Origin of the sequence: Kitasatospora sp. NPDC048715 (assembly GCF_043198905.1) — a bacterium.
Lineage (GTDB): Bacteria > Actinomycetota > Actinomycetes > Streptomycetales > Streptomycetaceae > Kitasatospora > Kitasatospora lactacystinica.
The window spans coordinates 64,771-176,277 of sequence record NZ_JBICVH010000023.1 but is presented as its reverse complement, the minus strand read 5'-3'; the positions used below and the strand labels follow the sequence as shown (position 1 = coordinate 176,277).

General features: G+C 74.0%; 98 protein-coding genes and 6 pseudogenes (1 of these 104 only partly in view). 47 read left to right on the top strand and 57 right to left on the bottom strand.

Features of this window, described 5'->3' with window-relative positions:
* The 3 genes from ACGFSC_RS36600 to ACGFSC_RS36590 all read left to right on the top strand — a co-directional run.
* Positions 1–116 carry the 3' portion of a hypothetical protein gene (locus tag ACGFSC_RS36600; RefSeq protein ID WP_359913440.1) on the top strand. The gene continues 169 nt to the left of window position 1, outside the view, so 116 of the gene's 285 nt are visible here — the last part of the coding sequence; the start codon falls outside the window, past its left edge; the stop codon is at positions 114–116.
* An 834-nt stretch (positions 117–950) separates the two neighbouring features.
* Positions 951–1,223, top strand: a complete 273-nt coding sequence (locus ACGFSC_RS36595) for a hypothetical protein (protein ID WP_380357442.1) — start codon at positions 951–953, stop codon at positions 1,221–1,223.
* A gap of 1,226 nt (positions 1,224–2,449) precedes the next feature.
* A complete protein-coding gene (locus ACGFSC_RS36590; RefSeq protein WP_359913448.1) occupies positions 2,450–2,731 on the top strand; it encodes a MerR family transcriptional regulator in 282 nt (93 codons plus the stop codon).
* 467 nt (positions 2,732–3,198) lie between these two features.
* Here the strand turns inward: ACGFSC_RS36590 and ACGFSC_RS36585 are convergent, their stop codons facing one another.
* The 3 genes from ACGFSC_RS36585 to ACGFSC_RS36575 form a co-directional block, all read right to left on the bottom strand.
* The gene (locus ACGFSC_RS36585) at positions 3,199–3,579 is read right to left on the bottom strand and encodes a CBS domain-containing protein (RefSeq protein ID WP_359913435.1); all 381 of its coding nucleotides are present in this window, start codon (positions 3,577–3,579) and stop codon (positions 3,199–3,201) included.
* A gap of 162 nt (positions 3,580–3,741) precedes the next feature.
* On the bottom strand, positions 3,742–5,265 hold the full coding sequence (locus ACGFSC_RS36580; protein WP_359913432.1) for a DEAD/DEAH box helicase: 1,524 nt from the start codon (positions 5,263–5,265) through the stop codon (positions 3,742–3,744).
* A gap of 370 nt (positions 5,266–5,635) precedes the next feature.
* On the bottom strand, positions 5,636–5,839 hold the full coding sequence (locus ACGFSC_RS36575) for a cold-shock protein (RefSeq protein WP_099897249.1): 204 nt from the start codon (positions 5,837–5,839) through the stop codon (positions 5,636–5,638).
* Positions 5,840–6,358: 519 nt separating this feature from the next.
* Here ACGFSC_RS36575 and ACGFSC_RS36570 point away from each other — a divergent pair.
* From ACGFSC_RS36570 to ACGFSC_RS36560, 3 genes are all read left to right on the top strand, one after another.
* Positions 6,359–6,586: a hypothetical protein gene (locus tag ACGFSC_RS36570; RefSeq protein ID WP_359913429.1), complete on the top strand. Its 228-nt coding sequence runs from the start codon at positions 6,359–6,361 to the stop codon at positions 6,584–6,586.
* Between the two features lie 228 nt (positions 6,587–6,814).
* Positions 6,815–7,219: a hypothetical protein gene (locus ACGFSC_RS36565; protein WP_359913426.1), complete on the top strand. Its 405-nt coding sequence runs from the start codon at positions 6,815–6,817 to the stop codon at positions 7,217–7,219.
* Between the two features lie 94 nt (positions 7,220–7,313).
* Positions 7,314–7,676, top strand: coding sequence for a hypothetical protein (locus tag ACGFSC_RS36560; protein WP_359913424.1), 363 nt, complete (start codon positions 7,314–7,316; stop codon positions 7,674–7,676).
* Positions 7,677–8,066: 390 nt separating this feature from the next.
* Here ACGFSC_RS36560 and ACGFSC_RS36555 read toward each other — a convergent pair whose 3' ends face one another.
* Positions 8,067–8,348, bottom strand: coding sequence for a MerR family transcriptional regulator (locus ACGFSC_RS36555; RefSeq protein ID WP_359913445.1), 282 nt, complete (start codon positions 8,346–8,348; stop codon positions 8,067–8,069).
* Between the two features lie 905 nt (positions 8,349–9,253).
* Between ACGFSC_RS36555 and ACGFSC_RS36550 the strand changes: the two genes are divergently transcribed.
* The gene (locus tag ACGFSC_RS36550) at positions 9,254–9,466 is read left to right on the top strand and encodes a hypothetical protein (RefSeq protein WP_359913421.1); all 213 of its coding nucleotides are present in this window, start codon (positions 9,254–9,256) and stop codon (positions 9,464–9,466) included.
* Between the two features lie 378 nt (positions 9,467–9,844).
* Here the strand turns inward: ACGFSC_RS36550 and ACGFSC_RS36545 are convergent, their stop codons facing one another.
* From ACGFSC_RS36545 to ACGFSC_RS36530, 4 genes are all read right to left on the bottom strand, one after another.
* A complete protein-coding gene (locus tag ACGFSC_RS36545) occupies positions 9,845–10,243 on the bottom strand; it encodes a DUF2267 domain-containing protein (protein ID WP_359913418.1) in 399 nt (132 codons plus the stop codon).
* Positions 10,244–10,304: 61 nt separating this feature from the next.
* Positions 10,305–10,709 carry a DUF2267 domain-containing protein gene (locus tag ACGFSC_RS36540; RefSeq protein WP_359913415.1) on the bottom strand — a complete coding sequence of 135 codons (405 nt, stop codon included), beginning with the start codon at positions 10,707–10,709 and terminating at the stop codon, positions 10,305–10,307.
* Positions 10,710–10,760: 51 nt separating this feature from the next.
* Positions 10,761–11,054 carry an STAS domain-containing protein gene (locus ACGFSC_RS36535; protein ID WP_359913412.1) on the bottom strand — a complete coding sequence of 98 codons (294 nt, stop codon included), beginning with the start codon at positions 11,052–11,054 and terminating at the stop codon, positions 10,761–10,763.
* 133 nt (positions 11,055–11,187) lie between these two features.
* Positions 11,188–11,622 (bottom strand): Hsp20/alpha crystallin family protein, encoded by a 435-nt coding sequence (locus tag ACGFSC_RS36530; RefSeq protein WP_359913409.1) that lies wholly within the window; start codon positions 11,620–11,622, stop codon positions 11,188–11,190.
* A 109-nt stretch (positions 11,623–11,731) separates the two neighbouring features.
* Between ACGFSC_RS36530 and ACGFSC_RS36525 the strand changes: the two genes are divergently transcribed.
* The 4 genes and pseudogenes from ACGFSC_RS36525 to ACGFSC_RS36510 all read left to right on the top strand — a co-directional run bounded on the left by ACGFSC_RS36525 (position 11,732) and on the right by ACGFSC_RS36510 (position 13,683).
* Positions 11,732–12,427, top strand: coding sequence for a hypothetical protein (locus ACGFSC_RS36525; RefSeq protein ID WP_359913406.1), 696 nt, complete (start codon positions 11,732–11,734; stop codon positions 12,425–12,427).
* Positions 12,402–12,692 (top strand): hypothetical protein, encoded by a 291-nt coding sequence (locus ACGFSC_RS36520; protein ID WP_359913403.1) that lies wholly within the window; start codon positions 12,402–12,404, stop codon positions 12,690–12,692. The genes ACGFSC_RS36525 and ACGFSC_RS36520 overlap by 26 nt, the downstream gene beginning before the upstream one ends.
* A gap of 653 nt (positions 12,693–13,345) precedes the next feature.
* Positions 13,346–13,582: pseudogene (locus ACGFSC_RS36515) on the top strand (CsbD family protein); the annotation flags it as partial.
* On the top strand, positions 13,519–13,683 hold the full coding sequence (locus tag ACGFSC_RS36510; protein WP_359913400.1) for a hypothetical protein: 165 nt from the start codon (positions 13,519–13,521) through the stop codon (positions 13,681–13,683). The pseudogene ACGFSC_RS36515 and the gene ACGFSC_RS36510, both read left to right, overlap by 64 nt.
* A gap of 562 nt (positions 13,684–14,245) precedes the next feature.
* On the opposite strand, the gene ACGFSC_RS36505 is transcribed toward ACGFSC_RS36510, so the two are convergent.
* The 4 genes from ACGFSC_RS36505 to ACGFSC_RS36490 all read right to left on the bottom strand — a co-directional run bounded on the left by ACGFSC_RS36505 (position 14,246) and on the right by ACGFSC_RS36490 (position 18,584).
* Positions 14,246–14,887, bottom strand: coding sequence for a hypothetical protein (locus ACGFSC_RS36505; protein ID WP_359913397.1), 642 nt, complete (start codon positions 14,885–14,887; stop codon positions 14,246–14,248).
* A 295-nt stretch (positions 14,888–15,182) separates the two neighbouring features.
* The gene (htpG, locus tag ACGFSC_RS36500; RefSeq protein ID WP_359913394.1) at positions 15,183–17,144 is read right to left on the bottom strand and encodes a molecular chaperone HtpG; all 1,962 of its coding nucleotides are present in this window, start codon (positions 17,142–17,144) and stop codon (positions 15,183–15,185) included.
* 93 nt (positions 17,145–17,237) lie between these two features.
* Positions 17,238–17,708 (bottom strand): hypothetical protein, encoded by a 471-nt coding sequence (locus ACGFSC_RS36495; RefSeq protein WP_359913391.1) that lies wholly within the window; start codon positions 17,706–17,708, stop codon positions 17,238–17,240.
* A 189-nt stretch (positions 17,709–17,897) separates the two neighbouring features.
* Complete coding sequence (locus ACGFSC_RS36490) at positions 17,898–18,584, bottom strand: type III effector protein (protein WP_359913388.1); 687 nt, start codon at positions 18,582–18,584, stop codon at positions 17,898–17,900.
* 120 nt (positions 18,585–18,704) lie between these two features.
* Here ACGFSC_RS36490 and ACGFSC_RS36485 point away from each other — a divergent pair.
* From ACGFSC_RS36485 to ACGFSC_RS36475, 3 genes and pseudogenes are all read left to right on the top strand, one after another.
* Positions 18,705–19,064, top strand: a pseudogene (locus ACGFSC_RS36485) (Hsp20/alpha crystallin family protein); the annotation flags it as partial.
* Positions 19,065–19,185: 121 nt separating this feature from the next.
* Positions 19,186–19,311: pseudogene (locus ACGFSC_RS36480) on the top strand (IS5/IS1182 family transposase); the annotation flags it as partial.
* Between the two features lie 354 nt (positions 19,312–19,665).
* Positions 19,666–20,043, top strand: a complete 378-nt coding sequence (locus tag ACGFSC_RS36475) for an NPCBM/NEW2 domain-containing protein (RefSeq protein ID WP_359913386.1) — start codon at positions 19,666–19,668, stop codon at positions 20,041–20,043.
* Between the two features lie 429 nt (positions 20,044–20,472).
* On the opposite strand, the gene ACGFSC_RS36470 is transcribed toward ACGFSC_RS36475, so the two are convergent.
* The 3 genes from ACGFSC_RS36470 to ACGFSC_RS36460 form a co-directional block, all read right to left on the bottom strand.
* Positions 20,473–20,799, bottom strand: coding sequence for a hypothetical protein (locus tag ACGFSC_RS36470; protein WP_359913453.1), 327 nt, complete (start codon positions 20,797–20,799; stop codon positions 20,473–20,475).
* Complete coding sequence (locus ACGFSC_RS36465) at positions 20,796–21,128, bottom strand: hypothetical protein (RefSeq protein ID WP_359913383.1); 333 nt, start codon at positions 21,126–21,128, stop codon at positions 20,796–20,798. Before ACGFSC_RS36465 ends, ACGFSC_RS36470 begins: the two co-directional genes overlap by 4 nt.
* A gap of 209 nt (positions 21,129–21,337) precedes the next feature.
* Complete coding sequence (locus ACGFSC_RS36460) at positions 21,338–21,580, bottom strand: hypothetical protein (RefSeq protein WP_359900699.1); 243 nt, start codon at positions 21,578–21,580, stop codon at positions 21,338–21,340.
* A 401-nt stretch (positions 21,581–21,981) separates the two neighbouring features.
* Between ACGFSC_RS36460 and ACGFSC_RS36455 the strand changes: the two genes are divergently transcribed.
* The 4 genes from ACGFSC_RS36455 (at position 21,982) to ACGFSC_RS36440 (ending at position 24,335) form a co-directional block, all read left to right on the top strand.
* Positions 21,982–22,239: a hypothetical protein gene (locus tag ACGFSC_RS36455; RefSeq protein ID WP_359900896.1), complete on the top strand. Its 258-nt coding sequence runs from the start codon at positions 21,982–21,984 to the stop codon at positions 22,237–22,239.
* A 318-nt stretch (positions 22,240–22,557) separates the two neighbouring features.
* The gene (locus tag ACGFSC_RS36450; protein ID WP_359900899.1) at positions 22,558–22,971 is read left to right on the top strand and encodes a hypothetical protein; all 414 of its coding nucleotides are present in this window, start codon (positions 22,558–22,560) and stop codon (positions 22,969–22,971) included.
* 66 nt (positions 22,972–23,037) lie between these two features.
* A complete protein-coding gene (locus ACGFSC_RS36445; protein WP_359900702.1) occupies positions 23,038–23,343 on the top strand; it encodes a hypothetical protein in 306 nt (101 codons plus the stop codon).
* Positions 23,340–24,335 (top strand): iron-containing redox enzyme family protein, encoded by a 996-nt coding sequence (locus tag ACGFSC_RS36440; protein WP_359900704.1) that lies wholly within the window; start codon positions 23,340–23,342, stop codon positions 24,333–24,335. The genes ACGFSC_RS36445 and ACGFSC_RS36440 overlap by 4 nt, the downstream gene beginning before the upstream one ends.
* 102 nt (positions 24,336–24,437) lie before the next feature.
* On the opposite strand, the pseudogene ACGFSC_RS36435 reads toward ACGFSC_RS36440, so the two are convergent.
* The 5 genes and pseudogenes from ACGFSC_RS36435 to ACGFSC_RS36415 form a co-directional block, all read right to left on the bottom strand.
* Positions 24,438–24,536: pseudogene (locus tag ACGFSC_RS36435) on the bottom strand (Rieske 2Fe-2S domain-containing protein); the annotation flags it as partial.
* Positions 24,537–25,051: 515 nt separating this feature from the next.
* Entirely contained in the window at positions 25,052–25,402 is a 351-nt protein-coding gene (locus ACGFSC_RS36430) for a DUF5131 family protein (protein WP_380630767.1), read from the bottom strand.
* Positions 25,293–26,030: a DUF5131 family protein gene (locus ACGFSC_RS36425; RefSeq protein ID WP_380630766.1), complete on the bottom strand. Its 738-nt coding sequence runs from the start codon at positions 26,028–26,030 to the stop codon at positions 25,293–25,295. The genes ACGFSC_RS36430 and ACGFSC_RS36425 overlap by 110 nt, the downstream gene beginning before the upstream one ends.
* A 269-nt stretch (positions 26,031–26,299) precedes the next feature.
* The gene (locus tag ACGFSC_RS36420) at positions 26,300–26,557 is read right to left on the bottom strand and encodes a tyrosine-type recombinase/integrase (RefSeq protein WP_359900883.1); all 258 of its coding nucleotides are present in this window, start codon (positions 26,555–26,557) and stop codon (positions 26,300–26,302) included.
* Positions 26,558–27,095: 538 nt separating this feature from the next.
* A pseudogene (locus tag ACGFSC_RS36415) lies at positions 27,096–27,206 on the bottom strand (hypothetical protein); the annotation flags it as partial.
* 340 nt (positions 27,207–27,546) lie between these two features.
* On the opposite strand from ACGFSC_RS36415, the pseudogene ACGFSC_RS36410 reads away from it, so the two are divergent.
* Positions 27,547–27,696 (top strand): annotated as a pseudogene (locus ACGFSC_RS36410) (SAM-dependent methyltransferase); the annotation flags it as partial.
* A 76-nt stretch (positions 27,697–27,772) separates the two neighbouring features.
* Here the strand turns inward: ACGFSC_RS36410 and ACGFSC_RS36405 are convergent.
* Entirely contained in the window at positions 27,773–29,374 is a 1,602-nt protein-coding gene (locus ACGFSC_RS36405; protein ID WP_359900710.1) for an ABC-F family ATP-binding cassette domain-containing protein, read from the bottom strand.
* Between the two features lie 271 nt (positions 29,375–29,645).
* On the opposite strand from ACGFSC_RS36405, the gene ACGFSC_RS36400 reads away from it, so the two are divergent.
* Positions 29,646–30,566, top strand: coding sequence for an alpha-L-glutamate ligase (locus ACGFSC_RS36400; RefSeq protein ID WP_359900712.1), 921 nt, complete (start codon positions 29,646–29,648; stop codon positions 30,564–30,566).
* Between the two features lie 85 nt (positions 30,567–30,651).
* Here the strand turns inward: ACGFSC_RS36400 and ACGFSC_RS36395 are convergent, their stop codons facing one another.
* A complete protein-coding gene (locus ACGFSC_RS36395) occupies positions 30,652–31,986 on the bottom strand; it encodes an FAD-dependent monooxygenase (RefSeq protein ID WP_359900715.1) in 1,335 nt (444 codons plus the stop codon).
* A gap of 528 nt (positions 31,987–32,514) precedes the next feature.
* Here ACGFSC_RS36395 and ACGFSC_RS36390 point away from each other — a divergent pair.
* Entirely contained in the window at positions 32,515–33,678 is a 1,164-nt protein-coding gene (locus ACGFSC_RS36390) for a magnesium and cobalt transport protein CorA (RefSeq protein WP_359900718.1), read from the top strand.
* A 190-nt stretch (positions 33,679–33,868) separates the two neighbouring features.
* On the top strand, positions 33,869–34,030 hold the full coding sequence (locus ACGFSC_RS36385) for a hypothetical protein (protein ID WP_359900721.1): 162 nt from the start codon (positions 33,869–33,871) through the stop codon (positions 34,028–34,030).
* Between the two features lie 3 nt (positions 34,031–34,033).
* Here ACGFSC_RS36385 and ACGFSC_RS36380 read toward each other — a convergent pair whose 3' ends face one another.
* On the bottom strand, positions 34,034–34,390 hold the full coding sequence (locus ACGFSC_RS36380) for a hypothetical protein (RefSeq protein ID WP_359900724.1): 357 nt from the start codon (positions 34,388–34,390) through the stop codon (positions 34,034–34,036).
* Between the two features lie 121 nt (positions 34,391–34,511).
* Here ACGFSC_RS36380 and ACGFSC_RS36375 point away from each other — a divergent pair, with 121 nt between their 5' ends.
* The 4 genes from ACGFSC_RS36375 (at position 34,512) to ACGFSC_RS36360 (ending at position 37,466) form a co-directional block, all read left to right on the top strand.
* Complete coding sequence (locus ACGFSC_RS36375) at positions 34,512–35,108, top strand: XRE family transcriptional regulator (protein WP_359900727.1); 597 nt, start codon at positions 34,512–34,514, stop codon at positions 35,106–35,108.
* A gap of 63 nt (positions 35,109–35,171) precedes the next feature.
* Positions 35,172–36,230, top strand: a complete 1,059-nt coding sequence (gene lepB / locus ACGFSC_RS36370) for a signal peptidase I (protein WP_359900730.1) — start codon at positions 35,172–35,174, stop codon at positions 36,228–36,230.
* A gap of 189 nt (positions 36,231–36,419) precedes the next feature.
* Complete coding sequence (locus ACGFSC_RS36365) at positions 36,420–36,713, top strand: hypothetical protein (RefSeq protein ID WP_359900733.1); 294 nt, start codon at positions 36,420–36,422, stop codon at positions 36,711–36,713.
* A gap of 93 nt (positions 36,714–36,806) precedes the next feature.
* A complete protein-coding gene (locus ACGFSC_RS36360; protein WP_359900736.1) occupies positions 36,807–37,466 on the top strand; it encodes a zinc ribbon domain-containing protein in 660 nt (219 codons plus the stop codon).
* An 82-nt stretch (positions 37,467–37,548) separates the two neighbouring features.
* Here the strand turns inward: ACGFSC_RS36360 and ACGFSC_RS36355 are convergent, their stop codons facing one another.
* Positions 37,549–39,213, bottom strand: a complete 1,665-nt coding sequence (locus tag ACGFSC_RS36355; RefSeq protein WP_380630760.1) for an LCP family protein — start codon at positions 39,211–39,213, stop codon at positions 37,549–37,551.
* Between the two features lie 225 nt (positions 39,214–39,438).
* On the opposite strand from ACGFSC_RS36355, the gene ACGFSC_RS36350 reads away from it, so the two are divergent.
* Positions 39,439–39,813 (top strand): hypothetical protein, encoded by a 375-nt coding sequence (locus tag ACGFSC_RS36350; RefSeq protein WP_359900739.1) that lies wholly within the window; start codon positions 39,439–39,441, stop codon positions 39,811–39,813.
* Between the two features lie 200 nt (positions 39,814–40,013).
* The gene (locus ACGFSC_RS36345) at positions 40,014–41,222 is read left to right on the top strand and encodes an aminotransferase class I/II-fold pyridoxal phosphate-dependent enzyme (RefSeq protein ID WP_359900742.1); all 1,209 of its coding nucleotides are present in this window, start codon (positions 40,014–40,016) and stop codon (positions 41,220–41,222) included.
* A 118-nt stretch (positions 41,223–41,340) separates the two neighbouring features.
* Here ACGFSC_RS36345 and ACGFSC_RS36340 read toward each other — a convergent pair whose 3' ends face one another.
* Positions 41,341–43,098: a SpoIIE family protein phosphatase gene (locus ACGFSC_RS36340; protein ID WP_359900745.1), complete on the bottom strand. Its 1,758-nt coding sequence runs from the start codon at positions 43,096–43,098 to the stop codon at positions 41,341–41,343.
* Positions 43,099–43,404: 306 nt separating this feature from the next.
* Here ACGFSC_RS36340 and ACGFSC_RS36335 point away from each other — a divergent pair, with 306 nt between their 5' ends.
* Both ACGFSC_RS36335 and ACGFSC_RS36330 read left to right on the top strand, forming a co-directional pair.
* A complete protein-coding gene (locus ACGFSC_RS36335) occupies positions 43,405–44,628 on the top strand; it encodes an ROK family protein (protein WP_359900748.1) in 1,224 nt (407 codons plus the stop codon).
* A 182-nt stretch (positions 44,629–44,810) separates the two neighbouring features.
* The gene (locus ACGFSC_RS36330) at positions 44,811–45,332 is read left to right on the top strand and encodes a hypothetical protein (protein ID WP_359900751.1); all 522 of its coding nucleotides are present in this window, start codon (positions 44,811–44,813) and stop codon (positions 45,330–45,332) included.
* 28 nt (positions 45,333–45,360) lie between these two features.
* Here ACGFSC_RS36330 and ACGFSC_RS36325 read toward each other — a convergent pair whose 3' ends face one another.
* The 26 genes from ACGFSC_RS36325 to ACGFSC_RS36200 all read right to left on the bottom strand — a co-directional run bounded on the left by ACGFSC_RS36325 (position 45,361) and on the right by ACGFSC_RS36200 (position 80,062).
* Complete coding sequence (locus ACGFSC_RS36325; RefSeq protein WP_359900754.1) at positions 45,361–46,020, bottom strand: transcriptional regulator; 660 nt, start codon at positions 46,018–46,020, stop codon at positions 45,361–45,363.
* Positions 46,021–46,194: 174 nt separating this feature from the next.
* Entirely contained in the window at positions 46,195–47,610 is a 1,416-nt protein-coding gene (locus tag ACGFSC_RS36320) for a DUF6519 domain-containing protein (RefSeq protein WP_359900757.1), read from the bottom strand.
* 29 nt (positions 47,611–47,639) lie between these two features.
* The gene (locus tag ACGFSC_RS36315) at positions 47,640–49,859 is read right to left on the bottom strand and encodes a hypothetical protein (RefSeq protein ID WP_359900760.1); all 2,220 of its coding nucleotides are present in this window, start codon (positions 49,857–49,859) and stop codon (positions 47,640–47,642) included.
* Between the two features lie 64 nt (positions 49,860–49,923).
* Entirely contained in the window at positions 49,924–53,703 is a 3,780-nt protein-coding gene (locus ACGFSC_RS36310; RefSeq protein WP_359900763.1) for a putative baseplate assembly protein, read from the bottom strand.
* Positions 53,700–56,909 carry a putative baseplate assembly protein gene (locus ACGFSC_RS36305; protein ID WP_359900766.1) on the bottom strand — a complete coding sequence of 1,070 codons (3,210 nt, stop codon included), beginning with the start codon at positions 56,907–56,909 and terminating at the stop codon, positions 53,700–53,702. Before ACGFSC_RS36305 ends, ACGFSC_RS36310 begins: the two co-directional genes overlap by 4 nt.
* Positions 56,906–57,346 carry a GPW/gp25 family protein gene (locus tag ACGFSC_RS36300; protein ID WP_359900769.1) on the bottom strand — a complete coding sequence of 147 codons (441 nt, stop codon included), beginning with the start codon at positions 57,344–57,346 and terminating at the stop codon, positions 56,906–56,908. The genes ACGFSC_RS36305 and ACGFSC_RS36300 overlap by 4 nt, the downstream gene beginning before the upstream one ends.
* Complete coding sequence (locus ACGFSC_RS36295; protein WP_359900772.1) at positions 57,343–57,675, bottom strand: hypothetical protein; 333 nt, start codon at positions 57,673–57,675, stop codon at positions 57,343–57,345. The genes ACGFSC_RS36300 and ACGFSC_RS36295 overlap by 4 nt, the downstream gene beginning before the upstream one ends.
* Positions 57,676–57,689: 14 nt before the next feature.
* Entirely contained in the window at positions 57,690–58,199 is a 510-nt protein-coding gene (locus tag ACGFSC_RS36290) for a phage baseplate assembly protein V (RefSeq protein WP_359900775.1), read from the bottom strand.
* Between the two features lie 22 nt (positions 58,200–58,221).
* The gene (locus ACGFSC_RS36285) at positions 58,222–59,379 is read right to left on the bottom strand and encodes a hypothetical protein (RefSeq protein ID WP_359900777.1); all 1,158 of its coding nucleotides are present in this window, start codon (positions 59,377–59,379) and stop codon (positions 58,222–58,224) included.
* Entirely contained in the window at positions 59,372–59,731 is a 360-nt protein-coding gene (locus ACGFSC_RS36280; protein WP_359900780.1) for a hypothetical protein, read from the bottom strand. Before ACGFSC_RS36280 ends, ACGFSC_RS36285 begins: the two co-directional genes overlap by 8 nt.
* Positions 59,731–60,363 carry a hypothetical protein gene (locus ACGFSC_RS36275; protein ID WP_359900889.1) on the bottom strand — a complete coding sequence of 211 codons (633 nt, stop codon included), beginning with the start codon at positions 60,361–60,363 and terminating at the stop codon, positions 59,731–59,733. Before ACGFSC_RS36275 ends, ACGFSC_RS36280 begins: the two co-directional genes overlap by 1 nt.
* A 5-nt stretch (positions 60,364–60,368) precedes the next feature.
* A complete protein-coding gene (locus tag ACGFSC_RS36270) occupies positions 60,369–60,953 on the bottom strand; it encodes a hypothetical protein (RefSeq protein ID WP_359900783.1) in 585 nt (194 codons plus the stop codon).
* A 20-nt stretch (positions 60,954–60,973) separates the two neighbouring features.
* On the bottom strand, positions 60,974–67,207 hold the full coding sequence (locus ACGFSC_RS36265; RefSeq protein WP_359900786.1) for a DUF4157 domain-containing protein: 6,234 nt from the start codon (positions 67,205–67,207) through the stop codon (positions 60,974–60,976).
* On the bottom strand, positions 67,204–67,584 hold the full coding sequence (locus tag ACGFSC_RS36260) for a hypothetical protein (protein ID WP_359900789.1): 381 nt from the start codon (positions 67,582–67,584) through the stop codon (positions 67,204–67,206). The genes ACGFSC_RS36265 and ACGFSC_RS36260 overlap by 4 nt, the downstream gene beginning before the upstream one ends.
* Entirely contained in the window at positions 67,575–69,554 is a 1,980-nt protein-coding gene (locus ACGFSC_RS36255; protein ID WP_359900792.1) for an ATP-binding protein, read from the bottom strand. The genes ACGFSC_RS36260 and ACGFSC_RS36255 overlap by 10 nt, the downstream gene beginning before the upstream one ends.
* Before the next feature lie 20 nt (positions 69,555–69,574).
* Entirely contained in the window at positions 69,575–70,843 is a 1,269-nt protein-coding gene (locus tag ACGFSC_RS36250; protein WP_359900795.1) for a DUF4255 domain-containing protein, read from the bottom strand.
* Positions 70,844–70,880: 37 nt separating this feature from the next.
* Positions 70,881–71,579 carry a hypothetical protein gene (locus ACGFSC_RS36245; RefSeq protein WP_359900798.1) on the bottom strand — a complete coding sequence of 233 codons (699 nt, stop codon included), beginning with the start codon at positions 71,577–71,579 and terminating at the stop codon, positions 70,881–70,883.
* A complete protein-coding gene (locus ACGFSC_RS36240) occupies positions 71,572–72,303 on the bottom strand; it encodes a hypothetical protein (RefSeq protein ID WP_359900801.1) in 732 nt (243 codons plus the stop codon). Before ACGFSC_RS36240 ends, ACGFSC_RS36245 begins: the two co-directional genes overlap by 8 nt.
* 11 nt (positions 72,304–72,314) lie before the next feature.
* Positions 72,315–72,839 carry a phage tail protein gene (locus tag ACGFSC_RS36235; RefSeq protein WP_049649365.1) on the bottom strand — a complete coding sequence of 175 codons (525 nt, stop codon included), beginning with the start codon at positions 72,837–72,839 and terminating at the stop codon, positions 72,315–72,317.
* A gap of 7 nt (positions 72,840–72,846) precedes the next feature.
* On the bottom strand, positions 72,847–74,694 hold the full coding sequence (locus tag ACGFSC_RS36230) for a phage tail sheath C-terminal domain-containing protein (protein ID WP_359900804.1): 1,848 nt from the start codon (positions 74,692–74,694) through the stop codon (positions 72,847–72,849).
* 187 nt (positions 74,695–74,881) lie between these two features.
* Positions 74,882–75,325: a hypothetical protein gene (locus tag ACGFSC_RS36225; protein ID WP_359900807.1), complete on the bottom strand. Its 444-nt coding sequence runs from the start codon at positions 75,323–75,325 to the stop codon at positions 74,882–74,884.
* Positions 75,326–75,344: 19 nt separating this feature from the next.
* A complete protein-coding gene (locus ACGFSC_RS36220) occupies positions 75,345–77,078 on the bottom strand; it encodes a peptidoglycan-binding protein (protein WP_359900809.1) in 1,734 nt (577 codons plus the stop codon).
* Positions 77,079–77,575: 497 nt separating this feature from the next.
* Entirely contained in the window at positions 77,576–77,971 is a 396-nt protein-coding gene (locus tag ACGFSC_RS36215; protein ID WP_359900812.1) for a hypothetical protein, read from the bottom strand.
* A gap of 177 nt (positions 77,972–78,148) precedes the next feature.
* Complete coding sequence (locus tag ACGFSC_RS36210) at positions 78,149–79,054, bottom strand: 2-dehydropantoate 2-reductase (RefSeq protein WP_359900814.1); 906 nt, start codon at positions 79,052–79,054, stop codon at positions 78,149–78,151.
* A 61-nt stretch (positions 79,055–79,115) separates the two neighbouring features.
* Positions 79,116–79,844, bottom strand: a complete 729-nt coding sequence (locus tag ACGFSC_RS36205; protein WP_359900817.1) for a hypothetical protein — start codon at positions 79,842–79,844, stop codon at positions 79,116–79,118.
* Positions 79,841–80,062 carry a hypothetical protein gene (locus ACGFSC_RS36200; protein WP_359900820.1) on the bottom strand — a complete coding sequence of 74 codons (222 nt, stop codon included), beginning with the start codon at positions 80,060–80,062 and terminating at the stop codon, positions 79,841–79,843. The genes ACGFSC_RS36205 and ACGFSC_RS36200 overlap by 4 nt, the downstream gene beginning before the upstream one ends.
* Before the next feature lie 174 nt (positions 80,063–80,236).
* On the opposite strand from ACGFSC_RS36200, the gene ACGFSC_RS36195 reads away from it, so the two are divergent.
* From ACGFSC_RS36195 to ACGFSC_RS36185, 3 genes are all read left to right on the top strand, one after another.
* A complete protein-coding gene (locus ACGFSC_RS36195; protein WP_392864656.1) occupies positions 80,237–81,001 on the top strand; it encodes an ABC transporter ATP-binding protein in 765 nt (254 codons plus the stop codon).
* Positions 81,002–81,006: 5 nt separating this feature from the next.
* Positions 81,007–82,398, top strand: coding sequence for an ABC transporter permease (locus ACGFSC_RS36190; protein ID WP_359900823.1), 1,392 nt, complete (start codon positions 81,007–81,009; stop codon positions 82,396–82,398).
* Positions 82,399–82,560: 162 nt separating this feature from the next.
* A complete protein-coding gene (locus tag ACGFSC_RS36185) occupies positions 82,561–83,874 on the top strand; it encodes a sensor domain-containing protein (protein WP_359900826.1) in 1,314 nt (437 codons plus the stop codon).
* A 96-nt stretch (positions 83,875–83,970) separates the two neighbouring features.
* On the opposite strand, the gene ACGFSC_RS36180 is transcribed toward ACGFSC_RS36185, so the two are convergent.
* The gene (locus tag ACGFSC_RS36180; RefSeq protein ID WP_359900828.1) at positions 83,971–84,639 is read right to left on the bottom strand and encodes a response regulator transcription factor; all 669 of its coding nucleotides are present in this window, start codon (positions 84,637–84,639) and stop codon (positions 83,971–83,973) included.
* Positions 84,640–84,722: 83 nt separating this feature from the next.
* Here ACGFSC_RS36180 and ACGFSC_RS36175 point away from each other — a divergent pair, with 83 nt between their 5' ends.
* Entirely contained in the window at positions 84,723–85,211 is a 489-nt protein-coding gene (locus tag ACGFSC_RS36175) for a MarR family transcriptional regulator (protein ID WP_359900831.1), read from the top strand.
* Positions 85,211–86,710, top strand: a complete 1,500-nt coding sequence (locus ACGFSC_RS36170) for an MFS transporter (RefSeq protein WP_359900834.1) — start codon at positions 85,211–85,213, stop codon at positions 86,708–86,710. Before ACGFSC_RS36175 ends, ACGFSC_RS36170 begins: the two co-directional genes overlap by 1 nt.
* A gap of 7 nt (positions 86,711–86,717) precedes the next feature.
* Here the strand turns inward: ACGFSC_RS36170 and ACGFSC_RS36165 are convergent, their stop codons facing one another.
* Together ACGFSC_RS36165 and ACGFSC_RS36160 are read right to left on the bottom strand one after the other, a co-directional pair.
* Positions 86,718–87,248: a DUF5959 family protein gene (locus tag ACGFSC_RS36165; RefSeq protein ID WP_359900837.1), complete on the bottom strand. Its 531-nt coding sequence runs from the start codon at positions 87,246–87,248 to the stop codon at positions 86,718–86,720.
* Between the two features lie 289 nt (positions 87,249–87,537).
* Complete coding sequence (locus ACGFSC_RS36160) at positions 87,538–88,536, bottom strand: ScbA/BarX family gamma-butyrolactone biosynthesis protein (protein ID WP_359900840.1); 999 nt, start codon at positions 88,534–88,536, stop codon at positions 87,538–87,540.
* A gap of 464 nt (positions 88,537–89,000) precedes the next feature.
* Here ACGFSC_RS36160 and ACGFSC_RS36155 point away from each other — a divergent pair, with 464 nt between their 5' ends.
* Both ACGFSC_RS36155 and ACGFSC_RS36150 read left to right on the top strand, forming a co-directional pair.
* Positions 89,001–89,717: a ScbR family autoregulator-binding transcription factor gene (locus ACGFSC_RS36155; protein ID WP_359900843.1), complete on the top strand. Its 717-nt coding sequence runs from the start codon at positions 89,001–89,003 to the stop codon at positions 89,715–89,717.
* A gap of 280 nt (positions 89,718–89,997) precedes the next feature.
* Positions 89,998–90,852: an AfsR/SARP family transcriptional regulator gene (locus tag ACGFSC_RS36150; protein WP_359900894.1), complete on the top strand. Its 855-nt coding sequence runs from the start codon at positions 89,998–90,000 to the stop codon at positions 90,850–90,852.
* A gap of 100 nt (positions 90,853–90,952) precedes the next feature.
* Here ACGFSC_RS36150 and ACGFSC_RS36145 read toward each other — a convergent pair whose 3' ends face one another.
* A complete protein-coding gene (locus ACGFSC_RS36145; protein ID WP_359900846.1) occupies positions 90,953–91,372 on the bottom strand; it encodes an SgcJ/EcaC family oxidoreductase in 420 nt (139 codons plus the stop codon).
* A 34-nt stretch (positions 91,373–91,406) separates the two neighbouring features.
* Positions 91,407–92,126 (bottom strand): TioE family transcriptional regulator, encoded by a 720-nt coding sequence (locus ACGFSC_RS36140; RefSeq protein ID WP_359900849.1) that lies wholly within the window; start codon positions 92,124–92,126, stop codon positions 91,407–91,409.
* A gap of 169 nt (positions 92,127–92,295) precedes the next feature.
* On the opposite strand from ACGFSC_RS36140, the gene ACGFSC_RS36135 reads away from it, so the two are divergent.
* Complete coding sequence (locus ACGFSC_RS36135) at positions 92,296–93,450, top strand: erythromycin esterase family protein (RefSeq protein ID WP_359900852.1); 1,155 nt, start codon at positions 92,296–92,298, stop codon at positions 93,448–93,450.
* Here the strand turns inward: ACGFSC_RS36135 and ACGFSC_RS36130 are convergent.
* Complete coding sequence (locus ACGFSC_RS36130) at positions 93,363–94,490, bottom strand: LysR family transcriptional regulator (protein WP_359900855.1); 1,128 nt, start codon at positions 94,488–94,490, stop codon at positions 93,363–93,365. The two genes, ACGFSC_RS36135 and ACGFSC_RS36130, sit on opposite strands and share 88 nt — an antisense overlap.
* Before the next feature lie 71 nt (positions 94,491–94,561).
* On the opposite strand from ACGFSC_RS36130, the gene ACGFSC_RS36125 reads away from it, so the two are divergent.
* From ACGFSC_RS36125 to ACGFSC_RS36085, 9 genes are all read left to right on the top strand, one after another.
* Positions 94,562–95,227, top strand: a complete 666-nt coding sequence (locus ACGFSC_RS36125) for a maleylpyruvate isomerase family mycothiol-dependent enzyme (RefSeq protein WP_359900858.1) — start codon at positions 94,562–94,564, stop codon at positions 95,225–95,227.
* A 421-nt stretch (positions 95,228–95,648) separates the two neighbouring features.
* The gene (locus ACGFSC_RS36120; protein ID WP_359900861.1) at positions 95,649–96,785 is read left to right on the top strand and encodes a PP2C family protein-serine/threonine phosphatase; all 1,137 of its coding nucleotides are present in this window, start codon (positions 95,649–95,651) and stop codon (positions 96,783–96,785) included.
* Positions 96,786–97,287: 502 nt separating this feature from the next.
* Entirely contained in the window at positions 97,288–98,613 is a 1,326-nt protein-coding gene (locus ACGFSC_RS36115; protein ID WP_359900864.1) for an MFS transporter, read from the top strand.
* Positions 98,614–98,786: 173 nt separating this feature from the next.
* A complete protein-coding gene (locus ACGFSC_RS36110) occupies positions 98,787–100,109 on the top strand; it encodes a non-ribosomal peptide synthetase (protein ID WP_359900866.1) in 1,323 nt (440 codons plus the stop codon).
* A gap of 322 nt (positions 100,110–100,431) precedes the next feature.
* Positions 100,432–103,518, top strand: a complete 3,087-nt coding sequence (locus tag ACGFSC_RS36105; protein WP_359900869.1) for an amino acid adenylation domain-containing protein — start codon at positions 100,432–100,434, stop codon at positions 103,516–103,518.
* Positions 103,515–104,690, top strand: a complete 1,176-nt coding sequence (locus ACGFSC_RS36100) for an acyl-CoA dehydrogenase family protein (protein WP_359900872.1) — start codon at positions 103,515–103,517, stop codon at positions 104,688–104,690. The genes ACGFSC_RS36105 and ACGFSC_RS36100 overlap by 4 nt, the downstream gene beginning before the upstream one ends.
* A gap of 39 nt (positions 104,691–104,729) precedes the next feature.
* On the top strand, positions 104,730–106,634 hold the full coding sequence (locus ACGFSC_RS36095) for an amino acid adenylation domain-containing protein (RefSeq protein ID WP_359900875.1): 1,905 nt from the start codon (positions 104,730–104,732) through the stop codon (positions 106,632–106,634).
* 68 nt (positions 106,635–106,702) lie between these two features.
* The gene (locus tag ACGFSC_RS36090; RefSeq protein ID WP_359900878.1) at positions 106,703–108,559 is read left to right on the top strand and encodes a non-ribosomal peptide synthetase; all 1,857 of its coding nucleotides are present in this window, start codon (positions 106,703–106,705) and stop codon (positions 108,557–108,559) included.
* The gene (locus tag ACGFSC_RS36085; RefSeq protein ID WP_359900881.1) at positions 108,556–111,426 is read left to right on the top strand and encodes a condensation domain-containing protein; all 2,871 of its coding nucleotides are present in this window, start codon (positions 108,556–108,558) and stop codon (positions 111,424–111,426) included. The genes ACGFSC_RS36090 and ACGFSC_RS36085 overlap by 4 nt, the downstream gene beginning before the upstream one ends.
* The last annotated feature ends 81 nt before the right edge of the window (positions 111,427–111,507 follow it).

Here is a 111,507-nt window from a genome sequence, read left to right as displayed (position 1 = left end):
CCCGGCGTGATGAGTGGCAGGGCAAGTGGCTGGAGGACCTCACCGTCCCGCTGGAGCGGTCCACCGCGACCTCTCCGACGACCCCGCCGGCGCCATCGGTAGCGCCAAGCAGCTGATCGAGGCCACCGCCAAGACAGTCCTGCGCGAACGCGGCCTGCCCGTCGACGAGAACGCCAAGATGCCCGCCCTGATCAAGCAGGCCCAGAAAGCCCTCGCTCTGGACGCCTCCGCCGCCTCAGCGCCTCGCCCGCAGTACAGCATTCGGCCCACCAGTGCTCCACCGAAGACGACCTCGCCCACGCCGACCAGCGAGGACTGGATGGCCAGCGCCGTGCCGAACGGGCCATGGTGGCCACCGCCGCCAGCAGCAGCGTTCTCACAGGGGGCCCTGGCCTCAGGCTGGCAGTGCGCCGAAGGTGGCGTTTAGAAGGCTCGCTAAAGTTGAGTGCCACCTTATCAAGAAAGCTTTTGTGGCGCTATAACTTTCTCGTCGAGGTGCCCGGGCGGGAGAACAGGGCTGGGCAGGTCCGGCGCCATGCCGTCCGTGGGCACCCGTGACCGTTCACGACTGTGAGGAGCTGATCCCCCTTGCTGATGCGTACCAACTCCCTGCGCGACCTCGACCGGCTCTCCCGCCCCCGCAGGATCACCATCACGGCCAAGGTCGAACGCGAGGCCATCTCCGTCTGACCCCGGCGGCGCGGCCTGGACGTTCGTTCCCAGTCCCTGCCGCGCCGACCGGCCGCCGCCCTGCCGGGTGTCGCTCGCCTGCACCGGCGAGCACCCTGGGCGCCAGCGGACCCGTTCGTATGGGCCCGGACCCACCTTCCGGTCCGGGCCCGTACGGCGGGTCGCCAGCGGGGTGCCCGGCGTGGTCCACGGCCGGCCGCCCTTGCCCGGGTGCGGTCGCGTGCGCGGCCTTGGGCGCGCACGGTTGAACCATGGGGATCGTGGTTCTGCTGGAGCTGGTTGAGCCGTTGGACGCGCGCATCCTGGGGGTGGGCGGTGATCCGGTGGACGTCCTGTCGGTGCGCCGGGTCCACGCCGCTCTCTCGGATCCGGATGCCCCCGATGGCCCGGGGCCTTCGACCGCGTGCGGAATGGACACCGGCGCGATGGTGGTCGAGCGATGGAGCCCGGAACGGCCGGGGCAGGGGTGGCATCCGCCGCGTTGGGCCGGATACGTCTGCCTGACCTGTGATGCCGCTGTCCGCGCCTTCTGATTCAGGAATGCGGCGGGCCGGCTGGGCCTATCGGGCCCGCGGCGGACTGTCATCGTCGTGGGGGGTGTCGATGGCGTCGCGCAGGGCGGGCAGGTCCGTGATGGCGGCCTGTTCGGCGAAGCGGGCCAGAAGCCTACGGAGGCCCCGCTCGTCCCGGTCTCGGACTGCTTCGCCTATGGCCGCCGCCAGCGACGCCTGGGTATGGGGGTCGGGGGTGCGCACCTGCCGCGCGGCCTGCGGCCCTTCCACCGCTCGCCTCCCGTTCACTTGTGGTCCTGGCCGCTGGGCGCGGCGTCTCCCGTCCTTGCACGGCTGCGGCGACCGGCCGCCCCACCCCGTGCGGGGCGAAGACTACCTCCCCAACCGGCACCGAAAAATCTATGCCCGCCGGAGTAGACATTGCCGCGCACCGTGGTTAATGTTTCTCTCGTAGACGAGGTCAGCGGTACCCGCCAGACACGAACTGGCGGGCAGCAGTACAGAAGTTCGCAGGTAGGAACGGTTGCAGGGTCCTGAAGCCAGGGATGGTGCAGGACGGCGACGGGACTGGCGGCCGGGCCAGGTGGCCCGCAGGCATCAGGGGTCGCCACCGAGCGGTACCGCAGTTCGGTAAGCGCAGTACCAGCAGTGTGAAGTCGAGTTGGGCAGTACCAGCAGTCGAAGTACGCGGTATCCCGGTGAAGGCGCCCAGACTGCGGGCGCGCGCGCTGGGAGTCCGGCAGTGGGGTTCCAAGCCGAGTGGTTAGCAGGACGGGCGACGGGGCTGGCTGCCGGACCCGGTGGACCGCAAGGACCGCCACAGCAGCACCGAGTGGTTGGCACTACCACGCAGTTCGAAGTACAAGCAGTTCCGCAGTACCAAGCAGTTCGCAGTACCAGGCCAGTACAGAGGATGAATGGAGGGGACAGAGCGCCATCAGGATCGCCCGGCCCGTGAGGAAGTCGCCCGGGCGGAATCCGAAGACCCCAAGGCAAGGACGGTGGTTTCCGGTCACGCATACGCGATCCCCGCACACCCCCTCCCCCGGGGCAGTGCGGATACAAGGAAGCCGGCCACAAGGCCGGCAGATGGTGTAAAACCCTTCGGGGCCCCGGGAGCCGAAATGGCCCCGGGGCCCCTCAGCGCGTCCCCGGACACAACAACAAGAAGAGGTGCAGTGACCACGGCAACCATTCGACCGCATACCCCCGACTCCCTCGACGACGACGACTACCCCGCCTACACCATGGGCCGCGCCGCCGAGATGACCGGCACCACCCCTGGCTTCCTGCGAGCCCTCGGCGAACACCGCCTCATCACCCCCCTGCGCTCCGACGGCGGCCACCGCCGCTACTCCCGCTACCAACTGCGCATCGCCATGCGCGCCCGCGACCTCGTCGACCAGGGCACCCCCATCGAGGCCGCCTGCCGCATCGTCATCCTCGAAGACCAACTCGAAGAAGCCCTGCGCATCAACGAAGAGCTCCGCCGTTCCCCGCGCGGCCAGGAGTCCGCCGCCGACACCTGACCCGCCTGCCAGGCCGACGAGACCGGTCCGCGGTGAGCGACGGGCGCTCACCGCAGGCCGCCCCGGGACACGACTACCCCTCAGTCCCCGATCGCCGGCCGACCGTTCTCCAACGGCCAGGCTGCCCAACCCCCTGTCTCACTGGCGCGGACCGGTTCCAGGCGCCCGGACCTTGACTCGGGGGGCGCTACGGTGGGGTTGCGCTGCCGAACGCGGGTCGTCAGGCAAGTCGCCCGCTTTGCGGGCGCCCCGGCCCGCCCGAGACCGGGGCTGCGAGGAGTACTCGGTGGCGGTCCCCGCGGAGTCCGACCCCCTGCCCTCGACATCCGCCTGCGATCGGGGACCGGCGCCCTGGTGTTCGACGCGATGGGCGACCGGGACCAGGACAGCGGCCGAAATGCTGAACGCCGTCGCGGACAGCGCCCTGGGCACGCGACTGCCGGCGCGTCGGCGCCGGCAGGGCGGGCCTAGAAGCTGAGCAGGCCGATGGCGTGGCCGTCGGGGTCGACCACCGGCCACGTGTCCAGGCCGCGGGCGCGCATGGCGGCGGCTGCGGTGTCGGCGGGCATGTCGGCGGTGGCGAACGGGGCCTGGTCGAGGACGATGTCGCGCACAGGGGTGCGCTCGGTGGCCCGGGTGCGGGTCTGGAACGGGGCGAGGTGCATGCGGGTCAGCAGCCCGGCGCAGCGGCCGTCGTCGTCGCGGACCAGGAGGTGGTCGGCGCCGGAGCTGTGCAGGATGTCGATCGCCATGTCGACCATGACGTCGTCGCTGATCTGCAGCTCGGGGTGTCTCATGAGGTCGCCGACCGTGGCGGTGGTCGCGGGGTGTTCGAGGGTGAGGGTCATGGGCGGACTCCTTGGTGTCGGTTTCCGCCGGGCCGGCGGTGGTCGGGGCCTCGGCGGTGGGATGGCCGGCGGGGTCCGCCGGAGCGGGCCGGGACTCGTGTTTCGCGCTGGTGAGTCGTGTGGGCCTGGACCGCGGCGGCGGTCCAGGCCCACACCTGCCTCCTAGGCGGCGAGGGCGACGCGCCTCGGTGCCCGGCGGCGGCCGGAGGAGCCCTGGTTGTCGCGGCCCGCGCCGGTCGCGCGGGTGTCACCCGCCGCGTGGGCGGGGCGTCCTCGACGGTTACGGCTGGTGGACGGGCTGCGGCGGGGGCGTTCGACGACGGGGGCGGCGATCACGGTGGGGATGCCGGTGGGCACGCGGGCGCCGGTGATGCGGGCGAGGTCCTCGTCGCCGGCGCTGACCCTGGTGGTGACGGGGGTGATGGCGGCCGTGGTCATCATGCGGGCCATCTCGCGGCGCTGGTTGGGCAGGACGAGGGTGACGACGGTGCCGGACTCGCCGGCCCGGGCGGTGCGGCCGCCGCGGTGGAGGTAGTCCTTGTGGTCGCTCGGCGGGTCGAGGTTGACGACGAGGTCGAGGCCGTCGACGTGGATGCCGCGGGCGGCGACGTTGGTGGCGATCAGCGCCGTGACCTGGCCGGTGCGGAACTGCTCCAGGGTGCGGGTGCGTTGCGGCTGGGACTTGCCGCCGTGCAGGGCGGCGGCCTTCACGCCGTTGGCGAGCAGGTCGTCCACCAGGCGGTCGGCGCCGTGCTTGGTGTCGATGAACATGATCACCCGGCCGTCGCGGGAGGCGATGTGGGCGATCGTGGCGTTCTTGTCGTAGTTCTGCACGTGCAGCACGTGGTGTTCCATGGTGCTGACCGCTCCCGCGGACGGGTCCACCGAGTGGGTGACCGGGTCCTTGAGGAAGCGCCGCACCAGGCGGTCGACATTGCGGTCCAGGGTGGCGGAGAACAGCATGGTCTGGCCGCCTTCGGCGACCTGCTCCAGAAGCTCGGTGACCTGCGGCAGGAAGCCCATGTCGGCCATCTGGTCGGCCTCGTCGAGCACCGTGATGCCGACCCCGTCCAGCCGGCAGTCGCCGCGCTGGATCAGGTCCTTGAGCCGGCCGGGGGTGGCTACCACGACCTCCGCCCCCTGGTTCAGGGCGTGGGCCTGGCGGCCGATCGACATCCCGCCCACCACGGCCGCCATCCGCAGCCGCACCGCGTGGGCGAACGGGGTGAGGGCGTCGGTGACCTGCTGCGCGAGCTCGCGGGTGGGGACCAGCACCAGGGCCAGCGGGCGGCGCGGCTCGGCGCGCCGGCCGGCGGTGCGGGCCAGCACCGCGAGGCCGAACGCGATGGTCTTGCCGGAGCCCGTCCGTCCACGTCCGAGGACGTCGCGTCCGGCCAGCGAGTTCGGCAGCGTCGCGGCCTGGATCGGGAACGGCTCGGTGACGCCCTGACGGGTCAGGGTGGAGAGCAGGGCCTTCGGCATGTCCAGTGCGTCGAACGCCTCGACGGCCGGCAGCGCCGGGGTGGTGCTCACCGGCATCGCGAACTCGCCCTGCGGAGAAGAACCCTGGCGGCCGCCACGGCCGCCGGCGGGCCGGTCGCCGTAGAAGGAGCTGCCGCCGGAGCGGGAGGAGGACGAGGAACGGGAGTTGGCGTTCTGGTACGGGGAGCGGCTGGAGCGGTTCATGTGAGACCTTCCTGGGGCGGCACGTCGCGAGGAAGCTCCGCAGCGCGGGGCGCCGGCAGGAGGCCGCAAGGAACGGGCCGAAGTGTGGAGTGCGGGGCGTGGACGGTGGAACCGTGCGGCACGTCACCTTGAGGTCGGCGCTCGCCGCGGAGGGCGGGAGCGGAGAACCTCGAACCGCGGGGTGTCACGGCAGGGCGGCGATCCGGACGCGGCGCTGTGCGTCTCGCGTGGGGATGGCCGCCGGTGGCGGAGCCAGGGGGCCGGAATCAGCCGGGGAAGCGCGTCGTGGCGCAATGCCGAGGGGCCCGCACCGGGCATCATGTACGCGGTGCGGGCCCCTCGCTACCAGGCGGGTGCCGTGGCAGAAAAACTACAGCGGACGAATGTTCTCGGCCTGCGGGCCCTTCTGGCCCTGCGTGACGTCGAACTCGACCTTCTGGCCCTCGAGCAGCTCACGGAAGCCGTTGGCGTTGATGTTCGAGTAGTGGGCGAAGACGTCAGCGCCGCCACCGTCCTGCTCGATGAAGCCGAAGCCCTTTTCCGCGTTGAACCACTTCACAGTGCCATTAGCCATAAAGAAATCTCCTTCAAGGGGCTGTCCGAAGCCCGCACAGCGCGCGCTTCGAGTCGCCGCGATGAGCACCCACCCGGGGAAGAGCCGGGAAACAAAAAGGCGCCTGCGAAACATCAGCAGGCGCACACAAAGTTCATGGGAACCACTACTGCAACTAAAGCGACTCTAGCAGGCCCAGGCCCGTCGCGGGTGGATATTTCACCCCCACTTCTCCGGGAGCCTTCCCCCGGGGCCGTCGGCCGCGAGGCGACAGGACCACCAACACACATGGAGAGTGGCCTGGTTGAGCGATCACCCGTACTCCTTCGGCGCCGACCACTCGCCTTCCCCGGGGAAGGCGAGTCGCGCGGGTGCGCAGCGCCTGCCCTGGCCGCGCCAGACCCGTGAAAGCGACGCACCACGCCCACCGGCGCCATCCGGGGGCGCGCTGGACGGCTTGCGCGAAATTCCTGTCGTAGCTCCGAAATTGAGTGCGTCGAGAAGTCCCGCTCCCGCGACTTTCGGCGCATACTGCAGGGAATGACGAAATCTGCAGCAGTCCGCCGTGTCCTGCCCACCAGTCCCTTCAAGGCCCGGATCGAAGCGCCGCGCAAGCACTTCGCCGTCGGCGACCGCGTCACCCACGACACGTACGGCCTCGGCCGGGCCATCGGCGTCGAAGGCGACAGCGACATCGCGGTACTCGTCGACTTCGGATCGCGGCGGGAACGCATCACCCAGCCCTACGCCGCGATGTTCAAACTCTGACCCAGGGCGCACGCGGCTCTCCGCCGAGTGTGCCGCGCGTGTGCGGACCCCTGCGGTACGCCCCTGGCTCGCCGCGTCGGCACGCCGTCCAGGGGACGCGCACCCCGATCGGGTCGAACGGGAATCCGCAGCTCCGGCCCTGTAGCCTCGCCGGCCATGGCTGGAACAGCATGTGACGAAACGTCAAGGGCGGCTGGCTGCGGGCTGGGCAGGCGATAAACTCTGCGCGTGGATGACAAACATCTGTTTGAGTCCGTCTGTGCAGTGCTCTCCCTCCGAGGGTTCGAACTGGCGCCGCCCCAGGTGGCCGGGCTCTGCGCCCGGCGGCGTCCGGGGATCGGCCTGGTGCTGGAATGGAGCCCGGGCCAGGACCTGATCGGACCGACCCTCCACGCCTGCCCGCATCCCGCCGACGCCGCCGGGCGCACCGAGTTCCGCGGCATCCGCGGCGCGCTGATGCTGGCCCTGGCGGAGGTCCTCGGCTCCGAGGGCTTCACCGTCACCGCCCTCGGAGCCGACCTGCTCGTCACCGCCGGCCCGTACGATCCGGGCGATGCCCCGGCCCTCACGGCTGCTCTCAACTGCCCCGCACCACGACGCAGCCGATCGGCGTGTCAGGTCGCCGCCATGTAGCGCCGTGCCGTGCAGCAGGCGCAAGGCCCGTGGTCGCCGTGGCCGCTGCCCCGGCCCGTGGGCGCCGCGGAGGCCGTGTCCTATTCTGGTGGGCATGTCGAACCCTGACGGGCTGCTCGTCGACATCGCCGCGATGGTCGAGTCCGAGCACAGCAATCAGATGTCCCTGACCGTGGTGGTCCCCGGCGCGGTGATCACCGGCAGGCTCGCGCCGGTGACCCTCTGGTTGGATCGGGTGGCGGAGGTCCTCCAGGCCTCGGAGCACCTGAAGCCGTTCGCCGCTCTCTTTGCCCCGCCCGCCGACGGCCCGCCCGCACGGCCCACCCATCTGCATCTCCACCGGGCGAAGATCCTTCAGGGCGACTTCGGGCTGCCCCACACCGGCGGCATGTACCGCATCGCCATCGAGGATGTCAGCAGCTGGACGGTCGGGGACCTCAGCTACTCCGATTCCTGAGGACCACGGCAGGCCGAGCGGCCGCCCGGCTCGACGCCCTACGTCCCCGCTGCAAGGAGTCGCTGAGCCTCGAGCGGGGTGTCGTGACCGCTGGCCCGGGTGTCGGGGTGGAGCCGCTGACGGCCCCGGCCGGAGAGACGAAGGGCACAGCGGGCAGGCGGAAGGCGCCGGCGCCCCGGGCGGTGCCGTCCATCTCCGAGCGGACCATCCCGAGGACGCGCCCGGCGGCGTCCAGCCCGGCCGCGCCCTCCAGTCGCCACGTCTTGTGCCGCGCTGCGGTGTTGCCGTCCGGGGCGACGGCCAGAGCGTGCAGCGCGAGGCCGTCCCCGATCCGGCCCCTGCGGCGTGGCCGTGCGGCTGGAGGGAGCTGTGGCCGGGTTGCCGGTCCGGTCAGGTGTCCGCGGCGGGTTCCTGGTGGTGTTGGGTGCGGCGGAGTTGCTCGTTGATGCGCAGGGCTTCTTCGAGTTGGTCTTCGAGGATGACGATGCGGCAGGCGGCTTCGATGGGGGTGCCCTGGTCGACGAGGTCGCGGGCGCGCATGGCGATGCGTAGTTGGTAGCGGGAGTAGCGGCGGTGGCCGCCGTCGGAGCGCAGGGGGGTGATGAAGCGGTGTTCGCCGAGGGCTCGTAGGAAGCCGGGGGTGGTGCCGGTCATCTCGGCGGCGCGGCCCATGGTGTAGGCGGGGTAGTCGTCGTCGTCGAGTTTGTCGGGTGTGTCGGGGCTGGCCGTTGTAGTCACTGCACCTCTCTGGTTCTCGGGGAGAACGCGTCGAGGGGCCCCGGGGCCGTGTCGGCTCCGGGGCCCCGAAGGGGAACAACACCATCTACCGGCCTGGGCCGGTCCTTCTACTTCCGCACTGCCCCGGGGGAGGGGTGTGCGGGGATCGCGAATGCGTGACCGGAAACCACCGTCCTTGCGTTGGGGTCTGCGGTGTCCGCCCGGGCGAGTGTTCACGGGCCGGGCGATCCTGATGGCGCTTGCGCCCTCCGTTCATCCTCTGTACTGAACTGTCACTTTCGTACTGCTGGTACTGCACCTGCTGAACTGCGTCCTGCTGGTCGGTGGCCGTGACGGCCCACCCGGTCCGGCAGCCCGGGCCCGCCGGCCGCCCCGCGTCTGCGGTGGCCTGGAACCCCACTGCCCGGACTCCTCGGCACGCGCGCCCGCAGTCTGGGCGCCTTTGCCGAGGTCCTGCTTGTCTGGCGACTGCCGGGTACTGCACTCACTGAACTGCGCACTGCTCGGTACCGCTGGTGGCGGCCCCTGATGCCTGCGGGCCGCCCGGTCCGGCAGCCAGTCCCGTCGCCGTCCTGCGCCTGCCTGGCTTCGGAACTCCACTGCCGGACCGAACTGCGAACTTCGGTCCAACAACCCCGGCCAGTTCGTGTCTGGCCGGTATCGCCGACTGCTGTCTACGAGAGAAACGTTAGACCCACCCACGAGCAATGTCTACTCCGGCGCGCATAGATTTTGCGGCACCCGTGTGTGAGGTAGTCTTCCGCTGCGCGGCGGCGGCAACCCCCCGAGCCGCCGCCGTGCGCCCGAAGAAACGAGCGACACACCGCATGGAGGCGGCAGTGGAAGAGCTGGGGCCCACAGCACCAGAGACGGCCCGGAACGGACAGGCGGCCCTGATCGAAGCGATCACCGAGGCCGTGCGCAACGGTGACGACCGCCCCGTCCGCCGGCTGCTGGCCCGCTTCGCCGAACAGGCCACCATCGCCGACCTGTACGCCCTGCGCGACGCCCTCGACACCACCCGCCCATCCGGCGACCACGGGCAGAGGTGACTCCTGCCGGAACGCACTCGCGACCCTGCCCGGCCAGGCGTTCAGGTCGACCCCGGGCCTGGCGTCGCGGCTGCTGCGAAATGCGCGCTCGCCCTGGCTGGCCGGTGCGAGGGAGCGGGTTCCGCAGGCCAACTGGCTCCGGCACCGTGCCCGTGTCGGCCGGCGCCCGGCACGGCTGGGCCGTTCGCACCTGCCCGAGGTCGATGTCGCGGCGCACCACCGTGGCGCCGGACTCGAACCGGGCGCCCGGCGGGGGCGGTCGGTCTCTCGTCGTCGGTCAGCGCTTGGAGGCCGACGCTGGCCGGATTGAACGGCCCGGCGCCGGCCACCCTGCCACGTTGTGTGGCCGGTGGCCGGCGCCGGTAGTGCCGCCCCGGGTCAGGCCGCGATCGTGAGGTCGGCGCGGCCGAACAGGAGCGCGTAGCCGCGGGGAAGGCCGGCGAGGAGGCGGTCGGTGAGGTGGTCGCCGGCGAGGTCGTTGAGGGCGGCCAGGACGGAGGACGCGTCCCAGCGGGCGCTGGTGAGGCTGGTGTTCAGGGCGCGGGCGACGGCTTCGACGAAGGCGGGCGCTGCGACCGGCTGGGGCAGGGGGATCTGGGCGGCGAAGACGGCGCGTGCCCGGTCGGGGAGGCTGGCGGCGACGTCGCAGCGCTCCTCGCCGGTGAGCTGGGAGCCGAGGACGGCCAGGACAGCGTGCAGGACGCGTTCGGCCTCCTCGTCGGAGGTGTAGCGGCCGAGGGTACGGACCTGCTGGAGAAGGAGACGGTACCGGGTCATGGCGGTGGTGGCCTTCCAGGGGTGGGCCGCCGCTGGCGGTACGGCGGCGCGAAGGTAGGGGTCAGGGCCGGTGGCCGGGCTGGGGGCGGCCGAACAGGAGGTCGTAGCCGGGCGGCAGCTGGAGCAGGACACGCTCGATGAGGTCGTCGCCGGCCGCGTCGGCCACGGTGCTGAGGACGGCACCGATGTCCCACAGGGCGGTGGTCTCGGTGGCGCCCTCGATCCAGGCCGCCGTCGCGCGCACGAACCTCTCCGGGCTGAGCGGCTCGACCGCCCGCAGCGGGCTGAGCAGGACCAGGGCCATGGTCTCCGGCAGGCGGGCGGCCAGTTCGGCGCGCACACCGCCCGCCAGGTGGGCGCCGAGCAGGGCCAGAACGACACGCGCCGCCCGCTCGGCCTCCTGGGGTGTGTCGTACTCACCGCGTTCCCGGATCTCCTCCAGGAACGCCTCCCATCGAAGAGTCACCACAGTTCTCCCTCTGTCCCAAGGACGGGCGCGAACGCCGTCGGCGCCCGCTCAGGGCTCGACGATCAGGCGCCCGTTCAGACCGGTGAGCTTGAGCAGCCGGAGCACGCAGCGGCCGGCGCCGCGAAGGGCCAGGCGCCCGCCGCACCGGTCGGCCTGGTTGTGGGCCTGGACCAGGACGCCCAGGCCCGCGCAATCCATGAACGTCACCTCCGACAGGTCGAGGACCACCTCCCGATGTGACTTGAGCGCGGCGGTCAGGGCACGGCGCAGCGAGGGGGCGGTGCCGAGGTCGATCTCGCCGTCCGCCCGGACCACGAAGGGGTCGTGCCCTTGGTCGTGCATGGTGTCTCTAGCTGTCGGCCCGGGACGCCGTGGTGTGCAGGGGCCGCTGGGCCGGGCGGGTCGTGGCTGGGTGGGGTGGCCGTCCCGCAGGGCCCGGGGGATTGGCGGTGCGGGACGGCGGTCCGGGGGCCGGTCAGGCCTGGATCTGCTTGCGGCTTCCGCTATGGCTGATCTCGATCTTGCGGGGCTTGGCCTTCTCGGCGACAGGGATCTTCAAGGTCAGTACGCCGGCGTCGTAGTCGGCGCTGATCCCCGCGGGGTCGAGGGTGTCGGAGAGCATGACCTGGCGGGAGAACACGCCGAGCGGTCGCTCGGACAGCTCCCACTTCACATTGTCGCCCTCGTGGCGGGGGCGGCGTTCAGCCTTGACCGTCAGCATGTTCCGTTCGACGTCGATGTCGATCGCCTGCGGGTCCACCCCGGGCAGGTCGAAGCAGATCACGTACTCGTCGCCGACACGGCAGGCGTCCAGCGGCATCGGGGCCGGCCGGGACCAGGTGCCGTTCGTGCCCAGGAACTGCTGGGTCAGACGGTCCAGCTCGCGGAACGGGTCAGTGCGCATCAGCATCGCGAAACACCTCCACTGATCGATGGGAGCCAGTGCGCTTCACCTGAATCTGTTCTAGCATGTCATCCATCCGATGACAAGCAGCGAAGTCGCCAAAGGAGTGACACCTATGGGAAAGCGGCCCGACCCGCCCGCCACCGGCGGCAGCCCACCCACAGGACCGGCGTCCTTCCTCGCCGCCACTGCGGCGCTCGCCGCCATCGACGACGCCGTCCGCACCGCCCAGAACACCAGCCCGGCCGCCCGGCCCGGCGCCGGTGCACCGGACGAGGGACCGAGGCCGGCCCTGGCCGCGCTGGTGCTGCTGCGCGAACTGCGCACCGAGCTCGCCGGCTGGGAGGCGGGCCTGGTGGAGAGCGCCCGCGCCGGTGGCGCCACCTGGGCCGACCTCGCCCGGCCCATGGGCGTCGCCAGCCGCCAGGCCGCCGAGAACCGCTACCTGCGCCTGCGCCCCGCCGACAGCGGCTCCACCGACGCGGAGACCGGAGCGGAGCGCGTCAAAGCCGTACGCGACCGCCGGGCCGCCGACCGCGCTGTCACCGCCTGGGCCCGCGACAACGCAGCCGACCTGCGCGTCCTCGCCGCCCAGATCACTGCCGCGCCCGGCCTCACACCCCGGGCCCGCCCAGCGCTGACCGAGCTCACAACCGCCCTCGGCGCCCCCGACCCGGCCGACCTGATAGCGCCCCTCGCCGACATGCGACCCCACCTCGCCGCCGCCCACCCGGACCTCGCTGCCCGCCTCGACGACCTCACCAACCGCACCGACCGCCTCCGCCATGACAGCGACCAACGACGAACCTGACCCCCTCATCACCGAAGACCGCTGGCAGCACATCGAAGACCGGCTCGCCGCCATCGAACGCCGCATCCGCGAGCACAGCAGTGACGCCATTGCCACCGTCGACGCCTGCCTGGCCAGACTCGACGCCCTCCGCCACGACCTGGCCCACGGGCGGCGCGGGAGGCGGGCAGGTCACGCGGCATTCGCCAGCTCGGGCAGCCAGCCCGGCAGCCATCCCCGCCCGGCTCAGACCCGGGTCCTGCGAGCGCACCAGTCGGTGCAGTAGCGGCGGGCGCGGCCGGTGGAGGCCGGCGGCATGCCTGGGCGCCGCCCGGGCAATGGCCCGGCGGAACCGGAGCGGCCAGGTGTTGATGAGAATCCGCGATTTCCCCCCAGACCTGCTCGACCTCAGGCCGTCCGACGATCAACGAAGCGGGGAGGCCGGGTGAGTAGGCCGTTTCCGACGCCGTCAACGGCAGGGCGGGTACCGTGCGCGTCGGCCCGCGGCGGTGCGTTCAGGGCTCGGGATAGCCGGGGCCCGGCGTGGCCTCGACCAGGGCGGCGTTCAGCGTTGCCAGCGCGGCGATCACCGCGCTGACCTGCCCACCGGGCAGCCCAGGGAGCAGCTGGCGCAGTGTCGATTCGGCGTCCCGGTTCCTGGCTTTCTGCCGTGTCGCCGCGCGCTGGGATGCCTCCTGCGTCCTTACAGCCCTCGTCGGTGATCAGCTCACGACGGCTTCCTCACCTACCTCCTACTCCCCCCGCGGCTACGCGCTTCTGTCGCCGCCGTCTGGCCCTTGCCGGCCCGGACGGCCGCTGATCCGTCCCGCGCGCATGAACGGACGAATATCGGTAAAAAGGGGTGAAGAAGGGGCGGTGCGGTTGCGGCGTCCGGCGGACGACTGGAGGACCTGATGAGCGACCTGTGGCAAGGCGAAGGAGAAGGTCGGTGACCTGACCGGTGACGAGGAGCTCAAGGGCGAGGGCCAGGCCGACCAGGTCGATTCGAAGGTCAGGCAGGCCGCGGACGATGTCAAGGACGCCGTACAAGGCGCCGCCGACCGGGTGAAAGGCGCCCTGAAGCGGAACGACGGACCAAGGGAGGCACCGGCATGGCCCTGTTCCTGTTCATCCTGTTCATCGCCGTGGTGTTCGGCTTCGTCGGCGCCCTCGTGAAGGGCCTGCTGTGGCTGCTCGTCATCGGCGCCGTGCTGTTCGTCGCAGCCCTGGTGCTCGGCGGCGTGCGCCTGGGCCGCGGGCGAGGTGCACCCAGATAGGTGCGGGCCCCGGGGCGTACCGTCCGCACAGGGGACAGGCCGCCTGTGTAGGCGCTGCGCTGGCCTCTGCGACAGGATCCTCGGGGGACAGGACCGGCTCTGGGGTGGCACGTGTTGGCAGGTCCCCCGCCTCTCCCGCCCCACCTGCGCCCATCGGTGTCTCGCAGCGGCATTCCGTAACCGGCTACGGGGGACGGGAGTTACCGGTTTCGTGACCGAGACCGCCCAGGTGCATCAGAACCGGTCTCGGCGTACCGGGCACCCCTGGTCCGTGGCGCGTTGGCGGGCCCGCTGGCACGGTTTCATCTGCTGGAACGTCACAGGAGCGCGCCAGCGGGCCGCGGAACTCTGGCATCTGGAGGTTCTCAGAGCACGGTATTTCACGTGATCCCAGGCGGGGCGATAGCGGTATCGCCGGGGCACTCGGGTCTCAGCACACGGCTTTCGTCCTTGGCCGCTCTGCGCGTGCGCGTTCTCCAGTCTCAGGGGGAGCCGGGGCCGCCGCAGCCCGCGCGAAGCGTCGGTGAAAGGGAACGGTGAGGCGTAGCCCGGATCGTCGAGTTCAACTGGCCGTGGCCCACTGGGTGGTTCGCGCGTGCAGAGGGGAGACGACTGCGGCGTAGCAGTTTCCGGGCAGGTCGGTGACCCAGTCGAAGGTGTCGAGGGTGACGCCGTGCTGGGCGGCGGCGTGGAGCATGTCGGCCAGCAGAGCGGTCGCGGTGGCTTTCTGCTCCTCGGTGCCGGGTGTGGTGCGGCGCTGAGCGGCTTCGTTGATGCGGTCGGTCAGGTCGCGGTGCCTGAGGACGGCGCGGTAGCACGTGCTGGGCAGGTCGGTGACCCAGTCGAAGGTGTCGAGGGTGATGCCGTGTTTCGCTGCGGCGTGGAGGATGTCGGCCAGCAGGGCGGTCGCGGCGGCGCGGTCCTGCTCGGTGCCCTCGTCCGGGCGGCGCTGAGCGGCTTCGTTGACGCGGTCGGCCAGGTCACGGCGCCTGGCCATGGCGCGGTAGCACGTGCCGGGCAGGTCGGTGACCCAGTCAAAGACATCGAGGGTGACGCCGTGCTGGGCGGCGGCCCGGAGCATGTCGGCCAGCAGGGCCGTCGCGGCGCCTTTGTCCTGCTCGGTGCCCTGGTCGAGGCGTCGCTCGGCGGCGGCGTTGACGCGGTCGGCCAGGGTGCGGTTCTTGCGGTCGGTGTACTGGTACACGCTTCTGTCTCCTCGGTCGGTCGGGTGGCCGTCGGCGTGGCCGGGGTTCGTTTCCGGCTGTCGAAGCGGGTGATGGCGGCGGTGCCGCAGAGGGTGTGGACGCCGAACCGGGTGCTGCACGCGCGTCCCGCCGGGCCAGGCTCGGCTCTGGCGGGACGCTCGGTTCGATGCGACTCGTGTGAGGCGCCCCCGACCCTTGCCTGTGGCGTGTGCCGGGCGCGGACGGCCGAGCGGTGCGGGGGTGCGGCCGGCCGGGCTGGTTAGGCGTACGGCGGGCCGCACCCCGGTGGGAGGGTTACAGGCTGTGGGTGAGGTGGTCGGTCAGGAGGCGGGTGAAGCGGGCCGGGTCGGGCAGGTCGCCGCCCTCGGCGAGCAGGGCGCTGCCGTGGACGAGTTCGGCGATGTCGGCCAGGACCGGGTCGTCGGACTTCGCCCCGTGGGCCCGGTGCAGGGCGGTGATCAGGGGGTGGGTGGGGTTGAGCTCCAGGATCCGCTTCACGGTGGGCAGTTCCTGGCCCATGGCCCGGTACATCTTCTCCAGGGTGGGGGTCAGGTCGTGGGCGTCGCCGACCAGGCAGGCGGCGGAGGTGGTGAGCCGGGTGGAGAGGCGGACATGCTTGACGTGCTCGGCCAGGGTGGCCTGCAGCCAGGTGAGGAGGTCGGCGAACTCCTCCTCGCGCCGGGCCTTCTGCGCCTTCGCCTCGTCGTCGCCGTCGGTGTCGGCGTCGTCGCCGAGGTCGACCTGGCCCTTGGCGATGGACTGGAAGCGGTGGCCCTCGAAGGCGGGGACCTGGTCGGTCCAGACCTCGTCGACGGGGTCGGTGAGGATCAGGACCTCGTAGCCCTTGGCGGCGAAGGCCTCCATGTGCGGGGAGTTCTCCACCATCTGGCGGTTCTCGCCGGTCAGGTAGTAGATGGTGTCCTGGCCGTCCTTCATCCGCGCGACGTACTCGCGCAGCGTGGTCGTCTTCTGCGCGTCGTGGGTGGAGGCGGCCGAGACCAGCGGCAGCAGCGCGTCGGTGTTGTCGCGGTCCTCGAGCAGGCCTTCCTTGATCACCCGGCCGAACTGCTCCCACGCCGTGGTGTAGGCCTCGGGGTTGGTGGCCTGCATGTCCTTGAGGGCGGCGAGGACCTTCTTGACGAGTCGCCGGCGGACCGCGGTGATCTGGCGGTCGTGCTGCAGGATCTCGCGGGAGACGTTCAGCGACAGGTCGTGGGCGTCGACGACGCCCTTGACGAAGCGCAGGTAGTTCGGCATGAGCGCGTCGCAGTCGTCCATGATGAACACCCGCTTGACGTACAGCTGCACGCCCCGCTTGGTGTCCCGGGAGAACAGGTCGAACGGCGCGTGGGCGGGGATGAACAGCAGCGCCTCGTACTCGAAGGTGCCCTCGGCGCGCATGTGGATGGTCTCGGCCGGGGCCTGCCAGTCGTGGCTGATCTGCTGGTAGAAGTCGTGGTACTCGGCCTTGGTCACCTCGCTGCGCGGGCGGGCCCACAGGGCCTTCATCGAGTTCAGCGTCTCGAGCGCGCCGGCGGGTTCGGCGCCGTCCACGGCCTCGGCCTCGGTGTCGGTCTCGGCACCGTCCGAGGTGGCGGGTTCGGCGGCCATGCGGATGGGCCAGCGGATGAAGTCCGAGTACTGCTTGACGATCTGGCGGATCTTCCACGCCGCGAGGTAGTCGCCGAGCCCGTCCTCGCCGTCGGCCGGCTTGAGGTGCAGCGTGACCGAGGTGCCCGCCGGCAGGCCGCCGGCCTCCGCGATCGTGTAGGTGCCCTCGCCGTCGGACTCCCACGCGGTGCCCTGCTCGGTGCCGGCCCGGCGGGTGTGCAGGGTGACCTTGTCGGCGACCATGAACGCCGAGTAGAAGCCGACGCCGAACTGGCCGATCAGGTTCTGCGCCGCTTCCGCGTCCTTGGCCTCCTTGATCCTGGCCAGCAGGCCGGCGGTGCCGGACTTCGCGATGGTGCCGATCAGGTCGACGACGTCCTCGCGGGTCATGCCGATGCCGTTGTCCCGCACCGTCAGGGTGCGGGCCTGCCGGTCGACCTCCAGGGTGATGTGCAGGTCCGAGGTGTCGGCCGCGAGGTCGGTGTCGGTGAGGGATTCCAGGCGGAGCTTGTCGAGGGCGTCGGAGGCGTTGGAGATCAGCTCGCGCAGGAAGATGTCCTTGTTCGAGTAGATCGAGTGGATCACCAGCTGCAGCAGCTGGCGGGTCTCCGCCTGGAACTCCAGCGTCTCGGTCGGGCTGGCCACGGGAGGCGTCTCCTTTGTGTGCACGTAGCGGGAAGGGCTCGGGTCGGGCTGCCGGGGCTGGCCGGGGTGCTGTGTGGCCGGCCCCGGGGGTGTTCAGATGTGGCTGAGGGGCTGGTAGGGCTGCTCGGGGCGGGCGGTGCCGGGTCGGGCGGTGCCGTAGCAGGACAGGAAGAGCTTCCAGCCGTCGCGGCACTCCAGCGTCGCGCCGTAGCGCACTGCGGGTGGGTCCGGGCGCGTGCTGTACCGGTCGACGCGCACGATCCCGGCGGCCGGGTCGTCGGCCGCCATGGCGGCTGCGACCAGGGCCTGCTCGACGAGGGCCACCGGAATCGACGAGCCCGTCAGGTCCGGCGCTTCCACGCTCTCGGCGCCGTCACCGTCGCCGGTGGTGATGGTGGGGGCGGTGCCGCTGGCACCGGTGATGGTCCACCACACCTGTCCGCCGCTCTCCAGGGTCACGGTCAGTCCGTAGGGGCTGTCGTCGTCACGCTGGCAGGCGCCGGTAATGCCCGGTATGCCCAGGGCACGCTCGATGAGCAGTTGCTGCAGATCGGCTGGAGTCATGGGAGTCGGCTGGGATCGGGGACGGCGCGACCGTCGCCGTCCGGAAGATTCGGGTGGTCTGCACGCCGCGAGCCGTCAGGCGTCAACTCGCGCCCCGTGTGGGGGCACAGGCGCCTCGTGCGGGCTTGCGGCGGTAAGCCGGTCCACGGCGTGCGGGTCGTGGACCGGCAGGGGTGTGACTCGGGGTGGTCACGGGCTGGCTGAGGGTGTGCGGCGCTGCCGGTTGCTGTCGGCGCGTAGCTGGTCGGCTCGGGCGGTGAGTTGATCGAGGCGGTCTGCGATCTTCGGGTGCTCCGCCTCCAGTAGGGGCCGGGTCTCGGTGAGCGGGGCGAGCAGGCGGGCGGGGTCGTTGTGGCCGAGTGCATCCAGGAGGCGCTCTATGGTGGGGGCCGCTTGTGTGCCGAGGCCGTCCAGAGCGCCGATCTGTCCGGCGAGGCGGCGCAGGTCGGCGGCGTTGTCGCGGGCCCAGGTGGTCACCGCGCGGTCGGCGGCGCGCTGGTCGCGCGTGGCCTGGACGCGTTGCTCGCCGGTGCTTCCCGCCCCGGTGCCGGCGTTCGCGCTGGGACGCAGGCGCAGGTAGCGGCGTTCGGCGGCTTGGCGGCTTTGGACGCCCAGTGGTTCGGCGAGGTCGGCCCAGGTGGCGCCGGCATCGCGAGCGGTCTCGATCAGGCCGGTCTCCCAGTCGGCGAGTTCCTCGCGCAGGTGGCGTAGCAGCAGGATTGCGGAAAGGGCCTGTTGTGGATCGCTTTGGCCTGCGTCGTCCGGGGGTGCGTGGCGGGCGGTGCGGGCGGCGGCGTCCATCATGCCCAGCGCGGCGGCGGCGGCCAGGAACGAGGCCGGCCCCACCCCGGCCGCGCCGGTGTCCTGGGTATCCATGTCGTCACTCTTTCGCTGACTGGGTGAGTGTCATCGTCTGGATGACATGCTACAACGGTTCGTGTCGCGCCGCGCCGGCGCGAACCACCCAAAGCGCTTCTGGATCGGAGGTGCCCGACGATGTCCATGCGCACTGCGGTGCCTCACCAGGCGCCCCCCGGGGCCTGGTTGCGACCGGCCCCGATTCCGATGGACGCCTGGCGAGAGGACGACCGTTTCATGATCGCGCTCGATGTGCCCGGCGTCCCGCTGGAGGCGATCGAGGTCGACGTACTGGGTCGGGTGGCGACCGTAAAGGCCGAACGCCGTCCCGCCCCCCACGGCGGGAATGCGCGCATCCAGCTCGCCGAGCGCTCCCACGGGGTGTGCGAGCGCCGGATCCAGCTGGCTGACAGTCTCGACCCGGGCCGTATCACGGCCCACCTGCAGGACGGCGTCCTGACCCTCACCGTCCCCACCGCCTCGGCCTCCCGGCCCCGCAGGATCACCATCTGTCGGCAACGGGTGAAACGAGGGCTGCGGCGATGCTGGCGAAGGCGGCGAAGTGGTCGGCCTTGCGTTCGTAGCGGCGGTGGAGGCGGCGGAAGCCGCCGACCCAACGTCATGGCTGACCGGCTACCGCCGGCTCAACCACCGCTACGAGCGTGATCCCCGCAACTACCTGGCCTTTCTCGGCCTCGGCGCCACCCTGTGCTGCTACAAACGCCTGATCCGCATCACCACATAGGACACGGTCCAAGTCGAGCGAGACGGGACACCGCCGCTGGTCCGGTTCCGGGAGCTCTGACGAATGTCCTCTGACAGGTGATCTTGACCGTCTGTCAGCAGATCTTGACCACAGCTGATGCTGAGGCGTTGGGCTGGCGTGGGCAGGACGAACGAGTGCCCCGCATCGCGAGTGGACCTATCGGAAACGGGCCCTCTGTTATTGAGGTTCGAGATCCGCAAGGATCGCATCTAACGTGCAGTCAGGAAGGCCACCGCGGGGCTACCGGGCCTGTCGGCTGCACCCCAGGGCTGTCCGCGAACTGCGAGTCAACCGAGCCAGCTGACACCCACCCCGGCAAACCGGATCTCGCTGGTGAACGATCTGCTGCCCGTCGCCGAGGAACAGGGGCCCTATGACCGCGGGCCGCAGAAGGTCAATGGCCAGGCCTACTCCACAACGCTGTCTTCCAGCTGCTCGGTCGCCACGTGGCAACTCGACCGCCAGTACACGACCTTCACCACCACCCTCGGTGCGGCGGACAGCACCGCCTCCGACACCAAGATACTGCTCTACGTCGAACTGGACGGCGTGCGAAAAATCGAGCGGAGCATGGCCGTCGGCTCCACGCTGCCCGTGACACTCGACCTGCGCGGCGTCTTCCGCATCACCCTCGGCTCCATGTCCTGCAACAGCCGCCACCAAGAAAACGTCGGCGCGTGGATCGACCCCGTCATCACCAAGGCCCCCTGACAAACGGCCCCCCACGCCGAACTGGCCCGGCGCGAGATGGCAGCAGACGGTGTCCGGTGCAGGCCGATCCGAGGGCCGCCACCCCCATCGGGGCTGGCACGCTTGCCGGTGACGGTCATCTGTCCGTGAGGCTGTGGTCAAGATCTGCTGGCAAACGGTCAAGATCACGTGTCAGAGGACAACGAAGGCCGGCGGCCGGTTGTCCCAGCCTTGCCCCAGGTCCGGACGCAGAACAGCGTGACCTGGGGTTTTCAGGTGGGACCGTCCCAGCGAATCGGGCATGCCGGGCGTGCTGGGACAGGGTGTGTCTCAGCTTTGTCCCAGGCCGACGGCGGCGCGACGGTGCCTGCCGGTGATGGCCCGGATTGTGCGTCTCGGGTCCGGCGGGCACCGGCAGCAGCGTAGCGGGCGCGGCACGCCGGCCCGGCTCTACAGCGCGGGGTGCGGCGGGTCTTCGGGGGCGACGGCTGCGATCCGCACGGTCGGCGGCCAGGGCGGGGCGGGGGCGTAGGCGTGCACGACGTTGAGCGCGGGCCGGCCTTTGGCCCGGTCGCCCTCGATCCGGGTGGAGTACAGCTCGACCTGCTGGCCGCCCTCGGTGACGGTGCGGATCGGGCGGCCGAGTCGCGGCCGGTGTTCGAGTTCGGCGCGCAGCGCTTCCAGTGCCTCGGTGGCGCCGAGCTCCTTGGCGCGCCGGGCGGCGCGGTCGGTGACCACGGCGACCGCCGGGTCCGGCTGCTGGTGCTGGTCGGTCACTCGGCGCCCTGCCGCGCCAGCAGGTCGGCGACGGCCTGGTCGACGGCGTCGGATGTCTCCCGGTCGGCGGCGAGCAGCACGCGGCCGCGGTAGGCGGCGACGATCTCGGCGACCGCGACCAGGTCCACGACGGCGGGGACCTGGTCGACCTGGTCGAGCCGGTCCATCGGCACCCGGCGCAGCAGCTGCTCGGCGAGTTCCGCGTCCAGGCGCTCGGCATCGCCGGGGAAGCCGTGGCCGGCGCGCAGCGCGGCGCGCAGTTCCTGGACCGTGTCCATCGGCGGCAGCCCGAGACAGCCGCCCCCTCGTTCGGCGGGCTGGGCGTTCATCCCCACCAACCCCTCTCCCTGTCGGCATCTCCCGGCGCCGGGCCGGGCCCTGTGGTGTCGACGGTAGCCGCCCCGAGGCTGGTCTGGGGCGGCGCCTGGCAACTCGTCCCGGACGGGGCCGCCCCGGGTCCGTCCGGGACGGACCCGGCCCCGCAGGCCGACCGCCGCCGCCCGGCCTCCTGGCCGGGCGGCGGCGGTCGGGTGTTGGGTCAGGACGGTTCGTTCGAGGCGAGGACGCGGTCGAGGTACTCCTCGCGGGCCGTCTTCTCCAGCTTGCCGTCGAGGCTCAGCGCGCTGCGCAGCGCGTCAGCGCTGACGTCAGCCGGGATCTTCAGACGGGCTTCGGCCTCGCGCTGGATCTCGCCGAGGGTGTGCTGTGCGGAGGCGGGGTGGTGGCAGATGAACCAGTCCAGCATCTTGGCCACTGGCGGGAAGCGCTCTGGTCTCTTCATCCTGCCGCGAGCGGCCGCCAAGCGCGCGGCATGGACCCCACGGGCGGGGCGTGGTAGCTCCGGTGCTCCCGGCCGGTCCCAGGGGGTAGGCGCGACTTGCGGTCTCCCTCCGTGACCGTGCCCGCCGACGGACCCACGGGTCGCTGGTCCGCCCGGCGCCCTACATCGCGGCACCTGCCACGACCGTCGATGCCGGGGAAGGCATCGTGCCCCGGCGCCACGCACGGCGCGTCGGTCGAGGCGTGTAACGCGCTGCGGACCGGGCAGACGGTGGCCGGACGTCCTGCGGTCTCGCTGGGTCGGGCCGCCGCTCGCGGCCGACCAGTGGCGCCGGGCGCCCGGGGGTGCCGCTGACTCGTCCGCCCGGATCTGGCTGGGCCGGAGTTTTGTCTGGAGGACCAATGAGCAAGTCCAACCCTGTGCGCAAGCTCGTGGGCGCCGTGACGGACGCTGTCTCGGGCAAGATGGATCACGGCCGGCCGGAAGTGCCGGGCGCGCCCGGCGTGCAGCCGCCGCCGGTGGCGGAGCCCACGGAGCCGCGCGCCCCGCTGCCGCCCAAGCCCGACCAGAGCCCGCCTGCCGTCCTGTCAGCGACCGGCCGAAGAGGTGGCGGGGCCGAGGATGCGCGCGCGGCTTCTTCCGTCAGGCGAGCAGCTTGAGGAGAGCCCGGTGCCGCGCCGCCGGCCGTGTTGTCAGGGAGACGGCGTCCTATATCTGGGCACCACCCCGGCGGTGTGCCGGGCCTCCGACGTCAATCCCAGACTCGTCGAGCCCTACGGGCGGACCATCGCCGTCGCGCTGGCCGGCCTCGTCGCGGACCCCGCGGGCCCAGACTTGCCGGGCGGCGGCGAGACTGTCGAACATGCCGTCCTCGACCTGCTGCATCACCGCCGGAGCTGTCCAGTGAGGCCCTATGCCTTGCTCGACCTCGACCCGACCGCACGGAGCCGGTCGACCCGACCGAACCGGTGGCCCGCTTGCATCCCGCCGGTCGCCCGGCGGCCCGGCTGTTCCTGCGGCGGCTGCTGGCCGGGCGGCGTACGGCGGCTCTGGAGGAGTGCGGCCGGGAACCCGCCGCCCGCCGGCCTGCGAGGTGCGGTCGCAGGCCCCACCGGGACCGCCCTCAGGGGCAGCCGGAGACCCACTGCCGCGACACCGCTCTGCCGCTGCGGCCCGAGGACGGCACCGTGCTGTTCTGGACCGACGGCCTGCTGAACCGCCGCGACGAGGGCACTGTCCGCCCGGACCGGCTGCTGCGCGAGGCCGAGAAGCGCGGCACCCGCGAGCTGGCGGACTTCCTCGACCGCATCGCAGCCCGCCTCGGCGGCCCCAGCTCCGACGACGACAGCTACCTGCCGGCCGCCCGGCTCCGGGCGGGGTCGAGGCGTTAGCGATCGCGGATCCGGGGTAGCCGCAGCGGCAGACCGCGGGGACCACGTTGCGAGGAGGCGGACGGCATGGACGGACGTGAGCAGATGGAGCTGCGCGGGATCGAACGGGGGCTCCACCGCGACCGCGTCCTGGAGCTGCGGCTGCGCGTCGTCGGGCTCCGCCTGCGCGGCCGGGCCTGGGACGTGCTGCGCGGCGTGCGGCCGCGGACCGTCCTGGCGCTCGCGCTGCTGTCGCTGGGCCTGCTCGGGGCAGGCCTGGGGACGTCCGAGGCGCCGTTTCTGTGGGTCTTCACGGGCTGCTGGGCCCTGACCCTGACCATCGCCTTCGCGGTGCTCTGTGCCTGCGCCGACGGCCGCCGGGAGGAAGGGTGAACGCGCTGCCCACGCCGCGCGGTCCGCTGTCGGCTGCGGTGTCGGCCCTGCTCACCTCCGGACCGCCAGGAGCGGGCCGTCCGCTCACACCGTCCGGCCCGCCCACCGAGCCGTGGGGCGAGGACCACCAACTGGCCCTGCACCTGTGCTACGAGCTCCACGACCGCGGGCTGCCCGGGGTCCCGGACGGCTGGGAGTGGGATCCCGAACTCCTGAGATTCCGGAAAGAGTTGGAGCAGCCTTTCCTGGCCGCGGTGCGCGCGGAGGCGGAGCCCGTGCCGCCCTTGAGGGAGGCGTTGGAAGCACTGCTCACCGAGCCGCCCGACGGCACCGGCCCGTCGCACTACCTGCTCGCCGAGGGCGAGCGCCGGCACGCCCGCGAGTACCTGGTGCACCGCTCGGTCTACCATCTCAAGGAGGCGGACCCGCAGCTGTGGATGCTGCCGAGGATCCACGGGCCCGCACAGGCGGTGCTGACGGCGATCCTCTACGACGAGTACGGTGCCGGACGGCCGGAGCGGGCCCACGCCCGGCTGTTCGAGCGGATGATGGTCGCCTTCGGCCTCGACCCCGGCTACGGGCACTACCTGGACCTCGTGCCAGCGCCGACCCTGGCCGTGGTCAACTTGATGACGCTCTTCGGCTTGCACCGGGCGTTGCGCGGCGCGGCCGTCGGGCACTTCGCCACCGTGGAGGTCACCTCGTCGCCCGGCTCCGCCCGCTTGGCGGCGGCGTTGGAACGGCTCGGCGGCGGCCCGGACGGCACCCTCTTCTACCGGGAACACGTCGAGGCGGACGCCGTCCACGAGCAACTCGTGCGGCGCGGGGTCATCGAGGAACTGGTCGCGGCCGAGCCCGAGTTCGCCCGGGACGTGGCGTTCGGCGTGGCTGCGGCCGGGGTGGTCGGCGGGCACTTCGCGGACCACCTGCTCGGCCGCTGGCGGGCCGGACGCAGCTCGCTGCGCTCCCCGCTGCCGGACGGCACGGGGTGAGCCGGGCCCGTCCGGGCCCCGGCCCGGACGGTCAGCCGGCCCTGGGAGCCGGACCTCCAGGTGCTCGGAGAGCACCCGCGTCTCCAGTGCCGGCTGGGGCGCGGTGGCCGGGCCATGTACGACCTCGCCGTCCCGCAATCGGAACTCGCTGCCGTGCCACGGGCAGCGCAGGCAGCCCTCCACCAGTTCGCTCTCGGAGATCGGCCCTGTGCGGCACGGCCGTCCATGGAGAACTTCACCGGCGTGATCAGCGATGTACGCATCTGGAGCCCTGCCCGCCAGGGGTCTTCAGGGTGCAGGCCGGCTGGCGCAGTTCCCAGGTCCACGGCGCGGCGGTCTCTCGGACCACCAAGAAGGCCGCCCACCAGTACGCAACAGTGAGCCTGCTGGGACACATAGCTGGCATCGAGCCGGTCGAGCAAACCGGCTCGGTGTCGGGCTGGGTGTCAGCAGCGCGCGGTACGCGAGCGATCCGCTTCCCGAGCAGGCACGGGAGCTGTCCTTCGCCGACCGCCTGCAGCACGTTCTGGAACTGCCGCAATTCGCACCCGCTGTGGTGGCGGAGGTGGTCGCACGCATTGCCGCAGGTGCGCTCATCCCCGGGACCTTCACGCGGTGCTGTTTGCGGCGGTCTCCTCGGCCTGGGAGCCGGCGTGCCGAGCCGTCCTACAGGCTGCCGCGGCGGAGCCTGGCACAGCGGTGGCCTTGCTGACGCTCTACCAGTCGATGGGCAATCGCCCCATGACCGGCAGCGGCAGCTGGGCCCAGGTGCGGCCGTCGAGTAGGCGGCCGCCGGCCTTGGGGGTGTGCCCGCCCCACTGCTTGAAGAAGAACGCCACCTCGCCCTGAACACAGGCGTCGCGGATGTCCCGGGTCCAGGCCGCCTCCATGGGGCGGTACCCCGGCCCGGACTCACCACCGGCAATGACCCAGTGGATGCCGCCCAGCTCCAGCCCGTCAAGTGGGCCCAACAGCGGCTCGCAGGACAGGAACCGGACAGCGGCGGGCACTACGCGAAGGTCGTCCACCCGGTCGAGTTCCTCCGCGCTCTCCACGGACACGCCCATCCACACGTTGGAGGGCCACTCCAGCCGGTCCGCCACGCGCCGGAGCCGGCGGGCCCGCTTGGGTCAGCACCTGGTACGTGTGCTGCGGCGTGTCCGCCATCACGGCGAAGACCCGGCGCACGAAGTCCAGCGGGACCCGGGCGTGGAAGAGGTCGGACATCGAGTCGACGAAGACCGTCCGCGGACCGCGCCATCCGTACGGAGCCCGCAGAACGTCCGGGTGGAGCGTGAGATCGAAGCCGGGCCCCGACGTCCGCGGATCACCGTCGTTCTGGTACTTCGCAGCGCCCATCGCCTTCAACCGCTTCGCCAGCGTGAGCGCGTAGCAGTTGTCGCAGCCAGCCGACACTCGGTCACACCCCGTCGTGGGATTCCACGTCACCTCCGTCCACTCGATCCCGCTGCGCTCGCCCGCTGCCGCTCCCGATCTCCGTCGTGCTCTGCGGCCCCGCCCCCGCAAGCGTCCGCGTCCCGTGTTCGGGACAACCCTCCTCCGTCGCCGGAGCCCTGTCGAACCCGGCAGGTCACAGCTCCGCACTCGCCGGGGACGCCTATCACCGGCCGACGGCTCGGCCAAGCTGTCCGATCCGGCGACGATCGGTCGCCCCGTTGTCCGACGGGTGCTCATCGCCCCCCAGGGAGAAGCACTCATGCCCGAGCAGTTCATGACCGTCAAGCAGACCGCTGCCTGCCTGAATATGTCTGTCGCCTGGGTGTACCGAGAGGCGCCGCGGGTCGGGCTGAGCCCCTACAAGTTCGGCCGCGGACCGAACGCGAAGCTCCAGTTCAAGCTGTCGGAGGTCCAGGCGTGGGTGAAGCAGCAGCGGATAGCGGGGGTCTCACGGCGTTCGCGCGTGACGGAGGGCCTGCCCTGGGTAGGGCAGGCCCTCCGCGTGTTCAGGTGGCCAGGCCGAGGTCGAGGAGTTGGGCGGCTCGGCTGAGCGAGCCGGGCATGAGGTGGCGGTAGATCCCGAACGTGATGTCGATGCTTCGGTGGCCCATCCACTCCGCCACGTCGGTGATCGCTATGCCGTTGCTGAGGCAGTTCGACGCAAAGAAGTGACGGAGGCCGTAGAGCACCATCCCTTCCGGGATGCCGGCGAGGCCGGACTTCTTGATCCGCCGCCACTGGCGGTCGATGACGTAGTGCGGCATAGCCCGGGTGATGTCCACGGGGTTGCGGGAGGAGGTACCCGTCCACGGTTCCGTACGTGTCGGCGTACTCCTCGATCGAGCGCCGGGTGCGGGCCGGCAGTGGGACGTCCCGGTACTCGCCGGCCTTGCGGTGCTTCAGACGGGCGTAGGACCGGGTGGTCTGGTTGACTTGCTCGGTGACCCGGTAGACGTCGTCGGCGACGATGTTGTTGATGTTGACGGCGTACGCCTCTCCGTTGCGCAGACCACAGCCGCTCATGAGGTTGGCGATCAGACGGAAGGTGTCGTCGCCCGCATCCCGGATCTGGTGCAACTGAGAGAGCGACGGGATCACCGCACGCTTCGGGTCGTACTGCGGCGACTTGACCCCGTCGAGCGGGCTGCCCTCGTAGAGGCCGAGCCTGTGCGCGTCGAGCAGGATGGCCTTCAGGCTCATGAACGCGTTGGCCTGGGTGGCCAGGCCGACGCCGTTTCGCTCCATGTCCTGGATAAACGCTTCGACGACCTTGTGGTCGAATGTGCCCATGCGGCGACTGCCGAAGGCGGGGAGGAGGTGGATCCTCAGAAGGGAGTCGACGTTCCGCAGCGAAGTGGGACCCAGGTCGCGCTGACTCTTGAGCCACTCGGCGACGTAGTCGGAGAAACTCATCCCTCCGTACTTCTGGACGCGCTCGGCCTTGCGCTGGCTTTGCGGGGAGTTCTTTCGCGCGTGGTACACCTCGGCGAGACGGGTCTTGGCCTTGTCCTGAGTGGCGAAGCCGGACTCCTCCGTCTGACGGCCCGCCGCGTTGCGGTACCTGATCTTGTACTCGTGAGGGCACTTGCTCCAGCGGGACTCGGGGTGCTCGCACTCCTTGAAGAAGCTGCCCATGCCGCGGGTGAGGCCTGTGGTCGCCATGGTGGTCGGAACCTCCGGGAGTCTTGCTGACGTTTTGCTGACTCCGGATGGTCGATCATGCCCCTGAGCTGGGCGGAAACGTCAGTTCCGCTATATCCTGCGCAAGGTGATCTGGATGGTCCCGGGCTTCACCGTCGACGCCTATCGGGACCGGCTGCGCGAGCTGGACGCCCGGATCCGGGCCGAGGGCCTGTTCGTGGCCCACTCGGCGCGCTTCCTGATCGAGGCGCGCAAGCCGTAGCCGTAGCCGTAGCCGTAGCCGCGGCCCGCCGGACGCCGGCCCGCCGGGCAGGGGACCGGCGGGCCGGCGTCGGAGCTCAGGACTGTGCGACCAGGTCCAGGTACGCGTCGTGCCAGAGGTCCTCGTCGCCGTCCGGCAGGAGCAGCACGCGGTCGGGCCGGAGGGCCTCGATGGCGCCGGGGTCGTGGGTGACCATCACGATCGCGCCCGGGTAGCTGCCCACCGCCGCCAGGACCTCCGTGCGGGAGGCCGGGTCGAGGTTGTTGGTCGGCTCGTCCAGCAGCAGGACGTTGGCGCCGGAGTGCACCAGGGCGGCCAGGGCGAGCCGGGTCTTCTCACCGCCGGACAGCACCCGGGCCGGCTTGTCGGCGTCGTCTCCCCGGAAGAGGAACGCGCCGAGCACGTGCCGCAGTTCGCCGTCGGTCAGGCCGGGGGCGGCCGCGGCGAGGTTGTCGCGCACGCTGAGTGCCGGGTCGAGGGTGTCGTGCTCCTGGGCGAAGTAGCCGAGTCGCAGGCCGGAGCCGGGGACGACGCGGCCGGAGTCCGGTGTCTCCCGGCCGGCCAGGATGCGCAGCAGGGTGGTCTTTCCGGCCCCGTTCGGGCCGAGCACGACCAGCCGGCTGCCGCGGTCCACGGCCAGGTCCAGTCCGGTCAGCACCGGCCGGCCGCCGTAGGACTTGGCGAGGCTGATCGCCCCGAGCGGCATCCGGCCGCACGGGGCGGGCTCGGGCAGCCGGATCCGGGCGGTGCGCTCGGCCTGCCGGACGGGTTCGAGTTCGGCGAGCATCCGGTCGGCCCGGCGGGCCATGCTGCGGGCGGTGGTCGCGGTGGCGACGTTGGCCCGCATCCGGTCGGCCTGCGCGTGCAGGGAGGCGGCCTTGCGTTCGGCGTTGGCCCGCTCCCGGGTGCGACGGCGCTCGTCGGCGGCGCGCTGGGTCAGATAGGTCTCCCAGCCGGTGTTGTGGACGTCGATCGTGGCGCGCTGCGGGTCCAGGTGGAAGACCCGGTTGACGGTCTCCGCGAGCAGGCGCAGGTCGTGGCTGATCAGTACCAGCCCGCCCTGGTGGGTGGCGAGGAAGCCGCGCAGCCAGGCGACGGAGTCGGCGTCCAGGTGGTTGGTCGGCTCGTCCAGCAGGAGGGCGCCGTGGTCGGCGAACAGGATGCGGGCCAGCTCGACCCGGCGGCGCTGGCCGCCGGAGAGCGTGCCGACGGGCGAGCCCATCAGGTGGGTGGGCAGGCCGAGCCCGGCCGCGACCCGGGCCGCCTCGGCCTCGGCGGCGTAGCCGCCGCGGGACTGGAACCCGGCCTCGGCCCGGACGTACGCGTCCATCGCCCGGCGTTCCTCGGCCGGTGACCCGGCGCGGGCCATCGCCGCCTCGGCGGCGCGCAGCGTGCGGACGGCGGTGTCCAGGCCGCGGGCGGACAGGATGCGGTCGGTGACGGTGACCGACGGGTCGGCGGCGCGGGAGTCCTGCGGGAGGTAGCCGACGGCTCCGGTTCGGGTGACGGTGCCGGCGGCGGGTGCCAGCTGCCCGGCCAGGGTGGCGAGCAGCGTGGTCTTGCCGGCGCCGTTGCGGCCGACCAGGCCGATCCGGTCGCCGGGGGCGATGTGCAGGGTGACGTCGGACAGCAGGAGACGGGCGGCGACGCGCACGTCGACACCACGGGTGGTGATCACGGGATGACGCTCCGAAAGGGCTAGCGAACAGACGGGTGGCGTGGAAGCGGTCCGTCGGCTAGGAAATTCGGGGCGTTGACATGGGGGCACGGTAGCGGGAGGGGTGGACCGGACGCATTCGAATTAACGGGGCGGCGCGGGGTGGTCGGCCGCGGCGGGGCCCAGAGGGCAGGCCGGTCCGCCCGGGGCGGTGCGGTTTCGGCCATGCCGGAGGCGGATGGCGCGCGGGGCCTCCTTGTCATGGTCGCGGCGTAATCGCTTGCATGTCCGCATGGGCCGACGCGATCTCGTACTCCTGACCGACCACAGCTCGACCGAAGGCAGCCGGCAGGTGCTCGCCGCCGCCGCGCGGACGCTGACCGGCCGGGAACCCGTCCAGCTGGACGCCCGGCACTTCATGACCGGCGGCAGCGGTCTGATCGAGGCCGACGACGCGGGCGGAATCCGGCTGGAGGCGGGCGGCCGGGCGGTGACCGCCGACACGGTGATCGTCTACGAGATCCCGCCGCACCGGCGCCGCGCGTTCGAGGGCTGCCAACGGCGGCTGCGCGGCTTCGGCGCCCGCTCGCTCGGCACCGACGCCGAGGCGTGGCGGGCGGCCACCGAGAAGGACGCCACGGTCGCGAGCTTCGTCCGGGACGGCGTGCCGCACATGCCCAGCATCGCGCTCTCCAGGCCGAGCCCGGAGGCCGCCGCCGACGCCTTCGCGGCGCTCGGCGGCGACGTCTGGGCCAGGCCCTGCATCGGGATGGGCGGCGACGACGTCTTCCACGTCACCACCCACGCGCAGCTCGACACCGCCGCGCGGCACTACGCCCGGGCGGGCGCGGACTGGCTGATCGCCCGCGACGCGCGGAACGTCCTCCCGGACGGGCGCCGCCACCAGTACCGGGTGGTGGTGCTGCAGGGGCGCGTGGTCCGGGTCGTCGAGCACGTCCAGGCGGACCCGGACGCGCCCTGCAACGAGAGCCGGGGGGCCGTCTCCACGCTGCTCGACTACACCGAACTGCCGGACGGGCTCGCGGAGTCGGCCGTCGCGGCGGCCGCCTCCACGGGCCTCGACCTCGCCGGGGTGGACCTCGCCGCCGAGAGCGGCGGTGTGGTCTTCGAGGTCAACGTCCACCCCGCCTTCGGCCGGCGCGGCCTGGAACAGGTGGCGCTGCCGTACGTCGCCGCGCACCTCGGCGAGTAGCGCCGGGGGCGTCGCTCCGGTGCCCGGAACACCCCAGTGGTGCCCGGAACACCCCGTCGGTGCCCGGAAGGCCCCGGTGCCCGACTCAGGCCCGCAGGACCGCCGCGAGCACCGAAGGCCGGAACAGCGCCGACGGTGGCGCCACCAGCGACATCACCTCGTGGAACACCGCGGTGACCGCCGTGTCCAAGGTGCTGGCCGCCAGCACCTTGTCGAAGAAGCTGTGCTGGAGCCCGATCAGGGCGCCCGAGGGCGCGCCGGTGGTGGCGGGGAAGCGGGCGTCCTCGGCGCAGGAGATCACCCAGGGGATCTTGGACGCCACCGCGACGGCGCGCCGTGCGGCCCGGGCGGTGGCGTGTCCGATGCCGCCGTGCCGCTTCGCGGTGCGGCGGAGCTCCCGGGCGCAGAACAGCGCGACGGTGACGCCCTGCCCGTACACCGGGTTGAAGGTGCTCGCGGCGTCGCCGACCACCACCAGCCCGTCCGGGCAGCTGCGCTCGTAGTGCCGGCGCACGCCCGGGCCGGGGTGGAACCCGCGGACCTCGCCCGCGGGTTCGGCGTCCCGCAGCATCTCGTGCAGGAGCGGGTCGCGCAGCAGGCGCAGGTGTTCGGTGAAGCCCTCCTCGCCGGCCGCCGGCTCGGCGCCGCGCATCCCGGCGAGGCTGACGATCCAGCGGTCGCCCTCGACCGGCAGCAGCACGCCCATGCGCTGCGCGTCCGGCGCCTTGGTCTGGAGGTAGGCCGCCCGGCCGACGGTCTCGGACCCGTCCGGGCGGTGGAACATCCGGGAGGCGTACGCGACGCCCGCGTCCACCCGCTCCTCGGGCACCGGCGGGCAGCCCAGCTCGGCGAGCCACTTCGGCACCGAGGTCGAGCGGCCCGTCGCGTCCACCACCAACTCGGCGGGTATCTCCCGGACTTCGCCGCGCTCCTGACCGCGCTCGCGGACCTTCACCCCGGTCACCGTGGTCGCCGTGCCGAGCAGTCCGACCGCGTCCGTGCCCTCCAGGAACTCGATCGCGGGATGGGCGCGGACCCGGTCCAGCACGAACGAGTCCAGCAGCGACCGGGTGCAGGAGAGGAAGCCCACCTGCGCCGGGTACTCGGCCAGCCACCCGGCGGAGCAGAGCCACTTGACGTCCGAGGCGGCCACCCGCTGCGCGCCCGCGGCCACCAGCTCCTGCTTGATGCCGGGCATCATCTCCTCCAGCAGCCGGTGCCCGGCCTCCAGCACCAGGTGCGCGTGCCGGCCCTGCGGCACCCCCGCCCGGAACTCCGCCCCCGCCGGGTACCGGTCCCGCTCCACCACCACGATCCGCTCGGCGAACCCGCGCAGCGCCCACGCGGCCGCCATTCCCGCGAGCCCGCCGCCGATCACCACTGCCGTACCCCGCCCCGGGGCCCTCTCCGAAGAAGTCATGACACGTAGCGTAGTGGCGTGCTCGCCTCCCCGTGATCACTTCGCTGCCGACGAACAGCCCTGCCCGGTGGGGCCGTTGACGGCGCACGGCGGCACCGGACGGTCCGCGGGGCGCGCGTGGGGCGTGCGCGGGGGCGGCAGGCGCGGGCGGCGGACACGGTCCGGGGGCGCAGGCCCGGGCGGGCCCCGGCCGGAGCCCGGGCCGTCACCCCGGTCGGGGCCCCGGTCGTGCGGGTACTAGACTCGACGGGATTGTGCTGGCGCCCCTCCCGGTGCGCGGGCGCGCGGAGGCGAGGAGGTGAGGGCCGTGGAGTGCAGTAGTACGGGTCGAAGTCGGCCCCGCCCCCGGTTGTCCCGCACCACTCGCGGCCCCCGGCACACCTCCTCCCGTACGGCTCCCGCGCGGCACTGACCTCGTCCTCCCGGCGAGGCGCCGCCGGTCGCGCCGTGCGCGTGGCGGCCGGCCGGGCGCCTCCGGTCCGCCGTGTCCCCTTGCGGCGGCCGGGCATCCACCGTGGAGGTCCCGCCATGTCCGACTGGCGTGTGCGCGCCGTGCGCGCGAGCAAGCGTCCGTTCTCCCGTTCCGTCGTCCGGCCCACGGACACCCAGCCCGCGCCCGAGCACTCGATGGACCCCCGGCCCGACCAGCCCGTCGAGCCGGTGACGCTGGAACGCTCCGTGGTGGACGCGGCCGTCTACCGGGACGGCCGCCGGACGGACGCGCCCACCGACCTCGCCGACATCTACCGCACGCTGCCCGACCGGCCCGGCACGATGGCCTGGATCGGGCTCTTCCGTCCCGCCGAGGCGCAACTGCTGGAGGCCGCCGACCGGTTCGACCTGCACGAGCTGGCCGTCGAGGACGCCATCGTCGCCCATCAGCGGCCGAAGCTGGAGCGCTACGGCGACACCCTGTTCGTGGTGCTGCGCGCCGCCCGCTACCTGGACGAGACGGAGGAGGTCGACTTCGGCGAGATCCACCTCTTCGTCGGCCCCGACTTCGTGCTCACCGTCCGGCACTCCCAGGCCCCGGACCTGTCGGCGGTGCGCCGCCGGCTGGAGGCCGACCCGGAGCTGCTGGCGCTCGGCCCGGAAGCGGTGCTGTACGCGGTGCTGGACGCCGTGGTCGACGGCTACGCGCCGGTGATCGCCGGCCTCCAGCACGACATCGACGAGATCGAGACCGAGGTGTTCGGCGGCGACCCGCAGGTCTCCCGCCGCATCTACGAGCTCTCCCGCGAGGTGATCGAGTTCCAGCGGGCCACCCGCCCGCTGCTGGAGATCATGAAGAGCCTGGAGGCGGGCTTCGGCAAGTACGGCACCGACGACGAGCTCCAGCGCTACCTGCGCGACGTCGCCGACCACGCCACCTACGCCGCCGAGCGGGTGGACGGCTTCCGGCAGATGCTCCAGAACATCCTGACCGTCAACGCGACGCTGGTCTCCCAGCGGCAGAACGAGGAGATGAAGCAGCTCGCCGAGGCGGGGCACGCGCAGAACGACGAGATCAAGAAGATCTCCTCCTGGGCGGCCATCCTCTTCGCGCCGACACTGATCGGAACGGTGTACGGGATGAACTTCGAGACGATGCCGGAGCTCAAGTGGGTCTTCGGCTACCCGTTCGCGATCGGGCTGATGGCGCTGGTGTGCACCGGGCTGTACCTGGTGTTCAAGAAGCGGGACTGGCTGTAGTCCGGAGCCCCGGGTCCCGCTGACCCGGGCCCCGCTGCCCCCGGGTCCAGGGCCGGGGCCGCTTCTGTGCGTGGACCCCGCGCTCCGCTTTCCTCACCGGACGGTGACAACTCGGCCTCGTTCCAAGGACGTTCGGTGCCGGCGCGGGATCGGAGGGGGACCCTTCCCCGGGAGCGGGGAGGGGGTCCGGATGCGGGCGATCGCGGGGATGATGACGGCGGCCGTGGTGATGGGGTTGCTGCTGGGCGGGGCGGTGAGCCTGCTGCTGTTCGCCTTCACGGACTGGTTCGACCCGATCGCGCGGTGGGTGCACGTGCACGGCTTCTTCCTCTGGGCCCACGGCACGCCCTAGACATCAGCCGGGCAGCAGTCGCTCGTACTCGGCCTCCGGGTCCAGTTGGCGCCGGTACTCGACGTGCAGCCGGACGGTGCCGTCCGTTCCGGCCAGGCGGTCGAGCGGGCCGGCGCCGGCCGGGAGCGGGTGGGGCTGCGGCCACTGCTGTGCGAGGACGGCCAGCGGGGTGCCGTCGGCGGTGCGGACCACCCAGGTGGCGCGGCCGCCGCCGATCAGCGGGAGCCGGGGCCGGGGGAGGCCGAGGGCGGTGAGCGCCGCCGGGGTGTCCAGGTGGTCGGGGAGGGTGAGGGTCTCGGCGTGCGGGGCGTCGGCGTCGTCGCCGGCCGCGACGCTGTCGCGGGTGAGGAGGATGCGCATGGCGGGAGGATAGGCCGGAGCCGCGGGCGAGCGCCTGGGGTGTGGCCCGCGGGGGTGGCGGCGGGGCCTCACCCGTGTGCCGGATTGACAAGGGGCATTGCCGTACTGGCAAATGGCAGGCATGGCCGACGAAGACTTCGAGAACGTCCTCACCACGGTGGGCCCGCGGCTGCGGGCGCTGCGGCGGGAGCGCGGCACCACGCTCGCCAAACTGGCCGCCGTCACCGGCATCTCGCTCAGCACGCTGTCCCGGCTGGAGTCCGGGCAGCGCAAGCCGACGCTGGAGCTGCTGCTGCCGCTGGCCCGGGAGTACCGGGTGCCGCTGGACGAACTGGTCGGCGCCCCGGCCACCGGCGACCCGCGGATCCACCCGCGCCCGGTGACCAGGAACGGCCAGACCATCGTCCCGCTCACCCGCCACCTGGGCGGCCTGCACGCCTACAAGCACATCGTGCCGCCGGGCCGGAACGCCGGACCCGAGCTGGAGCTGAAGGTCCACGAGGGGTACGAGTGGCTGTACGTGCTGTCCGGGCGGCTGCGGCTGGTCCTCGGCACCCACGACCTGGTGCTGACGGCCGGTGAGGCCGCCGAGTTCGACACCCGCACCCCGCACGCCTTCGGCAACGCGGGGCAGCAGCCGGTGGAGTTCCTCAGCCTGTTCGGGCCGCAGGGGGAGCGCATCCACGTCAGGGCGCGCCCGGGAACCTCTGTTCGGTAGGTTCGTTCCTGACAGGGGGTCTTCCTACCGGCTCCCGCCAGGCCATCGGGAGGGGCCGAGGAAATGACTGTGCAGCAGAGCGCGGAGTCCGGCGAGAGCGGCGGAGCCGGGGAGCGTGCGGAGGCCGGGGACGGCCGGGCGGAGCCGGGTACGGGCAGCGCGGTGGCGAAGGGTGCGGACGCGGGCGCCGGTGCTCCCGGCGGGATCGGTGCGCCCGGGAGCGCGGGTGCTCCCGGGAAAGCGGCCCCCGGGGAGGGCAGTGCCCCCGGGACGGCCGTCGCGCCGGGGCCGGCCGTCGCTCCCGGGGCGGCCGACGAGGAGGCCGAGCGCCCCCGGAAGAAGCGCCCGTTCTGGCAGGAGCTGCCGATCCTGCTGGTGGTCGCGCTGCTGCTCTCGCTCGGCATCAAGACCTTCTTCGTGCAGGCCTTCTCCATCCCCTCCGGCTCGATGGAGCAGACCCTCGCGATCGGCGACCGGGTGCTGGTCGACAAGTTCACCCCGTGGTTCGGCGCCAAGCCCGAGCGTGGCGAGGTGGTGGTGTTCCGCGATCCGGGCGGCTGGCTGGAGGGCACGCCGACGGTCTCGGGCGACTCCGTGATGGGGACCGTCCAGAAGGCGCTCAGCACCGTCGGCCTGATGCCCTCGGCGGACGAGAAGGACCTGATCAAGCGGGTGATCGCGGTCGGCGGCGACACCGTCGAGTGCGAGGCGGGCTCGCCGCTGAGGGTGAACGGCGTCGCGCTGGACGAGCCGTACCTGTTCCCGGGTGCGACGCCCTGCGACAACGACCCGGTCGGCACCGTCACCGTGCCCAAGGACAAGCTGTGGGTGATGGGCGACCACCGCAACAACTCGCGGGACTCCCGGTGGCACCACAACGAGACCGGCGACGGCTTCGTGCCGGTGGACAACGTGGTCGGCCGGGCCTTCGTGGTCGCCTGGCCGTTGTCCGACTGGTCCACGCTGCCGGTCCCGGACACTTTCGACAAGGTGCCGGCCGGGGCGGCGGGCGCGGCAGGCGCGCCGTTCGGGACGCCGCCGGCGCCGGAGGCCGCCGCACTGGCCGGCATCGTGCCGCTCGCCCTGTGGCAGCGGCTGCGCTCGGCGCGGAAGGACCGCTGAGGCCGGCTCGCCTTCCCGGAACCCGGTCGATCGGCTTCGATCGGGTTCGATCGGGTTCGATCGGCTTCGACGGAACTCCTCCCACTGACATCTACACGCCTGTAGAGTTCAGGAGGTGAGCTGAACGCCCGGCGGCCGGCCGCCCCGAGCGGGCGCCCGGCGGCCGGGTCCGGGTCGGGAGGCGGAGCCGTGATGGAGAATCAGTGCAGCCCCGGGGACGCCGGAGGTCCGGCGGGGCCGGAACCGGCGGGAACGGATCAGGCAGGACCGGAAACGGCGGCCCGGGACGTCCGCTGGGTCTACCAGCCGGTCGAGGTGGACCTCGGGGACGGTGGCTGGGCGCTCGGCCGGATCAGCGCGTGGTGGCAGGACGCGGCCGGGCAGCGCTGGTGCCGGCTGCGCATCGGCCGCGGCGGACAGCCCGCGCTCTGGCAGCCGTTCGACCCGGCGCGGGTGCTGCTGCTGCCGGTGTCCGGGCTCTGAGCAGGCCGGTCGGACATTCCGGTGGAACCGTTCGGCGGGCCCCGTCGTCCCTGGGATCGACCGCCGACAGGCCATTTAGCGACCGGGGACGACGTGACTTCGGAGATCTACTTCAGCAGCAACTACCGCGACCTGTGCGAGCAGCACGGCACCGGCGCGGGCTTCCAGTTCGAGTTCTCCTGCTACCGCTGCTCGGACACCTGGCGTTCGGCGTTCGAGCCGTTCCGGACCGGTCAGGTGGCGGGCTGGATAGGCAAGGGCGTCAGCGCGGCCTGGAACCTCATCGGCGGCAACGCCAACACCATCAGCAACGCCGCCGACGGTCTGGCCGGCCAGACCTGGGGCACCTCGCGGGACGAGGCCTTCCAACGGGCCATCACCAACGCCCAGTCCCACTTCAACCGCTGCGCCCGGTGCACCCATTACGTCTGCGGCCGCTGCTTCGACCCGGCCCAGGGCCTGTGCCACACCTGCGCCCCGGACACCGCGGCCGAGGCGGTGGCGGCGCAGCACCGCGGCCTCAACGACACGGTCACCGAGCGCGCGTACAAGTCCGGTCAGCAGTCCGGGGCCGAGTTCGACGTCAACGCGCCGCGTCAGCTGGTCTGCCCGCAGTGCCACACCGAGACCCACGGCACGCCGTTCTGCCCCGGCTGCGGCTTCCGACTGGCGCAGCCCGTCCAGTGCACGAGCTGCCACAAGGACGTCCCGGACGGCGCCGCGTTCTGTCCGTCCTGCGGGACGAGACGCTGACACCTCGTCCGCAGGACGGCGGGGCGCCCCCGGAGCGACGGGCCGGAGGCGCCCCGCCGTCGTGTGCGCGGGAGGGACCGGCTCAGCCGTACGAGAGGTTGGCGCAGGGATCGTCGTCGGCCGAGCGGGCGGCGCCGCTGACGCTGGTGGGCAGCGGGGCCGGGGCGGTGGGGGCGCCGCCGGGGGCCGCGGTGGCGGGGCCGGCGGGGTTGGCGGCGGCGAAGTCGTGGCCGAGGACGACGCTGACGCCCCGGCCGCCGGGCTGCACGGTCGCGCCGGGGAACAGCTTGGCGACCGCCTCGGCGGCGGTGCGCTCGCCGGTGCCGTACTCGACGACGGTGGTGCTGCGCGGCTTGCCGACCGCGTTGCCGACGCCGGCGACGGTGTAGCCGGCGCCCTTGACGGTCTCCGCGGCCCGGCCGCCGAGCCCGGACTCGCCGGTGCTGTTGAGCACGGAGACCTTCACCTCGGCGGCCTTGGCGTCCGGTGCCGGGGTCGGGGCCGGCGTGGGCGCGGCCTCGGCGGCGGGTGGGGCGGAGGGGGTGGCGGCGTCGGCCGGGGCGCTCGCGTCCTGGCCGTCGATGGTGCGGTCGGCCTTGAGCGCGGCCCACAGCTGGTCCACGTCGGGGTGCACCAGGGCGACCCGGGGGCCCTCGTAGCGCCAGGGCACGGTGAGGAACTTGATGTCGTGCAGGTTCACGTCCTTGAGTTCCATGGCGAAGGAGAGCAGCTTGGCGGCCGAGCCGAGGCCGGGGTCGACGGTCAGTGACCTGGTGGCCGCGTCGGCCAGCGGCAGCAGCGTGGTCGGGTCCATGCCGCGGGACTTGACCTCCTTGATGAGGGAGGACATGAAGGCCTGCTGGCGCTTGGTGCGGCCGATGTCGGAGCCGTCGCCGATGCCGTGCCGGACCCGGACGTAGTCCAGCGCGGCCTGGCCCTCGACCTTCTGTTTGCCCTTGGGGAAGAGCAGCTTCCCCTTGTGGCCGAGGTTGGGGTTGAGGTCCCCCTCGTGGATGTCGTTCGGCAGGCAGACCTCGACGCCGCCGACCGCCTTGGTCATCGCGGCGAAGCCGTTGAAGTCGACCACGATGGTGTGGTCGACGCGCAGGTTGGTCAGCTTCTCGACGGCGTTCTGGGTGCAGGCCGGGTTGCCCTGGTCGCTGTCGCCGACCGAGAAGGCGCTGTTGAACATCACATTGGTCTGCTCCTTGGTCCACTTGCCGTTGGGGAGCTTGCACGGCGGGACGGTGACCAGGGAGTCGCGGGGGATGGAGATGCCGACGGCGTGCTTGTGGTCGGCGTAGACGTGCAGCAGGATCGCCGTGTCCGAGCGGGCGCCGCCGTCCCCGCCGCCGCCCAGGTCGCTGTTGCCGTTGCCGCGGCTGTCCGAGCCGATCATCAGCACGTTGACCGGGGTGCGGCCCTGGGCGTCCGGGGTCGCGGCCTCCGGGCGGTCCTTGCTGAGGGCGTCGCCGTCGAAGGTGTTGATGTTGCTGTTCAGCCGGTAGTAGAGGCCGGCGCCGCCGAGGACGGCGAGCGCGGTGCAGCCGGCGGTCGCCCAGAGCACCTTCTCCTTGGTGCTGCGCTTGGGCTTCTTGCGCGCCCGGGCCGCTGAACGGCCGTCCGATATGCTCGCACTGTCCGGGTTCCGGTCGTTCTTCTGGCCGGTTCTCCGGCCGGTGGCCCGGCGTCCGCCCGCCCGGTGCGGCGAATTCTCGGCTTCGGGGGAACCCTTTCGGCCAGACACGTCGTCATCCTCCACAGTTGCCACGCGAGCCCCCGTCGAAAAGCGGCGGGTTCGCGTGGCCCGGGGCCGGAGCCGATCCGGGCGTGACCCGTCGCTAAACTTTTACACCGCTGTAGAACTTCAGTGGAGCATACTAGGCGCGGATGGGAAAACCAGCTGGTCAGACCATGAGAAATTGGTCAGAGCGGCTGTTCCGCGCTGCTCCGGACCCGTACGAGGAGCACGATGACTGATCGGATAGCACGTTCGATAGCCGGCGCCCTGGTGGCCCTGCTGGCCGCCGCCGGCCTCACCGCCGCGGCCTCGGGTGCGGCGGCGGTGGCCGCACCCCGAACCGTCGCGGCCGCCGCCGCGGACAGCGGCGCGCAGATCGGCACGGAGGCGCGCGCCGCCTCCGCAGTCGCCGCCACCTCCGCCAGCTCCTCCGCCGCCGATGTCGCGCACCTCGCGGCCAAGGACGAGAAGAAGAAGAAAAAGGGCTTCTTCGCCAAGCTGGGCAAGTTCCTGCTGGTCGTGGTCATCCTGCTGATCCTGCTCGTCATCCTGCTGATCGTCGGGATCGTCTACGCCGCCAAGCGGATCTTCAGCCGCCGCAAGTAGCCGCGCGCCGCCAGCGTCGGTCGTGCACCGGTCGTGCACCGGCCGTTTACTGGCCGAGTACACCGCGCAGCGCGCACGGCCGCGACCCGGGCGTTCGCCGCCGCCCGCCGGGCGGTGGAGCCGGAACGACCGCCCGGGGCGGGCCACTTGACGCCGATTGGCCCTGGCCGGGGTGCCGGGGCCGCCCGAGGATGGGCGCCATGAGCGACTTCCGCACCCACGAGAGCCCCGAAGGTCTGCGCCCCGAGAGCAGGGTCGTCCACCCGCCGCTCGCCGAGGTCACCGGCAGCCGTCCGCTCGGCGTCCCGCTGCACCAGGGCCACCTGTTCGCCTTCGACACCGGCGGCGCACTCGCCGGGGCCCACGACGGACCGGACGGCGCCTTCCTCTACAACCGCTTCGGCAACCCCACCGTCCGCTCGCTGGAGCAGGCCGTCGCCGGACTGGAGGGCGGCACCGGCGCCCTCGCCACCGCCTCCGGCATGGGCGCGATCAACACCGCGCTGCTCTCCCTGCTGCGCGCCGGCGACCACGTGATCGCCCAGCGCAGCCTGTACGGCGGCACCGTCGGCGCGCTGACCGACCTCACCGAGCGCTGGGGCGTCGAGGTCGACTACGTGAGCGGCGACGACCCCGCCGGGGTGGCGGCCGCGCTGCGGCCCCGCACCCGGGTGCTGCTCCTGGAGACCGTCTCCAACCCCACCACCCGGGTCACCGACCTGCCCGGGCTGATCGCCGTCGCCCGGCACGCCGGGGTGGTGAGCGTGGTGGACAACACCTTCGCGACCCCGCTGCTGTGCCGCCCGATCGAGCACGGCGCGGACATCGTGATCCACTCCGTGACCAAGTACCTGGGCGGGCACTCGGACGTGCTCGGCGGGGTCGCCGTCTTCGCCGACCCGGAGCTGCACCGGCGGGTCTGGCGGCGCTCGCTCGAACTCGGCGCCTCCGCCGACCCGTTCGCCGCCTGGCTGACCCTGCGCGGCATGCAGACCCTCGCCCTTCGGGTCCGCCGCCAGTGCGAGACCGCGCTCGACCTGGCCGGCCGGCTCGCCGCCCACCCCGCGGTCACCGCCGTCCACTACCCGGGCCTGCCCACCCACCCCGACCACGACCTCGCCCGCCGGCTGCTGCCCGGCGGCCACGGCGGCGTCCTGGCCTTCGACCTGGCCGGCGGCCGGAAGGCGGCCGGCACGTTCACCGAGTCCGTCCGGCTCGCCTCGCTGGCACCGTCCCTGGGCGACGTGCACACCCTGGTGATCCACCCGGCCAGCACCTCCCACCGGCAGCTGTCGGACGAGGAACTGGCGGCGGTGGGCATCGGGCCGGGGACGGTGCGGCTGTCGGTGGGCATCGAGCACCCGGAGGACATCTGGGCGGACGTCGCGCGGGCGCTGGCGAAGGTGTGAGCCCGAGCGGTGCGGCCGCCGGAGCGGGTGAGTGCGGGCCGGCCCGGGCCCCGTGCTCGGCGTCCGGGGCGCCGCCCGGGTCCGGAGCGCGGTGGAGGCGGGCGCGCCGCCCGGCCCGTCAGCGCTGCCGGGGCCGGGCCACCAGGAGCGCGATGTCGTCCTCGGCGGCCCGGGCCGGCGGCGGGGCGAGGGAGCGCAGGACGGCGTCGAGCAGGTCGTCGAGGTCTCCGGCGGCGGGCAGCCGCAGCGCCGCGAGCCGCTCCAGCGAGACGTCGATGTCCTCGCCCCGGCGCTCGACCAGGCCGTCGGTGTAGAGCAGCAGGGCCTGCTCCGGCAGGAGCGGGTGGGCGGTCTGCTCGTAGCCGCCGAGACCGGTGCCGAGCGGCGGGCCGGTGGGGACGCGCAGCAGCTCGGTCGGCCGGCCGGGGGTGATCAGGGCGGGTGGCAGGTGGCCCGCGCTGGAGAGGGTCCAGCGGCCGCGGCCCGGGTCGGCGAGGGCCAGTAGGCAGGTGGCCGGGCGGGCGGAGTCGTCGGCGGAGATGATGTTGTCGAGCTGACGCAGGATCCGGTGCGGGGGCAGGTCCATCCCGGCGAGGTCGCGCAGCGCCGAGCGGTAGTGGCTCATGTCGACGGCGGCCTCGACGCCGTGCCCCATGACGTCGCCCATGGCGAGCAGGGTGCGCCCGAACGGCAGCCGGACCGTCTCGAACCAGTCGCCGCCGACCACCGAGGCGCTCCCGGAGGGCAGGTAGCGGGAGGCGAGGACGAGGTTCTGGTGCGGGTTGCCGGGTTCGCTCAGCAGCGCCCGCTGGAGTTCGAGGGCGATTCCCTGGGAGCGGGCGAAGCGCCGGGCGTTGTCGAGGGCGGTGGCGGCGCGGGCGGCGAGGTCGCCGAGCAGGGCGGCCTCGTCGGGGGTGAAGGCCGGGCCGGCGGCGGTGCGGCCGAGGGTGAGCAGCCCGATCAGGCGGCCCCGGGCGGCCAGCGGCAGGACCAGCAGCGAGGCCGTACCCGCCGGACAGCCGTCCTCGGGGCCGGGCTCGGTGAGCACGGCGACACCGCCGGCCAGGCTGCGGGCGGCGGCCGAGCCCTCCCGGTGGCGGATCGATTCTCCGGACCGGGGCAGCTCGGCGAGGGCGGCGGCCAGCGCGGGCACGGACCGGGCGCCGGCGCGGCGCAGCCGCTGGGGCGTGCCGCGGCCGGCCCGGGCTGGTTCGGCCTCGGGCGGCAGCAGGTCCACGACGGCGAGTTCGGCGAGCCGGGGCACGGCGAACGCGGCGAGCTCCGCGCCGGTGGTGGCGATGTCGAGGGTGGTGCCGATCCGTTCGGTGGCGGCGTCCAGCAGGGCGAGCCGGGCCCTGGCCCGTTCCAGCTCGCGCAATTGGTCGCGGGCGGGGTCGGGGTCGTCCAGGACGACGACGACCACCCCGGTGGTCCGCCCGGAGCGCCGCAGCGCCCGGTAGCGCACCCGCAGGCCGGGCGGCACGGGCGCGCCCGCCCCGTCCGGGCCTCCGGTGGCGTGCTCGCGGGCGAGGCCGTCGGCGAGCACCCGGCGCAGGATGCCGAGGGCCCCGGCGAAGGCGGTGGTCCCGGCGGCCCGGCCGAGCAGGTCCGCGCGGCGCAGCCCGGTGGCGGTGGTGAACGCCGCGTTCAGGTACTGCCAGCGCAGGCGCTCGTCGAGCAGCGCGACGCCGACGGGGGCGGCGGCCAGGACCTCGCGGAGCCGCTCCGGATCGTCGCCGCCGCTGTCGCCGCCGCTGTCACCGCCGGTGATCGCGCCGAGCCGGGCGGCGAGGGCCGCCGCGGTCGCCGCCAGGGACCGGGTGTCCGGTGTCGCGGGCCGCGGACCCTCTGCTCGGTTGCCGTGCCGGAAGTGCATACGCCCATGATCACGCGCCCGCGCGCGGCACGCCCACAGGTGGGTGAAACGTTGACCGGCCGGAGACGGTGCTGTAACGGAACGCTCGGACGGCTCGGACGGCTGTGGGGCCGACCGCGGCGGACATCCGCGCGGACATCCGTGCCGCGTACGGATACGGCAGGCGAACGCCGGATGATCTCCGGTCATACTTGGGCGGCGGCGCCCGACCCCGGACGCCGCGGGCGCGGGCCGGGCCCACCCGGCCGTACCGACCCGGCCGCACCGCCCCGGCCCGCGCCCGAAGACCCAGACCGGAGGAACCCGATGAGCCCCCACCAGCCGACCAGTCGCCCGGCGGCCGGGGCCCCCGGGGTGCCGTGGAACCGGCAGCGGCTGCGCAGCAACAACGAGTGGCTCCTGCTGGAGCTGCTGCGCACGGGCGGCGGCTCCTCACGCGCCCAGCTGGCCCGGGACACCGGGCTGTCCAAGCCGACGGTCTCGGCCGCCCTGGCCGAGCTGGAGCGGGCGGGCCTGGTCCGGGAGGCCGGGCGGCTGGCCCCCGAGCGGGGCCGCACCGCCGTGCTGTACGAGGTCGACCCGACGGCCGGGCACGTGCTCGGCGTGGACATCGGCCGGGCCCGGCTGCGGGTGGCGGTGGCCGACCTGGCCGGGACGGTGATCGCCCGCCGGGACGTCGCCAACCGGGGCCGCTCGGCGAACGCCGTCGCGGACGCCGTGGTCGCCGCCGCGCACGAGGCGATCGCCGAGGCGGGCCTGGCCGCCGGGGACATCGTGCACGCGGTGATCGGCACCCCGGGGGTGTGGGACGAGCAGCGGCGCGGGGTGCGCTACGCCAGCAGCCTGCCCGGCTGGGGCAGGCCGGGACTGTTCGACCGGATAGGGGAGGGCCTGGGAACGGCCGTCTCGGTGGCCAACGACGCCAACCTGGCGGCGCTCGGCGAGTACACCCTGGGTGCCGGCCGGGGCAGCCGGATGTTCGCGTACCTGCTGGTCGGCACGGGCCTCGGGCTGGGTGTGGTGAAGGACGGCGAGCTGCTGCTCGGCGCGCACGGCGCGCTGGGCGAGATCGGCCTGGTCCCGCTGCCCGGGCGGTCCGGCGAGCCGGGCGCGACCATCGAGCAGGACGCCGCCGCGGACGCCGTGGTGCGTGCAGCCCGGGACTTCGGGCTGGACGGGGAGTCCGCGACGCGGCAGCTGACGGCGAAGCAGGTGTTCGAGCGGGCCCGGGCCGGGGAGCCCGCGGCGGTCCGGGCGGTGGAGCGGGAGGCCGAGCGGCTCGCCTACGCGGTGGCCGTGCTGTCGGCCGTCCTGGATCCGGACCTGGTGGTGCTGGGCGGCGGGATCGGCAGCAGCGCCGACCTGCTCCTGGAACCGCTGGAGCAGGCCCTGCACCGGCTCGCCCCGATGCGTCCGACGCTCGCGCCGAGCCTGCTGGGGGAGGAGGCGGTGCTCCTCGGCGCGGTCTCCACGGCGCTGGAGACCGCCCGCCCCGAGGTGTTCGAGCGCCGGACGGCGGGGCTGCGCTGACGGTCGACCGGCGGGGCCGGCCGGGCGGCCGCGGCGTTCGGCTGCCGCATTCGGGCTGTTGCGCTCGGCCCGTGGCCGGAAGGTCTCGATCTGCCAACGAGTGGGGGTTCGGTGGACGGTGCGTGTGCGGTTCCTGCTTGAATCGCACGACTCATCCATACGGAACGGAGCGTTCTCCTCCCATGCCTTCACGGATAGCCGGCCGTCGTCGGGCCGGCCTGGCCGGATTCGCCGGACTCGTCCTCACCGTCGGTCTGGCACTGACCGGGTGCGACCCGTCGGCGGCCGACGGCGGTGCCACGGCCTCGGCCACGCCGACCGTCGCCACCACCACGACCGCGGTGACCACCCCGCCGGCGGCGCCCCCCGCCCCGGCCCCGGTCAGCAGCCCGCCGGCCCAGCCGGCCCCCGCGGCGCCGGTGGCCACGCCCCCGCCGGTCGCGCCTCCGGCCCAGCCCAGCGCCCCCGCGCAGCCGCCCGTCACCAAGGCGCCGCAGCCGAAGGTGACCACCGCCCAGCCGCCGACCGACCCGGAGCCTCCGGCGGCGGCCGGCGCCGGGTGCGACATCCGCTCGGCCGCGGGCAACTGCTACGAGGCCGGGCAGTTCTGCCGCACCGCGGACCTGGGCAAGAGCACCCACGAGGCCGGCGGCCGGGTGATCTACTGCCGGATGGTCAGCGGGAAGCCGCACTGGCAGGCCTGAGGCCCGGCGGGCCCGGGGCGCTCCGGGCTCAGGCGCCGATGACGCCCAGGGTGTCCCAGAACAGGTGCTCGTAGGCCTGGAGCAGCAGCCCGTACTCGTGTGCGGCGGCCAGGGTCGGCCCGTCCAGTCGGTCCGGGCCCAGGGCGTCGGCGGCCTGCTGCTCCAGCTCGGGCGCGGGCTGGGCGAAGAAGTCGAAGAACGCGCAGGCCTCGTCGGAGAAGCCGTACCGGCTGCGCAGCGCCTGCGCGATGGTGGCGCAGTAGCCGCCCCAGGCCGCGAAGTTGGCGACCAGGGCGGCGGCCGCCGGGTCGGGGTCGCTGTTCACGGCGAGCCAGGCGAGGAAGTGCGGGTAGGCCTGGCAGCCGGGCAGGGGCGGTCGGGACTCCGGCGCGTCGCGGTCGAGGCCGACGGCGGCGCCGAGCGCGGGCAGGGTGCGCAGCGCGGCGCTCTCGCCCTCGGCCAGGGCGGCGAACCAGGCGCTGACCGGCCGGTCGGCGCTGCGGCTGGCGAGCAGCAGCAGACTGCGGCGGTCGGAGCGGATGATCCGGTGCTGCTGGGCGCAGAGTTCGGCCAGCGCCGAGCGTGGTGCGGTGCCGTCGGCGAGTGCGGTGACCAGCGGCGGGACGGTGTCGCCGGGTGCCAACCGGGCGCGCAGGTCCTGGATCTGGTCGAGGATCGGGTGGTTCACCGGTGCCTCCGGGGTGCGGTACGGTCCGCTGCCATTCCTACCGTCCGACGGTGCCGGTGCGGCGGCGACAGGCCGGGGGCGGCGCCCCTGCCCCTCCCGGCCGGTCCGTGTGCCGGGCCGGGAGCCGGTGGAGCGGGCGACCGCCCCGCACCCGATCCCCCCGGGCCGCACGCCCTACTGCGGGGTGGGGGCGGTCAGTGGGGCGAAGGTCTGTCGGAGGTCGACGACCGTGGTCGGGCCCTTCACCCAGGCGAGAGGGGCGTGGTGCACCCGGACCCCGGCCGGTTCCCGGAGCAGCGCCTCGCCGGCCGCGTTCTGCGGCCACTCCACCGAGCCGGTGGCGGTTCGCGCGGGGATGAGCCAGTAGTCGCCCCGGGTGTACTCGCCGCCCGGTCGGAAGTAGACCTGGACGCCGTCCTCCAGGTCGAGCCAGGCGCCCTCCTGGAGCTGCAGGGCGCCGCCGGCCAGCGGCAGGGCGTTCCGGCCGCGGGGCGCCCGGTGGTCCCAGCGGCGCAGGAACGGGTGACGCTCGGCCGACCGCCCGACCTCCGGCCCCGGTTCGGCGGACAGTCGTACCCGGCGCCCCGGCAGGTCGGTCTCCTCCACCTGGAGCAGGTCCGCCGCCTCGCCCCGGCTGACGTACGCGCTGTCGGCGATTTCGATCCAGTCGCCGACCGAGAGGCTGAGTTTGTCGTCGTCGCCCAGCGTGGTGAGGTCGACCCAGACGCCCTCGATCGAGGCGATCGGCAGGACGACCGAGCCGTTCTCCCGGGACCACTTGAACGTGGCGCAGCCCTCCGCCGAGCCGCCGTGGTGGACCTCCACCCGGTACAGCTGGTTCTCCGGACCCCGGTAGCCGGCCTCGGGGTGGGCCAGGCACGGGTCCTCGCTCGCCCGCTCCGGCCGCCGGGCGCGCGCGGCCAGCAGCCCGCCCGGCCGCTCGTGCGCGTCGGCCCACGTGTCGAAGGCCTCCCGCACCCGGGACGCCCCGCCGTCCGGAACGCTCAACTCCGAGGCGGGAAGGGCGAGTACCTGCCAGACGAGCTTGGCCCGGGCCGCCGTGTCGGGCATCGCCGCACCGAGCGCCACCTCGCGGATCTCCGGGTCCTCGACGGCGGTGACGCTGCGCTCCCAGACCTTCAGGTAGACCAGGAACGGGAACTCGCCGGGCAGCCGGTCGCCGTCGCGCTCCTGGTCCCGGTAGGCGTCCGGCTGGTCCCAGTACGTCCAGCCGGCGGGCGCCTCCCGGGCGTCGCCGCCGTCGCCCTGGCCGCCGTCGTCGGGCACGGCGATGCCGGGCTCGGGCCGGTCGGCCTCGCACAGGATGCCGTCCACGTAGTAGCGGCCGCCGCCGATGGTGAGGTCGTCCACGTCGTGGCTGCCCGGCACGTAGCCGATCGCGAATCCCGCCGCCCCGGCCGGTCCGCCGCGGCGGCCGATCAGGTCGGCGGCGAGCGTGCGCAGCTGGTACCGCTCGATCGCCGCCTGCTCGTTGGCGTCGGCGTCGAGCTGGACCCGGCCCTGCTGGGTCAGTACCGCGGAGTAGTGCTTGCCGGGCCGGAAGGTCAGGCGCGAGAAGTCTGCGTGCACGGTTTCCCTTTCGGAGTCATCGGGGCGGGTCAGGAGACGAAGAAGATCCCGGCGTCGGTGCCGGCCGGGGTGTACTCGGCCAGCCGCGCCCGCAGGTTGTCCTCGCGCTGGGGCTGGAACAGGTCGTGGAAGGCGCCGAGTTCGGAGCGGTCCTCGGCGCCGCGGGTGATCTCCGGGGCGCACCCGGCGGCCAACTGCCCGTAGCCGGGCGTGCCGTAGCGGAGGCTGGTGAACAGCGGGCGGACCCGCTCGGCCTCCAGCTCGCGCAGCCGGGCGGCCTGCGCCGGGTCCAGCTCGCCGCGCTCGACCAGCTCGGTCACCGCCGAGCGCACCAGGTCGGGTTGGCACTCGTACCGGCGCGGGGTGCGCGAGCCCGGTGGGACGTAGCAGAACCGCAGGCAGCCGAGCGAGCGGCGGGCCGTCCGCAGCCGCCCGGTGAACACGCAGTCCTCGGCGATCGGCACCGCGTGGGTGTGCACCTCGCCGACCACCGTGGAGCGGTGGGCGTGCAGCAGCGCGTGGGCGTGTTCGCAGTCGGGCCCGGAGAGCGCGGGCTGCTCGGGTCCGGTGGCGTCCAGGATGCTGTCGGCGAGGTGGATCTCCAGCGGGTCGGTGTCCACCTCGTCGCCGACGACCTGGATCGTGCCCAGGATGCTGCGCTCGATCGTCACGCAGGCGGTGGTGTGGTCCAGCACGAGGCTGGGCTCCTGCGGCGAGTGCGGCTCGCAGTGCGGCTCCAGCGACCAGCCCGGCACCAGGGTGCAGTGCCGCAGGGTGACGGAGGCCAGCGGTCCGGTGACGTTGACCCCGCGACCGGTGATCAGCAGCCCGTCCAGGACCAGCCGCCCGCCCGGGCAGACGCCCCGCACGTTGAGCGCGTCCGGCCGGTTGCTGTACCAGTCGAGCAGCCGGATCACCGGCCGGGTGCCCTCGGCGGCGCGCAGTTCGAGGCGGTCGTCCTCCGCCAGGTCGAAGTCCAGCTGTTCCTGGTAGGCGCCGCTGTGGGTGATCTCGATGACGGCGGCGCCGCCCGCGCTGCCGTCCTCCTGGTCGGCGCGCCACTGCTGGTAGGCGTCGTTGATCCGCTCGTGCGGCCCGCCGGGGCCGACCCGGTAGAGCGCCCGGTGCCGGGCCTCCGGGCGGTCGCGCGGGTACTCCCCGCCGCCGGTGTCGTCGCCGAACGCGTGGTGGTAGTCGACCCGGACACCGCGGCGCGGGGCGGAGCGGGCGCCGAAGGCGATCCGGCCGAGCACCGGGTCGACGGCGACCTGGCCGCGCTTGGGGCGGTACGTCCAGTCGCTCAGGTCGGCCACCGTGATCTCGGCGGGCGGGACCGGCTCCTGGGCGCCGTCGCGCCAGATGGCGAAGCTCTTGCCGGGTCCGTAGTAGTCGGCCAGGCGCTCGGCGAGCTGCCGGCGCCGGATCGGGGCCGGCGCGTTGTCGAGCGCCGCGAGGTGGGTGGTCGACGGCTCCGGTTCGGGTTTGGTGACCAGCTGGGCGTCGTTGCCGAGGACCGAGAAGGTGAAGAGGTTCCTGGCCCGGTCGATGCAGTAGGCCGGCGCCCGGGTGACCGGGTACGGCTTCAGCCGCCAGACGTACAGGGCGACCCCGGCCGGCGTGTAGCCGCCCTGGCGGCGGGTGGAGGCGGCCCGGCGGACGTCGGCGGTGTGCGCCTGCCCGTCGAAGGGCCCGCCGAGCAGGTCGAGTTCGGCGCCGCGCCGCACGTCGACCAGCCGGCCCCGGCTCAGCCGCCGGCGGTCGGCCGCCTCCTCGTCGGGGCGCAGCAGCCGCACCGGCTGGGTGCCGCCGAGCAGCCGGGAGAGCTCCACCGCCCGGGCCGGCCAGTCGGCGACAGAGGCGGACAGCTCCTCCAGCAGGGCGAGCGTGCCCTTGCGCCGGCGGTGGGCGACGGTGTTCGCGACGTCGTGCCGCGGCGCCAGCCGGGCGGCGAGCCGGTCGCGGGCCGCGACCCGCTCCGGGGAGGCCCCGCCGTGCAGGCCGGTGGCGAGCACCTCCTCGTAACCGGGCAGGATCCGGTAGCCGACCAGGTCGCCGAGGTAGGCGACGGCCCAGTCGGCGGCGGTCTCGACGAACCAGTCCTGGTAGCCCTGTTCGATGCCGCTGCGCACGACGTCGACCTGCTCGGCGACGACGGCCAGCAGGGCGCGCAGCGGCTCGCCCGCCTCGGCGTCGCGCAGCCGGTGCCACTGCGGCAGCAGCTCCAGCAGTCCGTCCGGGTCGCGGCTCATCGGACGCACCTCTCGACGATTCGCTCTTCCCCGGCCGCCGGCCGGGGGGACCCCCGTCGCTCACTCATGCGCGGATCTCCTTGAGGATCAACGTGTCGGGAAGATTCGGTGACAGTAGGGCGAGTTGGGCCGGACGGATGCCGCGGAACACCGTCACCACGCGGCCGGCCGGAAGCGGGCGGGTGTCGGTGACCGCCGGGTTGAGGCGCAGCAGCTCCGCGACGGAGATGCCGTTGCGGGCGGCGATGTCGGTGAGGGTCTCCCCGTCGGGGTCCCGCACCCGGTAGCGCTGCTCGTCGAAGCGGGCGAGCCGGGCCGGGACGGTCGGCTGCGGCTGCGCGAGCTGCTCGGACAAGTGCTCCAGGCCCTCCGGGGTGAGGCTGCCGGGCACACCGGTGAAGGCGTCGACGTCGACCCGGTCCACGCCGGGGACGGCCTGGGCGACGGCGAGCACCTCGGACAGGTGGGCGCTCTGGCCGAGTTGGCGCCCGGCGTAGCCGAGGCGGTCGAGCAGGGCGCGGCGCAGCGCCGGCTCGACCAGGTCCCAGGAGTGGTCCGGGTCGACCTTCACGTTCACGGCGACGATCAGCAGGACGAGTTCGCGCAGCGCGACCTCGACCGGCAGCTTCGGGTCCCCGTACGCGGTGAGCGAGGAGTGCAGGGTGCGGATCAGGTCGGAGTCGGCGGTGAGCGGGATGTCGTCCACCCCGGCCACCGTGACGTGGACGAGCTCCCGCCGGCCGTCCGAGAGCCGGGTGGCGCCGGCGCGCCCGATGCCGGCCCGGGAGCGGGTGAAGTCCTCGTAGTCGGGAACCGAGACCAGCCGGTCGAGTGCCGTGACGGCGAGCGGGATGTTGCGCCTGGCCGGACCCGGGCCGTCCGGGCCGGCGCCGCCGGTGGCGGGCAGCGGGTTGACGACGGCGGAGACGCCGAGCGGGCGGGTGGTGAGCTGGGTGATCCGTCCGGCGCCGACGTTGCCCGACTCGCCGATGCCGATCCGGTAGCGGGCGCGGACGTTCTCCCGGCCGGTGGGCAGGCGCGAACCGTGCACGCCGTCGCCGAAGGTGACGGTGGTGCGGCCGTCGGCCGCCGTCGAGGTGACGTAGACCCGTTCGTCGGCGCCGCGCCCGGCGAGGCTGTCGACCTCGTGCCAGCGCACCCCGTCGACCCGGATCTCCAGGGTGCTGCGCGCGCCCCCGGGGGTGTCGGCGGCCAGCCAGGTGAGCGGCGACTGCCAGAGCGTGAAGCGCTGGCCGGGGACCCCGGCGTCGCCGCTGCCGACGGCCTCGTCGCGCGTGGCCCCCTGGGTGGCGCGGACCACGTTGCCGAGGACCTGGACGGTGTCGCGCCGGTAGCGGTAGGCCAGCGGGGCACTGAGCGTGATCGCGGTGCGGACGGTGTCCCCGGGCAGGTACGGGTCGACGCTCTGCCCGACACCGGCGATCATGGCGAGTTCGGTGCCCCGGACCCCGGTGGTGTTCGGGATGTCGGTCCGCTCGCCGCTGACCGCGATCCATCGGCCGGGGGTCAGCCCGTCGTAGAGCCGGGCGAGTTCGATCCGGTCGCCGTGGACCTCCTCGGTGACGGGCTCGTCGGCGAGCCGCAGCGACTCGCCGCGGGCGTAGACGGTGGTGTCCCGGATGTCCGAGAGCTGGGTGTCCTTCTCGTCCAACCACGGCTGCTGCAGCGACAGTTCGGTCACCTTTCCGGTGATGCCGAAGTCGGCGCGGGAGATCACGCGCACGTCGGTCACCCGGGTGATGACCTCGGCGAGGTCGCGGCTGCCCGGGATGCCGCCGTCGATCCCCTTGCGCGGGCGCTGGATGACCACCCAACTGCCGGGCGCGATCTGGTCGTAGACGGCGTCGAGGGTGAGGACCGTGCCGGAGACCGGCTGCAGCTTGGTGGTGAACACCACCTCGACCGCGGGCGGCGACTCGTCGGTGGCGGTGTAGCGGTGGACCCGGACGTTCAGCTCGCCGGACTCGCCGGTCTTCTCCTGGCCCGGTTCGAGCTGGTGGTCGAGCGCGGGGCCGGGCCCGCCGTCCACCGTCACGTGGATGCGGCCGTCGGCCTGCGGGCGGGACACGAAGACGGTGCGTTCGGGCAGTTTGGCCAGGAACCTGGCGCTGACCCCGGCCTCCTGGTCGGGAGCGGGCACCGCGGCGCGCACGGCGGCGGCGTGCGGGTTCGGCGTCGGCGCCGGCGGCTCGGTGGTGACCACCTTGACCTGTCCGGGGCCGAGGGTGAAGGTGTGGTCCCACGGCAGCGAGAAGCCGTCGTGCGTCAGGCTGCCGGCCTCGACGTACGTGAAGTCGGCGGTCCTCGGGACGGTGCCGGCGGTGTCGAAGCCGATCCGGACTCCGATCAGCGTGCTGCCGGCGAGCGGCCAGTCCACGTAGCGGTCGATCCGGCCGTCGTTGCCGTAGACGGGCTTGAGCGGCGCGGTGGCGCCGAACGGGGTGGCGACCACCCGCATCGCCTGGATCTCGTGCACGGCGAGCGGCACCGTCAGGTCGACCCGCCGCCAGGCGGGGTAGAGGCCGTCGCGCAGCCGGGGGTCGAGTGCGGACAGCAGCTGCACGCCGAGGTCCGAGCCGGGCGCGAACAGGCGCTGCGGGTCGCGGGTGAGGTCCCGGGCGCTCAGCGGGGGCCGGGTGGGGGCGGTGCGCAGCGCCGCCAGCACCGAGCCGAGCCCGCGGACGGCCGGGTCGGCGGCTCCGGTGCCGGGAGGGTTCGGCCCGGGCTTGTCGGGGGCCTGCGGCGGCTCCAGCTGGTGGGCGCGGTCGCGCAGGCCGGACAGCTCCTCGCCGAGGCGTCCGAACCAGTCGGCCACCGGCTGCTGGGAGTGCGCCAGTTCGGCGGCCTCGGCCGCCCGGGCCATCACCGGGGTGAGCCGTTCGGCGAAGTCGGCCGGGGTGCTCAGCGGGCCGGACGGTCGGTCGAGGTCGGCGCGCAGCGGGGCCAGCACCTGCTCGTCGAAGTCCCGGATGATCCGGCTGTGCCCGGGCCTGGGATTCGGGGCGCCCTCGGAGACGGTGATCCGGTCCGCCAGTTCGGCGCGCAGGTCCTTGAGGGTGCGCAGGTCCCGGGGCAGCCCGATCACCGTGACGTCGTTCTCGCGGTCGAGCCGCACCTCGGGCACCAGCCGCATCACCCGGTGGACCGGGTCGGCGGCCTTGTCGGCGCTGAAGACGAACAGCAGCCGGTCGCCGGGCTTGATGTTGTTGGCGGTCCCGGCGGCGAACAGCTCGGCCCGCCCGCCGGGGTTCAGCTGTCCGGGTGTCAGCTGGTACGGGCGGCGGCGCAGCACGGCCAACTCGTTCCAGGCCGAGCGGGCGGCGAGGTCCTCGGCGGTCTCGAAGGACTGCGGGTCCTCGCCGGGGCCGGGGACGCTCTGGCTGCGGGCGCCGCGCGGGACGACGACGGTCGGGTCCTCGGCGGCCCGCGGGTCGTGGTCGAGGGTGTAGGCGAGGTAGGTGTCGGCGGCCACGCCGGGCCGGGGCCGGTGCCCGACGAGGCGGCCGAGGAGGGTGAGCGACTCCTCCTCGACGGCGGTGCGCAGGTAGCCCTCGTTGGCGATCCGCTCCGAGTAGAAGGTGAGCACGTCGGCGAGCACGGCCCAGGAGTCCAGCAGCGCGATCGCCGGGTCGTCCGGGGTGCGGACGGTCAGGTCGCGCAGCGCCGGGTAGGCGGGGCCGGACAGCCGAGCGAGCAGGCTGTCGAGGAACTCCCCGTAGCGGCCGACCCGGTAGCCGATGGCGTCCAGCCCGGGCGGGTTGAACAGCGGGGCCGGGGTCGCGGTGGCGGTGCCCGAGCAGCCGCAGGTGCACTGGCCGTTCATCGGCCGCCTCCGATCACGATCGAGAGCCGGCCGTTCTCCGGCCGGTCGGGGTCGTTGTCGCAGCCGGCGATCTCCAGCGCGCCGAGCCGCAGCAGCCCGTCGGCCAGCTCGCCGTCGTCCCGCCCGAACTGCCGCCGCAGCCGGGTGACCCGGGCGCTGACCACGCCCGGCACGGCGGCGGCGACGGCGACCAGCCGGGAGACCCGGACCGGCTTGCCGAAGCCCAGCGCGTCCGGGTGGAAGAAGCCGAGCCGTCCGTCCGGCAGGGCGCGGCTGCCCAGCACCCGGCGCAACTCGGCCAGCACGTGGCCGCGTTGGTGACCGGGGGCGGCGCAGACCTGCAGTTCGAGGTCGAGCGGTACCACCAGGGCGGGGCGGACGACCAGGTCGTGGCCGATCCGGCGGTACGCCTCCAGGCCGTCGCCGACCGCCGCCAGCAGGACGGTGTCGGCGGTGGCCTGCCCGTACGGCTCGACGGCGACGTGGACCTCCTGGACGCTGCCGGTCCAGCGGAGTTCGGCGGCGGCCCGCCGGACGCCCGGCAGGGCTGCGGCCAGCTCCGCGTAGTCGGCGGCGGTGACGGCGCGCAGCCGGGTGCGGCTCAGCGCGAGCGGGGCCGACTGCCGTACCTGGTCGAGGGGTTCGGGATCGGTGCCGCCGCTCGCGGGCATCGGGTTGCGGACCCGGAGCAGCGCGTCCTGCGGCGGTGTGACGGTGCTGCGTCCCTTCGCGTGGGGCGGCTGGTCCCGGCAGACCACCAGGTGGTTGACGGCCTCCGCGCCGACGTTGCCGGCCGTGCCGTTGCCGATCCGGTAGGCGACCCGCAGCTCCGTGCCGGGCCGGGGCGGCTGACCGTGCCGCCCGTCGCCGAAGCGCAGCGCGAGGCGGCCGTCGTCCTCCGGCTCGCCGACGAAGTGCCGGTCGCGCGGGCCGTCCGGGAGCAGGTCCCGGCGGGGCGTCCACTCCTGGCCCCCGGCGGTGGCCCGGACGGCCGGCAGTGCGGCACGGGGGTCCTGGACGGCGATCCCGGACGCCGGGCCGGCCGACGCGGGGGAGTCGGGGTCGAGCCCGGAGGCGTAGCGGCCGCCCCAGCTCTGGGCCACCTCCCAGACGCCGGGCCGCCGGAGCACCCCGCCGGCGCGGGCCCTGGCGGTGAGCACGTCGAGGCGGCGCAGCTTGGCGGCGAGCAGGCGGGTGCGGCGGGCCAGCAGTTCGCGCAGTCCGGCGGCGGGCCGCTCCGCGAGGCGCAGTTCGTGCACCGACTGGGCCCCGAACAGCACGGTCAGTTCGGCGAGTTCGGCACGGGAGAGGGGGTGGCCGCAGTCCGCCCGGTGCCACATCTCCTCCAGCCGCTGCCGGACCCGTTCGGGGATGCCGGCGAGCAGGACGGCCTGCCGGGCGCAGACGTGTGCCCGGTCCGGGTAGGCGGCCGCCTGGGTGACCGGCGCGTAGCGCAGCACCGGGCGGAAGGGCTGCGGCAGGACGGGGTAGCGGGTCTGGTCGAGCAGCGTCTCCAGCGTCGCCGCCTGGGCGTCGGCGGTGGGCGGCTCGACCGCGGCGCCCTGGCCGTCCTCGCCCTCCGCGCTCGCGCCCGGCGCGAGCTGGATGCTCAGCCCGGCCCGCCGCACCGCCGCCTCGCCGAGCAGCGCGTACAGCTCGCGGACCTGTCGCGGGCCGAGCTGGCGGCCGGTCCTGGTCCGGTCGAGCAGTTCGTGGATCGCCTCCGCCGCGGGGCTGCCCGGGACGCGGTCCGCGCAGCCGGACCCGCCCGGACCGCAGGACGCCACCCGGACCGGCTCCGGCGGCACGGTGAAGGTCTCCGGGGCTCCGCCGCAGAAGGTGAGCGAGCGGCCGTGGTCGACCAGCACGACGTTGCCGCGGGCGACGCTCACGTCGGGGATCGGGCCGCAGTCGCTCCCGCCGCGCGCGGACAGGCAGACCGGGAAGGTGAGCGCGTCCTCCGGCGCCCACTCGACCTCGACCACGGGCTGCTCGTACAGCTCGTCGACCAGGTGGGTGACCGAGGTGAGCCGGACGGCCTGGCGGTGCGCGGGGTCGGCGTCGGCGGCGGCGCCGGTGCGCGGGCCGAGCACCTCCTCGACGATCAGGAGGTCGCCGGGGCGCAGCGCCAGGTGCCGGGTGCGGTCCTCCGGCCGGTCGGCCTCGTGCCAGTCGTCGCGCAGGGTGGCGGAGGTCGCGCCCGTCGGCAGGACGCAGTCCTGGTCGCCCCAGGTCCAGAACCGGATGGTGTTGTGCGCGGGGTGCAGCACCAGGTCCGTTCCGCCGAGCGGCTCGAACACCTCGACCGCCGCGGTCCGGGTGAGCGCGTCCAACTGCTCGTCGGGGATCACCGTGGACAGTTCCGGGCGTTCCTGCGGGCCGAGCCGGCTGACGTCGACGGCGGCGAAGCGGAAGGTGCCGGGGTGGAGGGTGAGCGGGCGGTCCGTCGCCAGGGTGACGAACGCCCGGGCGTTGCAGCCGTCGTGCACGGCGTAGTCGATCAGCCGGACGTGCCGGCGCACCGACACCCGGCGCCGGGCCGTGTCGAGGTACGCCTCGGTGGCCACCGCGTCCTGCTGGTAGGAGAGTTGGTCGGCGGTGTAGGCGAGCAGCTCGACCAGGGTGACGCCGAGGTCGGGCAGGTGCCGCTCGGTCCAGCCGGGGGCGGTCAGGCTCATCCGGTCCAGCACGAGCCGCCGCAGGCTCTCGTAGTCCCGGGCGGTGCGGTCGATGACCGGGGCCGGTCGGACGGCGGGCGGGCAGTCCTCCTCGGTGCGGCAGTCGTAGGGGGAGGGGCACTCGGCGCCGAAGGAGAACCCGGTGCTCGCGTACCTCGGGTCGAAGCCCGGGTACGGGCGGGGGCCCGGCCGGCCGTGGGCGTCCGCCTCGACCACGGTCAGTCGGTAGCGGGAGGTGTCGCCGGTGCGGTCGAGGGTGACGTGCATCCGGTCGTCCAGCTCCGGGTCGTCCGCGCGCTCGATGTCGACCGCGACGGCGCGCAGGCCGGTGATCCGCCGGCCGCCGTCGACGCGGATGTTCTCCGGGCCCAGTTCCTGCGGCGCCCGGCCGAGGAAGGTCACGCTCAGCGTGCGCCGGTCGTCCTCCAGCTCGGCGCCGTCCACGCCCAGCAGGTGCGCCGCGCGCACGTCGGCGCGCCGCAGTTCCGTCCCGCACCGTGCCGTCGGACGTTCGGATCGCCCGGTCATGCCGCCACCCCGCCCTCGAAGACGTCCTGCCGCTGGGTACCGGTCCGGCGCACGACGTACGCCAGCTCGACCCGCACCACGTTGTCCTCGCTCTCCACGTCGAGCGCGGCGACCTCGATGACGTCGCCGAGCCACCGCTGCAGCGCCGCCTGGACGGACAGTTGCAGGGTGGCCGCCAGCTCCGGGCTGTTCGGCGCGAAGACCAGGTCGAGCAGTCCGCAGCCGAAGTCCGGGTGCATGACCCGCTCGCCCGGGCTGGTGAACAGCAACTGCTCGATCAGGTCGCGCACGTGGTCGTCGTACGCCGCCTCGGCAGTGCGCCCGCGGCTGTCGATCCGGAACGGGAACGCGATGTCGGTCCGGGCCGGGCCGGGCAGCGGAGCCGTCGGCCGGGCGCCGGGCCCGTCGAGCTGTGCGGTGCTCGTCGGGGTGCTCATACCCCCACCGCCCGCTGCTGGACGACGGTCACGACCGGCGGCCCCTGCGGGACCTGCTCGGCGCTCTGGCACAGCCCGACGGCGGACTGCGGCAGCGCGGGGGAGCCGTTCACCCGGATCCGGGCGGACGGCACCACCCAGCGGATCGTGACGCAGGGCTGGGGCTTGCCGGCCACGGTGAACGGGCAGCCGGTCACGGTGTACAGGTCGGCCGTGCTGGTGACGGCCTGGCCGGCGACCAGCACCCGGGCCTGGGCGGGCAGGGCCGTCGCCTGGGCGCCGTGCGGGCAGGTCACCGTCGCATTGACGTGCAGCAGATTTCCGGGCACGAGTCTCTCCCCCGTCAGGTCACGCTCAGGGCGTCCTGGTTGATGGAAACGGTGGCGCCGACGAGCGAGATCGAGGCGCCCTGGCCGTTGCTGATCCGGATGCCAGAGTCGTTGATCACGATCGAGGCCCCGCTCGGTGTGCGGAGGGTGATCCCCGTGGTCGGGTCGTCGGACAGCACGATCACCCGCCGCCCGGTGGTCTCCAGCACCTGGTTCGGCACGCCCGGCGGGCCGGTCGTCGCCTCCGCCGGCACCTCGGAGGCGGAGCCGTACCAGCAGCCCGTCCAGATCGGATAGCTCTGGTCGCCCTGCTCGAACTCCATCCACACGCCCGCCCCCACCGGCGGGACGGCGTAGTGCCCCATTCCCGGGCCGGCCACCGGGAAGCAGGGCATCGCCCAGGTCGACGCGACCTCGCCCAGCACGTCGGGCACCTGGGCCTGGATGCGGCCGATCCCGAGCGGGTCGACGTTGTTCACCACCGTCCCCCGGAACTTGCCGAGGTAGCGGGTCGGTTCGGCCATGTGGGCAACTCCTGCTGCAGCGTCAGGGGATGACGGTCGGCTGGAGGGCGATCAGGCCCTCGCGGGTCAGTGTGAAGTTCTGGGTGTACGAGCCGCGCTTGAGGTTGTGGGTGACGCTCTTGACGAAGTACAGGCCGTCGTAGGTGAGTCCGGCGCCGCGGACGCCGACCAGCTCGCGCGGCCGCAGCACGTGGCCGTACCGGACGACGTCGAGCTGGCCGGAGCCCGAGACGGCGTCCGCCGACTGCATCGCCTTGGCGATGGTCTCGGCGACGGCCTGGGAGCTGTCCTTCTTGGCGGTGTCGGCGATGACCTTCTTCTTCAGCGCCGGCGCGGGCCTGAGCGCGAGCGGCGGACGCAGGATGCTGACCTCCGGCACCGGCAGGACGGCGGACACCTTGGTCGCCGGGAACTGGACGCGGGCCTCCGGCTCCTCGCGGGCGGTCCCGTCGAAGGCGAAGGTGAGCTGGTCGACGTTCGACAGCGCGTCCATGTTCACGTTCAGCGCGTGCTGCGGCACACCGAGCCGGATCTCCGGTCCCCAGTAGCCGCGGCTCATCCCGGGGGCCGGGCCGGGGTCGAGGTAGAACACGTAACCGTTGGCCTTCGCCAGCTCGTTGACGTACCCGAGGTCGGTGCCCTTCTGGAAGTCGATCCGCCGGGTCGGCATCGGCGTCTGCGGCACCAGCTCGGGGATGACCAGCGGCACGATGCCGTACTGCCCGTACTTGGCGATGATCGCGGCCACCCGGGCCGCCGGGGACATCGCGGGGAACGGCACGCCGGCCTGCTCCTCCAGGTCCATCAGCACCGTCAGGTCCTCGCCGGTGACGGTGAGCGTGGACTGGCCGGGCTGGTTGCTGATGCCGACCTCCTGGCGGATGATCACCCCGTCCATCAGCACGGTCGGGGTGCCCGTGACGGTCACCACCAGCACGACCCTGATCTTCGGGTCGAAGAAGCCGCCCGGCAGCAGCGCGGTGTTGATCAGACCGTGCTTCGACAGGTCGAAGGCCAGCTGGAACCCGCTGCGCTGCCCGGAGGCCACCGTGACCTGCGCCGACAGCAGCGCGTCGGTCACCGGCTGCGGCACCGGTACCGGGAGCTGCGGGCCCATCAGCAGGCTCAGGTGGATCGACCCGATCGGCCCGCCCCCCGTGACGGCCGAGGCGTCAGCCATTTCCCACCCCCGGCCCGGGCACCGCGCCGGGTAGCGCGATGGTGATCCGCCGGCCCGGGGTAGCGGTCAGCTCCCGCGGATCGAGGACCGGATTGGCGTCGGCGATCCGCCACCACTGGTCGGCGCTGCCGAGGTAGCGGTAGGCCAGCAGGTCGGGGCGGTCGCCGGCGCTGACGGTGTGCTCGGCGAGCGGGGTCAGGCCGTCCGCACTGGGCAACAACCGCCGCTTGAGGAAAGGGACTTGCCGCCCGTCCGGCTCGGTGTGCAAGCCGACCGGGACGCCGTGGTACCGGCTGGTCAGCGGGTACGGCGAGGGCGCGGGCAGCGCGTTCAGCGGGTCGTTGACCGTCATCAGAACCCCCCTCCGAGGCCGAGCGCGCTCAGCCGGCCACCGGCCGCCGTGCCGACCAGCCGCTCCTTCTGCGCCAGGTGTGCGAGGTACAGCTCCGCCCCGCGGTGCCCGGTCGGCAGATCACTGACGGTCAGGACGCGCAGGCCGATCGCGACGGCGGCCCTGATCGGACTCAGCTCGATGTCGAACGCCTCCTCGGTGATGGTCAGTTCGGTCAGCCGCACCGGCAGGATCCGCTTCCCACCCCAGGTGAAGAGGGTCAGCGGGGCCTCGATCGGGGTGATCTCCAGCGTCCCGAGCGCGGCCAGCGCCTGATTGCTCCGCAGCTGCGCACTGGCCGGCTGCACCAGCAACTCCAAGGTGGCCAACTGCGGATGGATCCCGTTCGGCGCCGGCACCTCCAACTGGTCGGTGGCGTCCAGCTCCGCCGTGAACTTCCACGTCTCCACGGCTGGACCCTTCAGCCGCAACGCCTCCGTCCGGTCCCCGCTCCCGTCGGCTCCTGCCACCTGCGGGGCGAGCGACCGCTCCAGGCTGTCGGGGTTGAACTGCAGCACGACGATCCGCTGCGGCGTCCCCCGCTGCGGATCGACGATGACCAGCCCGGCCCTGATGGGCTTGGGGGCGTCCATGTACGTCACGTCGCGGCCATCTCCTCAAGCACGGACCGGGCGATGTCGGCCACCTCCTCGTCCTGCTCCTCGTCCAGCAGTTCCTCCAACAACGGCGCGTAGGCGGGCCACGGCTCGTACGTGATCGCCCACACGGCGTTCTTCCGGACCTCCGGCCGATCGCTCCGCAGAGCGCGGCGGACGCTCCGGAAGAATTCCTCGTCGAATTCCACCGGTGCTCCCAGCCCCAGGCGCAGGACCTCCGCCGCGTAGGTGTCCGGATCCGCCTCGGGGTCGGCACTCCGGACGAGTTCGGGGAGCCGCCAGGTGTTCAGCGTGGACTCCGCGAGTTCCACCGTGCTCCGGATGACCTTCTCGTCCGAACCGGTGATCATCACATAGAAGAAACCGGAGAGGAGATCCTCGCAGTAGGTGAGGGCGATGGCCGGGCCGACGTACCAGGAGATCTGGCGGGGCGTCCATTCCTCGGGGTCCGCGGGAATGTCGATGCGCCGCGGCCAGCCGATCAGCGCGGCCAGTTCCTCCACGGCGGATTCGTCGGCGTCGTCCCGCAGGACCAGCCGTCGGCTTCGGTCGAAAATCTCAGTCATCGGTCGATCACCTCGGGGAGCTACTTCAGTCCGTACAGGTGGAAAAGCTTTTCGCGGATCCGGCCCTTGAGTTGTTCGAGAGTGGTGATCTCGCTTCCTTTCTCGGTCTTGATGTCAAGGGACTTGATCCACATCTGGATCACCAGGATTTCACGGTTGGCCAGCCCCTGGACGTTCTTTCCGTTGAAGGCCTTCTCGCTCGTGTCCGCACCCGATTCACGCTCCTTCGCGCGCTGCCGGTCGAGCGTCCTGGCCTGCTCCATGGCACCTCCCCCCTCCATCGGGAGGTACTTCAGTGCCTCGGCGACGGGCATCGCCTCGCCTCGGTGGACCCGCAGGCCGGGGAGGCTGGTCTTCGGGTCGGCGGTCGGGGCGACCCCGGAGACCCGGCTGCCCTCGGCGGCCATCTGCAGCAGCATCCCCGAGTGGATGATCGACCGCTCGTTCCGGTGGACCTCCTTGCCCATGATCAGGCTGCCGAGGAAGGCGGCGTCGCGCCCCACCTGGCCGTCGACCCGGCCGCCGGCGGCCATCGTCCGGACCCCCTCGACCACCTCGCGGTTGTGGTCGGGGTCGTTGAGGATCCGTTCGGCGATGCCCTCCTTGAACGTGCCGGCACGGTTCTTGCGGCCCCGGTAGCGCAGATGCTCCTCGGCCTGGCCGTTCTCGTGCTGCCGCTTGATCACGGCCCGCTGGAGGCGCTGGGCGCTCTCGACCGCCCGGAGGCTCTCCTGCTCCTCCTTGTCGGCACCGGCCGCGATCCGCTTCTGCTGGGCGTTCCGCATCTTGTTGGTCTCGCGCAGCACGGTGTGCGTGACGGCGGCCGGGGTCCGGTCGGGCCCGTCCTCGAACTCGAACACGTCGTGTGCGCTCTCGTTCGTGTACTCGAAGCCCGCCATGCTCGGGCCCTGATGGTTCATGAACCGGGCCATGGAGGCGAAGCCGACTCCCTGCGGGACTCCGAACCGCCGTTGGTCCGCCGCGGAATCGTCGTCCTTCCGGTGGATCCGATTCGCACCGCTGACGGTCCGGGAGTGGTCCAGGATCTCGGCGGACAGCTCGTCGAGCATCGCCAGCAGGTCCCGTTCGTCCAGGGTGAGCGCGTCGGTGAGCTTCACCTGCGGATTGAGGGTGGCCGTGACGGCGAAGTTCCTGTCGCCCTCGATGCCCAGGCTCGACAGCCGGTACCACGTGCGCATCGCGGCGAGCAGCGCCCGCAGCACCGGGCCCCGGACGCCTCGGTGGAGCAGGCGCTGGATCCGTGGCCGGATGCGGGCGGCGATCAGGTCGAGGCGGTTCTGCTTCGCCTGCGGCGAGTTCTCGTGGGCTCGGCGCTGGGCGCGTTGCTGCTGGCGCTTCCGCTGCCAGGCACCCAGGCGGTCGCGCTGCTTGCGGTAGGCGTCGCGGAGCCTGTGCGCGCCGTTGGTGAGGGCGCGGCCCAACTTGCTGTTGAGGAGCTTGCGGCCGAGGGTGCGGGCGGCCGTCCGCACCCGGTTGAGGGCGGCCTTGACGGTCTGGCGGGAGGCGTTGAGGGCACGGCCGACGGGGGAGACGGGGTGGCGGCGGGAGGCGGGCCTCGGGCGGGCGACCTCGCGGCGGGGGCGTCCGGAGGTGGTCGACGGGTGGTGCTCCGCGTGGCGGACGGTCTGCCGGGCGGGACCCGTTCGCGCGGGGCGGGTGCGGCCGGGGGAGGGCCGCTCGCGCAGGGACCGGGTGGCCCGGCGCAGGCCCGCCCGGGCCTTGTTGACGGCCCGGCCGGCCGTCTTGCGGCCGCCCCGGCCGGCCCTCGCCAGGCCCTTGAGGATCTTCTGCGCGATCCCCTTGAGCTTGGTCCCGACCGCCTTGCCGGCCCCCTTGAGCTTGCTGAGCAGGAAGTTGGAGATGAAGTCCAGCAGCGCGACCACGCCCGCCGCGACCGCGTCGGCGAACAGGCACGCGGCCGAACCGGACTTGACCGCCTTGAGGAAGGTGACGAACTTCCCGATCGCGGCGACGATCTTGCTGATGGTGTTCCACGCCGCCACCAGCCCCTGGATGATCGCCATGATCGCGCCCGCCGCCGGCACGATCAGCGACACCAGCTTCTCGATCACGATCGAGACGATCATCCCGGGCAGCGAGGCGACGATCGCCTGCCAGGCCATCCGCCCGATCTGGGCCATCGAGATGCAGCCCTTGACCAGCACGTTGACGATGGTGGAGGTCAGGCCGACCACCGACTCGACCTTCTCGTTGAACCACTGCTTGACCGCGCTCTTGATCGCACCCCACAGGTAGTGCTGGATGCCGTCGATCGCGGCGCTGCCGAGTTTCTTCAGCCAGCCGCCCGGGTCGGAGGCGATGTCGCCGATCAGGACCGCGAACTCGCCGAAGACCGCGATCGCCTTCTGCACGAAGTCGATGGCGTCCATGACGGTCTTGCGGACCGCCTCGATCGCGGCCTTGAGTCCCGCCTCCAGCGCGTTGATCAGCGCGTTCAGCCCGGCCGCCAGCAGGTCGAGCAGCTTGTTGACGGCGTTCTTGAGCTTGTCCGCCCACTCGTTGACCTTGGCGACGGCCTTGTCGCGCCACTCCTCGATCTTCTTGCGGAACCTGTCCCGCAGTTCGGGGAAGGCCGCCAGCAGCACGTCGCAGATCCTGATCAGCGCGTCCGCGAGCTTGTCGATCAGGTCGACGGCGAACTTCCGCGCCTGGTCGATCGCCCAGTTCGCGAACTTCCGGAAGCCGTCGATGATGTCGTTGATCAGGCCGCGGAAGAAGTCGAAGACCTTGGTGACCGCCTCGACCAGCGCGTCGAAGGCCGCCTTGACCTTGGACTTGACCCAGCCCCACCAGCCCTCGGACTCCTCCTTCTTGCGGTCCTTCTCCTTCTGGGCCTTCTCCTCGGCCTCCTTCCGCTTGTCCTGGATCTTCTGGTTGTCCTGCTGCTGACGGTCCTGGACGTCCTTGTCGGCCTCGGTGCGCTTCCCGCCGATCTGTTCGGTCCTGTCCTGGTGCTCCGCGGCGGAGTCCTGGTCCGCGGTGGAGACCTTCCGGTCCTGCTCGGTGCGCCACTGCTCGCGCTCGGCCCGGACCCTCTCCGCGGCCTCGCCCCGCTCGCCGGCCTGGGCCTCGGCGTTGTCGGCCACCGCCTGGTCGGTCTCGGCCTGGTTCTGCCGCCGCGCCTCGGCCTCGCCCTGCTTCCGCTCGGCCTGGGCGGAGCCCAGTCGACCCTGCCCTTGGCCGACCGCGGCCTGGATCTGCGGGCCGCGTTCCTGCTGGGTGACGATGCCGATGCCCGGCTTGGTTTCGGTCGCGCCGCGCGCACCGGCGCCCCCGCGCCCGCGGCCGCCCCCGGGGACGGAGGCGGTGAGGGTCTCCTTCGGCACGTCCGGGTAGATCCGGTCCTCGCCCATCGGCTTGGCGGCGTCCTCCCGGCCGACGCCGAGGATCCTGGTCGAGCTCTCCTTGAGCTTCGTGGCCTGCCGGTCGGTGCGCGCCGGGTCGCTCTCCCCGGTCAGCTCGACCTTGGGCGCCGGGCCGACGGTGGTGTTCAGCGCCGGGTCGGACGAGGGCACGCCGTCGACCGCGACCTGGGCCTGCTGGACCTCCTGCGGCGAGACCTGGTTGCCCGGGTCGTCGGCGACGTGCGGCGGGGCGACCCGGTCGCCGGGGTTGCGGCCCTCGACCTTCTTCTCCTCGGCCCGCTGCTGCTCGCCGTCCGCGCCCGGCGGGCCGACCCGCTCCAGCCGCTCCGTCACCGCCTCGGCGGGCGGCGCGGCCTCGGGCGTGCCGGACCGGGTCTGCGGGGCTCCGGACGGGCGCCGGACGGTCGGCGGGGCGGCCTGAAGCCGGGCCCGCTGCTCGCCGACCGTACGGTCCACCGAACCGTCCACGCCGTCCAGGGTGGTGGCCATCCGATCGGGCGGCAGGCTCGCGGCGGTGGCGAGCGCGCTCTGCGGGTCCTGGCCGGAGACGTCGGGCGGGACGGGCTTCTGCTCCTGCTGGGCCGGGGCGCCCGCCGCGCCGCCCCCCGCTGCGCAGCCACCGGCTCCGGCACCGTCCGGTTCCGCCTCGGTGGTGGGCTGCTGCGGGCCCGCGCAGGCGCCGCCGCCGGACTCCAGGGAGGCGTCCGGGGCGGGCCGGCCGGCGAGTCCGGCGGGCGCCTCGGCCTGCTCGGCCGCCGGACCGGGGGCGGTCTCGGCGGCGGTCCCGGGGGAGTCCGCGCCGGGTGCCGCTTCGGGCCCGCCGGTGTCCGGACCGGCGCCGTCACCGCCCGGGCCGTCCCCGCCGACCGGCCCTGCCGCGGTGGGCGCGGCCGTGCGCTCCGCGCCGCCCGGCTCGGGCGAGCCGGCCGGTTCGGGGGCCGGTCCGGCCTCGCGCGCCTCCTCGGCAGGGGTGTCGGGCCGCTGCGGTTCCACCGGGGCGGGCTCGGCGGCGGCCGGCGCCGGGGCGGCCGGGTTCGCGGTGGCTTCGGGGCCGATCTCCTGCTCGACCGGCTGTTCCGGCTGGAGGTCGCGGGCGCTGCGGTCCTCGGCCTCGGGGGCGGGGGCCGGTTCGGGGGCGGCCGGCGGTGCCGCCCCGGGCTGCGCCTGCTCCGGCGGTGCCGCCGCAGGCTCCGCGTCCTCCTCCGGCCGGGCGTCCCGCTCGGCCTGCACCTGGTCGGCCTTGGTCGCGGGCGGTTCCGGGAACTCCGGGGCGTCGGCGTTCCCGGCCGGAGTGCCGTCCGGTGACAGGCTGATCCGATCGGCTGTCGGGACGGCCGACATGTCGAGGTCGGATGAGGGCAGGAAGTCCTCGGGCGAGATCTCCGGCCCGGCGTCGGCTGACGCCGGCTGCCGGTCCTGCTCCTTGCCCGGTCCGTCCTGGACCTCGGACTCCGCGTCGGGTTCCATGCCCAACGGCCGTTCCTCGTCCGGGGTTTCGGCCTTCTCGTGGTCTCCCGCCAGCAGCCCGTGCCGAGCCAGTGGACCGTCCTCGGCCCGGGCGACCGCGTCCAGGCGCTCGGGCTTGACCGGCGCGGGCTGCGGCAGCGGACGGGCGGCGGGGTCCTGCGGCTTCGTACCGGCCGAGGGCTGGGCGGCGGGGTCCGGCTGCCCGGCTTCGGGAGAGTCCGGTGCGACGGCGGCCACGGGCTGGGCGGCGGCCTCCTCGGCCGGCGCGGGCGACTGCTCCGGGCCCGCGTCCGGGGCCGCCTCGGCGGTCGACGGCTGCGCCTGCCCAGGAGGCTGGGCCTGATCGGCCCGCGGCTGCGCGGCCTCGGCCTCCGGGGGTGGCGCCTGCTCTTCGTCCCGCCGTTCGTCCTGCTGCTCGCCCCGCTCCTCCGGGCGTTCCGCGTCACCGTGACCCTTGCGGCGCCCGCGCCGCCCCTTCGGGCCGTCCGGCTGCCGTGCCTCCTCGTCGAGTTGCCGCTGCCGGTCCTGCTCGCCGCGGTCCTTCCGGTCGGTCCGCTCGCGGTCGTCGGTGGTCCGGTCGGCGGCATCGGTGACCGGTTCGGGCGTCTGCGCGCCGTCCGGGTCGGCCGGGCGGTGCTCGGCGGCCTCGACCAGCTCCAGTACCCGGGTGTAGTCCGAGGAGGGCAGCCGGATCTCCAGGCGCTCCAGCACGGAGGCCTGCAACTCGGGGGCGAAGCGCGCGAGTTGCCAGCGGACCCGGCCGGCGGAGTCGGTCGGGTCGCCGCGCAGTGAGCGCAGGATGCCGGCCGCCAGCCGGTCGACCAGGGTGGCCGGGTCGAGCCGCTCGGCGCGGAACCGGTCGGCGTCGACGGTCGCGTAGCGCAGCCACCCCGGCGTGGCACCCGGCGTCGCCGCCGTCGGCCGGTCGTCGCGCGCGCCGTGCTCCGCCTCCCGCTCGATCGCGTCCTGCGGCAGGCTGACCGCGCCCAGGTCGCGGCCGGCCCGCAGCGCGCCGAGCGGGTTCGGGACCTGGACGGTGTGCAGCAGCTCGTGGGTGAGCAGCCGCCGGCCGTCCTCGGCGGCGGGCCGGTACTTGCCCTCGCCGAAGAAGAGGTCCGGGCCGACGGCGACGGCGTCCGCGCCGATCAGCTCGGTCAGCGCGGCGGAGTCCCGGTCGGTGTGCACCCGGACCCGGCTGAGGTCGTGCCCGAGCCGCGCCTCCAGCTCCCGGCGCACGCCCGGGTCGAGCGGCTGGCCGGCGCCGGAGACGATCTCCTTGGGCTCGGGCGTACGGGCCTTCGGCGCCCGGGTCCTGCGCCGGGCCGCGCCCCGCTCGGTGTCCGGTGCGGAGTCCTTGGTCGCGAGGGCGGGTCGAGTCATGTCCGCCCCCGTCCCGGCGGCCGGCCACCGCCGGACAGCCCGGCGTGCACGGCGCGGGCGAGCGCCTCGCCGAGCCGCTGCGGTGAGGCGCCGGCCGGGAGCGGCGGCAGCCCGGAGAGCAGGTCCAGCGTGCGGTCGCCGCCGACCGCGAGCGGCACGCCGCGCGCCTCGACCAGGCGGGTCAGTTCGCTCCGGAACGCCGCCGTCAGCCGGTCGTGGTCGACGTGCGCGAAGCCGTCGAGGACCAGCTCGCCGATCTCGACCTCGATCCGCCCGGCGCCCCCGTGCCCGGGCTCGGCCCGTTCGGCGCCACCGGGCTCGGCCCCGTTCCGCCCGGCGCCGTCCCTCCCCGTCGCAGCCCCCTCGGTCAGATCCATCCGCCGACCTCCGAGGGCGTCAGCGAGCGCTCCAGCTTCAGGTACTCGGTGCGAGCGGCGGCCAGCAGGTGCCGCATCTGCATCGGACAGTCCTCGTCGGCGGCCAGGAAGGCGGCGGACAGCGCGATGTTGCGGATGGAGCCGCCGGCCACGGTGAGCTGGGCGAGCCGCTCCGGGTCGAGGCCCTGGCTGGGGGTCTCCTCGGGGATGACCCGGCGCCAGATCTCGGCGCGCTCCGGCACCCCGGGGAACGGGAAGTCGACCACGAACCTGATCCGCCGCATGAACGCCGGGTCCAGCGCCTTCTTCATGTTGGTGGTGAGCACGGCCAGGCCCCGGTAGGCCTCCATCCGCATCAGCAGGTAGCTGACCTCCAGGTTGGCGTAGCGGTCGTGGCTGTCCTTGATCTCGCTGCGCTTGCCGAACAGCGCGTCGGCCTCGTCGAACAGCAGCAGTGCGCCGCCGCGTTCGGCCGCGTCGAAGACCCGTCGGAGGTTCTTCTCGGTCTCGCCGATGTACTTGCTGACGACCTGCGAGAGGTCGATGACGAACAGGTCCACGCCGAGCTGCCCGGCGACGACCTCGGCCGCCAGCGTCTTCCCGGTGCCCGACCCGCCGGCGAACAGCGCGGTGACGCCGAGGCCGCGGCGCAGCACCGACTCGAAGCCCCACTCCTGGTAGACCGTGCCGCGCCGGCGGACGTGGGCGACGATCTCGCGCAGGATCGAGCGCTGGCGCTCCTCCAGCACCAGGTCCTCCCAGCCGGCCCGCGGCTCGACCCGCCGGCCCAGCTCCTCCAGGGACATCCGGGCCTCCGTCAGACCGGCGTGCCAGGCCAGCGGGCCGATGTCCCGGCCGTCCTCGGCCGCCCGCCGCGCCGTCGCCGCGGCCGCGCGGATCACATGGCCGGGCAGCGAGAACTGCGCGGCCAGCGCGCGGATTCCGCCCTCGGTGACCCCCGGCGCACCGTCCAGTTCCGCGGCCCAGATCGCCAGCTGCTCCTCGGGGCCGAGCGCGGGTACGGCCAGCCTGGCCCGGTCCGGGGCCCCCTCCGCCGGGAGCTCGTCGCCGGAGACGACCAGCGGCACCGCCAGGCTCGCGAGGAAGGCCTCCGTGCCGTTCGGGGACCGCGGGTGCTGCCGGCCCGGCTCGCCGCCCTCCACCAGGAGTGCGGCCGGGATCAGGATCGCCTCCCGCTGCCACAGCCGGGCGAGCTGCTCGCGCTCGGCGGGCTCGGTGGGCAGGTCCTCGCGGTGCGCGGCGTAGAGGCCGAGCCCGGCGCGGTGGGCCGCCGCCGCCGCGATCTCCCAGCGGGTGCGGCGGTCGGCGCCGGTCAGTTCGGTGTGCGGCGGGCCGGTCAGCCCGGCCGCGGTCCACCCCAGGGCCAGCTCGGCCGCGCACCGCTCGTGGGGCTCGGGCAGCTCGCCGGGCGGCCCGACCCGGGTGAGCAGGCCGTGCAGCCGCACATCCAGGTACGGCACGCCGACCAGGAAGTGCAGCACCCGCTCGTCGATCCGCAGCCGGGAGGTGGTGAGTGCGGTCTCGTCGTCCAGCTCGACCAGCCGGAAGCGGCGCAGCGGGCCGACCGGGGTGAGGGCGCTCCAGTGCGGCTGGTCCAGGGCGGCGAGGGCGAGCGAGAAGGTCGGGTGGGCGCGCCCGGGGTCGCCGCCGGCCGCGGCGCACCGGGCGGCGGCGGTGGGGTCGATCACGGCAGCGGCGGCCAGCACGAGGACGTCGCGCTCGAAGGGGGTGAGCCCGAAGGAGGCGCTGAGCGCGTCCAGGGCGGTGGTGGGCTGGCGCCGTCCGCCCCGGCGGCCGGTGGGCTGGTCGGACGACGCGGGGTCACCCGCGTCGCGGCCGGCCGCGTGCGCGTCGACGCGGTCGAGCACGGCGGCGACCGCGGCCGACAGCGCCTGCCGGTGCGGCTCGTCCGCCGGGCCGTCGCGGCCCTGCCTTCGACGCGTGCTCATCCGGGTCCCCCGTCCTGCGGTCAGTGCGTCAGGTCCACGACGGGACCGTTGAACGATCCGTCGCTCGACACCGTCAATTCGCTGGGCACGCCGTCCACCTGGACCCGGGCCAGGTACGCGGTCGGGCGCACGCCGACGACCGGCACCCGGACCTCGTACGGGTCGGTGCGCGGTTGCGGCGGTGCGGGCGCGCGGAACTGGTGGCTCGCCCCGCGCCGCCCGGCGGGCGGGTGCAACTCGTCCAGCAGCAGCAGGACCTGCTGGTCGTCCCGGAGCGGCAGGTCCAGCCGGACGTCCAGCCGGGCCGAGACCCCGGAGGGTCCGTCGGCGCGGTCCGCCGTGCCGATCGGCCCGTCGATCCGCGGCTGCCGGGCGAAGGTCTGCGCGTTGGACTCCAGCGCGAGGTGGTCGGCGGCGGGCCTGCCGTCCAGCGCCAGTCCGTGCAGCACCTGCACCGGGTACACGCCGGGCGGCAGGTCCTCCGGGACGGCGACCACCAGCCGGTCGTCCCGGACGCCGCCCGGGTCGACCGGCACCCGCCGCTCGCCCAGCCGGGCCACGACCAGGTCGGCGCGCAGGCCGGTGCCCTCCAGCACCAGTTCCCGGTCCTTGGTCACCGGCCCTTCCCCGGGAGCACCGGGGGACCCGGCGGGCCGGGACAGCACTCGCTCCACGACCGGCCCGCGGGACGGCACGGCCCGCACGGTACGGCGCAGCACCGGCTTGCCGGCCACCGGATCGACCCTGCCCTCCACGAGGACGGCGGCGGCCTGGTAGGTCACGGACAGCGCGTACGGCGTCTGGAGCAGCGTGCTCCACAGCTTGGACAGCTCCTCGACGTCCATCGTCGTGGGCGTGAAGCGCACCCGCTGCGGCGAGGCGGCCAGGTCCGTCCCCACCAGGAACGGCTGGGCGGCTGCCTCCTCGATCAACTGCCGGGACAGCACCGGCTGTTCGGTCAGTGCCCGGACCACGCAGCCGAGCAGCCGCTGGCCGACCAGCTGGGACTCCTCGCCGTAACAGCTGATCAGGTAGTGCAGGTCCAGGGCGGCGGCCGGCCGGGCCAGCACCGTGCCGTCCGTCGCGCGGGTGGGCGCGTCGCGGTTGCGCAGCGAGGCGTTGGCCGTGACCTGGTAGAGGAAGACGGTGATGGTCGGGTCGGTGGGCGGTTCGGTCGGCGGCTTGCGGGCGCCGACCTCGACCGCGAACGGGATGTCGGGCGAGAGCGCTCGGGTGATGAGCTGCCGCAGCGCCTCGCTCACGGTGGCGATCGCGAGGTGGTTGCTCACGGGCCCGTCCCCTCGGTCATGTGCCGCACCCGCCCGCTCATGAGGTCTCCCGGTCGAGGTACTTGTCCAGGTCGAGGGCCGGGCCCGGGCGGGCGGCCGCCGGCTTGGGCGGTCCGGCCGGGGTGCTCCGGGCGGCCGTGACCTCGACCCGCCCGATCCGGACCTGTACCACCCGCTCGACCGGCCGCTGCCGGCGTCGGGCCCCGGTCCCGTGCGCCTGGCCCGGAGCAGCTGCCCCGGCGGCCCGCCGTACGGACGCCAGTGCGGCGGCCGGCCGGGCCGGTGCGGGCGGTGCCGCGGTCGGCGGCTCGGGGGCGGCCGCCAGGTGCCGTGCGGTGACGGGCGTCGGTACGGCTGCCGGGCGGGCGGCCTCCCTCCGCACCGCCGGCTCGACGGCCGGTGCGGCACCGGGGGTGACCGGCGGCGCGATCAGCAGCGGCGTGCGCGGCAGCGGAAGGACGGGTGCGACAGCCGGCCTGTCCTCACCGACCACCGCCCGCAGCGTCCTTTCGACCGGCGCCGCGGGCGGAGCCGCCGGCGGCCGGGGGAGTGGCACGGGAACGGGTCGTCCGTCCGAGCGGCCCGGCCCGAACGACTCCTCGTCCACGACCGGCGGCGCCGGAGCGAGCGCGTCGAGCCGTTCGAACGGCCCCGGCAGGCGCGGGCGCACCCGTACCCCGGTCCGGTCCCCGCCCGGGCCGCCCTTCGCCACCAGGCGGTCGAAGTGGTCAGGCATCTGCACACAGCTCCAGGTAGTAGCGGCGCCGCAGTGGGCTGAGCGCCAGGATCTCCGCCTCGCTCCAGCCGTAGGCGGTGGCCAGGAGGTGGACATGGAGCAGGGTCGCCCGGGCCCAGTCGTCCAGCTCCTCCCAGAGGTAGGAGGCGATGTCCAGCTCGGCGAGGGCCTGCTCGCCGCACTCGGGGCAGCCGAGGTGCAGCCGGACGTCGGCGCAGGGGTCGGCTGCGGCGGCGGCCTCGGCCACGCGCCGCTGGACCGGTTCGGGGAGCTGCCGGGCGGCGACCGGCTCCCCGCCGTGCTCGGCGATCAGCACGCACCGCTCCAGCACCACGGCCCTGGCCCGGTCCGCGGGGGCCTGTTCGGCGGCGGCCAGATCGCCGGGGGTGGGCAGCCGGAAGCCGACCTGCCAGCCGTCCAGCTCCACCCGCAGCGGGCCGTCCGCCGGCCGCGCGGCACCGACCACCTCCCCGGAGTCGAAGGCGAACTCCATCTCCTCCGCGCAACTCGGGCAGCTGACCCGCACATTGAGCCGTTCGCCGAACAACTCGGCGCGCAGGCCGTACAGTTCGGCGTCCCGATGGCCGAGCGGAACGGCCAGCAGCTCCTCCGTCCCGGCGCCCGGACGGGCGACGGCGTGCAGCAGCAGGGCCCGCCCGGTGCGGCCGGCCGCCAGCCCGGCCTCCCAGGCTGCCAACAGGGCGGCCTCGCCTGCGAGTTCCATCGGTCGGCCGCTCAGGCCGGCTGCTGGAACGAGGGCTCTTCCGGTTCGGGCGTCTCCTCGTCCCGCTCCCAGCCCTCCACTTCCAGCTTGAGGCTCTGGATCGCCACCGCGTTGGCGTTGGCGTCCAGTTCGCCGAGCACCTGGTACTCACTCGGCCAGGCGCGGTACAGCTTGTGGGCGACCGCCACCTGCCCGGCCTCGTTGAGCACCTGGATCACCAGGTCCTTGCGGAAGTCCCGCAACGAGACCTCCGCCCCGCGGCCCGCGCCGACCATCCAGACCTTGTTGGCCCAGCGGTCGAACTCCGGGTCGTGAGTGACCCCGCGCTCCAGGGTGACCGCCTCGAAGTCGGTGCGCCCCGGCGACTTGCGCGGCGCGCTCGGATCGCCCCCGCTGCGGTGCTTCACCACCTCGGTGGTGCGCTTGAGCGGGCTGATCTTGCTGATTCCGGCGACGACCCGACCGTCCCAGACGACCAGGAACTTGAAATTCTTGTACGGATCGAACCGGTGCGGATTGACGGTGAACTCGACCATGGAGATCCTAAACCTCGAACTGTCCGGCGAGCTGCTCGATCTTGACGATCACGAATTCCGCGGGCTTGAGGGGCGCGAATCCGACCACGACGTTCACCACACCGCGATTGATGTCGTCCTGCGTGGTGGTGTCCTTGTCGCACTTGACGAAATAGGCCGAGCGCGCCGACGTGCCCTGGAACGCGCCCTGCTGGAACAGCGAGTGCAGGAACGCGCCCACGTTCAGCCGGATCTGCGCCCACAGCCGCTCGTCGTTGGGCTCGAACACGACCCATTTGGTGCCGCGGTAGAGGCTCTCCTCCAGCATCAGCGCCAGGCGCCGCACCGGGACGTACTTCCACTGCGAGCTGAGCGCGTCGGCGCCCGCCATGGTCCGCGCGCCCCAGGCCACCGGGCCCACCACCGGGAACGTCCGCAGGCAGTTCACCGCGAGCGGGTTCAGCAGGCCGTTCTCCCGGTCCGTCAGCGGGACGGTCAGCGCGCGCACCCCGGGCAGTCCGGCCTCGGTGCCCGCGGGCGCCTTCCACACGCCCCGCTGGCCGTCGGTGCGCGCCATCACGCCGGCGATGGTGCCCGACGGCGGGAAGCTGCGCAGCCGGCCGGTGAGCGGGTCGACCAGCTCCAGGTGCGGGAAGTACAGCGCGGCGTGGTCGCTGCGCACCGAGTCGAAGGCGGACAGGCCCGCCCGGGCGGCGTCCAGAGTCGTCCACGCCTGCGGCGAGTCGACGATCAGGAACATCCGCTGCTCCGCGCAGAGTGCCTGGGCGGCCGAGACGACCGTGACCGCGTCGTCCACGCTGGCGTAGCCCGCCAGTTCCGGCAGCACCAGCAGGTTGACGTCCGGCACGTCGCGCAGGGCCTGGATGCCGGTCTTGCCGGCCTCGCTGCCGATCAGGTCGGTCATGCCGGGGGCCGCTCCGTCCTGGCCGCCGGCGAGGGCGAGGACCGGCGGGTTGACCGAGCCCTCCAGCCCGAGGTTGTTGGCGGCCTCACCGAGGAAGCGCACCACGTCGGCCGGGTCGGTGGAGCCGGCGACGACCTGGAGCTGCCGCCCGAACACGCTCACCCGGGTGCCCGCGAAGGCCCGCTTGCCCGGGGCGTCGGGCAGGGCCCGCAGCTTGCGCTCCAGCAGCAGGGCGAGTTCGGGGACGGTGGTCGGCGCGGTGCCGTCCGCGGCCGGGTCGTAGATCTTGACGGTCCGCGAGACGTCGGCGATCTTCACCTGGATCTCGTGGGTGAGGTCCGGCAGGGTGGCCGCGAAGGGCTTGGAGACGGTGCCCACCGGGTCCGGCCGGCTCTCCGCGAGCACCTTGACCCGGACGACGGTCGAGCCGCTGTTCACCACCGTCTCGGCGAACCGGGGGCTGGCGGCCCGGACCGACAGGTCCGCGAAGGACTCCCGGACGGCGCCGGAGGTGTCGAAGACCTGGAGGTTGAAGGTCTCGGCCGGGGTCGGCGTCCGGTAGTCCACGGCGACCCGCAGCCCCCCGCCCCAGAGTCCCGGCTCGACGGCCGTGACCTCCAGGGCCGGGGTGGCGGTGGAGGACTGCGTCGAGTTGAGCGTGACGCCCGCGGCGGCGCCGGTGCCGGCCGCCGCGACCCGGACCACGACCCCGACCGAGCCCCCGTTGAGGAAGAACTGCTGGACGGCGTAGCTGACCGGGCTCTGATCCGCGAGTCCGCCGAAACGGCGTTCGAAGTCCGCGAAACTGGTGATGGTGACCGGCTGGTCGAGCGGGCCGCGCCGGGTGGCCCCGACGAAGGCGGTCACCGAGGTGCTCACCGCGGTGATGGTACGGACGCCGCTGGGAAGCTCTTCGATGTAGACGCCCGGATAGGTCGGTGTCGTCGGCAAATTCCCCCTCCGTTCACTTCGTGCATCAAGAGGCCGTGGAATGGGATCCGGATGCATTGGTGGCAGGCTCAGTCTCAGATTCAGGTGACAATTCGTCAAGACCTGAACGTGAAAGGCTAATTGTATTACTGGGCCTGATTTCGGGGTTGCGGAATATGGTGGTCCGCAACCCTTGTGCGGGTGCCCGTCAGCCGCCTTCGGGCAGGTTCCGGTAGTCGGGTCGGGCCGGCGTGGGGTCCGGCGGCGTCGCTGCGGGCGCGGGCGCGGGCGTGGGTGCTGGTGCGGGCGTGGGTGTGGGCTCCGGTGCTGGTGCGGGCGCCGGTACGGGTGCGGGCGTGGGTGCGGGTGCGGACGGCGCAGGCGTAGGTGCGGCGGGTGCGGGTGCGGGCACGGGGGCCGGCGGCTGGTAGGACGGCGGCCGGGCGGCCCCCAGGAACCAGCCCCAGCTCGCGCCGAACCGGTGCTCCAGGAACCGGAACGCGGCGTAGTAGACCGTACCGAAGCCGGTGACCAGGGCGGAGGTGACGGAGGCGTTGTCCAGGTGGATGCCGAGCCGCGCCGCCTGCACCACGAGGAACGCGACGATGTAGGGCACGCACGTGCGCCACAGGGACAGGGCGAGTTGGTACATCTGTCCTCCTCGGCCGGTGTCAGCCGACGACGGTGAAGCCGTGCGCCTGGCCGAGCCGGGTAAGCGAGTTGATGCCGGGTATGCCGTCCGCCTGCTGCCCGCTGTACCCGTACCGGCGCTGCAACTCGGCGTAGGCGTCGACGGTCTTCGTGCCGAACGAGCCGTCGGCCCACTGCCGGTCGAGCAGCCCCTCGGCGACGAGCGCCCGCTCCACCGTGTACACCTCGTCCGGGTACGTGGTGGCGCCCTGGGCCGCGTCCGGGTCCTGACGGGCCGCCGCGACCACCCTCGACTTCGACACCTCGGCGAGCGGGACGGCCCCGCCGAGCAGCCGGCGCAGCGAGGCCTCGCCGGGCACGCCGTCCGCGTCCCCGCCGGAGTAGCCCAGGCTGCGCTGGAAGTCGGCGTAGTTGAGGGTGTCGGCGTCGGTCCAGTCCGGGCCGGGGCCCTGGGTGTAGTGCGAGCCGAAGTCCGCCGCCACCAGCGCCTCGCCGACGAGGGTGACCTGCGGACCGTGGGCGCCGTAGCCGTACGGCAGGCCGCCGACGCTGTTCCGGTACCGGGCCGGGGTCGGGTCCGGCTGGGGCGCGGGTTGTTGGGGCGGGGTGACCACCGTGCCGGAGGGGCGCGGCGCACCCGACGTCACCCAGGCGTACAGCGCCGGGCCGGGGCAGTCGGTCGAGTAGCCGTCCTGGTGCCCCTTGATCTCCGGGCCCGCCGGGCCCTGCTGCTCGCAGTACTCGATCGCGTCCCGCAGCCCGTTGAGCTGGTCCGGGGTGGGCACGGTCGAGCCGGAGGCGCCGACCAGTCCGCACACCGCGTAGTGCGCCTCGTTGAGCGGGACGTCGCCGTTGGCGCTGTTGCGCCGGTTCAGCCCGCGGCCCTCGAACACGTGGCCGTGCTCGCAGACCACGAAGCTGTAGCCGATGTCCGACCAGCCGTCGTCGTCCATGTGCGAGGCCTGGAGGCGCCGTACGTAGGCCGGGCAGGTGTCGTGGCTGTCGAAGGTGTACGCCGTGCCGAGATAGTGCACCTTCACTCCGGCGCGCGGACCGGCGTACGGGATCGAACCGTTGGGCTCGCGCCAGGGCTGCGCGCCCCACTGGTCCCGGGGCACCAGCTGGAGCCCCGGCCAGTCGGGCTGCTGCGGCCCCGGGGTCGGGGTCGGCGCGGGAGGCTCGGGGTCCGGGGTCCGGCCGGCGCCGGCCCACGCCCGCAACTCGTCCAGCGAGCCGTTGAACACGTCCGCGTCGAGCGGGTCGTCGCTGTACTGGTGGAAGCGCCAGGACGCCTGGATCCGCGGCGAGCCCGCGGGCACGTAGTCCGCTATCCACAGGAAGTCACCGGCATTGTCGTCCGTCCGGAACCAGTAGTCCCGGTTGGTGTAGAGCCCGACCAGGCGGTCCGGGTAACGCTGCTTGACCGCCGCCAGCCACCGGTTCTTCGCCTCGGTCGCGTCGCCGTCGCCGACCGACTGTCCGTACGGCTCGAAGTCCAGCACCAGCAGCTCGCCCGCGGGCACTTGCCCCACGACCCGGCAGAAGTGCTCCACCTCACCGTCGACCGGGTTCTCCGCGTGCAGGAAGTGGTAGTGCCCGACCACCAGCCCGCGCCCCCGGGCGTCCGCGAGCTTGTCGGTGTACCCCGACTGGCCGGTGTGGCCGCCTTCGGTGGCCTTGATGAAGACGAATTCCGCGTCCCCCGGGATGCCCGACTGGAAGTCGGAGACGTCATAACCCTTCGCGTATGCCATCAGGATGCTCCCCCTTTGCGCCGATGGCAGCCACGGCCGACCGGCCCCATCCCCCGGGGCGCCGACGCCGGCCAGAGCGTCATGTTCACTCCACATGACAACTGACTGAGCGTCAACTCTCTTGATTTGAAGGTGTTCTGTTGATTCTGCGGGCCTCCTGCGAGTGGTCCGTTCGGCAGACCTGTGCCACTGGCACATTTGCCGGACGACACGCCGAAGCGAGGGTGTTCAGAGGGGCCTGTCCGGTGGTCAGGGGCGCGTGGTCGGGCCGGCCGGGGTGGGAGCGGGTGCGGGGCGGTCCTGGATGCCCTGTCCCGTCAACGGGTGAGCCCTGCGCATGCCGTGGCAGCGGCGCGGGTGGCCGGCGCTCGTGAGCGATGCGGCAGGGTCCGCGACGGTCTGCAAGCCCATCGCGCTCCCGGCCGGGCTGTGTGCCGGGCCGGGAGCGCGATGGAGCGGGCGGCGGGCGTGCGGGAACCGGGAAGCGCGCCGGCGTGTCAGGAGTCGGCGCACGCCTTCCCGATGTCGCCGGCGGCGTCGGTGATCGGCTTGAAGTCGGGCTGTTTGCCCTTGGAGACCCGGTCGATCGCGTCGTTGACGGCCTTGGCCAGCCGGTCGGCCGCGGGGTCGATCTTGTCCCCGCCGTCCCGGCGGATCTTCTTGGCGTCGTCGGCGACCTTCCGCAAGGCCTCGACGGTGTGGTTGCGGCGGCTCTCGTCGGTGATCTGTCCCACGTTGATCGCCGAATCGGCGAGGTCCTGGACGTCGCCGGTGAGGCTGATCGCCCGCTTTCCGCAGTCCAGGGCCTTGTCGGCGTCGCACGCGGCGAACAGTGGGGCCGCGAGGAGCAGCGCGAGCGTGGTGGCGGCCAATCGGTACGGCTTCCTTGTCATGTCTCTATCCCTCCCGCCGTATCAACGCCGTTCCGCCGTGCGGAGGTTCCGGAAGACCGGGTGAACCGTTGGGAAAGCCTTTGCTCACCGTGGAAGGTGAGGTTCCGTCATGTGAGGGCAGGCGAGCGGGCGTTCACCCCACGGGCGCCGTGCGTGGGGTGAACACCTCTCCCGGTCCTACCGGTCGGCGGACCCGGACAGCTCGCGCACCAGGCGGGCGATGGTCGGGGCGGCCACGGCGTGGGCGTCGGCCGCCCGCAGCACGGCGCCGCCGATGGCGTCCAGCTCGGTCGCCCGGCCGGCCTCCACGTCGCGCTGCATCGACGACTTCATCGCCGCGGGGAGGCGGTCGAAGGAGGTGAGCAGCGCCTGGGCGTCCGCCGGCGCGCCGACCGCCCGGGTGACGGCGGTGATCTCGTCCAGCACCGCGAGGAGTTCGGCCCGGTGCTCGGTGCGAACGGCGCCGATCCCGCTCGCGTGGCGGGTGGTGAGCAGGGCGAACGGGGCGAGGAAGGAGAGCTTGCCCCACAGCATCGCCGTCTCGTCCTCGCGCAGCGTCACGTCCAGCCCGGTGTGGCGCAGCCGTTCGGCGAACCCGGCCACGGGGGAGGCCGGTTCGGCGGTCGCGCCGAGCTCGACGGCGGCGAACGGACTGGTGTGCTCGATCCTCCCGGGCGCCGTCCGGGTGGCCTCGACCCGGATCGTGCCGGCCACCACGCGCCCGGCCGGGTAGCGTTCGCGCAGCAACGCCATGTGGTCCAGGCCGTTCAGCAGCGGCACCACGATCCCGGTGTCGAGCACCTCCGGGGGCATCCGGTCGAGGGCGGCGGCCAGCGCCGTCTCCTTGACCGTCACGAAGGCCGCGTCGACCGGCTCGCACAGCTCGGTCGCGGCCTCCACCCGGGCGGTGAAATCGCCGAACCGGCCGCTGCGGACGTGCAGTCCGTCCCGCCGGACGGCGGCCGCGGTCTCCTCGCCGGCCAGGCAGACGACCCGGTGGCCGTCGCGGGCGAGCAGCCCGCCGATCAGTCCGCCGACGCCGCCCGGCCCGAGGACGGCGACGGTCAGAGGGGTGGTGGTCATGGTGACTCCCGTGGGTGGGGGTGGGTGGGTGAAGGAGGGGGAGGCGGAGGGGCGGGCCCGGCTACGACGCCTCCCAGAAGAACCGGCCCTCCAGGCCGTCCGGGCTGAGGAAGCCGAAGCCGTTGCCGTAACCGAAGTTGAGGAAGTACGGATCGCCCTCGTCCGGGGCGTCCGCGAGGGCGAAGAGGTACTGCCAGGGCGCCGGGACCCGGGCCCGGCCGTTCGCGTAGGACGGGTCTCCGCCGAGGTGGTCGTACACGTGGTCGCCGTCCGGGAAGGGCACCTCGGGGCCTTCGTCGCGCCGGTACCGCTGGAAGGCGGCCCGCTGGTCCATCGCCCGGTCGACGTGGTCCGACAGCGGCACCACGTCCAGGTGGTACTCGACGGGGGTCCGCTCGCCGTCGGCCTCGCAGCGCCAGAGCGTACGGCCCTGGGTACCGGGCGGGCCGATCACGGCGAACGGCGGGATGCGCCCGCCCGGCTGGACGAGCAGCAGGCCGTCGCCCCGCTCCGGGTCGAGGCCGCCCATGATCTCGCCCTCCTCCTCCAGGAAGAGGTACGCCAGCCGGCCGGGCTCGCCCGGGACGGGGAACTGCCCGATGAACACCAGCGGTTCGCCGGTGGTGGGGTCGAGCGGCCAGGTGGGCTCGGCCAGCCAGTACGGCTCGCCGCCGAGCTTGGGGACCGGTGCGGTGATCGGTCGCTCGGCCGGGCGCGGGGACAGCCGGCGGCGGGGCAGGTAGGCGGCGTCGTGCGGACCGGTGGCGGTGCCGGTCGGGAGGGGGATCATGCGGCGGCCTCGGTGGGTGCGTCGTGCTCGGTGGGTGCGTCGTGCTCGGTCGGTGCGCAGTGCTTGGTCGGTGCGCAGTGCTTGGTCGGTGCGTCGTGCTCTGCGGGGGCGGGGAGGGGGAGGGGGAGGGAGCCGGAGGAGAACGGCTCCTCTCGGTGCGGCTCGCGGCCCGGGGCGGGCAGCCGGAGGACGCGGTCGGGCAGCAGGTCGATGGTCACCGGATCATGATTCCCCGTCGGGCGGATTCGACGGGAGGCGGGGTGGGGACGGGCGGAAGAGGCCCGAGGGGGCGTAGCACCACCTGCGGGGTTCGGTTTTCCGAACCCCGGATTCGGGTGCCAGCACAATCGATCTCCCGGCCCCGGACGCCCACGATGGAGGGCATGAACGGGATGACGACAGCCGCCACCACGGCGGCGAACGACGGGATGACGGGCGCGGCCCTGAGCGCGGTCGAGCTGCACCGGGAGTACGGGCGCGGCGCGGCGGCCGTGCGGGCGCTGCGCGGGGTGTCGGTGGGCTTCGCGCCGGGGACGTTCACGGCGGTGATGGGGCCGTCGGGATCCGGCAAGACCACCCTGCTGCACTGCCTGGCCGGGATGGACCGCCCGACCAGGGGCACCGTGCGGTGGGGCGACACCGAGGTGTCCGGGCTGCCCGAACGGCGGCTCGCGGAGCTGCGCCGCACCCGGGTGGGGTTCGTGTTCCAGGCCTTCAACCTGATGCCCGCGATGACGGTCGCGCAGAACGTCGAGCTGCCCGGGCGGCTGGCCGGGCGGCCGCCGGAGCGGGGCGCGGTGCGGGAGGCGCTGGCCAGGGTCGGGCTGGCCGGGCGCGAGCGGCACCGGCCCGGGCAGCTGTCGGGCGGTCAGCAGCAGCGGGTGGCGATAGCCCGGGCCCTGGTCTCCCGGCCGGAGGTGCTGTTCGCCGACGAGCCGACCGGCGCACTGGACCGCGCCACCGGGCAGGAGGTCCTCGGCCTGCTGCGCGCCGGCGTCGACGTCGACGGACAGACCTGTGTGATGGTCACCCACGACCCGGTCGGCGCCGGGTACGCGGACCGGGTGCTGCTGCTCGCCGACGGCCTGCTGGTGGACGAGCTGATCAGGCCGACGGCCGCGCAGGTCGGCGAGCGGCTGAGCCGGTTGGGCGGGTGAGCGCCGTGAGCAGTCCCGTGCTGAGCCTCTCGGCGGGGCAGATCCGCCGCCGCCCGGCCTCCTTCGCCGGGCTGGGAACGGCGCTGTTCCTGGCGGTGGCGGCGGTGACGCTGTTCGGGTCGCTGGTCGCCGCGCAGGTCACGGCACCGGCCGCGGTGTCGCGGACGACGGTGTCCGGGCCGGGCCTGGTGCTGATCGCCGGCGCGTTCGGCGAGATCGCCGTCCTGGTCGCGCTGTTCGTCGTGGTCAACGCGCTCGGCTTTACGCTGCGCCAGCAGCACCGGGAGCTGGCGCTGCTGCGCACCGTCGCGGCGACGCCCCGTCAGGTCCGCCGGGTGGTGCGCGCGCAGGTGGTGGCGACGGCCCTGCTGGTGGCCGTGCCGGGCGGCCTGGCGGGCTTCCTCGCGGCCCGGGCCTTCCTCGCCGCGCTCCAGCGGCGCGGCATGGCGGCACCCGGGCTCCGCATACCCGGGGCGCCGGTGCCGGCGCTGGTCGGGTTCGGGGTGGCCCTGCTGGTCGGCCTGGCGGCCACCGCGGTCGCGGCCCGCCGGATCACCCGGCCCGCCCCGGCCGTCGCGCTGACCGAGGGCGCGGGCGGGCCGCGGCGGACGGGCGCGCTGCGGGTGCTCGCCGGGGTGGCGGTGCTCGCCGGCGGCGGGTTGCTGCTGCGACTGGCCGCGAGCCGGCCGGCCGGAGAGCTGGACAAGGCGGGGCAGGCCGCGCTGCTCGGCTCGCTGGTGCTGCTGGTCGCGGTCGGACTGCTGGGGCCGGTGGCGGCGAAGGGCCTGGCGGTCGTGCTCGGCGCCCCGGCACGGGCGCTCGTGCCCAGGGCCGGCTGGCTGGCGGACGCCAACCTCCGCGGCTACGCGGCCCGGCTCTCCTCGGCCGTGGTGCCGGTCGCGCTGCTGGTCGGGCTCTGTGGCACCATGCTGACCCTGACCAGCACCGCGGAGCACGTGGCCCGGGCGACGGGTGCCGAGACCAGCGTCACCAAGGAGAGCGACATCTGGCTGCGCGAGATGGAGCTCGGACTGCTGGTCTGCTTCGCGGCGGTCTCCACGGTCAACACCCTGGTGGCGCTGACCGCCGAGCGGCGCCGGGAGTTCGCGCTGCTGCGCCTGGTCGGGGCGACGCGGCGGCAGCTGTTGCGGATGCTCTCCGTGGAGGCGGCCCTGACCACGGCGATCGGGGTGCTGCTCGGTGCGGCGGTGGCGGCCGTGGCGTCGGGGGCGTTCAGCCTGGCGGTGACGGGCTCGGTGGTCCCGGTGGTGCCGGGCGCGGCCTGCGCCCGGGTGGTGCTGGGCGCGGCGGTGCTCACGGTACCGGGGATCGTGGGCACGGGGCTGTGGGCGGTCGGCGGCTCGGCGGTGGCGTCGACGGGCGGGGAACGGCGGTGAGACGAGGGAGGCCGAGGCGGGCGTCGACGGTGGGCGGGCCGCTGGGTCGGTGCCGTGGTGGTTCGAAGGGCCGTCCGGTTTGAGGGGCAGGTGGGTGCGGTGGCTCCGGAGGTGCCTGGTGGATGCTGGAGGCCGGTCGGAGGGTGAACGGTGAGGTGGACGGTGGCTGAGCGGTGGCGGTACCGGTCGGTGAGCGGCGGCGAACTGGCCTTCGCGGTGCTCGGGTTGCCGCTCGGGGTGCTCGGCGGGGTGTACGCCGTCGCGGTCCTCTACGCCGGGGCGCTGCTTTCGCTCACCGTGCTGGGCCTGCCGTTCGTGGCTGCCGCGCTGCTCGGGGCGAGGCGGCTCGGCGGGCTGCACCGGTGGCTGGTCGGGCGGCTGCTCCGGGAGGAGGTGCCCGCGCCGCCGCCGTTGCCGCGCCCGTCCGGGGTGTTCGCCCGGGGCCGGGCGATGCTGACCGACCCGGTGGCCTGGCGGACGCTGCTCTACCTCGTGTTGCGGTTGCCGCTGGGCGTGCTCGGGTTCCTCGCCGTGGTCGTGCTGCCGCTCGGCAGCGTCTGGCTGGTGGGCTTTCCGCTCTGGGTGCGGATGATGGAGCCGGGCCCGCGGTCGATCGGCCTGCTGGACCTGGGAGCGGTCCCGATCGGCCTCGCGGTGCTGGCCGTCGTCCCCGCCGCGGTGCGCGCCCTCGGCGGAGCGGACCGCACGCTCGCCCGCGCCCTGCTCGGGCCGGTGCGCTCGCAGCAGCGGGTGCGTCAGCTGGAGAACGCCCGGGCCACCCTGCTGGCCGAGAACACCGACCGGCTGCGGCGCCTGGAACGCGACCTGCACGACGGCACCCAGGCACAGCTGGTCGCGCTCGCCATCACCCTGTCACTCGTCGACGACGTCCTGGCGGCGGGCGTCCCCTCCGCGGGCGGACCGGCCGGGGGTGCTCCCACCGAGGGTGTTCCCACCGGGAGTGTTCCCTCCGCGGGTGGACCGGCCGGTTCGGGCGGGCCCGACCTCGGGCGCCTGCGCACCCTGGTCGACCGGGCCCGTGCGCAGACCGACGACACCATCGTCGGCCTGCGCCGGCTGACCCGGGGCATCCACCCGGTGGCACTGGACGGCGGGTTGGCCCAGGCCCTGCCGGGGCTGACCGCAACCTCTCCGGTGCCGGTCGACGTCCGGCTGGACCTGCGGGAGCGTCCGGAGGAGGTGATCGAGCGGGCCGTCTACTTCTGCGCGGCCGAGCTGTTGACCAACGTGGCCAAGCACAGCGACGCGCGGTCGGCGGAGCTGACCGTGACCGCGGCCGACGGGAGGGTCCGGCTGACCGTCCGCGACGACGGGCGCGGCGGCGCCGCGATCGGCGCGGGCACCGGCCTGGCCGGCCTGGCCGAACGGCTCGCGGCGGTGGACGGGACGCTGCGGGTGGACAGCCCGCCCGGTGGGCCGACGGTGGTCGGTGCCGAGTTGCCCGGCCGGCTCTGACGGGGGCACGGGCATTGCCTTCGGGGCCATCGCCCTCCGGGGCTGCTGGCCTCGGGGTCGCCGGCCTGGGGGCGTCGCCGTTCCGGGTCCGTCGACTCAGGAGGCGCCGCTCTCCGCGAGGTAGGCGAGCACGGCCTTGACCCGCCGGTTGTCGGCGTCGGTCGCGGGCAGGTCGAACTTGCCGAACACGGCGGCCACATGCTTCTCCACCGCCCGCTCCGAGACCGTCAGCAGCGTGGCGATCGAGCGGTTGGAGTGCCCCTGCGCCATCAGCTCCAGCACCTCCCGCTCGCGCGGGGTGAGCGCGTCCACCCGGCTGCGCCGCCCGCCGTGCATCAGGCCGTTGACGATCTCCGGGTCGAGGGCCGTGCCGCCCGCGGCGACCCGGTGCAGGGCGTCCACGAACTCGGAGGTCCGGGCCACCCGCTCCTTGAGCAGGTACCCGATGCCCGCTGCGCCGGCCGCCAGCAGCCGGGCCGCCCAGACGGTCTCGACGTGCTGGGAGAAGACCAGGATGCCGACCTCGGGCAGGGCGGCCCGGATCTCCACCGCGGCCCGGATGCCCTCGTCGGTGTGGGTGGGCGGCATCCGGATGTCCACCACGGCCACGTCGGGCCGGTGCTCGGTGACGGCGGCCACCAGCTCGGGCGCCGTACCGGCGGTGGCGACCACCGCGCACCCACGGGCGGTGAGGAGTTCGACCATGCCGTCCCGGAGGATCACCGAATCCTCGGCGAGGACGACGCGGAGCTGATTGTCGATCATGCCGTCATTATCCGGCTCTCCGTTCCCGGGAAATCCTTCAGTCCAGACTGGACAGTCCAGACTGATGAAATTACCGTGGAACCATGACCGAGAAGCGAACCGGCCCCCAGGCCGCCGCGGCCCGTAAGGCCCCCGCCGAGGCCGTGGCGCCCGACACCGCGGCACTGGCCGCCCGCGAGCTGCGGGCCGTCTTCAGCCGGCTGCGCCGCACCCTGCGGGAGGCGAGCGGGACCAGCGACCTGACCCCCTCCCAGACCGCCGTGCTCAGTCGGCTGATCAACGACGGTCCGGCCTCCGCGAGCGCGCTGGCCGCCGCCGAGCGGGTCCGTCCCCAGTCGATGGCCGCCACTCTCGTCGTGCTCGAACAGCACGGACTGGTCGGTCGCCGCCCCGACCCCGAGGACGGTCGCCGCCAGGTGGTCAGCCTCACCGAGGCGGGCCTGGCCCACGTCGCGGACAGCCGCCAGGCCCGTCAGGAGTGGCTGACCCGGGCCATGGCGGAGCACTACACCGAGGCCGAGCGCGCCACCGTACTGGAGGCACTGGCCCTGATGGACCGGCTGAACCGGTGATGGCCGGTCCGTCCGCCCTGCTGGCCCGGCTCCGGGCCCGCCGCCGGCTGCCCGCTCCGGCGGGCGGGTTCAACCGCCGGCTGATCGCACCGATGGTGCTCGGATCGGTGCTCAACCCGATCAACTCGTCGATGATCGCGGTGGCCCTGGTGCCCGTGGGCGCCGCCTTCGGCGCGCCGCCCGCCGAGACGGCCTGGCTGGTCACCGCGCTCTACCTGGCCACCGCCGTCGGCCAGCCGGTGATCGGGAGGCTCGTGGACACCCACGGGCCGCGCCGGCTCTACCTCGCCGGGACGGCCCTGGTCGGCCTCGCCGGACTGCTCGGCGCGCTCGCCCCGACGCTCGGACTGCTGATCGCCGCCCGGGTGCTGCTCGGCCTGGGCACCTCCGCGGCCTACCCGGCCGCGATGCACCTGACCCGTACCGAGGCCGAGCGGACCGGGCAGTCCAGCCCCACCGGGGTGCTGACGCTGCTGGCCGTCGCCAACCAGACCGTCGCGGTGGTCGGCCCCACTCTGGGAGGTCTGCTGATCGGCGCGGGCGGCTGGCGGACGGTCTTCGCCGTCAACGTCCCGCTGTCACTGGCCTGTCTGGCGCTCGGCGCGGCCCGGCTGCCCGTCACCGACCGCCGCTCCGGCCGTCCGGACGGCATGGACGGGACCGACGGCAGAGACGGGACCGATGGCAGAGACGGGGCCGGCCGCGGCGACCGCCTCGACCGTCCGGAGCGCCTCGACCATGCCGGGATCGCGCTGTTCGCGGTCCTGCTGCTCGCCCTGATGCTGTTCCTGATGCGGCCCGACCCGGCGCGCTGGTACCTGCCGGTGCTCGCCGTCCTGGCGGCCGTCGTCTTCGCCGTCCGCGAGCGGCGGGCGCGCGCCCCCTTCATCGACCTGCGGTCGCTCGCGGGCAACCGCCCGCTGATCGCCACCTACCTGCGCCAGGTCCTCGGCTACACCTCCGTCTACGCCTTCCTCTACGGCTACACCCAGTGGCTGGAAGAGGGGCGCGGCCTGTCGGCGGCCTCCGCCGGACTGGTGCTGCTGCCGCTGTCGCTGACCGCGCTCACGGCCGCCGGGGCCACCGGCCGCAGTCCGGGTGTGCGCGGCAAGCTGCTGGTCGGCTCCGCCTGCCAGATCGCGGCCTGTGCCGCCCTGCTGTCGGTGCACGCGAGCAGCCCGGGTGCTCTGCTGATCGCGGTCGGTGTGCTGGCGGGCGTCTCGCAGGGGCTGATCGGGCTCGGCACCCAGACCGCCCTCTACCACCAGGCGGACCCGGCCGCCATCGCCTCGGCGGCCGGGCTGCTGCGCACCTTCATGTACCTCGGCGCGATGGCGGCCTCGGCCGCGAACGCCGCCTTCTTCCCGCACGGTGCCACCACGGGCGGCCTGCACCGCCTCGCGCTGTTCATGCTCGGCGGCGCGGCCCTGCTCTTCCTCCTCACCGTGCCCGACCGTTCGCTCGGCCGGCTGGGACGGCCAGTACGGACTCGGGGATGACGGATGATCAGCTCTCCTCCACCGGGGTTCCGCGCCAGGCGTGGAGTCCCGGGGCGAGCTCGACCACCTCGGCCGGATAGGCCTCCCGGACGAGCTTGAGCAGCGCGCGCTGCTCGTCCAGCCAGTCCGGTGCGGGGGAGAGGACGACCCGGAGCGTGACGCCCGATTCCTCCGCGTCCGAGACGGTCACCCAGAGCCCGCCCGGCCGCGCGGGCTCGATCCGCAGTTCCGGGCCGTGCTCCTCGTCCAGCCAGCGGACCGCGGCGCCGCGCCCCAGCCGCTCCAAAGCCGTCTCCCACTGGGTGAGATGGCGGTCGGTCACCAGCGTGACGAACTGCCCGCGCACCGAGTCGGCGGTGACGGTGATCTCGCAGTCCAGCCAGTCGTGTCCGAGGAGGGAGCCCGGTGCGTGCCGTCCGAGCACCCGTACCCGGACGTTCCGGCCGCCGGTCCGCCCGTCGCGGCCGGGGGCGTCGTCGGTTCCGGGTCGGTCGGTCAGTCTTATCAACTCGTTCTGCTGCGAAGCGACTTCGCTCACGGCGTGCTCCTGTTGGCAGCGGATCAGGGGCTGACATCCTTGCGCAGGTGTTCGCCCCGGTGCCAGCCCGGAATCGGGATGTTCCGGTCGTCGCCGACGGGCGGGAAACGCCCTGTGCCAGGGGGCGCGCCCCGGCAAGCGTCGTCGGCACGCGGACGGCCCGCCGGACCGGGAAGGTCGGGCGGGCCGTCCGCGTGGCGGGGTGGCGGGTGCGTCCGGTGGTGCGGCGGGTGCGGACCGCTGCTCGGGCCGTACCGGCTGCCCGGTCGGCGCGGCGGTGGCCGTCGGGTCAGCGGTGGTCCGGGTGGCCGGTGAGCACGGTGGTGAAGATCGGTTCGCCGTGCTGGTGGCCGGTCACGGTGGTGGTGAGGCTGTCCGGCTCCTCGCCGGGGGTGTGCCGGGCGGTGATCGTGGTGGGCGCGTCGTGCTCGGCGTACCGGTGGAAGGTGGTGGCCGCAGCGGCCGGGGTCACGGTGACCGGGCTGCTCAGGGCGTTGGCCGCCTGCCGGGCCGCCTCCAGCAGGACCATGCCGGGGATGTGGTCGTTGGCGTGGTCGAAGAGGATCGGGTGCCGGAAGTCGGGAGTGAGGTGCCAGCTGTCGGGGGCGTCGGCCGGGGTCAGGACGACGTCGCTCGGGCGGAGTCGGCCGACCCGGGCCGGCGGGAGCGGCTCGGCGGTCACGGTCGGCGCCGCGGGGTGCTCGGCGTCCTGGCGCCCCCGGCGCAGCCGCTGGTAGGTGGAGTCCGGGACGGTGGTGAACCGGGCGTACCCGGTGGCGGCGAGCTGGGCGCCCCGTCGGACGACGGTTTCCAGTGTGAAGTCGACCGTGGTGCCGGAGCGGCGCGGCTGGGCGAGGAGCTGGATCTCCAGGGTGAGGTCGGTCGGCGCCGCTCCGATCGGCAACTGCCGCGGCCGAGTGGTGTAGTCGAGGTTCCACATCATGAACTTGTGGTCGAGCGGTACGCCGAACCGGGTGTGGGCAAGGTAGAGGCCGGCCTGGCGGATCGTTTCAGCTGCTTGCATCGGGTCGTGCCGGGTGCCGTCCGGCGTGCAGAAGAAGGTGTGCGCCCGCGGCCACTGCGCGGTGACGGCGAAGGCGGTGTCGGTCAGCTGTTCGCTGCCGGTGATGAAGACCTCGGCGTGGCAGGCCCGGTGCACGTACTCCTTGGCGACGGTGCTGGTCAGGCGAGGCGCCGGGGCCGCCGCTGCGGCCGGGCCGGGGATCGTCCGGGAGTCCGGGCCGGTGGCGAGGGCGGAGGCGGGCGTGCGGAAGGCAAGCAGAGTCATGGGGAGCGCTCCGAAAGGCCGTGATGGGCGGGGTGGGCTGCTCAGGGCTCGTAAGATACGTACCTACCGGTTTGGTTTTCAAGGAGCCAGAACAAAGGTTCGTCGGCGGCCGAGCGTGTTCGGTCGGGCACGGTGGGTGTGTGCCGGTCGCCGCCCCGAGATCAGGTTCACCGAATGGGCCTGCTTGACCTGTGGGAATGTCGATGGCCAAAGTTGTCAGGTGCATTGCTATGACTGGATCGTTCGTCGTCCCCCCGGGCACAAGTGGGAGCTGTTGCTCCGGATATGGGGGCTGGCGGCGAGATGTCGGCCATCTGTTCGTCCCATACCGTCCACGCGGTTTTAGTCCGCTTGAGGACGGCCCTATGTGACCTGGGATGCAGGGACCCCCGTCGACCGCGGCAGGTAAGATACGGGGTGTTTGGTTTTGTTTGCCGAGCGTTTCGGGTGGGGTGGTTGCGGTGGTGCGACAGGAGCGAGCGGTCCGGACGCGTCGGCTGATCCTGGAGGCGGCGGCGTCGGTCTTCGACGAGTACGGGTACGAGGGGGCGACGATCGGCGAGGTCGTGGCCCGCGCCGGGGTGACCCGCGGCGCGGTGTACTTCCACTTCGCCTCCAAGCGGGAGCTCGCCCAGGGGGTCGTGGAGGAGCAGTTCGGCCGGGACGAGATCCCCGAACGGCAGTGCAAGCTCCAGGAGTTCGTGGACCTCGGGATGGTGGTCGCCCACCTCATGCCGCGCGACCCGGTCCTGAGCGCGGGCGCGCGGCTCTCCCTCGGCCAGGACGTGTTCGGAGACTTCAGCGGCGGTGCGGCGCCCGGCTGGATCCAGCGGGCCGAGAGCGTGCTGGAAACGGCGGGCCGGCGCGGTGAGCTGCTGCCCCAGGTGGTGCCCGCCGAGACGGCGTGGCTGGTCACCGGGGCCTGGACGGGGGTGCAGATCCAGTCCCAGAAGATGTCCGGCCGGGCGGATCTGGAGCGCCGGATCTCCGCGCTGTACCAGCATGTGATGCCCAGTATCGCGGTGCCCGGGGTGCTGGCCACGCTCGACCTCGCGGTGGACCGGGGCGCCCGGGTGGTCGCGGAGCTCGCGGCGGCCCGGGTGGCGGAGTCCGGCCCGGCCGGGGCGGACCGGGCGGATGGTCCGGACGGGGCGGGTGCGGCCGGCGTCGGACCCTCCTGAGTCGGGCGCTCGGGACGGCCCGGGTGGTCCGTGCGGGCCTCGTCCGAAGCGGTTCGGGGTCGGACGGGCGGCCCGGCGTCCGGTTACAGTGGGGATTGCTCCGCCCAAAAACAAACAGCGCGTTCGGTTTTGTATTGACAAACCGTCTGTCCTGTTTTTGGATGGGCGTCGGGTGCTCGACCGACCTTCCAGCGGACCTGCGTGGACGGTGAGCAGCGGAGCACCCGCCCGGCCGGCGGCCGTCGGGGCCGCCGATCCGTCTGGATATGGGGTGGTCGTCGTGGAGATCCGGGTGCTGGGGTCCTTGGGGGTCCGACTGTGCGGGGCGTCGGTGGTGCCGTCGGCGCCGAAGCCGCGGCAGGTGCTCGCCCTGCTGGCGTTACGGGCCGATCAGGTCGTGCCGGCGGGAGTCCTCGCCGAGGAGCTGTGGTCCGGCCGCCCGCCACGCAGTGCCCGCACCACCGTGCAGACCTATGTGCTCCAACTGCGCGACCTCATCGACCGGGCGCTCGCCCAGGGCGACGGCGGCCCGGGGGCCTCCTGCGCGAAGGACGTCCTGGTCACCTCGGCCGGCGGCTACATGCTGAACAGCGGCGGCGGACTGGTCGACCTCCAGGAGTTCGACCGCCTCGCCGGGCACGGCTACCGCGCCATGGACGGGGGCGACTTCCCGCTCGCCGCCCGCCAGTTGGCCGACGCGCTCGCGCTGTGGCGCGGCCCGGCCTTCGCCGATGTCCCGGTCGGCGGCCAACTCGCCGTCGAGGCCAGACGGTTGGAGGAGATCAGGCTCTGCGCACTGGACCAGCGGATCGAGGCCGACCTGCGACTCGGCCGGCACCGGGTGCTGCTCGCCGAACTCACCGTCCTGATCGACCGTTACCGCACCCACGAGAGCCTGCACGGCCAGTACATGATCGCGTTGCACCGCTCCGGCCGGCGGGGCGAGGCGCTTGAGGCCTACCAGCGCCTGCGGAACACCCTGGTGAGGGAGTTGGGCATGGAGCCGTCCGCGGCGCTGCGGCGGCTCCAGCGCTCCATCCTGCTCGCCGGCCCCGAACGCGCGGACCAGGAGCAGCCGGTCGCGCTCGCGGACGGCGCCGGCGCCCGCACCGCCCGGCTCACCCGGGTCGGCTGAGCCGGGCCGGACGGGCCGGGCCGGCCGACCCGGGGCGCGGCGCCGGCGTCCGGCGGGACGGGTGGGGACGGGCAGGGGCGGACTGCGACGGGCCCGGTGGCTATTCGGCGAGCACGCCGGTGTTCTGGCAGGCGTGCAGCAGCCACCGACCGTCGTCCTGCCTGGTCATGACGTACAGCGGTGCGCCCTCCGAGTCCCCCTCCGGCGACCGGTAGACCTGGCGGACCTTGACGGCGGCCACGTCGGGGCGAAGGAACTGGATGTGCACCGGCTCGTACGTGACGTCGCCGTCCCAGGTCGCGGCGGGCAGCACGGCACGGGTGAACTCGGCGATCGCGTCCAGGCCGAGGAGGACCTTGCCGTGCGCGGTGGTCCAGATCGCCTCGGGGTGGAACAGTGCGAGGAACGCGTCCGGGTCCTTGGCGCGCTGGGCGCGTTCGACGGCGGCCACGACCCGTTCGATGGCCTGGATGTCCGCCTCGGGGGCGGCCTGCGCGTCAACTGCTGCTTCGGTGTTCATGTGGATCACTCTGGCACCTCAAGTGGCCTTGAGGTCAAGCCGGTCGGGGCGTTCCGGTGCGCAGCCCCAGGTAGTCGTCGAGGCGGGCGGAGGCGGTGAGCATCGCCAGGCCCCGGGTGGTCAGGCGCTGTTGCCAGCCGTCCAGGGCGGCGGCGAGCTCGCCGGTGCCGCCCGCGGTGCGGATCTGCCGCAGCACGGTGGCGATGTGGTCCAGCAGGTAGCCGCCCCGGCGGAGCAGGTGGGCGAGTTCGGCGTCCCGGACGTCGGCGGGGAGGTAGCGGCGGTGGCCGGTGGTGCGGTCCCGGGCCGGGGTGAGGATGCCGGCGGCCTCCCAGGCCCGCAGGGTCGCGGGGGTGACGCCGAGTCGGTGTGCGACCTCGCCGACGGAGCGGGGGCCGGGCGCTGCGGGGAGCCCGGTTCCGGCGGCGGCGCCGCCGGTCAGGTGGCCGACGGCCTCGCGGACGGCGGCGAGGGTCTCCCGGTCGCGCAGCAACTGGGCGTGGCCCCGGTCGAGTTCGGTGAGGGCTTCGCCGATCCGGTCGGCGTGGACGGCGGTCATGACCGAGCCCGCGGTCGCGTACCCGTACGCCGGGACGAGGGCGAGGTAGGCGCGCAGGGCGGCGGCGTGCAACTCGGTGTAGATCCGGTATCCGGTGGGCGTGCGTTCGACGGGCGGGAGGCAGCCGTCGCGCTCGTAGTTGCGGATCGCCTGGGTCGAGATGCCGTGCTCGCGCGCGAGGTCGGAGGGTCGCATGGTCGTCCGGTCGTCTCCCGTTCCGGGTCGGGTGGGGTGAGGTGGGGCCGGGTGAGGCGGGGTGTGCGAAGCCGATCGACCGTTCGGGCTGTTTGAGGCTTTCGTCGGCGGCCTGGCGGCAGAAGCGGGAAAAGTCTCAACCGTTCCTTCAAGGATACGCTTGAGGTCCATGAACCAGGACGTGTATGACTTCATCACTCCCGCGTGCGAGCTTCTGGGGCTGGGCGAGCCGACGCACCAGGAGCCGGCGTTCGGGCTGGTCCGCAACGAGCTGTTCGCCGGGCTGGTCGACCGGGGCTTCCGGTCGATCGCCCTGGAGACCGACCGGGTGGCCGCCCTCGCCGTGGACGCCTACGTCCGGGAGGGTGTCGGCACTCTCGAATCGGCGATGCGGAAGGGCTTCACGCACGGCTTCGGGGAACTCGTCCCCAACCGCCGACTCGTCGCCTGGATGCGGGAGTTCAACCGGCAGCGGCCGTCCGGGGAGCGGCTGGCCCTCCACGGCTTCGACATCCCGACCGAGAACACCAGCGCCCCCAGCCCGCGCCGCTACCTCGAACACGCCCGTGACTACCTGGGGCTCGATCTCGACGTCGCCGGTGCGGCGGGTGAGGACGAGCGCTGGAGCCGTACGGAGGCGGTGACGGACCCGGCCCAGTCGCCGGGCGACACCGCCGACGCCGCCCGGCTGCGCTGCCTCGCCGACGACCTTCTCCTCCAACTCCACATGCGGGCACCGGAATTGATCGGATCGACCTCGCCGGCCGAATGGTACGAGGCCCGCGCCCGGCTGGCCGCCGGGATCGGACTGCTGCGCTACCACGCCCAGTCGGCGGTCCGGGGCCGCACCCCGAGCGCCCGGATCAGCGCCCTGCTCGGCGTGCGGGACGCGCTGATGGCGCAGAACCTCCTCGACATCCGCGAGATCGAGGCCCGGCGCGGACCGACCCTGCTCTTCGCCCACAACCGGCACGTGCAGCGGAACCCGAGCGCCTGGGCGCTGGGCGAGCTGGACTGCCGGTGGACCGGCGCGGGCCACACCGTCGGCACGCTGCTGGGCGAGCGCTACGCCTTCGTCGCCGGGAGCCTGGGGCGCAGCGAGGCGATCGGACTGGCCGAGCCGGCGCCGGGGACGTACGAGGCCCACCTGCGGGGACGCGGTGCGGCCTGGGAGCTGACGGACACCGCGCTGCCGGCCGACGCCCGTACCCGCACCGACACCGTCCCGCGACAGGGCTACTTCCCGCTCGACCGGGAGGTGCTCGACGGCGCGGCCGCGCTGCTGCACATCACCGACGGCGCGGCGGTGACGGCCGGAGCCTGAGCGGCCGCCGGCCCGGGGTAGGCCCGCCGCAGGTGGGCCACCAGGGCGGCGGTCGGCGGCGAGGAGGGCTGTCCGGTCGGCCAGGCGAGCGCGATCCGGACCCGGGGGACGGGATCGGTCAGCGGACGCACCCGCAGACCGGGCAGCGGGCCCGGGTCCGGCAACACGGCCACGCCCAGGCCGTGCGCGGCGAGCTCGGCCAACTGTGGTGGCGCGGCCGCCTCGACGCCGACCGTCGCCTCGACGCCGGCCTCGGCCAGGGCGCGCTCCAGCGCCGTGCGCAGGCCGGTGCCGCGCGGGGTGCTCACCAGGGGGTGTCCGGCGAGCGCCGCGACCGGCAGCGCGTCCCGGCCGGGGGCGGCAACACCGGCCCCGCTTCCCGAGCCCCCGGCGGAGCCCGCGCCGTTGACGGAGCCCGCGCCCGAGGCGGGTCCCGCCCCCGAGGCGTCCGCGAGCGGATGGTCCACCGGACAGGCAGCGACCAGCGGGACCTCCAGCACCGTGTGCAGCGCCAGCCCGCTCAGCGACGACCCGCCGTCGTCGCCCTCCCGCCCGTTCCCCGGGGTGGGCAGGCCGACGACGGCGAGGTCCAGCCGGCCGTCGCGCAGCGCGGAGAGCATCCGCGCGGTGGTGTCCTCGGTGAGCGAGAAGTCGATGCCGGGGTGCTCCTGGCGGAACGCCGCGAGCGTGGTGGCGAGCCCCGGGAAGGTCCCCAGCTCGGACGGCGGGGTCAGGGCCGCCCCGGCGACCATGCCCAGGCGCACGTGTCCGCGCCGCAGCCCGCCGAATTCCTGGGCCGCGCGGCGGGCCGCGGCCGCGGAGGCGAGCGCGGCCCGGGCGTGCGGCAGCACCGCCTCGCCGACCGGGGTGAGCCGTACGGTGCGGCCCGAGCGGTCGAGCAGCGGGTGGCCCAGCTCCCGTTCCAGCTGCCGGATCTGGGAGCTCACCCCGGGCTGGGTGAGGTGCAGCAGCCGCGCGGCCCGGGTGAAGCTGCCGTGCTGGGCGACGGTGACGAAGTACTGGAGCTGCCGCAGTTCCATAACTCCCGATCATAAGTGCCAGAACTTCCCGGTCTTGGACGGGTGTGCGGTTCCGGCCGCAGGCTGGGCGCATGGAAACCGTGCCGCAGAACCAGGACACCGGGCAGATCCACTGGATCCGCGAGCAGATCGCGGCCGAGCGCCGGGAGCTCGCCCGGGTGTTCGCCGACCTCGCCCCGGAGGAGTGGAACTCGCCCTCGTTGTGCGGTGGGTGGCGGATCCGCGAGGTGGCCGCGCACATGAGCACCGGCTTCCGGCACTCGACGGCGCGCACGCTCCTCGAACTCGCCCGCTCCGGCGGCAACGTCCACCGCATGGCCGACCGGATCGCCCGCCGCGACGCGGCCGCCATGACCGAGCGCGATCTCGCCGCCGCCATGGCCGACCACGCCGACCACCCCTGGCGTCCGCCGGTCGGCGGCCCGATCGCGGCCCTCGCCCACGACGTCGTCCACGGCCTCGACATCACGGTGGCGCTCGGCCTGCCCGTCCGGCTGCCGGTGGCGCGGACGAAGGCCCTGCTGGCCGGTGTCTCACCCCGCACCCTGCGGTTCTTCGGGGCCCGGCTGGACGGCGTCCGGCTGGTGGCGACGGACACCGCCTGGGCGTACGGCGACGGGTCGCTCACCGTGACCGGGCGGGCGGAGCACCTGCTGCTCCTCGCGTACGGGCGCCGGGTGCCGGAGGGCCTGCTGGCGGGGCCCGGCGCGGGACGCTTCACGGCCGACGCCGCGTAGCGGCGGATTGGCGTACAGGCGTACGGGCGAACGGCACGCTACCGGCGGTCGGTGTGCAGCCACTCGGTGAGGGTGGCGTGCAACAGCTCGACCTGGGCGCGGTCCGGGATCACCGTCTCCCGGGATCACCGTCGCCCGGGAGCCCGTGCCGTCCGCGCCGCCGGTGCCGCCGGTGCCGTCCGCGTCCTCCGGGTCGCGCGGGGCGGGCCCGCCGAGGCCCAGCCGGAGGTTCTCCACCGGGAGAGGCCAGCCGCCCTCAGGTTCGGGAGCGTCTCCGAACCGGACGTCCGGGTGGCAGTGGTTGGGGATCGCGCCGAGTTCCAGCCAGCGCCCGGGCGGCCGTCGTGCGGGTTCCGGGGGCCCGTGACTACGATCGGAAGAAGTCCTTCCGGATGGTGGTGAGACGGAAGCCAGGTCGCCGATGGCCCCGAGGTCCGTGCAGTGGCCCCCGTACGTGCGGGTCGCGCCGTGGTTGCTGACCGCCGGCGGGCTGGTGTGGAACGCGCTGGACCCGACCGACTACTGGGGCGATCCGCTGCTGGCGGCGGCCGCCGTGCTGGCGGGCGCGCTGCTGGCGCTGCGGGACACCGTCGCGGTGGGGGCGGCCAATGTCCTCGGCATCCTGCTGCTGTCCACCCAGGACGGGTCGATCGGGACCGGGGCCGGCTTCCTGGAGCTGGCGAACACGGCGTTCGCGGCGCTGCTCGGCATCGGGGTGAACCGGGTGGTGGCCCGGCACGGGCGCCGGCTGGCACGGGTGCGGTCGGTGGCCGAGGCGGCGCAGCGGGCGGTGCTGCCGGAGCCCCCCGCGGAGGTGGGGCGGCTGTCGGTCGCGGCCTGCTACCGGGCCGCCCAGGACGAGGCGCTGATCGGGGGCGACGCGTACGCGCTGCAGGTCACCCCGTACGGCGTGCGCGGGCTGATCGCCGACGTGCGGGGCAAGGGGCTGCACGCGGTCGGGGCGGTCTCGGTGCTGCTGGGCGCCTTCCGCGAGGACTCCCACCGGCTGCCGGACCTGGCCGCGCTCGCGGACGCGCTGGAGGACTCGCTGCTGCGGGAGAGCGAGCGGATGAGCGAGGAACTGCGGCTGGAGGGGTTCATCACCGCGCTGCTGGTGGAGTTCCCGCCGGGGGAGGAGAGCGTGCGCACGCTCGACTGCGGGCACCCCGGCCCGTACCTGCTGAACCCGTACCCGCGGGGCGCGGGCGAGCCCCCGGTGCGCCGGTTGGACGCGGCGGATCCGGGGCTGCCGCTGGGGATGGGCGGACTGGGCGTGGCGCGCCCGGCGCCGGAGAGCCGGCCGTTCCTGCCCGGGTGGACGCTGCTGCTGGTGACCGACGGGGTCACCGAGGCCCGGGACACGGCGGGGGAGTTCTACGACCCGGTGCTCGGGCTGGCCCCGCTGGGGCCGTTCGCCGCGCCCGGCGAGGTGCTGGACGCGCTGGTGGCGGACGTCGAGCGGTGGACCGGTGGGCCCAGGGACGACGACATGGCGGTGCTGGCGATCACCCGTCGGGCGGAGGCGGGGACAGAGGCGGATGCGGAGTCGGACGGCTGACGGGCGGCCGTCGGTCGGTGGAGCAGTCGGTGGAACGGGCGGCGAAACGGGGGTGGCGAACCGGTCGGCGGAACGGGGGCGGAACGGGGGCGGGACGGGGACGGGACGGGTGGCGGACCGGGTCGGGCACGGGTGGTCCGTGACCGTCCGGTCACCTTGTCTACGGCTCGCTACGGTCACGCCGGTATCACGATGAGATGACGGTCGGACTGCACTCCATGGAATCCGGCCAAGTTGAGCGTCTCCGTCCGGTGGCTGGAAAGACAGCGTCCGAATACCGGACAAGGAAATGGACGGACGGGCCCGGAGCCGGTCGGAGTGCCCGTCGGCCGGTGCCGCCTAGGCCGACGGACGCCGCGGGCGGCGTGAGGGCAGGAGAAGCGGCCATAAGGAGCGCGCAAAGGCGGGCCGGGGGAGTGGCGGGATTCGGCCGACCTGCGTTCCGTCCGGAAACGGACCTGGTGCTTGCCCCGTGTCGAAGGGGTGACCGAGAGTCGCACCGATGAACGAGAAGCCCAGCCCCCGCCAGGCCCGTCTGCTCGGCCACCGCGACTTCCGGCTCCTGCTGACCGGAGCCGCGGCGGCCCAGACGGGCAGTCAGGTCACCCTCGTCGCCCTTCCTTTGGTGGCCGTGATGGTGCTCGACGCCACGCCGTTCGAGGTCGGTCTGCTGACCGCCGCCGAGACCGCCGCCTTCCTGCTCGTCGGCCTCCCCGCGGGCGCCTGGCTGGACCGGATGCGCAAGCTTCCGGTGCTGATCCGGGCCGACGTGGTGCGCTGCCTGGCCGTCGGGTCGATCCCGCCGGCCGCCGCCCTCGGGGTGCTGACCATGCCGCAGCTCTACCTGGTGGCGCTGGTCACCGGGGTGGCGACGGTCTTCTTCGACGTCGCCCACCAGTCCTTCCTGCCCGCCGTCCTGCCGCGCGAGCAACTGGTCGGCGGCAACGGCGCCCTGGAGACGGTCCGTTCCTCGGCGCAGATCGCCGGGCCGGGACTCGGCGGCGGGCTGGTCCAGCTGCTCGGGGCGCCGCTCGCCATCGTGGCCGACGCCTGCGGCTACCTCGCCTCCGCCCTGCTGCTCGTCCGGATCAAGGTCGACGAGCCGCGGCCGGAGCCCGAGCCGGGGCGCTCGCTGCGCGCCGAGGTCGGGGAGGGCGTGCGGTTCGTGCTCGGCCACCCGCTGCTGCGGGCGATCGCGACCGCCACCGCCACGTCCAACCTGTTCTCCGCCGTGCTGACCGCCGTGCAGACGGTGTTCTGGGTGAGGGTGCTCGACCTGTCGCCGGGAGCCATCGGCGTGCTGCTGTCGGTCTCCGCCGTCGGCGGACTGGCCGGCGCGCTGTGCGCCGGGCAACTCGCCCGGTGGATCGGACAGGCCCGGCTGATCTGGCTGTCCACGGTGGTGACGGCGCCGTTCGCGCTGCTGTGGCCGCTGTCCGGAGGCGGTGCGGGCGTGGTGCTGTTCGGCCTGGGCTCCGGGGTGGTGCTGTTCGGCGCGGTGGCCTACAACGTCGCCCAGGTGAGCTTCCGGCAGAGCATCTGCCCGCCGGAGCTGCTCGGCCGGATGAACGCCACCATGCGGTTCCTGGTGTGGGGCACCCTGCCGATCGGCGCCCTGATCGGCGGCGTGGTCGCCGAGGCGGCCGGGCCGCGCACCGCGCTCTGGCTCTGCGCCGCCGGTTTCCTGCTGGTGCCGCTGCCGCTGCTGATCTCCCCGCTGCGGCGGATGCGCGAGCTGCCGGGCCCCGACCGTACGGCCGGGCAGGACGCGGACGCGGAGGCGGACGCCACCGACCAGGAGAGCGCGGTGAGCCCCGGCACGTCCTGACCGGCCGCCCCACCCGCGCCTTCCGCACCCGAACCCCTCCTGCCGACCGAACCCGATCCCTTCTGCCGACCGAACCTGATCCCCGCACGTCCCGGACCCGAGCAGGGCACCGGCCGATCCCCCCTCGACCGATCCCCGACCCGAGCCGCGACCGGAAACCGGAGACCGTTCCCGTGCACGCCAGCATCACCGCCGCCTACCTCGCCCGGTACCGCTCCGCCGCCGCCGAATCCCCGGTGGAGCTGTTCCCGTTGACCGGCGCCCAGCGGCGCTTCCTGATCACCCGCCGACTCGCTCCGCAGAGCCGCACCGACGTCGTCCCGCTGTTCTTCGCCTACCCGTGCGGCACCCTCGACCTGGGCCGACTGGCCCGCGCCGCGGCCGCCGTGGCCGCCCACCACCCGGCGCTGTGCGGCGGATTCGCGACCGTGCGCGGCACACCCGTGCTGCGCACCGGCGGCCCCTCCGCCGAGGCCGCCCGGATCGCCGTCGCCCCCGGCGGCACCGCCCGCGCGGCGCTGCGCGAGGCCCTGGCGGACTGGCCCGCCGACGGACCCGCGCTGCGCCTGCTGGTGGCCGCGGACCCGGACGGGGACGAGGAGCTGCTCGCCCTCGCACTGGACCACGCCGCCTGCGACGAGCAGTCGCTCGGCCTGCTCACCGCCGAACTCGGCGCCGCGTACGAGCGGGACGAGCCACCGGCGGACGGGCCCGACCCCCGGGCGCTGGCCGATTACCGGCAGGCCGTCGAACTGCAGCTCGCCGCCGAGGACGCCGCCGGCGGCCCCGCCGCCCAGGCCCACTGGGGCCGCCGGCTGGGCGGCCTGACCGGGGCGGGCGGCGGCGCGGCGACGTCCACCGGCATGCTCACCGAGCGGCTGCCCACCGCCGGGGGCGCCGCCCGCGGCGCCGTCTTCCCGGCCCTGCTGGACGCGGTCGGCTCGGCCCTGCACCGGCTGCACGGGGCGGCCCGGGCGGACGGGGCGGCCCGGCCGGAGACCGGGGGAGGGCCGCTCGCCCTCGGCTACCCGTGGGGCGGACGACCGGCGGGCGCACCCGCCGCGCTCGGCTGCTTCCTCAACACCCTGGTGCACCCGGCGGCTTCGGGCCCGGTCGCGGACCTGGACGCCCTCGCGGACGCCTGGTGGGACGACCTCGACCAGGCCGGCACCCCCTTCGACGAGGTGGTCCGCGCCGCCCGCACCGCCGGGGCCCCGTGGTCGGGCGCCCTGGACGGCCTGCTCACCATGGAGGACCTGCACCGCCGCCCACCGCTGGTGCTCGGCGGCACCCCCGGCCGGGAGACCCACCTGGACGGGCGCCCGCTCGCCGCACCGCTGGCCGTCTCCGCCTCGCACGGCGACGACCTGCTGATCCGGCTGGCCTGGGACCGCGACCGCTTCCCCGAGGCCGACGCCCGGGCCGCCTTCGGCGAACTGCTCGCCGTGCTGCGGCACCACCTGCACGCCCGGCCGGTCCCGGTCCCGCAGGCCTGAGGCGCCCGGCCGGCCGCGTCGCCCACCCGAGCCCGCCCGCCTGAACCCGCTCACCTCGTACGCCCGCGTCCGCACGCCCCACCCCGCGGGCCCCGAACTCCCGCGACGGACCCACCACGGACCCACCACGGACCCACGACGGGTCCGCCACGAACCCACCACGCCCGTCCGCGCGCGTCCGACACGCCGCCGGACGGGACCCCGGGCCCAGGGCCGCACCTCACCCCGGTACGCCCCTGGGCCGCCGGCCGGCACGGGAACACCCCACGTCCGCGTCCGGCCACCGCAGTGCCGACAAGCCCACCACACAAGGGAATCGACCATGTTCGCACTCTCTCCCTCGCAGGAGATCGTCTGGCTGCACGAGCAGATGCTGCCGGGCAGCCGCGCCTACAACTTCACCGCCGTCCTCGACCTGTGGGGCACCCTCGACCGGGACGCGCTGCACACCGGCCTGGCCGCCGTGCTGGCCCACCACCCCGGTCTGCGGCTGGAGTTGGTGCCCAGGCCGGAGGGGCTTCCCGGCCAGCGGGTCGCCGACGTCTGCGAACCGGAGCTGCGCCACAGCGACTTCGCAGCCGAGCAGGACCCGGAGGCCACGTTCCGCCGGCTGCTCGCCGCCGAGGCCGAGGAGCCGCTGGACACCGAGCGGGCGCCGGTGCTGCGCTGGCACCTGGTCCGGCTCGGCGACGACCACCACCGGCTGATCCACGTCGAGCACCACCTCGTCCACGACGGCCACTCCTTCGCGATCCTGCTGCGCGACCTGTTCACCGTCTACCGCGCCACCGTCCTCGGCGAGCCGTACGAGCTGCCCACCGCGCCCTCCTACGAGGACCACGCCCGCGCCGCCGCCGACCTCCCCCGGGACCGCGGACTCGACTTCTGGACCAAGGAGCTGACCGACGCCCCGCGCGAGGTCACCCTCCCCGGGCTGGCCCGGCCGGGTGCCGAACGGCGCCACCGCGGCGGCCAGCTGCGCCAGTCCATCGGCGCCGACCTGGCCGAGCGGCTGCGCGAGCGCAGCAAGGCCGACGGCCACACCCCGTTCAGCACCCTGCTCGCCCTGTTCGCCGAGCTGCTGCGCCGGCACAGCGGCCACCGCGAGGTGGTGATCGGCACCGCCGTCGGCAACCGCCCGGAGGGCTTCGAGGGCACCGTCGGCATGTTCGTCAACACCGTCCCGCTGCGCCTGCGGCTCGACCCGGCGGTCCCCGGCACCGACGCCGTGGACGAGGTGACCGACGTCCTGCTGCGCGCCCTGCCGTACCAGGACCTGCCGGTCCAGGAGCTGACCCGCCGGCTCGGGCTGCACACCACCGGCGCCGACAACCCGCTGTTCAACGTGATGTTCAGCGCGCACGACGCGGCACTGCCCGACGTCCAGGCGCCCGGGCTGGAGGTCTCGCTGTACGAGGGCTTCAACACCGGCACCACCCGCTTCGACCTCGACCTGGTGCTGCTGCCCGACGACCGCCGGGTGGTCGGCGAGAAGCACGGCGCCGCCGGGATGACCCTGGTCTGGGACTACGACGCCGACCTGTTCCGCGAGTCCGAGGCGGTGCTGCTGTCCGAGCGGCTGCTGGAGCTGCTGCGCTGCTACCTGGACCGCCCGCAGGCGCCGATCGCCGGGCTGGCCCCCGCGCCCGAGGCCGAACCGGCCGCCCCGGTCACCCCGGCCGCACTCGACCCGGCCGCCGCCCACGACCCGACCTCGCTCGCCCTGCTGGCCGGCACCGAGCGGATCAGCTACGGCGAACTCGACCGCAGGGTCACCGAGTTGGTCGAGCGGCTGCGCGCCGCCGGAGTCACCCCCGGCCAGCCGGTGGCCACCGTGCTGCCGCGCGGCGCCGACAGCGTGGTCGCCCTGCTCGCCTGCCTGCGGTACGGCGCCGTGTACGCGCCGCTGTCCACCGAGGACCCGGCCGCCCGGCTCGGGCTGCTGCTGGAGCGGCTCGGCCCGGCGCTCGTCCTCGCCACCCGGCAGAGCGCGCTGGCACTGCCCGCCGAGGGCGTCACCCCGGCGCTGCTGGACGGCCCCGCCTTCCCGAAGGCCGGGCCCGCCGCCGTGCTGGACGGCGCCGCCTACGTGATCCACACCTCCGGCTCCACCGGCGTGCCCAAGCCCGTCCTGGTCGGCCGCGAGGCCCTCGCCGGGTACGTCGCCGCGATCGCCGACCGCTACCGGCTCACCTCCGCCGACCGGGTGCTGCTGTTCGCCCGGCCGTCCTTCGACGTGGCCCTGGAGGAGGTGCTGCCCGCCCTCACGGCCGGCGCCGCCCTCGTCGTGCCGCAGCGCGAGGTGCCCACCGGGCCCGAGCTGGTGGCCGTGCTGGCCGCCCGCGGCGTCACGGTCGCCAACCTGCCCACCAGTTACCTGCTCGCCGTCCGCGAGGACCTGCGCGAGGCGCTGCGCGACGGCCGCTGGGCGCCCCGCCTGCTGGTGCTCGGCGGCGAGCGGCTGCCCGCCCGGGCGCTGGCCGGCCTGACCGGGGCCACCACCGTGCTGAACGCCTACGGCGTCACCGAGGCCACCGTCACCTCCACCGTGTACGAGGTCACCGACGCCGACGTCGCCGAGGACGGCGAGATCCCGCTCGGCGCCGAACTCGACGGTGTGCGCATCCACGTCCTGGACGACACGCTGCGCCCGCTCGCCCCCGGCTGCGTCGGCGAACTCGTCGTCGGCGGACCCCTGTTGGCCGAGGGCTACCTGGGACTGCCGGAGCCCACCGCGGCCCGCTTCACGACCGTCCCCGCGCTCGACGACGCCCGCGTCTACCGTACCGGCGACCGCGGCTACCGCGACCTGGACGGGCGGCTGCGCTTCCTCGGCCGCGCCGACAACCAGGTCAAGCTGCGCGGCCACCGGATCGAGCTGGAGGAGATCGAGGCCGCGGCCTCCGCCGAACTCGGCGGCCGCTCCTGCGCGGTGCTGCTGCACACCGACCCGCAGACCGGCCCGCGCCTGGTCGGCTTCCTGGAGGGCGCCGAGCGCCCCGACCAGGCCGCGCTGCACGAGGCGCTCGCCCGCCGGCTGCCCGGCGGACTCGTCCCGGCGAGCTGGACGGCCGTCGCCGTGATGCCGACCCTGCCCGGCGGCAAGCCCGACCGCACCGCCCTCGCCCGCCTGGTGGACGAGGCCCCGGAGGCGGAGGAGGTCGAGCCGAGCGAGTTCACCGACCCCGGCCAGCAGCTGATCGCCGCCGCCTGGCGCGAGGTGCTCGGCCACGACCGCTTCGCCGCGGACTCGCACTTCTTCGAGGTCGGCGGCCACTCGCTGCTCGCCGCCCAGCTCGCCGCGTACCTGGAGCCGCACCTCGGCAGCCGGCCGCCGCTGCGCACCCTGTTCCGACACGCCGTCCTGGCCGACCAGGCCAAGGCCCTCACCACCGGTGGTGCCAAGTGACTTCGCCCTCCGCCGTCCTGGAAGCCGGCCACCGCGAGCTCGTCGAGGCCTTCGAGAGCTTCGTGCGCCGCGAACTCGTTCCGCTGGCCGCCGAGCTGCCCGAGACCGCCGACCAGGTCCCGGCCGACCTGCGGACCTACGTCCGCAAGCGCTCCGCCGCCCTCGGCTTCTACGCGGGCGACTACCCCGAGGAGCTCGGCGGCGCCGACATGCCGTTCACCGCCGTCGTCCTGCTGCACCACGCCGCCGGGCGCAGCGGCTGCGTGCTCGCCCCGTACGCGCTGGCCGGCTCCGACGGGCCCAGCCCGCTGCTGCGGCACGGCACCCCCGAGCAGGTCGAGCGCCACCTGGTCCCGCTGGTGCGCGGCGAGCAGACCCGCTGCCTCGCCCTCACCGAGCCGCACGCCGGTTCCGACGCGTTCCACCTCACCACCACCGCCGTGCGCACCGGTGAGGGCTGGGTGCTGAACGGCCGCAAGACCTTCGTCAGCAACGCCGAGCACGCCGGGATCGCGCTGGTCGTCGCCGCCACCGACCTCGGCGACGGGGCCGGCCCCACGGCCGGCGCCACCGCCTTCGTGCTGCCGATGGACCAGCCCGGGCTGCGGATCGGCCAGCGCTACGAGGGCATGTCCGGCGAGCCGCTGTTCGAGCTGCTGCTGGACGGGGTCACCGCCGGCCCGGAGGCCGTGATCGGCGGAGAGGAGGGCGTCGGCGCGGCCACCGCCCTCGCCATCGACAGCCTCTCGCGCGGCCGTCTGGTGGTCGCCGCGATGTGCAACGGCATCGCCGAGCACGCGTTGCGGATCGGCGTCGAGTACGCCAAGGACCGGCGGGCCTTCGGCCGGGTGATCGGCGAGTACCAGCACATCCAGGAGCACCTGGTCGCCACCCGGGCCGAGGTCGAGGCCTCCAAGCTGCTCACCCTCGCCTGCGCCCGGCTGGTCGACGAGGGCACCGAGTCCCCCGAGAACGCGGCGCTCGCCAAGCTCACCGCCTCCGAGACCGCCGTACGCGCGGTGGACCGCTCGCTCCAGGTGCACGGGGCCACCGGCTGGGTGCGCGGGCACCCGCTGGAGTTCCTGTACCGCTACGTCCGGATGACCACGATCATCGAGGGGACCTCGGAGGTCCAGAAGGTGATCATCGCCCGTTCCATGGGCCTGAACTGACGAAGCGTCACCTTCGCACGCGACCTCCTGGAGATGATGATGGAACACCTTGACACGAAGGTCCCGAACGCGGACGCCCCGAGCGTCGACGCCGCGAACACCGGGACTCCGAACACCGGGACTCCGAACACCGGGACTCCGAACACCGGGACCCCGAACACCGACGCCCCGAGCATCGGTTACGGCCGTCCGCACCAGGACGGCGCGGTGCTCGACCTCTTCACCACCTGGGCGCACCGCACCCCCGACGCCCCCGCCCTGATCGACGGCGAGCAGGTCTACAGCTACGCCGAACTCGACCGCCTCGCCGACACCGTGGCCGAGGCCCTGCGCGGCAAGGTCGGCCCGGGCGACCTGCTCGGCGTCTGCCTCGCCCACTCGGTCTCGCTGGTCGCCGTCACCCTGGCCGCCGCCAAGCTCGGCGCCGTCCACCTGCCGCTCGGCCCGCGCCCCGGCGAGCACCGGCTGCGCGCCGTCGCCGAGCAGCTGCGCCCGGCCTGCCTGGTCGGCGAGCCGGACCTGCTGCCGCCCGGCGGCGAGCGGCTGCCGCTGGACCTGCCCACCGCCGGCGTGGTGGCCGCCCTGAACCCGGGCGAGCAGGTGCGCGTCCCGGCCGGCACCCACTACGCGGTGCTCACCTCAGGCTCCACCGGCACCCCGAAGGCCGTCGCCGTCACCGAGCCCGCGCTCGGCGCGCTGCTGCAGTGGTACCGCGGACTGACCGGCCTCGGCCCCGGGGAGCGGCACAGCCTGCTGATCGGCGTCGCCTTCGACCCGCACATGCAGGAGCTGTGGGCCGGCCTCACCTCCGGCGCGGCCCTGGTGGTCGCCCCCGAGGCGGTCCGCTGGGACACCGGCGCGCTCACCGACTGGTGGCGCGAGGCCGGCGTCACCGTGTCCATCCTGCCCACCCCGCTGGCCGAGCCCCTCCTCGGCCGGCCCTGGCCCGCCGAGTCGCCGCTGCGCCACCTGGTGATCGGCGGCGACCGGCTGCGCCGCGCCCCCGGGCCCGACGTCACCGCGACCGTCCACAACGCGTACGGCCCCGCCGAGGCCACCGTCACCACCACCGTGCACACCATGGCCCCCGGCGGCGACCACGGTGCCGGCGCCCCGCCGATCGGCCTGCCGATCGACGGCGCCGTCCTCCTGGTCACCGACGAGGACGGCCGCCCGGTGCCGCGCGGCACGGCCGGCGAGCTGCGGATCGGCGGCCGAGGCCTGGCCGCCGGGTACCTCGACCCCGAGCTGACCGCCCGCCGTTTCGTCGGCGCGCCCGCCGGCGTGGTCGGCACGGACCGGGTCTACCGCACCGGCGACCGGGTGGTCATGCGCCCGGACGGCGTGCTGGAGTTCCACGGCCGCCTCGACGACCAGGTCAAGGTCAGCGGTGTGCGGATCGAACCCGCCGAGGTCGAGGCCGCCTTCGAGCGCGATCCGAAGGTGCGCCGGGCGGTGGTCGCCGCCGAGCAGGCGCCGACCGGCGGCGTCCGGCTGCTCGCCTTCGTCCAGGCCGAGGACGGCGCCGACCCCGCGGCGCTGCTCGACGCCGTCCGCCCGTGGCTGCCCGAGCAGGCCGTGCCCTCCGCTGTCCGGCTGGTGGAGCGCTTCCCGCTGGACGCCAACGGCAAGGTGGACCGCCCGGCCCTGCTGGCCGACGCGCCGGCCCCGGACGAGGAGGCCCCGGCGGACGAGGCCGGCACCCCGGTCGAGCGCACCGTACTGAAGCTCTGCCGCGGGCTGATCGGCCGTGCCGACCTCGGGCCCGAGGACAACTTCCTCGCGTCGGGCGGCAATTCGCTCGCCGCGGCAAGACTGCTGGAGGCCCTGGAGAACGAGTACGGCGTACGGCTGCGCGCCCCCCTGGTGCTGCGCCAGCCCGACCTGCGGGCCGTCGCCCGGCTGGTCGAGGAGCGGGTGGCCGATCTGGCCGCGACCGCCTGACCCCGCCCGAACCTCCTCAGCGGGGCGCCCCGGCCCACCCGGCCGGGGCGCCCGGAAGGGAACCACCCATGACCACCAGCACCACCGAGCACCGCGCGCACCCCGCGACCTCCGCGACCTCAGCGACCTCCGCGCACCCCGCGGCTCCGCTCGACCGGACCGCCGAAGCCCTGCCCGCCCTGGTCGCCCGGCAGGCCGAGCAGCGTCCCGACGCGCTCGCCGTGACCGACGGCTCCACCGTCCTGACCTACCGCGAACTCGTCGACGCCGCAGGCCGGTTGGCCGCCGTCCTGGCCGATCGGGGGATCGGCCCCGGCAGCGCCGTCGCCCTGCTGTGCGCCCGCTCGACCCGATTCGTCGTCGCCCAGCTCGCCGTCTGGCGGGCCGGCGCACTGGTCGTCCCGCTCGACCCGGCCTACCCGCGCCCGCGGATCGCCGAAATGATCGCCGACGCGGACGTCCGGCTCGTCCTCGGCGACAAGGGACTGCTCGCCGAGGCCGGGCTCCCCGAGGACCGCACCCTGGTGCTGACCGAGCGCGGCACCGAGGCCGCCGACGGCACGGCGCCCGATGCCGCCGACCCGGCCGCGCCCGCGCTGCTCTACTACACCTCCGGCTCCACCGGCCGCCCCAAGGGCGTCCTGGTCCCGCACAGCGCCGTCGCCGACCTGGCCACCGCCGAGGACTCGATCGGCCTCGGCCCCCGCGACCGGGTGCTCTTCCACTCCACCGTCTCCTTCGACGCCACCACCTTCGAACTGTGGGCGCCGCTCGCCCGGGGCGCCGCCGTGGCCGTCTCCCCGAGCGAGCGGCCCAGCGCCGAGGACCTGGTCCGCGACGTCGAGAGCTTCGGCGTCACCACCGTCTTCCTCACCACCGCGCTCTTCCACCACCTGGCCGCCCGGCGGTCCCGGGTCTTCGGCGTGCTGCGCACCCTGGTCGTCGGCGGCGAGGCACTCTCCTCCGAGTACGGGGGCGCCGTGCTGCAGGCCTTCCCGTGGCTCGAACTGATCAACGCGTACGGGCCGACCGAGGCCACCACCTTCACCACCCTGCACCGGGTCACCCGGGCCGACTGCGCCGGATCCGTCCCGATCGGCCGGGCCTTCGGCGGCACCCGGGCGTACGTCCTGGACGAGCGGCTCGCGCCGGTGGCGCCGGGCGGCGTCGGCGAACTGTGGATCGCCGGAGACCGGCTGGCCCTCGGCTACCTCGACCGGCCGGAGCTGACCGCCGAGCGCTTCCGCGAACTGCCCGGCATCGGACGCGCCTACCGCAGCGGCGACCGGGTCGCCGAACGGCCGGACGGCTCCCTGGAGTACCACGGGCGCACCGACGACCAGGTCAAGGTGCGCGGCTTCCGGATCGAACCCGGCGAGGTCGAGCACGCGCTGCTCCAGCTGCCCGAGGTCGCCGAGGCGGCGGTCGTGGTCCGCCGCGCCGGACAGGTCGACGCCGCGCTCACCGCCTGCCTGGTCCTCGCCGAGGGCTCCCGCCCGGCCGTCGAGGCGCTGCGGGCCGCTCTGGCCGAGCGGCTGCCCGCCCACCTGGTGCCCACCGCCTGGACGGTGCTCGCCGCGCTGCCGCTGACCGGCAGCGGAAAGGTGGACCGGCGGGCGCTGGCCGCCGACGAACCGGACGGGGCACAGCCGTCCGCCGCCGCCGAACTCGGCCCGATCGAACAGGTCGTCGCCGAGGCGTGGAGCCGCGCCCTGGAACGCCCGATCACCGACCCGTCCGCCGACTTCCTCGCCGAGGGCGGGCACTCGCTGCTCGCCATGTGGGTGGTGGACGACCTGCGCGAGGACCTCGGGGTCGAGCTGTCGCTCGCCGACTTCCTCGGCCACCCGACCGTCGCCGCCCAGGCCGAGCTGCTGGAGCGCGCCCTGCGGGCCGCCGACGACACCCCCGGAGCCGACCGATGACCACCGTCGACCAGAGCGACCTGCTGCGCCGCGCCCGCAACCGGCGCGCCGCCACCCCCGCCGGTTCCGCCGCCTCCGTCGCCTCCGCACCGCAGACCGGCCCCGCCCCGCTCTCGCACGCCCAGCAGCGGATGTGGCTGATGGACCACCTCGGCCAGGGCGGCGCCCTCTACAACGTGCCGGTCGCCACCCGGCTGCGCGGCCCGCTCGACCGGGCGGCCCTCGCCACCGCGATCACCGGCCTGACCGAGCGGCACGCCGTCCTGCGCACCCGCTACCCGCGCCGGGGCGACGAGCCGTACCAGCAGATCGACCCGGTCGTCCCGGTGCCGCTGCCGGTCCTGGACGCCACCGGCCCGGAGCAGCTCGCCGCCGAGGCCGCCCGGCCGTTCGACCTCGCCACCGGCCCGGTGCTGCGGGCCCTGCTCCTGCGGCACGGCCCCGACGACCACACGCTGCTGCTGACCATCCATCACATCGCGGTGGACGGCGGCACGTTGCGCCTCCTCGCCGCGGACCTCGCCGAGCTGTACCGCGCCGCGCGCGACGGCGAGCCGAACCGGCTCCCGCCGCCGGCCCCCTCGTACGCCGACTACGCCCGCCAGGAACGCGCCCGCGACGCCGAGCTGACGGCCACCGCCGGCGTCCTCGCGGCCGGGCTGGCCGGCGCCCGGCCGCTGCCCCTGCTGCGGCCCGTCCCGCCCGGCGCCCGGGAGCGCCGCGCCGCGCTGCACGCCGCCCCGCTGGAGTCCGCCGTGGTGGAACAGCTGCGCCTCGTCGGCGCGCGGCACGGCGCCACGCTGTACACCGTCGTGCTGGCCGCCGCGTTCGCCGCGCTGGGCATCGCCTCCGGGCAGGACGACCTCGTCCTCGGCTGCGCCAGTGGCCACGGGGCGCGGCCCGAGTTCCGCCGGACCGTCGGGCTCGCGGTCAACACCCTCGCCGTGCGCGCGAATCCGTCCGGGGACCCGTCGTTCACCGAGCTGCTCGCTCTGGTCCGCACCGCCCTGCTCGACGCCCAGCAGCACCACGAGGTGCCCCTCGACCTGGTGGTCGAGCGGCTCGGCGCGGCCGCGCGCGGCGCGGACGGCACCCCACTGCTCTCGGTCAGCTGCGACCTCGTCCAGACCGTCGACCCGCTGGCGCTGCCGGGCCTCCACACCGAGAACGTGGAACTCGACCTGGGGCTGGCCAAGTTCGGCCTCACCCTGCTGCTGGAGGACGGCCCGGAGCCGCGCTGCCTGCTGCAGCACGACCGGGACGCGCTGGACCCGGGCACCGCCGCCCGGCTGGTCGGCGCCTTCGCCGAACTGCTCACCGCCGTGGCCGCCGACCCGGAACGGCGGCTGTCCGAACTGCCCGGAGAGCGGTTGACGGCCGCCGAACACCCGGTCGTGGAAGCCCTGTCGGCCGATCCGGCGGTGGTCGAGGCGGCCGTGGTCGAGAACCCGGACGGCCCGCCGCTCGCCTACGCGGTGGTCCGCGGGCCGGTCGCGCCGAGCGGCAGCGCCCTGCGGGCCGCCCTGCGCGGGCGCCTGCCGGCCGCCGAACTGCCGCTCGCGGTCACCCTCGTGGACCGGCTGCCCCGCCACGCCGACGGCACCCCCGACCGCGACCGGCTGCCCGGCGCCACCGTGCTGCCCGGCGCCACCGCTTTGCCCGGCGCCACCGCTTTGCCCGGCGCCACCGCGGCGGCGGAGGGCCCGTTGGAGGCAGGCCCGCTGGACGTCGTACGGCAGGCCTTCGGCGAACTCCTCGGCACGACCCCGCCCGCCGACGGCGACTTCTTCGCGCTCGGCGGCCACTCCCTGGTCGCCGTCCAGCTCGCCGAACGCCTGCGCACCCGCACCGGGCTGCCGCTCACCGGCCTCGACATCCTGGAGCAGCGCACCCCGCGCGCCCTCGCCGCCCTGCTCGCCACCCGCACGGACGAGCGCCGCGCGGCCCTCGCCCAGGCCGGTGCCCGCTCGCGGACCACCGGCGCCCGCACCGGCACCGTCCTGCTCACCGGCGCCACCGGCGGGGTCGGCGCGGCCGTGCTCCAGGAGCTGATGGCCCAGGGCCGGCCGGTCCGGGTCCTGGTCCGGCCGGAGTCCGCGCACCTGCCCGCGCTGAACGGCGCCGAGGTGGCGGAGGGCGACCTCGGCGACCTCGACAGCCTGCGCCGGGCCGTCGACGGCGTCGACGCCGTCATCCACTCCGCCTGCACCTTCACCGACCACGCCACCGACCTCGCCGCCATGCGCGCCCTGGTCGACGGCTGGCGGGGCGGCCCGTTCGTCTTCGTCAGCAGCATCGACGCGTACGGCCGCCCGGCCGGCACAGAGGTCGCCGAGGGCGCCCCCAGCAGCGCACCCGTCACCCCGTACGGGCAGGCCAAGCTGGACTGCGAGCGGATCCTCTTCGAGGCCGCCGCGGCCGGCCGGGGCCAGGCCGTGGCCGTCCGCTCCCCGATCGTCTGGGGCCCGCACCACCGCCTGCGCGACCAGCTCCGCTGGGGCGCCACCGGCCCCCTCTACCAGGCCGCGCTGGCCGGCCGGTCGATCGGCCTGCCGGACGCCGAGGAGTGGCACGGAGCCTCCTGGGTGCACTCCGCCGCCCTGGCCCGCGCCCTCGGTGCCTGCCTCGCCCCGGACCACCCCGCCGCCGGCCGGGTCGTCAACGCGGTGAGCGGGCACCTCTCCTGGGCGGACTTCACCGCCGAACTGGTCCGCCTGCTCGGCTCCGACAGCCCGATCGTCGCCACCCCCGACGCCGACGGGGAACTCCGCCGCCCCTGGCACTACCGGGCGGACACCCTGGCCGGCCCGCTCGCCCCCGAGCCCGGCGAGGACTGGCGCAGCGTCCTGGCGGCCATGGTCCGCTGACCCCCCGGTCGCGGGGGGGGGGGGGGGGGGGGCCCGCGGCCCCGCCCCGCCGCCCGCGCCCCCGCGCCCCCCCCCCCCGCC

What these genes read in the sequence shown, in the direction of transcription:
- ACGFSC_RS36530 (WP_359913409.1), bottom strand. Translation starts at nt 11,622, where the DNA reads ATGCTGATGCGCACTGACCCGTTCCGCGAGCTGGACCGTCTGACCCAG.
- ACGFSC_RS36555 (WP_359913445.1), bottom strand. Translation starts at nt 8,348, where the DNA reads ATGGGCCGCGCCGCCGAGATGACCGGCACCACCCCCGGCTTCCTACGA.
- ACGFSC_RS36285 (WP_359900777.1), bottom strand. Translation starts at nt 59,379, where the DNA reads ATGGCTGACGCCTCGGCCGTCACGGGGGGCGGGCCGATCGGGTCGATC.
- ACGFSC_RS36490 (WP_359913388.1), bottom strand. Translation starts at nt 18,584, where the DNA reads ATGGATACCCAGGACACCGGCGCGGCCGGGGTGGGGCCGGCCTCGTTC.
- ACGFSC_RS36280 (WP_359900780.1), bottom strand. Translation starts at nt 59,731, where the DNA reads ATGACGGTCAACGACCCGCTGAACGCGCTGCCCGCGCCCTCGCCGTAC.
- ACGFSC_RS36225 (WP_359900807.1), bottom strand. Translation starts at nt 75,325, where the DNA reads ATGTACCAACTCGCCCTGTCCCTGTGGCGCACGTGCGTGCCCTACATC.
- ACGFSC_RS36345 (WP_359900742.1), top strand. Translation starts at nt 40,014, where the DNA reads ATGAGCGACTTCCGCACCCACGAGAGCCCCGAAGGTCTGCGCCCCGAG.
- ACGFSC_RS36375 (WP_359900727.1), top strand. Translation starts at nt 34,512, where the DNA reads ATGGCCGACGAAGACTTCGAGAACGTCCTCACCACGGTGGGCCCGCGG.
- ACGFSC_RS36570 (WP_359913429.1), top strand. Translation starts at nt 6,359, where the DNA reads ATGACGAAATCTGCAGCAGTCCGCCGTGTCCTGCCCACCAGTCCCTTC.
- ACGFSC_RS36120 (WP_359900861.1), top strand. Translation starts at nt 95,649, where the DNA reads ATGGCCCCGAGGTCCGTGCAGTGGCCCCCGTACGTGCGGGTCGCGCCG.
- ACGFSC_RS36105 (WP_359900869.1), top strand. Translation starts at nt 100,432, where the DNA reads ATGTTCGCACTCTCTCCCTCGCAGGAGATCGTCTGGCTGCACGAGCAG.
- ACGFSC_RS36210 (WP_359900814.1), bottom strand. Translation starts at nt 79,054, where the DNA reads ATGACCACCACCCCTCTGACCGTCGCCGTCCTCGGGCCGGGCGGCGTC.
- ACGFSC_RS36090 (WP_359900878.1), top strand. Translation starts at nt 106,703, where the DNA reads ATGACCACCAGCACCACCGAGCACCGCGCGCACCCCGCGACCTCCGCG.
- ACGFSC_RS36135 (WP_359900852.1), top strand. Translation starts at nt 92,296, where the DNA reads ATGAACCAGGACGTGTATGACTTCATCACTCCCGCGTGCGAGCTTCTG.
- ACGFSC_RS36535 (WP_359913412.1), bottom strand. Translation starts at nt 11,054, where the DNA reads ATGCACGACCAAGGGCACGACCCCTTCGTGGTCCGGGCGGACGGCGAG.
- ACGFSC_RS36260 (WP_359900789.1), bottom strand. Translation starts at nt 67,584, where the DNA reads ATGGATCTGACCGAGGGGGCTGCGACGGGGAGGGACGGCGCCGGGCGG.
- ACGFSC_RS36205 (WP_359900817.1), bottom strand. Translation starts at nt 79,844, where the DNA reads ATGATCCCCCTCCCGACCGGCACCGCCACCGGTCCGCACGACGCCGCC.
- ACGFSC_RS36255 (WP_359900792.1), bottom strand. Translation starts at nt 69,554, where the DNA reads ATGAGCACGCGTCGAAGGCAGGGCCGCGACGGCCCGGCGGACGAGCCG.
- ACGFSC_RS36270 (WP_359900783.1), bottom strand. Translation starts at nt 60,953, where the DNA reads ATGACTGAGATTTTCGACCGAAGCCGACGGCTGGTCCTGCGGGACGAC.
- ACGFSC_RS36420 (WP_359900883.1), bottom strand. Translation starts at nt 26,557, where the DNA reads ATGCCGCACTACGTCATCGACCGCCAGTGGCGGCGGATCAAGAAGTCC.
- ACGFSC_RS36130 (WP_359900855.1), bottom strand. Translation starts at nt 94,490, where the DNA reads ATGGAACTGCGGCAGCTCCAGTACTTCGTCACCGTCGCCCAGCACGGC.
- ACGFSC_RS36580 (WP_359913432.1), bottom strand. Translation starts at nt 5,265, where the DNA reads ATGAACCGCTCCAGCCGCTCCCCGTACCAGAACGCCAACTCCCGTTCC.
- ACGFSC_RS36460 (WP_359900699.1), bottom strand. Translation starts at nt 21,580, where the DNA reads ATGAAGAGACCAGAGCGCTTCCCGCCAGTGGCCAAGATGCTGGACTGG.
- ACGFSC_RS36455 (WP_359900896.1), top strand. Translation starts at nt 21,982, where the DNA reads ATGAGCAAGTCCAACCCTGTGCGCAAGCTCGTGGGCGCCGTGACGGAC.
- ACGFSC_RS36380 (WP_359900724.1), bottom strand. Translation starts at nt 34,390, where the DNA reads ATGCGCATCCTCCTCACCCGCGACAGCGTCGCGGCCGGCGACGACGCC.
- ACGFSC_RS36300 (WP_359900769.1), bottom strand. Translation starts at nt 57,346, where the DNA reads ATGAGCACCCCGACGAGCACCGCACAGCTCGACGGGCCCGGCGCCCGG.
- ACGFSC_RS36400 (WP_359900712.1), top strand. Translation starts at nt 29,646, where the DNA reads ATGGGCCGACGCGATCTCGTACTCCTGACCGACCACAGCTCGACCGAA.
- ACGFSC_RS36215 (WP_359900812.1), bottom strand. Translation starts at nt 77,971, where the DNA reads ATGACAAGGAAGCCGTACCGATTGGCCGCCACCACGCTCGCGCTGCTC.
- ACGFSC_RS36095 (WP_359900875.1), top strand. Translation starts at nt 104,730, where the DNA reads ATGGAACACCTTGACACGAAGGTCCCGAACGCGGACGCCCCGAGCGTC.
- ACGFSC_RS36085 (WP_359900881.1), top strand. Translation starts at nt 108,556, where the DNA reads ATGACCACCGTCGACCAGAGCGACCTGCTGCGCCGCGCCCGCAACCGG.
- lepB (WP_359900730.1), top strand. Translation starts at nt 35,172, where the DNA reads ATGACTGTGCAGCAGAGCGCGGAGTCCGGCGAGAGCGGCGGAGCCGGG.
- ACGFSC_RS36390 (WP_359900718.1), top strand. Translation starts at nt 32,515, where the DNA reads ATGTCCGACTGGCGTGTGCGCGCCGTGCGCGCGAGCAAGCGTCCGTTC.
- ACGFSC_RS36520 (WP_359913403.1), top strand. Translation starts at nt 12,402, where the DNA reads ATGACAGCGACCAACGACGAACCTGACCCCCTCATCACCGAAGACCGC.
- ACGFSC_RS36125 (WP_359900858.1), top strand. Translation starts at nt 94,562, where the DNA reads ATGGAAACCGTGCCGCAGAACCAGGACACCGGGCAGATCCACTGGATC.
- ACGFSC_RS36575 (WP_099897249.1), bottom strand. Translation starts at nt 5,839, where the DNA reads ATGGCTAATGGCACTGTGAAGTGGTTCAACGCGGAAAAGGGCTTCGGC.
- ACGFSC_RS36290 (WP_359900775.1), bottom strand. Translation starts at nt 58,199, where the DNA reads ATGGCCGAACCGACCCGCTACCTCGGCAAGTTCCGGGGGACGGTGGTG.
- ACGFSC_RS36465 (WP_359913383.1), bottom strand. Translation starts at nt 21,128, where the DNA reads ATGAACGCCCAGCCCGCCGAACGAGGGGGCGGCTGTCTCGGGCTGCCG.
- ACGFSC_RS36510 (WP_359913400.1), top strand. Translation starts at nt 13,519, where the DNA reads ATGGCCCTGTTCCTGTTCATCCTGTTCATCGCCGTGGTGTTCGGCTTC.
- ACGFSC_RS36310 (WP_359900763.1), bottom strand. Translation starts at nt 53,703, where the DNA reads ATGAACGGCCAGTGCACCTGCGGCTGCTCGGGCACCGCCACCGCGACC.
- ACGFSC_RS36305 (WP_359900766.1), bottom strand. Translation starts at nt 56,909, where the DNA reads ATGACCGGGCGATCCGAACGTCCGACGGCACGGTGCGGGACGGAACTG.
- ACGFSC_RS36495 (WP_359913391.1), bottom strand. Translation starts at nt 17,708, where the DNA reads ATGACTCCAGCCGATCTGCAGCAACTGCTCATCGAGCGTGCCCTGGGC.
- ACGFSC_RS36265 (WP_359900786.1), bottom strand. Translation starts at nt 67,207, where the DNA reads ATGACTCGACCCGCCCTCGCGACCAAGGACTCCGCACCGGACACCGAG.
- ACGFSC_RS36350 (WP_359900739.1), top strand. Translation starts at nt 39,439, where the DNA reads ATGACTGATCGGATAGCACGTTCGATAGCCGGCGCCCTGGTGGCCCTG.
- ACGFSC_RS36245 (WP_359900798.1), bottom strand. Translation starts at nt 71,579, where the DNA reads ATGCCTGACCACTTCGACCGCCTGGTGGCGAAGGGCGGCCCGGGCGGG.
- ACGFSC_RS36275 (WP_359900889.1), bottom strand. Translation starts at nt 60,363, where the DNA reads ATGGACGCCCCCAAGCCCATCAGGGCCGGGCTGGTCATCGTCGATCCG.
- ACGFSC_RS36170 (WP_359900834.1), top strand. Translation starts at nt 85,211, where the DNA reads ATGGCCGGTCCGTCCGCCCTGCTGGCCCGGCTCCGGGCCCGCCGCCGG.
- ACGFSC_RS36395 (WP_359900715.1), bottom strand. Translation starts at nt 31,986, where the DNA reads ATGACTTCTTCGGAGAGGGCCCCGGGGCGGGGTACGGCAGTGGTGATC.
- ACGFSC_RS36220 (WP_359900809.1), bottom strand. Translation starts at nt 77,078, where the DNA reads ATGGCATACGCGAAGGGTTATGACGTCTCCGACTTCCAGTCGGGCATC.
- ACGFSC_RS36240 (WP_359900801.1), bottom strand. Translation starts at nt 72,303, where the DNA reads ATGGAACTCGCAGGCGAGGCCGCCCTGTTGGCAGCCTGGGAGGCCGGG.
- ACGFSC_RS36115 (WP_359900864.1), top strand. Translation starts at nt 97,288, where the DNA reads ATGAACGAGAAGCCCAGCCCCCGCCAGGCCCGTCTGCTCGGCCACCGC.
- ACGFSC_RS36140 (WP_359900849.1), bottom strand. Translation starts at nt 92,126, where the DNA reads ATGCGACCCTCCGACCTCGCGCGCGAGCACGGCATCTCGACCCAGGCG.
- ACGFSC_RS36385 (WP_359900721.1), top strand. Translation starts at nt 33,869, where the DNA reads ATGCGGGCGATCGCGGGGATGATGACGGCGGCCGTGGTGATGGGGTTG.
- ACGFSC_RS36335 (WP_359900748.1), top strand. Translation starts at nt 43,405, where the DNA reads ATGAGCCCCCACCAGCCGACCAGTCGCCCGGCGGCCGGGGCCCCCGGG.
- ACGFSC_RS36425 (WP_380630766.1), bottom strand. Translation starts at nt 26,030, where the DNA reads ATGAGCACCCGTCGGACAACGGGGCGACCGATCGTCGCCGGATCGGAC.
- ACGFSC_RS36340 (WP_359900745.1), bottom strand. Translation starts at nt 43,098, where the DNA reads ATGCACTTCCGGCACGGCAACCGAGCAGAGGGTCCGCGGCCCGCGACA.
- ACGFSC_RS36525 (WP_359913406.1), top strand. Translation starts at nt 11,732, where the DNA reads ATGGGAAAGCGGCCCGACCCGCCCGCCACCGGCGGCAGCCCACCCACA.
- ACGFSC_RS36195 (WP_392864656.1), top strand. Translation starts at nt 80,237, where the DNA reads ATGACGACAGCCGCCACCACGGCGGCGAACGACGGGATGACGGGCGCG.
- ACGFSC_RS36545 (WP_359913418.1), bottom strand. Translation starts at nt 10,243, where the DNA reads ATGACCCGGTACCGTCTCCTTCTCCAGCAGGTCCGTACCCTCGGCCGC.
- ACGFSC_RS36235 (WP_049649365.1), bottom strand. Translation starts at nt 72,839, where the DNA reads ATGGTCGAGTTCACCGTCAATCCGCACCGGTTCGATCCGTACAAGAAT.
- ACGFSC_RS36180 (WP_359900828.1), bottom strand. Translation starts at nt 84,639, where the DNA reads ATGATCGACAATCAGCTCCGCGTCGTCCTCGCCGAGGATTCGGTGATC.
- ACGFSC_RS36590 (WP_359913448.1), top strand. Translation starts at nt 2,450, where the DNA reads ATGGGCCGCGCCGCCGAGATGACCGGCACCACCCCTGGCTTCCTGCGA.
- ACGFSC_RS36445 (WP_359900702.1), top strand. Translation starts at nt 23,038, where the DNA reads ATGGACGGACGTGAGCAGATGGAGCTGCGCGGGATCGAACGGGGGCTC.
- ACGFSC_RS36585 (WP_359913435.1), bottom strand. Translation starts at nt 3,579, where the DNA reads ATGACCCTCACCCTCGAACACCCCGCGACCACCGCCACGGTCGGCGAC.
- ACGFSC_RS36145 (WP_359900846.1), bottom strand. Translation starts at nt 91,372, where the DNA reads ATGAACACCGAAGCAGCAGTTGACGCGCAGGCCGCCCCCGAGGCGGAC.
- ACGFSC_RS36430 (WP_380630767.1), bottom strand. Translation starts at nt 25,402, where the DNA reads ATGGGCGTGTCCGTGGAGAGCGCGGAGGAACTCGACCGGGTGGACGAC.
- ACGFSC_RS36560 (WP_359913424.1), top strand. Translation starts at nt 7,314, where the DNA reads ATGTCGAACCCTGACGGGCTGCTCGTCGACATCGCCGCGATGGTCGAG.
- ACGFSC_RS36330 (WP_359900751.1), top strand. Translation starts at nt 44,811, where the DNA reads ATGCCTTCACGGATAGCCGGCCGTCGTCGGGCCGGCCTGGCCGGATTC.
- ACGFSC_RS36315 (WP_359900760.1), bottom strand. Translation starts at nt 49,859, where the DNA reads ATGAGCCGCGACCCGGACGGACTGCTGGAGCTGCTGCCGCAGTGGCAC.
- ACGFSC_RS36175 (WP_359900831.1), top strand. Translation starts at nt 84,723, where the DNA reads ATGACCGAGAAGCGAACCGGCCCCCAGGCCGCCGCGGCCCGTAAGGCC.
- ACGFSC_RS36160 (WP_359900840.1), bottom strand. Translation starts at nt 88,536, where the DNA reads ATGACTCTGCTTGCCTTCCGCACGCCCGCCTCCGCCCTCGCCACCGGC.